Source organism: Fodinibius sp. GM108 (genome assembly GCF_058386985.1).
This window is the reverse complement of sequence record NZ_JBYEIR010000001.1, coordinates 1-115,343: the sequence shown is the minus strand read 5'-3', so window position 1 is coordinate 115,343 and position 115,343 is coordinate 1. Positions and strand designations below refer to the sequence as shown.

112 protein-coding genes (1 of these 112 running past the window's edge) are annotated in these 115,343 nt (G+C 43.7%); 57 read left to right on the top strand and 55 right to left on the bottom strand.

The features are described from left to right. Nucleotides 1-530: the 3' portion of an amidohydrolase family protein gene (locus tag ACT3ID_RS00560; RefSeq protein WP_491540029.1), read on the top strand. Its footprint begins 463 nt before the window's first position; 530 of the gene's 993 nt are visible here — the last part of the coding sequence; its start codon lies beyond the left edge, outside the window; its stop codon occupies nucleotides 528-530. Nucleotides 531-550: 20 nt separating this feature from the next. After that, nucleotides 551-2,344, top strand: coding sequence for a sodium:solute symporter family protein (locus tag ACT3ID_RS00555; protein WP_491540028.1), 1,794 nt, complete (start codon nucleotides 551-553; stop codon nucleotides 2,342-2,344). A gap of 6 nt (nucleotides 2,345-2,350) precedes the next feature. Here ACT3ID_RS00555 and agaR read toward each other — a convergent pair whose 3' ends face one another. The 8 genes from agaR to ACT3ID_RS00515 form a co-directional block, all read right to left on the bottom strand. After that, entirely contained in the window at nucleotides 2,351-3,115 is a 765-nt protein-coding gene (agaR, locus tag ACT3ID_RS00550) for a transcriptional repressor AgaR (protein WP_491540027.1), read from the bottom strand. A gap of 259 nt (nucleotides 3,116-3,374) precedes the next feature. Beyond that, complete coding sequence (locus tag ACT3ID_RS00545) at nucleotides 3,375-4,121, bottom strand: LytR/AlgR family response regulator transcription factor (protein WP_491540026.1); 747 nt, start codon at nucleotides 4,119-4,121, stop codon at nucleotides 3,375-3,377. Further along, nucleotides 4,118-5,218: a sensor histidine kinase gene (locus tag ACT3ID_RS00540; RefSeq protein ID WP_491540025.1), complete on the bottom strand. Its 1,101-nt coding sequence runs from the start codon at nucleotides 5,216-5,218 to the stop codon at nucleotides 4,118-4,120. The genes ACT3ID_RS00545 and ACT3ID_RS00540 overlap by 4 nt, the downstream gene beginning before the upstream one ends. Nucleotides 5,219-5,224: 6 nt before the next feature. Beyond that, entirely contained in the window at nucleotides 5,225-6,118 is an 894-nt protein-coding gene (locus ACT3ID_RS00535; protein ID WP_491540024.1) for a CPBP family glutamic-type intramembrane protease, read from the bottom strand. Between the two features lie 194 nt (nucleotides 6,119-6,312). Then, nucleotides 6,313-7,080 (bottom strand): tetratricopeptide repeat protein, encoded by a 768-nt coding sequence (locus tag ACT3ID_RS00530; RefSeq protein WP_491540023.1) that lies wholly within the window; start codon nucleotides 7,078-7,080, stop codon nucleotides 6,313-6,315. A 12-nt stretch (nucleotides 7,081-7,092) separates the two neighbouring features. Next, the gene (locus tag ACT3ID_RS00525; RefSeq protein WP_491540022.1) at nucleotides 7,093-9,348 is read right to left on the bottom strand and encodes a TonB-dependent receptor; all 2,256 of its coding nucleotides are present in this window, start codon (nucleotides 9,346-9,348) and stop codon (nucleotides 7,093-7,095) included. A 270-nt stretch (nucleotides 9,349-9,618) separates the two neighbouring features. Then, nucleotides 9,619-10,785 carry an ATP-grasp domain-containing protein gene (locus ACT3ID_RS00520; protein WP_491540021.1) on the bottom strand — a complete coding sequence of 389 codons (1,167 nt, stop codon included), beginning with the start codon at nucleotides 10,783-10,785 and terminating at the stop codon, nucleotides 9,619-9,621. A 46-nt stretch (nucleotides 10,786-10,831) separates the two neighbouring features. After that, complete coding sequence (locus ACT3ID_RS00515) at nucleotides 10,832-12,064, bottom strand: hypothetical protein (protein WP_491540020.1); 1,233 nt, start codon at nucleotides 12,062-12,064, stop codon at nucleotides 10,832-10,834. A 460-nt stretch (nucleotides 12,065-12,524) separates the two neighbouring features. On the opposite strand from ACT3ID_RS00515, the gene ACT3ID_RS00510 reads away from it, so the two are divergent. Both ACT3ID_RS00510 and ACT3ID_RS00505 read left to right on the top strand, forming a co-directional pair. Further along, entirely contained in the window at nucleotides 12,525-13,697 is a 1,173-nt protein-coding gene (locus tag ACT3ID_RS00510) for a zinc-dependent alcohol dehydrogenase (RefSeq protein ID WP_491540019.1), read from the top strand. Nucleotides 13,698-14,430: 733 nt separating this feature from the next. After that, the gene (locus ACT3ID_RS00505) at nucleotides 14,431-15,510 is read left to right on the top strand and encodes a DUF2231 domain-containing protein (protein ID WP_491540018.1); all 1,080 of its coding nucleotides are present in this window, start codon (nucleotides 14,431-14,433) and stop codon (nucleotides 15,508-15,510) included. Between the two features lie 122 nt (nucleotides 15,511-15,632). Here ACT3ID_RS00505 and ACT3ID_RS00500 read toward each other — a convergent pair whose 3' ends face one another. Beyond that, the gene (locus tag ACT3ID_RS00500) at nucleotides 15,633-15,851 is read right to left on the bottom strand and encodes a four-helix bundle copper-binding protein (protein ID WP_491540017.1); all 219 of its coding nucleotides are present in this window, start codon (nucleotides 15,849-15,851) and stop codon (nucleotides 15,633-15,635) included. A gap of 71 nt (nucleotides 15,852-15,922) precedes the next feature. Next, nucleotides 15,923-16,297 carry an SPW repeat domain-containing protein gene (locus ACT3ID_RS00495; protein WP_491540016.1) on the bottom strand — a complete coding sequence of 125 codons (375 nt, stop codon included), beginning with the start codon at nucleotides 16,295-16,297 and terminating at the stop codon, nucleotides 15,923-15,925. A 413-nt stretch (nucleotides 16,298-16,710) separates the two neighbouring features. Here ACT3ID_RS00495 and ACT3ID_RS00490 point away from each other — a divergent pair, with 413 nt between their 5' ends. Continuing rightward, nucleotides 16,711-17,202 (top strand): YciE/YciF ferroxidase family protein, encoded by a 492-nt coding sequence (locus ACT3ID_RS00490; protein WP_491540015.1) that lies wholly within the window; start codon nucleotides 16,711-16,713, stop codon nucleotides 17,200-17,202. Nucleotides 17,203-17,217: 15 nt separating this feature from the next. Here the strand turns inward: ACT3ID_RS00490 and ACT3ID_RS00485 are convergent, their stop codons facing one another. From ACT3ID_RS00485 to ACT3ID_RS00420, 14 genes are all read right to left on the bottom strand, one after another. Further along, entirely contained in the window at nucleotides 17,218-18,240 is a 1,023-nt protein-coding gene (locus ACT3ID_RS00485) for a phosphotransferase (RefSeq protein ID WP_491540014.1), read from the bottom strand. A 734-nt stretch (nucleotides 18,241-18,974) separates the two neighbouring features. Continuing rightward, on the bottom strand, nucleotides 18,975-19,814 hold the full coding sequence (locus tag ACT3ID_RS00480) for a sulfotransferase domain-containing protein (RefSeq protein WP_491540013.1): 840 nt from the start codon (nucleotides 19,812-19,814) through the stop codon (nucleotides 18,975-18,977). A gap of 147 nt (nucleotides 19,815-19,961) precedes the next feature. Further along, nucleotides 19,962-20,765 (bottom strand): TIGR04290 family methyltransferase, encoded by an 804-nt coding sequence (locus ACT3ID_RS00475; protein ID WP_491540012.1) that lies wholly within the window; start codon nucleotides 20,763-20,765, stop codon nucleotides 19,962-19,964. Between the two features lie 134 nt (nucleotides 20,766-20,899). Next, nucleotides 20,900-21,982 carry a CgeB family protein gene (locus tag ACT3ID_RS00470; protein ID WP_491540011.1) on the bottom strand — a complete coding sequence of 361 codons (1,083 nt, stop codon included), beginning with the start codon at nucleotides 21,980-21,982 and terminating at the stop codon, nucleotides 20,900-20,902. Continuing rightward, nucleotides 21,979-23,085, bottom strand: a complete 1,107-nt coding sequence (locus ACT3ID_RS00465) for a CgeB family protein (RefSeq protein WP_491540010.1) — start codon at nucleotides 23,083-23,085, stop codon at nucleotides 21,979-21,981. Before ACT3ID_RS00465 ends, ACT3ID_RS00470 begins: the two co-directional genes overlap by 4 nt. Nucleotides 23,086-23,090: 5 nt before the next feature. Beyond that, on the bottom strand, nucleotides 23,091-24,212 hold the full coding sequence (locus ACT3ID_RS00460) for a CgeB family protein (RefSeq protein WP_491540009.1): 1,122 nt from the start codon (nucleotides 24,210-24,212) through the stop codon (nucleotides 23,091-23,093). A gap of 16 nt (nucleotides 24,213-24,228) precedes the next feature. Beyond that, complete coding sequence (locus tag ACT3ID_RS00455) at nucleotides 24,229-25,356, bottom strand: glycosyltransferase family 4 protein (protein ID WP_491540008.1); 1,128 nt, start codon at nucleotides 25,354-25,356, stop codon at nucleotides 24,229-24,231. After that, nucleotides 25,353-26,351, bottom strand: a complete 999-nt coding sequence (locus ACT3ID_RS00450) for a Gfo/Idh/MocA family protein (RefSeq protein ID WP_491540007.1) — start codon at nucleotides 26,349-26,351, stop codon at nucleotides 25,353-25,355. Before ACT3ID_RS00450 ends, ACT3ID_RS00455 begins: the two co-directional genes overlap by 4 nt. Before the next feature lie 11 nt (nucleotides 26,352-26,362). Next, complete coding sequence (locus tag ACT3ID_RS00445) at nucleotides 26,363-27,382, bottom strand: MDR/zinc-dependent alcohol dehydrogenase-like family protein (RefSeq protein ID WP_491540006.1); 1,020 nt, start codon at nucleotides 27,380-27,382, stop codon at nucleotides 26,363-26,365. A gap of 10 nt (nucleotides 27,383-27,392) precedes the next feature. Beyond that, on the bottom strand, nucleotides 27,393-29,399 hold the full coding sequence (locus ACT3ID_RS00440; RefSeq protein WP_491540005.1) for a GDP-mannose 4,6-dehydratase: 2,007 nt from the start codon (nucleotides 29,397-29,399) through the stop codon (nucleotides 27,393-27,395). A 66-nt stretch (nucleotides 29,400-29,465) separates the two neighbouring features. Next, complete coding sequence (locus ACT3ID_RS00435) at nucleotides 29,466-30,584, bottom strand: NAD-dependent epimerase/dehydratase family protein (protein WP_491540004.1); 1,119 nt, start codon at nucleotides 30,582-30,584, stop codon at nucleotides 29,466-29,468. 30 nt (nucleotides 30,585-30,614) lie between these two features. Further along, nucleotides 30,615-31,382 carry an SDR family oxidoreductase gene (locus tag ACT3ID_RS00430; RefSeq protein ID WP_491540003.1) on the bottom strand — a complete coding sequence of 256 codons (768 nt, stop codon included), beginning with the start codon at nucleotides 31,380-31,382 and terminating at the stop codon, nucleotides 30,615-30,617. Nucleotides 31,383-31,714: 332 nt separating this feature from the next. Beyond that, the gene (locus ACT3ID_RS00425) at nucleotides 31,715-31,990 is read right to left on the bottom strand and encodes a hypothetical protein (RefSeq protein ID WP_491540002.1); all 276 of its coding nucleotides are present in this window, start codon (nucleotides 31,988-31,990) and stop codon (nucleotides 31,715-31,717) included. A gap of 95 nt (nucleotides 31,991-32,085) precedes the next feature. After that, on the bottom strand, nucleotides 32,086-32,748 hold the full coding sequence (locus ACT3ID_RS00420) for an energy transducer TonB (RefSeq protein ID WP_491540001.1): 663 nt from the start codon (nucleotides 32,746-32,748) through the stop codon (nucleotides 32,086-32,088). A 302-nt stretch (nucleotides 32,749-33,050) separates the two neighbouring features. Between ACT3ID_RS00420 and ACT3ID_RS00415 the strand changes: the two genes are divergently transcribed. The 14 genes from ACT3ID_RS00415 to ACT3ID_RS00350 all read left to right on the top strand — a co-directional run bounded on the left by ACT3ID_RS00415 (nucleotide 33,051) and on the right by ACT3ID_RS00350 (nucleotide 49,962). Further along, on the top strand, nucleotides 33,051-33,503 hold the full coding sequence (locus ACT3ID_RS00415) for an RrF2 family transcriptional regulator (protein ID WP_491540000.1): 453 nt from the start codon (nucleotides 33,051-33,053) through the stop codon (nucleotides 33,501-33,503). Between the two features lie 308 nt (nucleotides 33,504-33,811). Next, nucleotides 33,812-34,279, top strand: coding sequence for a c-type cytochrome (locus ACT3ID_RS00410; protein ID WP_491539999.1), 468 nt, complete (start codon nucleotides 33,812-33,814; stop codon nucleotides 34,277-34,279). Between the two features lie 43 nt (nucleotides 34,280-34,322). Then, nucleotides 34,323-36,299: a Sec-dependent nitrous-oxide reductase gene (gene nosZ, locus ACT3ID_RS00405; RefSeq protein ID WP_491539998.1), complete on the top strand. Its 1,977-nt coding sequence runs from the start codon at nucleotides 34,323-34,325 to the stop codon at nucleotides 36,297-36,299. 84 nt (nucleotides 36,300-36,383) lie between these two features. Further along, a complete protein-coding gene (locus ACT3ID_RS00400) occupies nucleotides 36,384-36,953 on the top strand; it encodes a hypothetical protein (RefSeq protein WP_491539997.1) in 570 nt (189 codons plus the stop codon). Nucleotides 36,954-37,019: 66 nt separating this feature from the next. After that, the gene (locus ACT3ID_RS00395; RefSeq protein ID WP_491539996.1) at nucleotides 37,020-37,469 is read left to right on the top strand and encodes a nitrous oxide reductase accessory protein NosL; all 450 of its coding nucleotides are present in this window, start codon (nucleotides 37,020-37,022) and stop codon (nucleotides 37,467-37,469) included. Nucleotides 37,470-37,491: 22 nt separating this feature from the next. Next, nucleotides 37,492-38,739, top strand: coding sequence for a nitrous oxide reductase family maturation protein NosD (nosD, locus tag ACT3ID_RS00390; RefSeq protein ID WP_491539995.1), 1,248 nt, complete (start codon nucleotides 37,492-37,494; stop codon nucleotides 38,737-38,739). Then, on the top strand, nucleotides 38,736-39,446 hold the full coding sequence (locus ACT3ID_RS00385) for an ABC transporter ATP-binding protein (protein WP_491539994.1): 711 nt from the start codon (nucleotides 38,736-38,738) through the stop codon (nucleotides 39,444-39,446). Before nosD ends, ACT3ID_RS00385 begins: the two co-directional genes overlap by 4 nt. After that, entirely contained in the window at nucleotides 39,443-40,234 is a 792-nt protein-coding gene (locus tag ACT3ID_RS00380) for an ABC transporter permease subunit (RefSeq protein WP_491539993.1), read from the top strand. Before ACT3ID_RS00385 ends, ACT3ID_RS00380 begins: the two co-directional genes overlap by 4 nt. 113 nt (nucleotides 40,235-40,347) lie before the next feature. Further along, nucleotides 40,348-41,724: an oxygen-independent coproporphyrinogen III oxidase gene (gene hemN, locus ACT3ID_RS00375; RefSeq protein WP_491539992.1), complete on the top strand. Its 1,377-nt coding sequence runs from the start codon at nucleotides 40,348-40,350 to the stop codon at nucleotides 41,722-41,724. Nucleotides 41,725-41,735: 11 nt separating this feature from the next. Further along, on the top strand, nucleotides 41,736-44,405 hold the full coding sequence (gene ppdK / locus ACT3ID_RS00370) for a pyruvate, phosphate dikinase (protein WP_491539991.1): 2,670 nt from the start codon (nucleotides 41,736-41,738) through the stop codon (nucleotides 44,403-44,405). 1 nt (nucleotide 44,406) lies between these two features. After that, nucleotides 44,407-45,453 (top strand): COX15/CtaA family protein, encoded by a 1,047-nt coding sequence (locus ACT3ID_RS00365; RefSeq protein ID WP_491539990.1) that lies wholly within the window; start codon nucleotides 44,407-44,409, stop codon nucleotides 45,451-45,453. A 294-nt stretch (nucleotides 45,454-45,747) separates the two neighbouring features. Further along, on the top strand, nucleotides 45,748-46,470 hold the full coding sequence (gene ric / locus ACT3ID_RS00360; protein ID WP_491539989.1) for an iron-sulfur cluster repair di-iron protein: 723 nt from the start codon (nucleotides 45,748-45,750) through the stop codon (nucleotides 46,468-46,470). 91 nt (nucleotides 46,471-46,561) lie between these two features. Beyond that, the gene (locus ACT3ID_RS00355) at nucleotides 46,562-48,379 is read left to right on the top strand and encodes a hypothetical protein (protein WP_491539988.1); all 1,818 of its coding nucleotides are present in this window, start codon (nucleotides 46,562-46,564) and stop codon (nucleotides 48,377-48,379) included. A 197-nt stretch (nucleotides 48,380-48,576) separates the two neighbouring features. After that, nucleotides 48,577-49,962 carry a tyrosine phenol-lyase gene (locus tag ACT3ID_RS00350; protein WP_491539987.1) on the top strand — a complete coding sequence of 462 codons (1,386 nt, stop codon included), beginning with the start codon at nucleotides 48,577-48,579 and terminating at the stop codon, nucleotides 49,960-49,962. A 19-nt stretch (nucleotides 49,963-49,981) separates the two neighbouring features. Here ACT3ID_RS00350 and ACT3ID_RS00345 read toward each other — a convergent pair whose 3' ends face one another. The 7 genes from ACT3ID_RS00345 to ACT3ID_RS00315 are packed head-to-tail and all read right to left on the bottom strand — an operon-like array spanning nucleotide 49,982 to nucleotide 58,210. Next, nucleotides 49,982-50,293, bottom strand: coding sequence for a hypothetical protein (locus tag ACT3ID_RS00345; RefSeq protein WP_491539986.1), 312 nt, complete (start codon nucleotides 50,291-50,293; stop codon nucleotides 49,982-49,984). Nucleotides 50,294-50,326: 33 nt separating this feature from the next. After that, entirely contained in the window at nucleotides 50,327-53,557 is a 3,231-nt protein-coding gene (locus tag ACT3ID_RS00340) for an efflux RND transporter permease subunit (protein WP_491539985.1), read from the bottom strand. A gap of 30 nt (nucleotides 53,558-53,587) precedes the next feature. Then, nucleotides 53,588-54,682 (bottom strand): efflux RND transporter periplasmic adaptor subunit, encoded by a 1,095-nt coding sequence (locus ACT3ID_RS00335; protein WP_491539984.1) that lies wholly within the window; start codon nucleotides 54,680-54,682, stop codon nucleotides 53,588-53,590. Between the two features lie 43 nt (nucleotides 54,683-54,725). Beyond that, complete coding sequence (locus ACT3ID_RS00330; protein ID WP_491539983.1) at nucleotides 54,726-56,087, bottom strand: TolC family protein; 1,362 nt, start codon at nucleotides 56,085-56,087, stop codon at nucleotides 54,726-54,728. A gap of 57 nt (nucleotides 56,088-56,144) precedes the next feature. Next, a complete protein-coding gene (locus ACT3ID_RS00325) occupies nucleotides 56,145-56,342 on the bottom strand; it encodes a YgaP family membrane protein (RefSeq protein ID WP_491539982.1) in 198 nt (65 codons plus the stop codon). A gap of 17 nt (nucleotides 56,343-56,359) precedes the next feature. After that, on the bottom strand, nucleotides 56,360-57,514 hold the full coding sequence (locus tag ACT3ID_RS00320) for an NAD(P)/FAD-dependent oxidoreductase (RefSeq protein WP_491539981.1): 1,155 nt from the start codon (nucleotides 57,512-57,514) through the stop codon (nucleotides 56,360-56,362). 21 nt (nucleotides 57,515-57,535) lie between these two features. Further along, a complete protein-coding gene (locus tag ACT3ID_RS00315; RefSeq protein WP_491539980.1) occupies nucleotides 57,536-58,210 on the bottom strand; it encodes a metalloregulator ArsR/SmtB family transcription factor in 675 nt (224 codons plus the stop codon). A gap of 146 nt (nucleotides 58,211-58,356) precedes the next feature. Between ACT3ID_RS00315 and ACT3ID_RS00310 the strand changes: the two genes are divergently transcribed. The 9 genes from ACT3ID_RS00310 (at nucleotide 58,357) to ACT3ID_RS00270 (ending at nucleotide 66,957) form a co-directional block, all read left to right on the top strand. Further along, nucleotides 58,357-58,980 carry a Crp/Fnr family transcriptional regulator gene (locus ACT3ID_RS00310; protein ID WP_491539979.1) on the top strand — a complete coding sequence of 208 codons (624 nt, stop codon included), beginning with the start codon at nucleotides 58,357-58,359 and terminating at the stop codon, nucleotides 58,978-58,980. Nucleotides 58,981-59,042: 62 nt separating this feature from the next. After that, nucleotides 59,043-59,306: a hypothetical protein gene (locus tag ACT3ID_RS00305; RefSeq protein ID WP_491539978.1), complete on the top strand. Its 264-nt coding sequence runs from the start codon at nucleotides 59,043-59,045 to the stop codon at nucleotides 59,304-59,306. A gap of 2 nt (nucleotides 59,307-59,308) precedes the next feature. Then, nucleotides 59,309-59,632 (top strand): thioredoxin, encoded by a 324-nt coding sequence (trxA, locus tag ACT3ID_RS00300; RefSeq protein ID WP_491539977.1) that lies wholly within the window; start codon nucleotides 59,309-59,311, stop codon nucleotides 59,630-59,632. Further along, nucleotides 59,589-60,065, top strand: a complete 477-nt coding sequence (locus ACT3ID_RS00295; protein WP_491540560.1) for an OsmC family protein — start codon at nucleotides 59,589-59,591, stop codon at nucleotides 60,063-60,065. Before trxA (ACT3ID_RS00300) ends, ACT3ID_RS00295 begins: the two co-directional genes overlap by 44 nt. A 66-nt stretch (nucleotides 60,066-60,131) precedes the next feature. Continuing rightward, complete coding sequence (locus tag ACT3ID_RS00290) at nucleotides 60,132-60,518, top strand: DUF302 domain-containing protein (protein ID WP_491539976.1); 387 nt, start codon at nucleotides 60,132-60,134, stop codon at nucleotides 60,516-60,518. A 201-nt stretch (nucleotides 60,519-60,719) separates the two neighbouring features. Further along, entirely contained in the window at nucleotides 60,720-62,045 is a 1,326-nt protein-coding gene (locus ACT3ID_RS00285) for a TolC family protein (protein WP_491539975.1), read from the top strand. Further along, the gene (locus tag ACT3ID_RS00280) at nucleotides 62,042-63,169 is read left to right on the top strand and encodes an efflux RND transporter periplasmic adaptor subunit (protein WP_491539974.1); all 1,128 of its coding nucleotides are present in this window, start codon (nucleotides 62,042-62,044) and stop codon (nucleotides 63,167-63,169) included. Before ACT3ID_RS00285 ends, ACT3ID_RS00280 begins: the two co-directional genes overlap by 4 nt. Nucleotides 63,170-63,194: 25 nt before the next feature. Then, entirely contained in the window at nucleotides 63,195-66,290 is a 3,096-nt protein-coding gene (locus ACT3ID_RS00275) for an efflux RND transporter permease subunit (protein ID WP_491539973.1), read from the top strand. A gap of 130 nt (nucleotides 66,291-66,420) precedes the next feature. Continuing rightward, nucleotides 66,421-66,957: a hypothetical protein gene (locus tag ACT3ID_RS00270; protein WP_491539972.1), complete on the top strand. Its 537-nt coding sequence runs from the start codon at nucleotides 66,421-66,423 to the stop codon at nucleotides 66,955-66,957. 6 nt (nucleotides 66,958-66,963) lie between these two features. Here the strand turns inward: ACT3ID_RS00270 and ACT3ID_RS00265 are convergent, their stop codons facing one another. After that, nucleotides 66,964-67,530, bottom strand: coding sequence for a TetR/AcrR family transcriptional regulator (locus tag ACT3ID_RS00265; RefSeq protein ID WP_491539971.1), 567 nt, complete (start codon nucleotides 67,528-67,530; stop codon nucleotides 66,964-66,966). Nucleotides 67,531-68,212: 682 nt separating this feature from the next. Here ACT3ID_RS00265 and ACT3ID_RS00260 point away from each other — a divergent pair. Next, on the top strand, nucleotides 68,213-70,498 hold the full coding sequence (locus tag ACT3ID_RS00260; RefSeq protein WP_491539970.1) for a TonB-dependent receptor: 2,286 nt from the start codon (nucleotides 68,213-68,215) through the stop codon (nucleotides 70,496-70,498). Between the two features lie 245 nt (nucleotides 70,499-70,743). Continuing rightward, nucleotides 70,744-71,124: a hypothetical protein gene (locus ACT3ID_RS00255; RefSeq protein WP_491539969.1), complete on the top strand. Its 381-nt coding sequence runs from the start codon at nucleotides 70,744-70,746 to the stop codon at nucleotides 71,122-71,124. 42 nt (nucleotides 71,125-71,166) lie between these two features. Here the strand turns inward: ACT3ID_RS00255 and ACT3ID_RS00250 are convergent, their stop codons facing one another. Next, complete coding sequence (locus tag ACT3ID_RS00250; RefSeq protein ID WP_491539968.1) at nucleotides 71,167-72,561, bottom strand: tryptophanase; 1,395 nt, start codon at nucleotides 72,559-72,561, stop codon at nucleotides 71,167-71,169. Between the two features lie 128 nt (nucleotides 72,562-72,689). Between ACT3ID_RS00250 and ACT3ID_RS00245 the strand changes: the two genes are divergently transcribed. From ACT3ID_RS00245 to ACT3ID_RS00215, 7 genes are all read left to right on the top strand, one after another. After that, a complete protein-coding gene (locus ACT3ID_RS00245) occupies nucleotides 72,690-74,687 on the top strand; it encodes a cytochrome b/b6 domain-containing protein (RefSeq protein ID WP_491539967.1) in 1,998 nt (665 codons plus the stop codon). Between the two features lie 2 nt (nucleotides 74,688-74,689). After that, nucleotides 74,690-76,480: a CRTAC1 family protein gene (locus ACT3ID_RS00240; RefSeq protein ID WP_491539966.1), complete on the top strand. Its 1,791-nt coding sequence runs from the start codon at nucleotides 74,690-74,692 to the stop codon at nucleotides 76,478-76,480. A 23-nt stretch (nucleotides 76,481-76,503) separates the two neighbouring features. Next, nucleotides 76,504-77,358 (top strand): tetratricopeptide repeat protein, encoded by an 855-nt coding sequence (locus ACT3ID_RS00235; protein ID WP_491539965.1) that lies wholly within the window; start codon nucleotides 76,504-76,506, stop codon nucleotides 77,356-77,358. Nucleotides 77,359-77,842: 484 nt separating this feature from the next. Continuing rightward, the gene (locus ACT3ID_RS00230) at nucleotides 77,843-78,823 is read left to right on the top strand and encodes a hypothetical protein (RefSeq protein WP_491539964.1); all 981 of its coding nucleotides are present in this window, start codon (nucleotides 77,843-77,845) and stop codon (nucleotides 78,821-78,823) included. A 119-nt stretch (nucleotides 78,824-78,942) separates the two neighbouring features. Then, complete coding sequence (locus tag ACT3ID_RS00225) at nucleotides 78,943-79,434, top strand: group III truncated hemoglobin (protein WP_491539963.1); 492 nt, start codon at nucleotides 78,943-78,945, stop codon at nucleotides 79,432-79,434. 2 nt (nucleotides 79,435-79,436) lie between these two features. Next, nucleotides 79,437-79,625: an acetyltransferase gene (locus ACT3ID_RS00220; RefSeq protein WP_491539962.1), complete on the top strand. Its 189-nt coding sequence runs from the start codon at nucleotides 79,437-79,439 to the stop codon at nucleotides 79,623-79,625. A 4-nt stretch (nucleotides 79,626-79,629) separates the two neighbouring features. After that, entirely contained in the window at nucleotides 79,630-80,076 is a 447-nt protein-coding gene (locus ACT3ID_RS00215) for a hypothetical protein (RefSeq protein ID WP_491539961.1), read from the top strand. Nucleotides 80,077-80,084: 8 nt separating this feature from the next. Here the strand turns inward: ACT3ID_RS00215 and ACT3ID_RS00210 are convergent, their stop codons facing one another. Continuing rightward, nucleotides 80,085-81,362 (bottom strand): acetyl-CoA hydrolase/transferase family protein, encoded by a 1,278-nt coding sequence (locus ACT3ID_RS00210; protein ID WP_491539960.1) that lies wholly within the window; start codon nucleotides 81,360-81,362, stop codon nucleotides 80,085-80,087. A 198-nt stretch (nucleotides 81,363-81,560) separates the two neighbouring features. On the opposite strand from ACT3ID_RS00210, the gene ACT3ID_RS00205 reads away from it, so the two are divergent. The 3 genes from ACT3ID_RS00205 (at nucleotide 81,561) to ACT3ID_RS00195 (ending at nucleotide 84,197) form a co-directional block, all read left to right on the top strand. Beyond that, the gene (locus tag ACT3ID_RS00205; RefSeq protein WP_491539959.1) at nucleotides 81,561-82,640 is read left to right on the top strand and encodes a 3-oxoacyl-ACP synthase III family protein; all 1,080 of its coding nucleotides are present in this window, start codon (nucleotides 81,561-81,563) and stop codon (nucleotides 82,638-82,640) included. 172 nt (nucleotides 82,641-82,812) lie between these two features. Continuing rightward, entirely contained in the window at nucleotides 82,813-83,553 is a 741-nt protein-coding gene (locus ACT3ID_RS00200; RefSeq protein ID WP_491539958.1) for a hypothetical protein, read from the top strand. Between the two features lie 8 nt (nucleotides 83,554-83,561). Continuing rightward, on the top strand, nucleotides 83,562-84,197 hold the full coding sequence (locus ACT3ID_RS00195; RefSeq protein ID WP_491539957.1) for a helix-turn-helix transcriptional regulator: 636 nt from the start codon (nucleotides 83,562-83,564) through the stop codon (nucleotides 84,195-84,197). Nucleotides 84,198-84,231: 34 nt separating this feature from the next. Here the strand turns inward: ACT3ID_RS00195 and ACT3ID_RS00190 are convergent, their stop codons facing one another. Beyond that, nucleotides 84,232-84,618, bottom strand: coding sequence for a DUF302 domain-containing protein (locus tag ACT3ID_RS00190; RefSeq protein WP_491539956.1), 387 nt, complete (start codon nucleotides 84,616-84,618; stop codon nucleotides 84,232-84,234). Nucleotides 84,619-85,000: 382 nt separating this feature from the next. On the opposite strand from ACT3ID_RS00190, the gene ACT3ID_RS00185 reads away from it, so the two are divergent. The 7 genes from ACT3ID_RS00185 to ACT3ID_RS00155 all read left to right on the top strand — a co-directional run bounded on the left by ACT3ID_RS00185 (nucleotide 85,001) and on the right by ACT3ID_RS00155 (nucleotide 90,051). After that, the gene (locus tag ACT3ID_RS00185) at nucleotides 85,001-86,134 is read left to right on the top strand and encodes a multicopper oxidase domain-containing protein (RefSeq protein WP_491539955.1); all 1,134 of its coding nucleotides are present in this window, start codon (nucleotides 85,001-85,003) and stop codon (nucleotides 86,132-86,134) included. 41 nt (nucleotides 86,135-86,175) lie between these two features. Then, nucleotides 86,176-86,991: a formylglycine-generating enzyme family protein gene (locus ACT3ID_RS00180; RefSeq protein WP_491539954.1), complete on the top strand. Its 816-nt coding sequence runs from the start codon at nucleotides 86,176-86,178 to the stop codon at nucleotides 86,989-86,991. Continuing rightward, on the top strand, nucleotides 86,988-87,596 hold the full coding sequence (locus ACT3ID_RS00175; RefSeq protein WP_491539953.1) for an SCO family protein: 609 nt from the start codon (nucleotides 86,988-86,990) through the stop codon (nucleotides 87,594-87,596). The genes ACT3ID_RS00180 and ACT3ID_RS00175 overlap by 4 nt, the downstream gene beginning before the upstream one ends. Beyond that, nucleotides 87,596-88,078, top strand: coding sequence for a plastocyanin/azurin family copper-binding protein (locus tag ACT3ID_RS00170; protein ID WP_491539952.1), 483 nt, complete (start codon nucleotides 87,596-87,598; stop codon nucleotides 88,076-88,078). The genes ACT3ID_RS00175 and ACT3ID_RS00170 overlap by 1 nt, the downstream gene beginning before the upstream one ends. A 22-nt stretch (nucleotides 88,079-88,100) precedes the next feature. Continuing rightward, on the top strand, nucleotides 88,101-88,577 hold the full coding sequence (locus tag ACT3ID_RS00165; RefSeq protein WP_491539951.1) for a plastocyanin/azurin family copper-binding protein: 477 nt from the start codon (nucleotides 88,101-88,103) through the stop codon (nucleotides 88,575-88,577). Between the two features lie 202 nt (nucleotides 88,578-88,779). Then, complete coding sequence (locus tag ACT3ID_RS00160; protein WP_491539950.1) at nucleotides 88,780-89,208, top strand: hypothetical protein; 429 nt, start codon at nucleotides 88,780-88,782, stop codon at nucleotides 89,206-89,208. Between the two features lie 54 nt (nucleotides 89,209-89,262). Beyond that, on the top strand, nucleotides 89,263-90,051 hold the full coding sequence (locus ACT3ID_RS00155; RefSeq protein WP_491539949.1) for an undecaprenyl-diphosphate phosphatase: 789 nt from the start codon (nucleotides 89,263-89,265) through the stop codon (nucleotides 90,049-90,051). A 190-nt stretch (nucleotides 90,052-90,241) separates the two neighbouring features. Here the strand turns inward: ACT3ID_RS00155 and ACT3ID_RS00150 are convergent, their stop codons facing one another. Continuing rightward, complete coding sequence (locus ACT3ID_RS00150) at nucleotides 90,242-90,691, bottom strand: OsmC family protein (protein ID WP_491539948.1); 450 nt, start codon at nucleotides 90,689-90,691, stop codon at nucleotides 90,242-90,244. Beyond that, complete coding sequence (trxA, locus tag ACT3ID_RS00145) at nucleotides 90,688-91,020, bottom strand: thioredoxin (RefSeq protein WP_491540559.1); 333 nt, start codon at nucleotides 91,018-91,020, stop codon at nucleotides 90,688-90,690. Before trxA (ACT3ID_RS00145) ends, ACT3ID_RS00150 begins: the two co-directional genes overlap by 4 nt. Before the next feature lie 696 nt (nucleotides 91,021-91,716). Here trxA (ACT3ID_RS00145) and ACT3ID_RS00140 point away from each other — a divergent pair. Beyond that, nucleotides 91,717-92,331, top strand: coding sequence for a flavin reductase (locus tag ACT3ID_RS00140; protein WP_491539947.1), 615 nt, complete (start codon nucleotides 91,717-91,719; stop codon nucleotides 92,329-92,331). 142 nt (nucleotides 92,332-92,473) lie between these two features. On the opposite strand, the gene ACT3ID_RS00135 is transcribed toward ACT3ID_RS00140, so the two are convergent. After that, entirely contained in the window at nucleotides 92,474-93,373 is a 900-nt protein-coding gene (locus ACT3ID_RS00135; protein ID WP_491539946.1) for a YihY/virulence factor BrkB family protein, read from the bottom strand. Between the two features lie 197 nt (nucleotides 93,374-93,570). Here ACT3ID_RS00135 and ACT3ID_RS00130 point away from each other — a divergent pair, with 197 nt between their 5' ends. Beyond that, complete coding sequence (locus ACT3ID_RS00130; protein WP_491539945.1) at nucleotides 93,571-94,350, top strand: hypothetical protein; 780 nt, start codon at nucleotides 93,571-93,573, stop codon at nucleotides 94,348-94,350. 19 nt (nucleotides 94,351-94,369) lie between these two features. Here ACT3ID_RS00130 and ACT3ID_RS00125 read toward each other — a convergent pair whose 3' ends face one another. The 6 genes from ACT3ID_RS00125 to ACT3ID_RS00100 form a co-directional block, all read right to left on the bottom strand. After that, complete coding sequence (locus ACT3ID_RS00125; RefSeq protein ID WP_491539944.1) at nucleotides 94,370-95,065, bottom strand: COG3650 family protein; 696 nt, start codon at nucleotides 95,063-95,065, stop codon at nucleotides 94,370-94,372. An 88-nt stretch (nucleotides 95,066-95,153) separates the two neighbouring features. Beyond that, nucleotides 95,154-95,567, bottom strand: coding sequence for a DoxX family protein (locus ACT3ID_RS00120; RefSeq protein ID WP_491539943.1), 414 nt, complete (start codon nucleotides 95,565-95,567; stop codon nucleotides 95,154-95,156). A gap of 292 nt (nucleotides 95,568-95,859) precedes the next feature. After that, entirely contained in the window at nucleotides 95,860-96,033 is a 174-nt protein-coding gene (locus tag ACT3ID_RS00115) for a TraR/DksA family transcriptional regulator (protein WP_491540558.1), read from the bottom strand. Beyond that, entirely contained in the window at nucleotides 95,966-96,175 is a 210-nt protein-coding gene (locus ACT3ID_RS00110) for a hypothetical protein (protein ID WP_491540569.1), read from the bottom strand. The genes ACT3ID_RS00115 and ACT3ID_RS00110 overlap by 68 nt, the downstream gene beginning before the upstream one ends. Nucleotides 96,176-96,191: 16 nt before the next feature. After that, nucleotides 96,192-97,415 carry an MFS transporter gene (locus ACT3ID_RS00105; RefSeq protein WP_491539942.1) on the bottom strand — a complete coding sequence of 408 codons (1,224 nt, stop codon included), beginning with the start codon at nucleotides 97,413-97,415 and terminating at the stop codon, nucleotides 96,192-96,194. A gap of 257 nt (nucleotides 97,416-97,672) precedes the next feature. Continuing rightward, nucleotides 97,673-98,071, bottom strand: a complete 399-nt coding sequence (locus ACT3ID_RS00100) for a hypothetical protein (RefSeq protein WP_491539941.1) — start codon at nucleotides 98,069-98,071, stop codon at nucleotides 97,673-97,675. 186 nt (nucleotides 98,072-98,257) lie between these two features. Between ACT3ID_RS00100 and ACT3ID_RS00095 the strand changes: the two genes are divergently transcribed. The 6 genes from ACT3ID_RS00095 to ACT3ID_RS00070 all read left to right on the top strand — a co-directional run bounded on the left by ACT3ID_RS00095 (nucleotide 98,258) and on the right by ACT3ID_RS00070 (nucleotide 104,159). Beyond that, nucleotides 98,258-99,046 carry a hypothetical protein gene (locus ACT3ID_RS00095; protein WP_491539940.1) on the top strand — a complete coding sequence of 263 codons (789 nt, stop codon included), beginning with the start codon at nucleotides 98,258-98,260 and terminating at the stop codon, nucleotides 99,044-99,046. Nucleotides 99,047-99,051: 5 nt separating this feature from the next. Then, a complete protein-coding gene (locus ACT3ID_RS00090) occupies nucleotides 99,052-99,540 on the top strand; it encodes a gluconokinase (protein WP_491539939.1) in 489 nt (162 codons plus the stop codon). A 75-nt stretch (nucleotides 99,541-99,615) separates the two neighbouring features. Next, a complete protein-coding gene (gnd, locus tag ACT3ID_RS00085) occupies nucleotides 99,616-101,049 on the top strand; it encodes a decarboxylating NADP(+)-dependent phosphogluconate dehydrogenase (protein ID WP_491539938.1) in 1,434 nt (477 codons plus the stop codon). 34 nt (nucleotides 101,050-101,083) lie between these two features. Beyond that, complete coding sequence (locus tag ACT3ID_RS00080) at nucleotides 101,084-102,439, top strand: GntP family permease (RefSeq protein ID WP_491539937.1); 1,356 nt, start codon at nucleotides 101,084-101,086, stop codon at nucleotides 102,437-102,439. 68 nt (nucleotides 102,440-102,507) lie between these two features. Beyond that, a complete protein-coding gene (locus tag ACT3ID_RS00075) occupies nucleotides 102,508-103,695 on the top strand; it encodes a DUF3095 domain-containing protein (protein ID WP_491539936.1) in 1,188 nt (395 codons plus the stop codon). Beyond that, complete coding sequence (locus ACT3ID_RS00070) at nucleotides 103,692-104,159, top strand: HPP family protein (RefSeq protein WP_491539935.1); 468 nt, start codon at nucleotides 103,692-103,694, stop codon at nucleotides 104,157-104,159. Before ACT3ID_RS00075 ends, ACT3ID_RS00070 begins: the two co-directional genes overlap by 4 nt. A gap of 50 nt (nucleotides 104,160-104,209) precedes the next feature. Here ACT3ID_RS00070 and ACT3ID_RS00065 read toward each other — a convergent pair whose 3' ends face one another. The 5 genes from ACT3ID_RS00065 to ACT3ID_RS00045 form a co-directional block, all read right to left on the bottom strand. Next, a complete protein-coding gene (locus tag ACT3ID_RS00065; protein ID WP_491539934.1) occupies nucleotides 104,210-104,806 on the bottom strand; it encodes a choice-of-anchor V domain-containing protein in 597 nt (198 codons plus the stop codon). A 189-nt stretch (nucleotides 104,807-104,995) separates the two neighbouring features. Beyond that, a complete protein-coding gene (locus ACT3ID_RS00060) occupies nucleotides 104,996-105,427 on the bottom strand; it encodes an SAM-dependent methyltransferase (RefSeq protein ID WP_491539933.1) in 432 nt (143 codons plus the stop codon). A gap of 448 nt (nucleotides 105,428-105,875) precedes the next feature. Then, entirely contained in the window at nucleotides 105,876-106,961 is a 1,086-nt protein-coding gene (locus ACT3ID_RS00055; protein ID WP_491539932.1) for a calcium/sodium antiporter, read from the bottom strand. 192 nt (nucleotides 106,962-107,153) lie between these two features. Continuing rightward, a complete protein-coding gene (locus tag ACT3ID_RS00050; RefSeq protein ID WP_491539931.1) occupies nucleotides 107,154-108,263 on the bottom strand; it encodes an alpha/beta fold hydrolase in 1,110 nt (369 codons plus the stop codon). 49 nt (nucleotides 108,264-108,312) lie between these two features. After that, nucleotides 108,313-109,539: an alpha/beta hydrolase family protein gene (locus ACT3ID_RS00045; RefSeq protein WP_491539930.1), complete on the bottom strand. Its 1,227-nt coding sequence runs from the start codon at nucleotides 109,537-109,539 to the stop codon at nucleotides 108,313-108,315. A gap of 320 nt (nucleotides 109,540-109,859) precedes the next feature. On the opposite strand from ACT3ID_RS00045, the gene ACT3ID_RS00040 reads away from it, so the two are divergent. Both ACT3ID_RS00040 and ACT3ID_RS00035 read left to right on the top strand, forming a co-directional pair. Then, nucleotides 109,860-110,255: an IS110 family transposase gene (locus ACT3ID_RS00040; protein WP_491539929.1), complete on the top strand. Its 396-nt coding sequence runs from the start codon at nucleotides 109,860-109,862 to the stop codon at nucleotides 110,253-110,255. A 225-nt stretch (nucleotides 110,256-110,480) separates the two neighbouring features. Then, complete coding sequence (locus ACT3ID_RS00035) at nucleotides 110,481-110,927, top strand: transposase (protein ID WP_491539928.1); 447 nt, start codon at nucleotides 110,481-110,483, stop codon at nucleotides 110,925-110,927. A 404-nt stretch (nucleotides 110,928-111,331) separates the two neighbouring features. Here the strand turns inward: ACT3ID_RS00035 and ACT3ID_RS00030 are convergent, their stop codons facing one another. The 6 genes from ACT3ID_RS00030 to ACT3ID_RS00005 form a co-directional block, all read right to left on the bottom strand. After that, the gene (locus tag ACT3ID_RS00030; protein ID WP_491539927.1) at nucleotides 111,332-111,673 is read right to left on the bottom strand and encodes a hypothetical protein; all 342 of its coding nucleotides are present in this window, start codon (nucleotides 111,671-111,673) and stop codon (nucleotides 111,332-111,334) included. Nucleotides 111,674-111,712: 39 nt separating this feature from the next. Then, on the bottom strand, nucleotides 111,713-112,105 hold the full coding sequence (locus ACT3ID_RS00025; protein WP_491539926.1) for an ankyrin repeat domain-containing protein: 393 nt from the start codon (nucleotides 112,103-112,105) through the stop codon (nucleotides 111,713-111,715). A gap of 20 nt (nucleotides 112,106-112,125) precedes the next feature. Next, nucleotides 112,126-112,386 carry a hypothetical protein gene (locus ACT3ID_RS00020; RefSeq protein WP_491539925.1) on the bottom strand — a complete coding sequence of 87 codons (261 nt, stop codon included), beginning with the start codon at nucleotides 112,384-112,386 and terminating at the stop codon, nucleotides 112,126-112,128. A 150-nt stretch (nucleotides 112,387-112,536) separates the two neighbouring features. Next, nucleotides 112,537-113,505, bottom strand: coding sequence for a hypothetical protein (locus ACT3ID_RS00015; RefSeq protein ID WP_491539924.1), 969 nt, complete (start codon nucleotides 113,503-113,505; stop codon nucleotides 112,537-112,539). A gap of 151 nt (nucleotides 113,506-113,656) precedes the next feature. After that, complete coding sequence (locus ACT3ID_RS00010) at nucleotides 113,657-114,451, bottom strand: hypothetical protein (protein ID WP_491539923.1); 795 nt, start codon at nucleotides 114,449-114,451, stop codon at nucleotides 113,657-113,659. Nucleotides 114,452-114,600: 149 nt separating this feature from the next. Continuing rightward, nucleotides 114,601-115,098 carry a DUF4188 domain-containing protein gene (locus ACT3ID_RS00005; RefSeq protein WP_491539922.1) on the bottom strand — a complete coding sequence of 166 codons (498 nt, stop codon included), beginning with the start codon at nucleotides 115,096-115,098 and terminating at the stop codon, nucleotides 114,601-114,603. Nucleotides 115,099-115,343 lie beyond the last annotated feature (245 nt).

Here is a 115,343-nt window from a genome sequence, read left to right as displayed (position 1 = left end):
AAATGACGGTCAAAAGTGATCGGGATTACTTTTCCGAACATCCTGAATATCACATGTACAAACAAGAAGAATACCCCAAATATTGGGAGCATATCGAAGCCCGGGATGCCATTCTCGACCGGTATCCAAAGTTGCGTTTTATTGGATTACACCTTGCCAGTCTTGAATGGAGTTTAGATGAAATTGCCACACGATTAGAACGCTACCCGAATTTAGCCGTTGATCTGGCCGAACGTATTAACCATCTATACTATCATGCAGCGCAAGACCGCGAAAAAGTCATCGACTTTTTCAATGCCTACCAGGATCGCATCATTTACGGCACCGATATAATTAATGCTCCCGACCAATCCCCAGAAACAATAAACGAAGAGCTCAACCGCCGCTGGACGGAACACTGGCAATTTCTGGCTACGGATAACTTCATAGATACAAATCAAATCATGGAAAAATTCAGAGGCCTGAATTTATCCGAAGCTGTGCTGGAGAAAGTTTATCGAGAGAATGCTAAGAACTGGTATGAAATCTAATCCTCCGATTATCCCTTTGCATGTTACTTTCTACTGTTGACTGGCTGATCATAGCAGCTTATTTGGTGTTTTCACTTGTTATAGGCGTATGGGTAGCCAAACAAGCCGGAAAAAATTCGACAGAATTTTTTGCAGCCGGTAAAAATATGCCTTGGTGGTTGCTGGGTATATCAATGGTGGCAACCACTTTTTCGACCGACACTCCAAACCTGGTAGCTGATATTGTACGAACCCAGGGTGTAGCCGGTAATTGGGCATGGTGGGCCTTTCTTTTGACAGGCATGCTTACGGTGTTTGTCTACGCGCAATTGTGGAAGCGGTCCGGAGTACTTACGGATGTCGAATTTTACGAACTCCGGTATAGCGGAAAATCTGCTGCTTTTCTTCGAGGATTCCGAGCAATTTATCTGGGATTTATTTTCAACATTATTGTAATGGCAACGGTGTCTTTGGCGGCAATCAAATTGGGTACCGTTTTAATGGGATTAACGCCCTTACAGACTATTCTGATAGCCGGTACAGTAACGGTGATTTATAGCTCACTTGGCGGATTAAAAGGGATTCTTATCACTGATTTCTTCCAATTTTTCTTGTCGCTTCTGGGTGGAATTGCCGCAGCTTATTATGCCCTTCAGCACCCCGATGTTGGAGGACTTCAAGGATTGATAGAACATTCAGAAGTCGCTTCCAAGCTAAATATTTTTCCAAATTTCAATAACACATCAGAAATGATAGGACTCCTTATTGTGCCGCTGGCAGTGCAATGGTGGAGTGTATATTATCCCGGTTCGGAACCCGGCGGAGGAGGATATATAGCCCAACGAATGTTTGCAGCTAAAAATGAAAATCATTCTGTAGGCGCTGTATTCTTTTTCAATGCAGCTCATTTTGCAGTTCGTCCCTGGCCCTGGATTATCGTAGGACTCGCTTCACTAATTGTATTTCCTGACATTGCATCCATGAAAGAAGCTTTTCCCGCAGGGGCTGACGTGGCTGCCCATGATATGGGGTACCCGGCTATGCTGACATTTCTGCCCACAGGACTAATTGGTCTGGTACTTGCTTCATTAATAGCCGCTTACATGTCAACAATTTCCACCCATTTAAACTGGGGATCATCGTATTTAATCAATGATTTTTATAAACGGTTTTGGCGTCCGGATGCATCAGAAAAAGAATTGGTTTTAGCGGGGCGTATTTCAACGGTATTGCTGATGATTTTTTCCGGCGCTTTGGCACTGGTGATGAGATCTGCTCTCGATAATTTTCAAATTTTGCTCCAAATCGGGGCAGGGACCGGGCTCATTTTTATCCTGCGCTGGTTTTGGTGGCGCATAAATGCTGCCAGCGAAATTGCGGCAATGATTATCTCTTTTTTAGTAGCCATCTATTTTCAGTTTTTCCATCACCTTACGCCTCTCCCTGATTTTACCAGCTGGCAAGAACTCATTACCGGAGTAGTGATCACCACAGCCGGGTGGTATATCACTATGAAACTTACAAGGCCGACCAGCATGGATAAAATGGTTAGTTTTATAAAACTGGTAAGACCCGGAGGACCCGGTTGGAAAAAAATCAGAAAAAAAGCTGTAGAAAAAGGATATGATTTAGATAAAGAAACAGATGGATGGGTTGTTCCCCAAGGGATCCTATGCATGGTACTTGGGACGATAGCAGTATATGGTGCATTGCTATCTACGGGATATTGGATTTACAGCAATGTTATGCCTGCCAGTATATTAACACTGGTCACCGTACTTGCCAGTTATTTCCTGTACTTCGCATGGCAAAAATTACTTAGCATGCGCTCCTGATGTTCCTTACACCTTGATCACCGAAATGTCTCTCTTCTTAAATCGCTCTTCATAATCAGAAGAAATTTCTGTATCAGTAATAATGGTATCGATCGGTGTTAAATCACAGATAAAAGAAAAGCTGTGCCGCCCAAATTTAGACGAGTCAGTAACGGCAATCACTCTGTTGGATCGCTCAACCATAAGTCGATTAAGCTGTGCTTCCATCGGATTCGAGGTAGTAAGTCCATGATCAAAATCCATCCCGTCCACTCCCAGAAAAAGAGTATCAAAAAAGTAGTTTTTCATCGTCCGCTCCGCTTCGGGACCTACCAGAGAGTATGATTTATCCCTTAGTACCCCTCCTGTGAGCATAACCTGTAATCCCGATACTCCGGCCAGCTCCAATCCAATGTTAATAGCATTTGTCATGACGGTTAAATTCGTCTTGTTCTTCAACCGCAATGCAATCTCTCGTGTTGTAGAGCCGGAATCCAGAATTATTGACTCCCCGTCATTAATGAGACTAACTGCATGCTCCCCAATTCGCTTCTTTTCCTCTACATGAATTTTCTTCTTCTCTTCAATTGAAGGATCGTTATATACGTTATTCCTAAGTAATGCCCCTCCATAAGTTCTGTCTATTAATCCCTTTTCTTCAAAAAAATCGAGATCATTTCGAATTGTTACAGTTGATACATCAAACTCCTCACTTAATTCATCTACCCTAACAGAACCCTCATTTTGGATCTTTTGAATTATTTTATCTCTTCTGTCAACTGTTGATTTCATATTCTTTCTATTCAGTTATTTCTCCTTAGCAGTAAAGATAAAATAAATTTCATTTCCTTTGGAACTGCAAGAAAAATTAACAATCCAGTAAATAGCTACAGATGAGGCTTCAATTTTTGGAGTATGGATCTATCTACTTACCAGAAGGTTTTGCAAAATCTTGTGTCATCCTGTCTGCTGGATCAGGTCTGCTGCAAAGCTACCGAGATCAAATATATCAAAAGTTATCGCCACCGCTTTCTTCATTATACTAATTTGCCTAAAGAATATTTTCCGAAATATTATCCGCATAAGTACGGCTGACTTTGAGCTCGGTGTCATCTGTCAACGTTGCCATAAAACCCCCGTATCCATCGGGTTTCAGATCCTTCAGAGATGAAATAGCAATAGCATGCGAACGGTGCACGCGTATAAAATTATCCGGATTCAGCCGCTCCATCAGTTTTCCGATTCCGACACCGCACAAAATCTTTTTATCTGCATAGTGGATCCGCGAATAGTCCCCCTCAGCTTCGATCCATAGAATATCTTCTACGGCGACGGGGATGATCCGACCACGACTTCGAACAAATAGCTGCTTTGGATACTCCTCATCTCTCTTAACCTGTTGCAACAGCGCACGAATTCGCTCTTGCTGGTTCACGTCACCAGCGATTTCTCTTACACGCTCCAGAGCTTCCATGAACCGTTCCCTGGTATAAGGCTTGAGCAGATAATCAACCGCATTGATATCAAATGCACGAATAGCGTACTTGTCATAAGCCGTGGAAAAAATGATATGGGGCAACTCATCAAGCTGATCAATCAACTCAAAGCCCGACATTTGCGGCATCTGGATATCCAGAAATACCAAATCGACCTGGTTTTTCTTCAGGTATTCCAACGCTTTTTGTGGATTTCCGAATGACCCTGCTATTTCTACCCAATCGACTGCTTCAAGATATTCCGACACCACCTGGCGTGCCGGGGGTTCGTCATCTACAATAATCGCCCGAAATTGCTTCATTGGCTATCACCTCCCAGAGGAATGCGAAACCATACTTTGGTGCCATGCGGATCTATCGATTCAAACTGCAATTTCGAATCCTCGCCATATCTCTTTACAAGGTGCTCATCAGTATTACGAATACCAATACCATTCGAAGATTTGGCCTCTTCAGGATCAGCCAAACCACGTCCGGTATCTGTAACCACAACCTTCATGTAATCACTGTTATGGGTAAGGCATATTTTTATTGTGCCTCCTTTATCAGTGGGAGCAATGCCATGCTTAACCGCATTTTCGACAATTGGCTGAACGATCATCGGAGGAATCTCTACATTCCGCAACTCCTCATCCATATCAATTTTGTATTGCAGCCGATCACCAAAGCGGTGTTTTTCAAGATCCAGATACCGCTTTACTAACTCTATCTCTTCGGATAGGGCCACCCATTCTTTTTCAAAACTACCAATAGAATAACGCAGCATATCCGAGAGACCGGCAATCATTTTGCGCGTTTGATCAACATCTTTCGAAACCATGGCATTAATACTATTAAGCGTATTAAACAGGAAATGAGGATTCAATTGCGCTTTTAAATTGGCAATCTGCTGCCGGTTCGAAAGCTCACGAAGCTCTGCGGCCTGTTGCTCTCGTGCTTTGAGTTTTTGAAGGGAAACAATTACATGGACGATTGAGAATACAATTACATATTCAAAAAAAGAAGAAAGTATAATCCAAAGACGATCTTCTATAAAACCACCGCCCTTTAAAAATTCGAGTCCAAAAAACAGATCAAACAAAAAGAGATATCCATAGTACCAGATCACCGAATAGACAACCGCCACCAAAAGATGAAGACCTAACTTTATCCAGCCGTTTATATCATGTAATTCCCGGACCACCAAATACCAGCTGCCAAAAAGCAGAATCAGCTTGATAAAAGTACTCAGGGTGGTTCCCAGTAAAGCTGCCAGGAAAGGTATATTTTCTGCATTTGAAAGCAGGGCGGTATAAGACAATGTATAAAGAAGGGCTATAAGCAGCGACAGTGCCATGCCCCACCAAGTTACTTGTGGCTTTTCCAATTCAAGATCTGAAGTGTTCAATTTATTTCTCATAATACATCAACTAGAAAATACTACCGGCAGTATCATCGTAATGCCATGCACAAGGGCGGGAGCCAGAAACGAGCCTCCTTGTTCACGAATCACGCCAAACGCCAATCCTGCAATAAAGGTCCAGAATCCCCACGACCATTCCATTGGGTTTTCACCCGGACTAATGACATGGATAAGTCCGAACAGTGCCGACGTGATTATTAGTCCCCATCCGAATCGGAAATTCAATAATTCCAATCGTTTTTCAAAAGCCATGTTTAACCGAGGCTGCATATATCCGCGGAAGAAAAACTCTTCCATAAAACCAACAAACACAAGGGCAATAATAATATTAGAGACTAAAGAATTCAGCGGATATAAAAGGGCAACAGACAACAATCCGCAGATAAAAATCCAGCCGGCAATACGTGCATCACTACCTGAAAATCCACGTTCTTTAATTGTGGATTTATCTTTAAACAGCCAAAGTAAACCTGCAATTGCCACCAAATAGAAGGCAGCAATAATGACAGCTCCTCCCCAATCCGTAAATCCGAGATCGAACATTTCGGCAATTGGGAAAGCAAAGGTGGCGGGGAACATCACTGCCAATGCTTTTATACCCAACCATAACGACTTTTTGATTGTTGAGCTTTTAAAAATAATAGAACTGGCCGGCCCCGCTTTTCCATGCACATAAGCTAACAATACCGTTGGGAGCGCCATGTAAATCATAGCACTTAGTATTGCTCTGCTCATAAATTCTCGCTGCCACTCTTTGAATCCGGGTATCAGCTCATTAATCCACATAAGCCCAATGATACTGGCGTATGCCAATACAACTTCACTTATGGCAAGCAACTTATTTTGATACTTGGTGCTAATTTCTTTCGATTTGGTGGAGGGGTGAATATTATCCATAACGCGCTTACCGTTTTTGATTAAATAATGATCGCTTAACCTGAAATACTCTTTATTTTTGTACCTGGTATTTCGAGCGGAATCCACCGGCTGGCGGAGGAAGTCGAGAAATCTCCTTTCTCGGATAGAGGATTTCTCCGCTCAGAGCCCCGAAAGCTTTCGGGGCCGCTTTCCAGTCGAAATGACAATATTTTTTAATCTGATTTTTCCGCTAGTTCAGGTAAAAGAAGATTCTTTACCCAGGGATAGCCGGGTTTGACTTCCAACGCCTGCTGATAAGCCGCTTTGGCTTGCTCATACTCTCCAGCCTCATTATAGGCTTGTCCCAGCCAGGCATACACTTCGGCATCACCCCAGCGCGGAGCGTAGGTATTGGGCGGCTGCCAGCTTTCAAACAACTCTATTGAACGCTCAAAACCTTTGATCGCCCCTTCGACACTTCCACCGAACATGGAGGGTTTAAAAAGTGTACCAATTGCATCAAGCAATACCACACGGGGATTATCGGGGGCCAGTTCTTTGGCTTTACTCATTGCATTGTCGGATTTGGGACCGTATTTCATCCCCGAAAAGATGCCGGTGGCTTTCATTCCGTAACAACTTCCCAGCATTGCATGGGCTTCGGCAAAATCAGGATCCAGCTCTACCGCTTTTTCAAACATTGTCACAGCTTCATCCTGATATTTCTCCTGTTGATCTTCGCCGATATTCGGAAATGAACTCTGCAATCGATAGTTGGTATATCCGCGGTAGTAGTACGCATATTTTTGTACCTGGAGATTTTCATTTTCGGCCAGTAAATCTAATTGTGCATTTAGTTCAATAAGTTTTTCAGGCTCGAGCGAATCTACCGCTGTCTCAATCGTCTGACGAATATCAACAAATTGGTCGGCTTGCGCCAACATCGAATATGGAATGAGCAACAGACATAAGCATTGGATAAAACGTGTTAGATACTTCATAGATTTATCAATTTAGAGTTCAACATTAACTGTAGCACCGGCATATACAAACCGGCTGTAATTGCTGTATATAGGTGTACGCTCGGAATAATCATTGTTGTAGGTATAATCCATTACATTATCGCGGTCAAACAAATTGGACACAGATGCATAAAAAATGACGGACCAATTTTCGGCAGGAACCCAATAATAGCTGAGATTTAAATCCACACGCTGAAAATTCGGAAGACGTTGGGAATGCACCTTCCCTTCGATAGGAATAAAGTACTTCTCTGATGTAGGTTCAGCACCGATAATAGGGGTAAACGGACGTCCGGTGGAATAGCGATATGTTATACCGCCGGAAAGCATGCCTACTATTGTCGCCTTGGCCACTACATTTAAATTGTGGGTAATATCAAAAGCCGAAGGAGCATAGTTATGATTTATACCGTCAGCTGTTTGGCGTGGCTGCAAGCGTTTGGATCGCAAAAAGCTGTATGAAATCCATCCATTAAAGGGCGTGCGCAGATAGTCGGAATATTTGAAAAAGAGATCCGTCCCGTATGCTTCTCCATAACCGGCGTTACTGAAATTCTGCTGCTCATCCTCAATGATCAGATCGTCATATGATTTATAATATCCTTCAGTGCGTATGTGAAAAAGGTTTTTCTTGAATTCGTAAGCTGCGATATAGTGCCATGACTGTTGTGCTTTTAAATCTCCATTACCGGTTGCCGAATTATATTGAAATGGGTCTGCATATTGATGATAGCGCCCGGTTGCCAATCGGATACTGCTGTGTCCAGTCGGCTGATATTGCAGTGAAATTCTGGGATCGACCGTCCAGTCACTGGATCTATTTTCGTAATCGGAACGCACACCCAGTCTAAGCTGTAACCGGGATAATAACTGATATTCGGTTTCAATGTACCCTCCCAATCTTTGTGTGGATTTCTCTTCGTTGATAAACCGGAAATCGGCGGATGGATCAAGGAGATCCTGATCACCGGGTACCTGGCCAGAAAAATGATCGCCTACATGCACCCACTCCACCCCTCCATACCACGTAACGTTTTCCCATCCGGTAAACTCGATATCGGTACGCCATTTATAAGTACGGTCTTCTTCGTTCAGATCAAGTCCGCCTAATTGTTTGTTATTTTTGTAGCGATTCATGGAAAAGCTTGTCTTGAGAAACCAATCACTCCACAACTGCTTCCACTGCAAATTATGAAGGCGATTTTGTTCGTCACCGCGGTAGGTTCCTTCAAAAGAAGGCTGGGGCACACGAACTCCCAACCGGCTGGTATTCATGTAGTTAAATAATTTAATAGTTGTCCCTTTATATGGCTTGGCAATCATACTTAGATTCCCATCTCCACCCATCGGAGCCTGCTGAAACTCATCCGCCAAACCATTGACATCAAACATAAAGCGGGTTAAGCTGCGATTCCCTGAAAAACGAACGCCCAGCTTATCCGACAAAAGTGGTACCGCACCACCCGCTGACAATGCCGCCATACCAATATTCGCATCGAGTTGTGTGCCATCCGGCATACCTTTCGATTCCATTGCCAACACTGCTGACATCGCATTGCCGTATTTTGCACAAAATCCACCCGTAGAAAAACTGGTGCCCGAAACCAGGAAAGGTGGAATTGTACCGAATGCACCTCCCGTGGGGCTTTCATATTTATAGGGATGCACAACTGATGCCTGATCGAGGATGAAGGATACCTCACTTACATCACCTCCTCTGACAAAAAGGCCCGATCCTTCATCAACATTTGAAACCCCGGGAAATGTCTGAAGAGAACGAAAAATATCTGCCGCTGCACCGGGTGTCGTCACCACTTCCGTAGGCGATAGTGTGACGCCCTTAGTATCTCCCGTCGTAAATGCACCGGCAGTAACGGTAGCTTCATCAAGTGATGTACTTTGCCGTTTTAACTGAAAATTGAGCTTCACCACTTCTCCGGCAGATAATGTTACCTCTTCTTCAACAGGAGCATATCCAACCATCGAAACGATGATTGTTATCACCTCCGAAGCCGAAACTTCGAATCGAAACTGACCATTGTCGTCGGTTGCATCTCCAATGGTTGTCCCTTTAACCATCATATGAGCCAAGTAAAGCGGCTCACCTTCTTCGTCCAACACTTGACCCTCAACAATTGCCTTTGTGTCGCTGCCTTGCCCTTGTACTGGACAGACAATCGCTGTGAGGCACAGGCAAAAAATCAAGCAGGAAACTGCTCCTTTGCTAAATAGGTGAACACACTTCATCAGACACTGCTTTTGCTTCGAACTTTAATGCTACTCCGAAGGTAACATGCAGCGTCTTACTTCAACCACTTTTATCGACAAGCCGCAGAATTAATCGATAACTCGCAGTGGGAGTAGTCAATCCCAACTGTTAAAACAAAGGGTGGAAACATCAGGATTAGCTACTTAGTAATCTTTTAGGATTGAAATTACAAAGCCGGATAAATAAAAAATTCAGTAATATCTGTCATGCTTCATTACCAAAATTACCATACAACTCCAGCTTTCTATCTAGGAGGATAAGCTACCTATAGATTTCTTGGATCCTGCTTGTTCCAGATCATTATTCGTATCCTCTTCGCTGGATGATTGATAAATTTGATATCCACACTTTTCCATTAGTGAATTTATTGATCTTACGACAGCCCCATTATCATAGTACCATTCATGGTAATCGGCTCTGTCTAAATCGTATTTATCAATTTTAACATGATTACCAGGTTTTTCACACATGAATTCGAGCACCCACCGGTCATTAATAAGATCGGTACTTAACCTATTGATCTCTTTGCCCATCAAATGATTTGTTGTTGTTGTAAGCAGGTCAACACCGGTAGCATATTTTATTAATCTCCAAAGATGGCAGCCATCAAGTCGGGGAGCGGTCTCAATAAGTTTCGGTTTATTTCCTTCCAGTTTGATTTGTGAATACAGAGGACCATTTTCAATCCCGATCTCCTCAACTACATCCGTAATTAACTGGAAAATACGGCTTTCGCTTTCCGGATTAGTAAATTGAGAAGGAACCCGGTGTTTATGAATGATTCCTGTTGGGTATTGAGGCCAAACGATACGATCACTAATCATATTGAAACGAATCTCCCCGTCTAGCAGATATGTATTAACTGAAACTTCGGGTCCTTCTATATATCGCTCGGCTATAACCTTACCTTCTCTTGAAAACTTTACAGAGGAACAAAATTTTTGCTCTAACTCCTCCTTATTCCGAACCAGAAAAACTCCACGCTGGCCCTGATTATCAATGGGTTTAATAATACAGGGGAAGTAAAAGTCATCTATATCTGCAGGAGCAGATAACACCTTGTATTCTATGTTACCTTCGATACGTTTAAGTTTCTTTCGTAACAGACTTTTCTTATGGCAGCTCTTTGCCACATCGGCACTTATAAAAGTGGGAAGTCCCATTTTCTGACTTACCCAAGCCGATGTAATCATCCCCAAGTCGGAACCTATAGAATAAACCAGAGAAATATCATGTTTTCGTGCATAGTCTAAAACAGCCCTCTTATTCTTAATATCTATAACTGCAAAATGGTCGGTGTATTTTTTTCCCTTTCCCTCTGCCTTATAACTTAACCCATGTACGGTATGGTTTTGTGCTAAAAGCTTCAGCATATCAACTTGTACCCCACCAGTACCTAAAATCAATACATTCATATGTTAATCTCTCTCTTTTTTATACTTATTAGACAATTATTATTACTTATTGAACAGTTATTTTTTGTCTCATTCTGTTAAACAGATAGCTTATTCCTTCACTTGAAATTCTTTCTCTTAATCTAACAGCTCGCTCATAGTAAGGGAACAACTTATACAGGCCGGTAATAGCATAAAATCGGGATGACAGCGGAAGCGAAAAATTTTGCTGCTCAGCAAATGAAATTATTTCATTTGTAAGCGGCTTGTTCTCCTTAAGTATAGTAGCAATAAATCTATTACGATGAGACCTATATAACTCAAGATCAAACATCCGATCATATCTATCCAGTTGACCTGCAATTTCAAGTCTTAACAATGTTCTCATACACTTCCAGCAAGTAGAGCAGTTTATCGCATCAACTTTCTCTGCTTCTTTGGCTTTAACACATATATCCAGCAGGTCCCAGGAATCTTCGATTTCTGCAACTTTCAATGTTTTTTCGACGCGGGTATATTCACTACCCGACGATATCACATCCAATGACTTTGTTGAAAACAACGGCAACAAAAAAGGCTCGCACTGTGGCAATTCTCCTTCCGTAGTTCCAGTAGCACTAAAATCATATGTAGAGGCATAATAATATCGACCAATTCCTTTTTTCAGCAGGTGAGCAACAGAAACATTTCTTGGGGTATGCGTATCTACAAATTTGTATTCCAAATCAACATAAAAACTATCCAGGTTTGAATTGACAGCCAGTATGGGTAGTCCGATTCTCTCTGCCAAGGATTTAACCCGGGAAAAACGTTTATTGAATAAAGATTCTCCTCCCGCTCCATGAGAGCCTACATTATTGAAAAGCAAATGAGTTAGTTGAAAACCATCGGGTAGATCATCAGAATAATAGTGATCAGCCAGTACACAAAAAGAATCTATACCACCGGAAAATCCGGTTGCCACCCCCTGTGATTGCTCATTGGTATTCGATAGTTTCCGGGGATTTATCTGAATCTTGTGCAGTCCCGGAAAAACGGATTGTATTACAACCTGGATACGCCTTTTCAAATGATAATAAAGCTCCTCTGAAACGGCCGCTTCAATCTCAATATCCTCACCATGGGCCATTGCGGGAAAGAGCAGAGCCACAAGAGCAACGTCAGCCGAATCCGAAACCATTTCTCCATATTTTTTATCAACACTGTACCATAAATTCCTTTCTCCTGATGATCTTGTCACATTTACTTGATAAAGAACCTTTTCTCTCCTTTGAGCAATGGATGGCTTGCCTATTTTCATATATTACTTTCGGCCTCTCTCTTATTAATAAATTCAACTTCTTAAAAGATAAACTGGCTGTGCTATTGGGTCTTCTGCATGTAATTTAAATTCAAAAATTGAGCCAAGTTACCGACCTGCTATCAAAATATCATAACGAACTTTTACCCCTAATTCGGACTTCCGAATTGGGTTAGGCATTGGGCAAATAGGTACATAATCTAGTACGGGGTGAGTAAAAATTACTCTTTTTTTAAGTGTGATTATTAAGTTTCCCAACCTTTTCCAACAACGAACAAGTGACTAGCACCGTCAGTTAGGAGATCTTCTAATTAGCTAACTGACACCTTCATTTTTGTGGATAATAACTACACATAATCCATTCAAAAAACCTTCATCAATCTCTCCCATATCGAAACAATATAGTATCCCCTAAGGTTACAAATAAAAACTAAACCAAGAGTTAAAGAGAGGGAATATTATGAAAGCTTTATGCTGGTTCGGACAAGATGATCTTCGAGTCGAAGAGGTACCCGACCCCAAAATTTTTAATCCGCGCGATGCCATCGTCAAAGTAACTTCAACGGCTATATGCGGATCCGATCTGCACCTGTTCAATGGATTAATGCCCACCATGGAAGAAGGTGACATACTCGGACACGAATTTATGGGTGAAGTAATGGAAGTGGGCGACGGCGTAGACAACCTGGAGGTGGGAGATCGGGTCGTTGTGCCGTTCACGATCTCGTGCGGAAGCTGCTTCTTCTGTGAGAAAGGACTTTATTCGCTTTGCGACAACTCAAATCCCAACGCTGATAAAGCACGCACGGCAATGGGACATTCACCGGCCGGACTATTCGGTTACTCCCATATGATGGGTGGATACTCTGGTGGACAGGCCGAATTCGTGCGTGTACCCTTTGCTGATGTGGGACCCATCAAAGTTCCCGATCATGTAACCGATGAGCAGGTTCTTTTCCTGTCGGATATTTTCCCCACTGGCTATATGGCCGCAGAACAGGCCGAAATTGAGGATGGTGATACGGTAGCTGTCTGGGGATGCGGGCCTGTAGGTCAATTTGCCATTAAAAGCGCATGGATGTTTGGTGCCGAACGGGTAATTGCCATCGATCGAATTCCGGAACGCTTGAAAATGGCGGAAGAAAAAGGAAATGCTGAAACGATCAATTTTATGGAAAAGGATGTTTATGAAAAATTAATAGAAATGACCAACGGGCGCGGTCCTGATCGTTGTATCGATGCCGTTGGTACCGAGGCACACCACCGTGGAAGTTTCGACGCGCTCATGGATCGGGCCAAGCAAGCTCTCTATCTCGGCACTGACCGTCCGCATGTGCTTCGGGAGGCGATCATGTGCTGCCGAAAAGGAGGCACAATTTCGGTACCTGGTGTGTATCTCGGATTCCTTGATAAGATCCCATTTGGTGCCTTCATGAATAAGAGCCTGTCCATGAATACCGGACAAACCCATGTGCACCGCTATCTGGAACCACTGCTTAAAAAAATTGTAGAGGAAGAGATCGATCCCTCGTTTGTCATATCACACACTATGAGTCTCGAAGAAGCACCGGAGGCATATGAGATGTTTCGTGATAAAGAAGACAACTGCACCAAGGTAGTATTAAAACCTTGACTGTCTTTCAGGTATCCATTCCCAGCCGATGGCTGGACTTGCCATCTGCTGGGTAAAAGCAGCAGTAGATTCTTCAGTTCTGGATTTCATATCCTGTAGATGAATCATCAGGCTAAGAAGAAAAACCGAAAGCTCACTTGAAGTGAGCTTCCCAAAAAAATATTCTTAGCCCACGGATTCATCCGTGGGTAATAATTCAATAACTATTTCTTCTTTATCCCGATCTTGAAATGCTATACCAAAGGCAGATAAATCCATCGTTATGAGGAGGCTCTACCTCCGAACATCAGCGGAGTCTGATAGCCGCTTTCGCGTATCACTAGCCAAAGCAACAATTTGTGAGCTAATTTGCGAATCCTTTGCCATGACAGATCTCTCCGCTCCCTTCGGTCGGTCGAGATGACGTCGAGGTTTTTTACCTCATGCCAAAGGCTTTGTACTCAGCCGATAGCTGGACTTCCATCTGCTGGGTAAAAAAGCAGCAGTAGATTCTTCAGCTCTGAATTTCATATCCTGAAGATGAATCATCAGGCTAAGAAGAAAAACCGAAAGCTCACTTGAAGTGAACTTCCCAAAAAAAATATTCTTAGCCCACGGATTCATCCGTGGGTAATAACCCGTAATTTGCCCTGAATTTGCTGCTTAAAACTCTTTCAGAAGCAGCAGTGCAATTACTTTGTTCATCAGAAATGTTTAGCTTATACCGCTTATTATGAACAATTAAAGAATAATTATGGAGTTAATACCCGAATGGGCACCGAATTTCCACCCGATGGTGGTGCATTTCCCTCTCGCTCTCTTATCAATCGCCTTACTATTTGACCTGGTGACATTCTTTCTGCCGGAAAGAGCAAAAAGATGGGGGCGTTCCACCACGCTTTCGCTTTACGTAGTGGGAACTTTATCTGCCATTGGTGTGTATTTTACCGGGCAGGCTGCGGCCGACAGCGTGTTCATGCCTGCCGAGGCTCAGTCGGTGCTCAACTCTCATGCGGATTGGGCTCTGCTGACCGTCTGGTTCTATTGTATTTATACCATCTTAAGATTATTGGCGGCATGGTTATTAAGTGGCACCCATCGCACCAAAGTGCATGTTGTATTTTTTATTCTCTCGATGGTGGGCGTGTTTATGCTGTATGAGACTGGCGGTTATGGCGCCCAAATGGTCTTTCAGCACGGAGTAGGAGTCCAGGCTTTGGAGGAGGCAGAAGAAGAGCAGATAGCTTCGGATACCGAAGAAGAATTGGCAACTGCTTTTAACCTACAGCAAAATGGCGATTGGACTTGGAATATTGACGAGGGTGCCCTGCAGACATTACAGGAAAATTTTCGATTTTTGGAGGGAGATATTAACGGTATAGAATCTGTAGCAGCAGAAAATGGATCTTTCATCCTTCAGTTTTCATCAAAAGATCTCAATCAATTTATAGTTAGCGAAGAGACATACCAGAACGTGCAGGTTGACTATTATCTTGATCTGTCAGAGTTCGAAGGCACGCTTACGCTGGTTAACCATCTGCAGGACACCAATAACTACGATTACGTTTCCATTACCAGCACCGGAACTGTAGAGCAGGGACGTGTTTCAGATGGTGAAATTGAGGTATTTGAGACGGGCAGTACCAATGTGTCCGATCCTATTTTCGTTCGCACGGTGGCTAATGGTACGCACTTCCGTGGATATGTTGACAAGGAGATGATTGTCCACGGACACGGGGATGCTCCGGAGGTCGGCTCCGTAGGCTTAAAACTGGATGGCAGCGGTACCTTGCTGCTGGAGAGAATAGAATTGACTCAGCTGGATGGAGAATAGTACATCAATTCTATATGGTTGCTATCATAGCTTTTACGAGTTAACAGCTACTTTAAATAGGGTTTTAATGAGCTCACTATTACCAATCTGTGACAAATCATTAACAGCTAACTTTGTCAGCCTTAATAATTTCTGCAGGCTTCTGCGCAATCACGACAAGCTTCAGCACATTCTTTGCAATGATTGTGATCGTGATTTTCACATTCTTCTGCACAGGCGTCACAAATATCTGCACACAGATCAACAGCGGATGGTGCATAACTTGAATCTCTGGCTATATATGTGATTGCCAGCCCGCAAATGTCGGCACAGTCTCTGTCCAGGCGAATGCAATCTTCCAATTTGGAGGGGATTTATGGAGTTAATAAAACATCCTTCCCGAGTCATTGGCCAAATAAGGGAATATTTTTTGCTAAACTGCAGATTCTCTGCTGTAGGATACTCCGGGAACAGTATTTGTCATCAAAGCAGCTCCAATTTCCAGTAGACCTACAATCAAGTGAGGATAAACCACCACATCAGCGAAACCGAACAGCCATGGAGATACAGCCAGGAAGAAACCGGCGATACCATCCAGCCATAAATGAGTGGACATAGATATGGTTGGCACCATTCCCATCTCATACCTTGTAATTATACTATACAAGATAACTCCAACTCCTAATATAATCGGGATCCACATTGCGGCTCCACCATTAGCAAAATTAAAAACCCATGGTGAAATAATTAGTAATATACCTATAACGTAGTCTAAAATTCCGTGCGTTCTCGTTGATATAAATCTCATAGCTATTTTATTCTTTAAACTCTCTCGCTTTTTAGAATTATATACGTACCTATACTAAAAGTTCCCAATATCGGCAATAAACAGGTACTAAAATGCACTGGGCAAAACCAACCACGCCCGAGAAGTAAGTATTGAACGCAGAGCAGAGAAGTGTCGATTTCGAAGTATTATATTTTTTCAACATTCAATTTCGATATTCTGCAACATACTACCTGCTAATCTTGCTACTATTCTAAGTAAGAGCGTTTACCCTGCAATGAGTCTCTTCTCACAATTATTACAGATATTAAATACCACAAAAACGTACAACAGAATTTCCTCAAGCTTATCATACATAATTCTATTTACTCGCTCATCTGCGTTACTGATATTGATTTGCGAACAAAACTATAAGCAAAATTAATAGACTAGAGATGGCTAATTTCAGAGACTTGGACGACCTGTTTGAGCACCAGATTAATCATCTTTATGATGCTGAAACACAACTCATAAATGCACTACCCGACCTGGAAGGATTCGCTTCTGACCGGGAGCTCATGAGTGTTTTTTCAGAGCATTTAAAAGAAACCGAAAATCAAAAACAGCGCCTCGAAGAAATTGCTGACTCGCTTGATATTGAACTAAACGCCGAAAGATCCGAAGCAATCTACGGTCTCATGGATGAAATCAGAACACTTTTCAGCGACTACGCCGATGCCGATGTCAACGACGCTGGCCTAATTACCTATGCTCAGCGTATCGAACATTACGAAATTGCAGCATACGGAACACTCGTGGATTTTGCGAAAACACTGGATCACGGAGAGATTTCCAACACGTTCCGGAATTCACGCGATGAGGAAAAACAAGCCGATAAAAGGTTGAATGAAATCGCTGGCAAAATTAATAATCAGGCCAGAGGATAGACACAAAGTCTTAAATCATGAAATTTTCACCGATTTATTCAGTAGTTGCTTAGCCTCTTTTCCGATATTCCGGGCATGCTCATGTTTCTCATTCATGGCAGAATAGAGTCCCAGATCAAGAAGATGATAAACTCTGAACAGGCGGAGTAACTCTTCATCGGGCTTTTTCCCATATCCTTTTACCATTAACCGGCCAAAACTATCCAGGCAATTACCTTTTAAATTGCCCCCCGCAAAGAGCGGGTGATGCAGGGTAATAGCCCTGGCAAGATCGAGCTCCCAGCGGCCGCCGGCGGCTTCTTCCAAATCCAACAGACCCATACAGTTCACACGCTCACCGTTATAGGCACAAAGCACATTCCCGATATGAAAATCATTGTGAACTAACGTGGCCTCTTGCTTCTTCTCCTGCACACTTGCTGCCAAATCCATCAGCTCATAAACCACCGGCAAAATATCAGGCCATTTTGCACCCATCGTCGGCTCGAGTCGCTCACATAAATCGCTGAACACATAATCCGCGGCAGAACTGTACGATTCTTCGCTGTTCAGGGCCCCATAACCAGATACATTGATGCTGTGCATCTTTTTGAGTAGTCCTCCGAGACCAACCGCAACATTCTTTTTCTGGGATCGGGAAAGCTCGGGCCACAAATCCTTGAGAGTGGGAGCAGACAGATACCAATAGGCCAATGTTGGCATCTCAGTTATTTCGTTCGGAATAGCTATGTGTTGAGGTGCTAATATATCAGTATGCTTCCGTAACAACTTTGAAGCCCACCGTGCACTGCGGAAACGCGGAGCCGCCCAGTCGTACTGTGACTGTTTCACAATCATGCTGCGGCCGCTGTCAAACTCAATACGCACGAGCTTATTGCTGTAACCCGAAAGTGTACTGACATTGGTTAAATCCGCATTAGCCTTTGATTTCAAAAATTGAAGAACCTCCCGAGAAAGATGATCATGGAAATGATTTATACTTTCTGGTGAACTTTGATCTGTATATGCCGATGCTGCAGAGTTGCTATTCTCAGCCATGAGTGTATTTTGTATTTAAAATCGAATTATTCCCAGACGCCTTCTCGGCCGCAATCCCACGAACTTCTAGGACCTCTAAGTGATTATAAAGATTGGACTTATCTGGTCGAAATATATAAAAAATATTAGCGTAGAAAAGTTTCGATCTGGAAATCCTTTATTCTAATAATAGCACGCGGATGACACAGCTTGTGTTGTTGACCGCTGGTAATTTTACTATCGAAAACACAGATAAATACTATGATTGGCATCTCGACTTCGGGAGAGATCTTTATTTTTGAATACAGACAAAATTTTTATGTCGGCCTCTAAAGATAGACGATTCCTGAATTCGAATGGTGAAAAAACGAAGTACAAAGACTTAACTACATTAAAACTTCGCGGGGCTGGCGCTCACGCTTTTCGAGAGTAAAAGCCAAATTCCTATAATTCTCCCCTTCACAAAGGGGAGATGTTAAGAGGGGTTTCAGATGTTTAAATCCCTGAATTCGGCAATGTAAAAGTCCCCTCCTGGGAGGGGTGCTCTCGACAGCTGTCGGGAGCGGGTGGGTTCGGAACAGGCTATTCAGATTTGGATAAGCAGCGGAATTATTCTATACCACTCATCCGCACTACTGTAGACTCACAATTCTGAAGCCGCAAAGTTAAACCAGCGAAGTTGGCAACCAAAGTCTATCCGGGGTTCCGCACACATTCGTTTTACTAAGGTACACTCCACAACTTTATACCAGACTCTACAAAACCTTCTGCTGAAGCGACGGTAATTTCTTCTCGGTTTCTTTTAAAGGATACCCGATCCGCTTCAACAAATCTTCCGTCACCGAGGTCATTTGTGTAATTATCTCCTGGGGCATATTGTCAAACCACTTATAATGACGAGCTTTTCTCACGTGCTGCGGACTTTCCTCGCGCAGCTGCTCAGAACTTACATTATAAGCAATCTGCTTGCGCTGATCTTCAGAAAAAGAAAGACCGAGATAATCCAGGAGAACAGCAAGCTCTTCATCAAAACACTGCTGCAATCGCTCATAAAACAGGATCAGAATATCATGGCGCGACGCTTGCCGCAGGTATTCCTCAACATGACCTTTCCAATTACGCGCAATCGTTTCGGCTTCTGCCTCAAGGTACTGCGAGGGCGATTCGTGCCAGGTGGGATAGTGCTTTTGCATATAAGACGTGAATGCAAAATCAGCTTTGGACAGAGCTACATCACGAGGATCACGTATAATGTACACAATGTTGTCGAGCATCGGGAAAACCTGCTCGCTGGTAGCACAGTAGTTGGAATGCGACCAGAGATGGGTATTACTGTTGATATATCCTTCCAGATCCTCAATCCGCTTTCGAAAAATTGAGCTTATCCGGAAAAAACACCCCTTGTATAGAATATCGATCATATTGATATCCACCTGCTCGGGATAACTCAGCTCCCATTCTTTTGCTATTGGATAAATCGGATGCTGCTGTATAAAATTCTTCTGCTTGATTCCCGCTATATCCAGCGACTCCTGGATGATTTTATACAGCCAATAGTTACCGCTTTTAGGATATCCTATTTGCAGAATTTTCATAACTGAACGTCTTTATCGCAGTAAATGCAAATTCAATAACCAGAAATTTTGTAAAACCGAAGGTGTCATCCTGTCCCGAAAACTTTCGGGACAGCATGACATAGATAGTTTTGCAATCCCCCTGACAAAAATAAATGACCGGATAATTCACTGAATCTTCTTTTGATAACTATCCTGCCAGTCTCGACCGATGGCAGAGAGATACTCTGATTCATTCCAGGTACTGCTTACTCCGGGATTGTCGTGGTCTGGTTTACAAAGAAAAATCTCCCTCTCCGGTCGGTCGGTAATTTGAAATCCGCATGATCGCAACATCCCTTCGATACAACTGCGGTTGGCGATCCACCAGTTGGTGGGATCTCGGTTAAACTGCTTTTCTATAAATGCCATTTTAGGCCAGTCAGGATCAACCATCTGTTTGCGTTCATCCATCGTATAATCGTCGCTCGGCTCAAAATCCTCTCCATCGGGCATCGTCAGCGTCTGAAAGACCAGCATCTCCCGCGTTTTTCTACTGATGATATCCAATGCCAGCAGCGGGTAGCGCAGGTGATAAAAAACACCCATAAACCAAATGATATCATATCGCTCATCTTCACGAGCCAAATCATATACCTGCTGCTGTTTCAGGTTGATTTGGTCTTCGAGTCCAAACCGGCTGAATACCCAGTCAGCCTGATTTAGGTAATTGGTGTCAAAATCGATAGCGGTAACCTCTGCACCGCGGCGGGCCAGTTCCAGCGAATAAAATCCGGCGTTACATCCGACATCAAGCGCCGTCTTTCCGGAAAGATCCTCAGGAATATATTCCTTTATCTTTTCCCATTTAAAGGCTGGGAAATCCCCCAAAAAATGATCGGGCGCGGTTTGATGGCCCCCGGGCAGATGAATATTGTGAAACCACGGCCCCAGTTCTTCTATCTTTTTCTTTGTGTCGGAGTTATCAGTCATGAGATTAACTATTGGTGCGATGTAAAATCCACTGGAATGTTCCTTGTTGTCAAGGGATATTTTTACATTTAACCCATCCCTGTCCCCTTTCCGAAAGCTTTCGGGACAGCGTGACACATTAGTCGTGTTTCTTCTTATACATTCATCTTTTCAAACTCATGCACATATTCGATCAGCTGCTGCGCCCGGGCACGTGACGTGTGATTATCCAGCACTTTCTGTCGGGCGCGCCGGCTCACCAAGGCTTTCTCTTCTTCCGAAAAGTTGAGATATCGCTGGACATCATGTGTGGAATCAGCAATCAGTATCTCTTTGCCGGGCACAAAAAACTGTTTCAGTCCCTTCCAGTAATCCGAAATAATAGGCGTACCACAAGCCGCCGCTTCAAACAATCGTACGCTCGGACTATACCCCGCATCGACCATAGCGGCACGCGTAACATTCAGCGTAAAATCCTGTTGATTATAAAACGCCCGGTGATTTTTCGGTGGCAGGTGTTCAATTCGCTCCACATTCGGAGGCCAGTTTATATCAGAGGGATACTGCGGCCCTGCTACCACAAATGAATCTTTTGGCTGATGTTCAGCAGTATTCAGCAACAGGGAGTCCAGCATCGGCTGACGATCGGCGCTGTATGTCCCCAGATAACCCAACTGCCACTTGGCCAGCTCTTCCTGGGGATAATACAGATCCGTATCGACCGAGCAGTAGAGAGGCCGGGCTCGCTGCGCACCATATTTCTCTTCCAGTCGATCCAGTACACTGCCTCCGCTAAACGAAAGGTACAGATCGTATTGCGGAATCAGATCCGGTGTAATGTATTCATAATCATGCTTCTCTAGCTTGGAGATCGTTACCGGCGTATCGATATCATAAAAAGCTGTGATGCCAGCAGCCTGATTTAGCGCCCAATGGCCAATCTCCACTCCCTCTTTGAGATACGATCCCACAATCATCAAATCTGCCCGGCGCACCGGACCTACAAAATGACGTTTCAGTGTCTCCAAATCCCTATAAAAACATAGTTCGCAGTAGGGTGAGGAGTCCAAATCGCGGTTTGAGGAGTACCATTCTACATCCCGCTCCAGAAATGTCACCTTGTGTCCTTCTTCGCAAAGCCCTTTGACGAGACTGCGGTAGGTAGTCGCGTGACCATTGCCCCATGAAGAGCTCAGCGACAGTCCTGCTATGACAATGTTTAGTGAATCTGCGTTCATACTGTTGCTGATTTTTGAGTTGGAAATGATTCTTCAAATGCCCGAACCGCTTTTTGTGCTCTATGCTTGTAAGTATGCTCGGAACAAACCCTTCGCAGCGCAGCCTGACCTATTGCCTGCGCTTTTTCGGATGTTAACTGCTTAACAAGCCCAGCAACATCCCGACCATTTTTTGCCACCAGCACTTCTTCTCCCGGCTCAAGAAACAGTTCAAGTCCCTCCCAATCGTCCGTAATCAGACAGGCGCCCGCACCGGCTGCTTCAAAAACGCGCGTTGCCGGAGAAAAGCCGTTCTCGGCCATACTTTGTCGATTGATGTTAAGCACAGCGGTGGGGGATACATTAAAAGCATTATGATCTTTGGTGTATACATGCCCCACATGCTCTATATTTTCCGGCATCTCTTTGGTATCCCAGCCGCTGCCGCCGATAATGAATTTTTTATCAGGCAAAGTTTCAGCTACCGAAAAGAAAAACTCATCCATCCGCTCTTCGCGATCGGGAAGTCGATTGCCCAAAAATGCCAGATCACATTGATATTTCTCCTGACTATCAGTGGGATAATGCGTATCGGTATCCAGCGCATTGTAAACTGGGATACATTTTCGTGCTCCCAAAGATTCATAAGCCTCAACCACCGGCGGACCTCCGCCGTATGTAAGCACCATATCATACTCAGGAATTAGTTTTCGCAGTGAGTTATCCGGATCTCCTTTCATGCTGGCCAGCGTTGCCGGGGCATCGACATCCCAAAAGATAACCTGCTGGCCGGGCTGTCGGTTATTCAGCACCTCCTTTTCCAGGAATTCATCAAAAACACCCACGCCGCTGGCTTTCACTACAATATCATAGTCACGGCTCTGCACCAGCGCCCGCTTTACATCTTCTTTGTTAGGCTGATAGACCGTAACTCCGGCCCAGCGCGGATCGGGCAGGTCGCGATGCTCCTGCCGTTCAAAAGCATCCGGCTCAAAAAACATCGTATAATGGCCCAGTTCGTGTAGTGCTTTAATAATCCCGCGATAGTAGGTTGCTGCCCCGTTCCAGTAGGCCGAGACCAGGCTGGAACCGAAAAAGGCGATCTTGTATTGTTCTGTTTGCATAATAATCAGCTCACTTTAGAATGAATATTTCCCTCGTTTATGTCATTTGATATGATGCTGTGAATTTCCAGCAACTGATCTACCCGGTGAGCACATGTATGGTTATTGTGGATCGTTTCCAGCCCACTCTGGATCATAGAAGATGTCTCTTCCGGATTTTGTAAAACTTTTCGCAGTGCCTGTGTCATCTGCTTTCCGTCCTGTACCATCATAAAGTCATTTTTCTTGAAAAGATTTTCGCTGTCTTGCCACGGTGCGGAAACGAGCGGTATGCCACATGCCAAGGCCTCGAAAGGACGAATGGTGGGGATGCCCGGCAGCGATTGTGCATACGCTCTGCGTGGCACATGCACTGTGCATTTATACCTGGAATAGACTTCCGGAACTTTTCCCGAAGGAAGATAACCACCATAATCAATACCAGCTTTGTACAGCAGATCCAGTGCTTCGTCGGGATAGCGAACACCATACATTTTGGCTTTCAGCCCGAGCTTTTTCACAGGCTTAATTAAGAATTCTATCAGCTCTTCTGTACGCTCATCGTCGCCCCAATTGCCGATCCATACCAGGTCTCCCTCTTTTTCTTCCACATCATTTTTGGGATGAAAAACATTGGTATCGGCGGCCTCATGCCAGGTCCAGGCACATTTTGCCCACTTATTTTTTACGTAGAGATCTCTAATCACCCTGCCGAAAGCAAGTACGCCGTCATAAGCTTCCAAGTTATACTTTGCGATTTCGTGGGGTGCTGTCACCGACCGGTGATGCGTATCATGAAACAGCAGTGTGTATTGGTGCTTTCTTTTAAGTTCACCTATCCGTTTTACCAGCTCCGGATCATTCCACTCATGAACAACCACCAAGTCGGCATCTTCCAGCACATCATCAAAATTGGTCGATTCGCTGTAAAAATTGGTATGCAATTGCGGATATATCTCCTTAAAATCTCTTACCCCCTCCATTCCTCGTTCCTTAATCCAGTTCCTGTAACTCCAGCCATCCCGGGGCTCATATACCCGCACGTCGTGACCGCGCTTCAGCAGCTCCGATGCTATACCGCGCAAAAAGTGAGCATTGCCATGATTCCAGTCAGATACAAGGGAATGATAAAACAGAAATATCTTCATCTTTCAGTGTTATTTTTTAAAACTTTCTGGTAATATTTAATTTTCTCTTACTAATCTGATTTTGCTCTTCCGCAAGAAGTTTGCGATACGTTTCTATGTATCTTGCGGCAAACCGGTCGGGGGAATAGTAACGAGCCCGCTGCCTTGCCTGACCACCCAGCTTTTTCCGCTTCTCATCGTTGTTGATTAGATATTGAATTTTCGCTTTCAGCTCGTCGGCATCATCGGGATCCACATACAAGGCATCTTTTCCCCAGATCTCTCTCAGCGTGGGGATATCACCCAATACCAATGCACAGCCCGACAGCGCCGCCTCCAGAACCGAAAGTCCAAAAGGCTCATATCGTGCCGGCAATACATAAATGCCTGCCCCGGCCAACCATTGCTTTACCTCATCTGTGGGGAGTTGGCCCAGTATTGTCAGATTTTCTGATTCCGGTAGTTTTTCCCGGGATTCTCCTGCCACAAAAACCGGCCACTCCAGCCGATCAGCACTCTCTGTCAATTGGTAAATATTTTTTGCCTCATCCCACAGTCGTCCCATGCTGAAAATGAATGGCTTTTTATCACCGGGCGTATAATCCTCAGCACTTCTTGCATTGTGAATAAAGTTGAAGTTGGAAAATGGCCCGTAGTAATTGTCCAGCTGATTCAACATGTGATAACTGACCCCTACAACATAGTCCGCATGTTGTAGTCCCTGCATTACGCGCCGGGTATACGTGTCCCATTCGTCAGGTGCCGGCTCTCCCTTAACCGCCTGCCACCAAGATAAAACACAGGAATGACCAACCATCAGTACGGGTGCATTCCAGGATAAATGGCCGTGGGCGTAGTTGTTCAGGTGAATCAAGTCGGGCTGAATCTTTCGCTCAAGCTCAAGTAGCCATTGCCCCGCCTGATCCACCTCATCCCACGGCTCATCCATCCATTCCAGTTTATAATCGCTCTCGTGAATAGTCAGGGCCGATATTTTTTTGGATTCTCTCCATTGGCTGTCAGATAATTTCCGTCCCATTGTAGCCAGATGTATCTCAATTTCGTACTCCTGTAGCGCTTTACTTAGCTCCAGCGCATACTGCCACACGCCACCCATAGTATCGGCGGTCATCAGCACGGTATTTGGCAGTGATCTTAACCTCATGACAAACAGTTTTGATATAAAAGATCCAGTGCATGGGCTACTTCAATATATTGTTCCGCTGCGGAATCAAATTTATTGCTCTCTGCAAGTTTACTGCTCCACTCCACGGCCGCTCTGCCACCCCATTCGTCCGGCGGGCCTGCAAGCCTTTCTACGGAACTACCTACCAACTTCTCAGCCGTAAAGTCATAGAATGAGCCATCCACGTTGCGGAAAACCGCACCCCCTTTCTCTCCAAAAAAAGCAGCCTCAATAACAGCGTCTCTTCCTACGGGTAAATTCCACGAACAGGATAGCTGCACGGAAATATTCTTTCCGACAGAGAATTGAGTAGTTACATAATCCTCGACCTGTTCATCCCGATTGCTTAACAGGTTACCTTTCTGATACATCTGTCCCTCAGGGTGGTGGATCTCGTCTTCGCCCAAGACCCAAAAAAGCAGATCAACCAGATGAATGCCTAAGTCCATCAGGCATCCACCGCCCGCCAGAGACGGATCATAGTACCAGTCCTTATCCGGCCCATACGCATTATGAAAAGTCAGGCGGACAGCATGAATATTTCCCAGCTCTCCTGAGTGTACCACCTCTTTCACTTCTTGAGCCGCTTGGATATGGCGATAGCAAAAATCGACTCCCAGCAGCAGGTTTTGTTCACGTGCGGTATTCACCACACGTTCTGTTTCCTCTCTATTTCTGCCGAGCGGCTTCTGGCAAAATACAGCCTTTCCTTTTTTCAGCGCCTCCAATGCCTGATCTGCATGCAAAGCACTGGGTGTAGCTATAACAATTCCATCGATATCTCTATCCAACATAGCCTCTAAAGAAGAAATATGCTGGACGTCATCAATTTCTTTTCTCACCTCTTGCACGGCTTCATCGTCGGGATCAACTGCTGCCTTTATCTCTGCTATCTGCTGCTCGTTGATCGCCATCAGCCGGTTTTTACCAATCCAGCCTACACCGGCAAATCCAAGTTTTGGTTTTGTTGCCATCAAAGAGTTCTTCATCTGTCGAATCTTATAAGAGCTTTTGTGAAACCTTCCGGTTTTTGCTGCTGCATCTTAAACGCCTGCTGTATGCGGTCCGGAGGAAAAGTATGTGTGACCAGGGAAAAGGGATCCAAAATTCCTCTGCTGATATATTTAATTGCTTCACGCATCCCTTTGATATATTCATCAGAATTACGTTCGTGTGCATTGATCACATCCATACCACGCCAGTTCCACATCTGCATATCAACCGTTCGTTCGCCATCCTGATGGTACCCGGCAATAACGAGGCGGCCCCGAATCCCGGTCAGCTTTGCGGCTAGTGTCAGCGCCTCTTGCTTCCCGGCCGTCTCTATGACGCAATCGCACAGATCTCCTCCAGTAACTTCTTCGACCACATCAGCTATTTCATCATCTTTCTTATCTCTGATATTCCACACATAATCGGCACCAAAACGTTCAGCATTTCTCAGGGATGAATTCCGTCGTGACAATGCTATAACAGTAGCGCCGGCATGTTTGGCCAACTGCACCAGCATCGATCCCAGCCAGCCGATCCCGACAATTGCCACCGTCATATTCTGTTTGATCTCACTTCGCCGAAAGATATTCATGGCACATCCCAATGGTTCACCCGGAAAAGGCTGACTACTTAGACTGTCGGGTAACTCTACCACCTCCGTTTCTTTTGCGACATCATATTCGGCGTAAGCATTGTAGCAGAGGCCCGTCACCCGATATCCCCGGTGAATGGTCTTTACGTTTTCACCCACGGCATCCACCACGCCCCATCCTTCATGACCCGGGCTACCTGGTTCCACAGGATATGAAAACCACTCTCTGCCTTCCCAAACCGGTAAATCCGAGCAACATAATCCACAACCTTCCAGCCGGATTCGCACCTCATCAGGCCCTGGATCGGGCACCTGTTTTTGCTGTATCTCTACCTGCTGCGGTGCTGTTATTACAGCAGCTTGCATTACTTTTTTCTGCGTATCTGGCTTTCGTGGTATTGTTTTTGGATCCGGAGACATAACAAATAGATTAAGCAGTTATAGTTTTATCGGGAATCTCGACAGCATCTGTTTGCAACAGCCATTCGTATAGTTCACTTACGCCTTCTGTGATATTGTGACGAGGCTTCCACCCGGTCATCGAACTAAACTTCTCGGTATCGGAGACGTAGTATTTCTGATCACCAGGGCGCCAGTCATCATAGTAAAGTGTAATTTTATCGCCGGTGAGTTCTTCTATAACATTGATAAACTCTCTCAGGCTGATACTGTTTTCATATCCGCCTCCGATATTAAAGACTTCACCGGCAAGCTGATCAATCTGATCGTAGGTTAGTTCAAAGGCATTTACCAGATCCTGGATGTAGAGAATATCCCGCACCTGTTTTCCGTCGCCGAAAATTGTTATGGGATTGTCTTTCAGCGCCTGAATGAGAAAGTGAGCCACCCACCCCTGATCTTCGGTACCAAACTGGTGCGGACCGTAAATGCAGCTCATCCGAAACACAACTGTTTTCAGTCCATACGTGCGGGCATAATCTCTGATATACGAATCAGCCGATCCTTTTGAACATCCATACGGGCTTTTGAAATCCAGCTGTTGATTTTCGTCAACCTTTTCGGGCTTCATCATATATCGCTTATCACCCAGTACTAAATTTTTCTCTGACAAATCCCCATACACTTTGTTGGTAGAAGTAAAAACCACAGGAGGCTGGTGGTCTGTTTGGCGAACGGCCTCTAACACATTCATAGAGCCCACCAAATTGGTTTGAAAATCATGAAAGGGATGCTCAAAACCAGTTGTAACGGCTACCTGGGCGGCCAAGTGAAAAATGAATTCAGCCTCTTCCACAGCTTCGCGCACCTTGTATTTATTCTGCACGTCTGCAACCCTGATATTCAAATTATGTTTATGACGACGTCTCAACCAGTTGAGATTAGTCTCCACACCAGGACGCTCCAGACTGTCCAAAATAGTTACAGCTTTCCCCTCACTTAATAGCTGGTGCGCCAGATTCGTGCCGATAAAACCTGCTCCACCGGTAATCAATATACTTTTTTCACCTTCGGGAACTGTGTTGTGTGAATCTATAATCCATGGGAAGCGATCCAGGTTACTGATACCGTAGTCTTTCAATAAGCGATAGAGCAGTTTGGGACGTCCGGCCGTATCTACCATACCAAAATGATACTCACGGTCATCAATATGGAAGCCATCTATAGTCTCTTTTTGCGGGCTCAAATCATTCAGGCAATACCAGTAGACGCGCTCGGCGGGAGCATCCAACACATTTACAAATTCCTGGACCTGCTGTTTTTCATCCTGCTGCCAGGTAGAGTATCCCGCCTCGGTAATCCATATTTCCTGATTCGCATCGTAATGATCGATCACCTCCTGGATTTGCCCGACCGCTATATCCCAACCGTCCCAGTCGGTATCAAACGTACCGGGAAAACCGTGAATGCCCACCGCATCCACCTGGTCCATTAAACCAATATCATACATATGTCGCAGCCAACCCGGATCAATTGGGCTCATACCGCCCAGTAATACTTTTTTCTCATACTCCTTTACAACTTCTGCAGCTCCGCCGACAAATTCGTTGAAAATGCTCCAGTCAGAATCCAGCCGAAAATCATATTCGCTGGTGTTATTGGGTTCGTTCCAAAGTTCCACCCAGTCAAAATACTGTCCATATTTTTGCAGTATTGTATTTGTAAAATCCGCAAAATATTCCGGATAGCGCGGAGGGGCCGAGGTCTTGGGTTCAATCCCAATAGAAGGAGGGGTGTAGAGCAAGCAGGGTAGAATATTAACATGCTCGGAAAGCTTCGGGATCAACCAATCCAGCCATTCGACACCTTCGGGTGTATGATAATCGGCCCATGATACACCCGTCCGTAACTCATCAATTCCAATTTCATGGATCTGCTGAATCGCTTTCTCCACATTTTCTTTGTCGCCCAGGTGAAACCACTCCAGTGCCCCTAAAACTGGTTTATCCTCGGCTCTGCGTTTTGGTATTGTCTCCATCTCTCTTAATCCTCTTATTTGGATTGATAGTGCTCTTTTATTTGAAACAAACTCTTGAAGCGCTGTCTAAACAGTCAGTCCTTTTTCTGCCAATTCTTCTTCTGCCTTATCTACATAATCATTTGCGGACTGTCCGGCCAGCCATTCAACAAGCTCTTCAATTCCTTCTTGCAGTGATATTTCAGGTGAATAACCTAACACGGATTGCGCTTTCGTGATATCGGCATAACAGTGGCGAATATCTCCGGCACGATATTTACCGGTCACTTCGGGTGTTAAATGGGATTTTCCCATCGACTGACCTACTTTTTCGGCTATTTCTCGAATAGTGTATGCTTCACCACTACCTATATTGAATACGTTGTCGGCCGCTTCAGGCGTCTCCAAAACGAATCGGCAGGCACGTGCTATATCTTTAACATGCACGAAATCACGCTGCTGAAAACCATCCTCAAAGATCAGCGGTGGTTTATCATTCAAGTAACGCGAGCTGAAAATTGCCAATACTCCTGTATAGGGATTTGATAACGCCTGCCGCGGGCCGTAAACATTAAAAAATCGAAGTGCCGTCACCGGAATATCATAGGAGCGACCGATAATCATACCAAGCCGTTCCTGGTCGTATTTTGAAAGAGCGTAAACCGAAGCCAGAGAAGGTGTTTTGGTTTCGGGAGTGGGTATGGGGCGCAAGGTACGACCGTTTCCATCAAATGGTTCCCAGTTGCCCTCAGCAAGCTGTTTTTTGCTTCGCTCTACATGATGATAAAGCACCGAATCGGAATCTTTATATAAACCTTCGCCGTAAATACTCATGCTCGAAGCTACCACCAGGCGATCCACCGGCCGATCAATAAGTGCTTCTAACAACACCGAAATGCCTATGTCATTCACATCCATATAATCGCTGATTTGATACATGCTTTGCCCCACGCCCACACGTGCAGCAAAGTGATAGACGGCATCCACTCCCTCCAGCGCTTTGTTAATCATCTCTTTGTCACGTACATCACCGCGAATAAATTCTGCCTGATTATTCAAATAATCCGGTTTCTCCGAACCGGATCCATGAACCTGTTCTACCAGACTGTCTAAAATTCGTACTTCATACCCGTGGCGGAGCAGTTCATCAGTCAGATGTGAACCGATAAAACCAGCTCCACCCGTAATCAGAATTTTATCTGCCATCTTGTTTTGCTTTTGGTTACAGATGATTTATTACATCGGCTGCGCCGATGGACGCATCACAATATCATTGAGTGCAATATCATGCGGCTGTGAAACAGCATAAAAAACGGCATCTGCTATTTGCTCGGGCTTCACAGCGCCCCATCCAATCTCTTCGGGAGTCTGTGTGCCGCTAATCATATTGCTGAAAAAATTTGTATCAACCACTCCCGCATGAATCACAGTTACCCGGACATCCGGCTGTACTTCGAGCCGAAGCGTTTCAGCTAACTGATCGAGGGCGGCTTTGGTAGCAGAGTAAATGCCTCCATAGGGATAGGGATTTTTCACCGAAACCGAGGATATGAATACCACATCACCGGTCTGATTTTTGACCATATTTGGTACAAATGCCCGGATCAATCGAAATGCGCTAAAAACATTGAGCTTAAAAACATGCTCCCACGTATCAGGATCACCCTCGGTAAGCTTTTCATGGACACCCTGACCGGCGTTACAGATCAATATATCGGGATTGCCCATATCATTCCTGACCTGATCGACAAACTGATCAATCTGTGATGGCTGTGTTAGATCTGCCGAAAATGACAATCCCGGCATGGATTCCGAATTATTGATGTCAGCGGTAGCAGTTTCAAAACCGGCGTCAGAAAATCTCTCTGTTATACTTTTTCCGATGCCTGAACCGCCTCCCGTAATGACCGCTTTTCGTAAAGGTTTTTTCGTTTTGTCCTCTCTCGAACCCGCTATTTCGGCAGTCTCTTGGTCAGTTAAATCTGTAAAATCAGAAGCTTTCATTTTTTAATTTTCAGTTATTTTTAGCTGAAGCAATAATATATCAGCTGATCAGCAGCATCTTCCTAAAAATGACATCTATTTTACTGTCTGGCATTTTATTATGCGAATGTAATAAGACTAGTTAATTTAGTCTCTTTAGTAGCCAAAAAGGTCAGAGGGGAATTGATTTATTCGTGGGATAGAAAGTGACAGCCGTCTGCTACCAACTACTCTATATATACGGATCGTTGTTATAGATAGCCGAATGCTGACAACTGGCAAAATACAATAACTAACCGCTATCTCTTTTCTTTTAGCTACTCAGTTTTAAGTTGATTTGGGAGCTTATCGCTTCAACTGTCTCGATTTACCAGCTTGTTAAAGTTGCTGCTTTCTCCATCTTTCGTTTCTTCCTGATAGATCAGCGCCAGATTGTTTTCCTCAAAAATTTCGAACCATTCATCCCAGTCTATTTCCTCCAGGTTCTCTTCTGCATAACCGGGGAAATCCAGCCTCAGCATTTCAGTCTTTTCTTTATCTCGGGATATGACAGCAGGTTTTCCATCTCTTGCTTCGGCCCACTTACGAATGGTTTCATGATCTGTTGTACGTTGGGTCTCTTGACTCATAAGCAACCTCCTCTTAGTTTTTTATTTCTTTTCTCGAAGTGTTTCAACTCCCTCCGGCTGCATGATGTTCCGAGCCACGAGTAGTATTTTATAAATTACCTAAGCATAAAAACAAAGGGTAAACTATAGCGAACTCGTACCGGTTCACCCCGCTGTCTGCCGGGTTCAAATTTTGCCATTTTTGTCACACGCACGGCCTCTTCGTCGGCTCCGCCACCTATTCCTCTAATTACTTCAGGATTTTCAACTTCACCTTTTTCATTTACTATAAATTGTACAACTACCCGCCCCTCTATACCTGCTTGTCGAGCTTTTTGGGGATATCTTATTTTACTCTGAAGATCAGCCAGACTACCCTTTAATTGGGGCATCTGCTCAACAGCAATAAAGAACTCTTCCTCTTCTTCATCCTCATTTTTTGGGTCATCAGGGGGGTCAGGTACATCCAGCGGTTGATCCAGACTTAATTCAGCATCCAAATTAATTATTTGCTCCTCAACGATTTCGCTGTTGGGAACCTCAATAGGTACTTGCGGTCGGGGCGGTGGTGGAGGCTTATCCAGCTGTTCGGTTTGCACAACCTCTTCCATTTTCACAATCTCCTGCTCCTTATCTAATACTAGCTCTGATTTTTTAGCCACAAAATCTACTTTTGTAGCCACAATAAAAATCATTAGCACTACGACAATTCCGACTTCCAGTAAAAGTGTATAATAGTTTCTTAGATCATATTTCGGCTTTTTAATATCAGAGCGCATGGCGACCTCCGGGTTAATTAAGAATTTTCCAACCTATCTGACCAAAAGACATTTCATTTATTGCAACAATCGCACCAAAGTAGATATGCCGCTTTCGAGCCTTCTATAGTTAGTTGCCGAATCAACCAATTTGCACTATTGCAATATTTCAAGCACCAAATTTTCTCCATGGTAATTTGATCATTTTGCCAATGACACATGCCACAAACGGGACAGATATTAATACTGATTAAAAGTTGAACGATAGTAATTTTCAGAATATATTTAAGAGTTAAATGTCTTAAATACTTAATTTAATCCAGATGCTATTATCTAAATCATGTGAATACGGATTGCGGGCATCGCTGTTTCTGGTTGCTCATCACAATGGCAAATATATATCGATCCGCGAAATGAGCGATAAACTGGACATCTCCTTTCACTTTCTGACAAAAACATTGCAGCAACTTACCGGTGCTGGATTAATGGAATCACATAAAGGACCTAACGGGGGAGTACGTCTTGTTAAAGATGGAACTGATATAACGCTTTTTGAAATTGTGATCGCTATAGATGGACAAAAAACATTTACAGAATGCGTCTTGGGTTTGCCGGGATGTGGCACTAAGAAACCGTGTCCCCTGCATGACATCTGGGAAGAAACCCGGCAGCATATATTAAAAATGCTTCAAACCACAACGCTAAAGGAATTGGCAGATAAAGGGAAGGCAGGAAATTTGCGAATAACAACAGACGGTGAATTTGTGTGGAACTGATCTTGCAAAATTTCAAAAGCAAATTTCAAAAGTCTTGCAATGCTGCAATAGCTAACACTTACTTTGACGCAAATGTAGGGAGATTCTCTACTAATAAATAATCTCTTCCCTTCACATAAATCCTAATAAACTTAAATATAATAAGCGATGAATAGTGAATATAAGCCATGACAAGGATCAAAAGTTTAACAGCCTTGAAAACGAGAAAAACCAATCATGAAAACAACCCTCTAGTAACATCTTGGCATAACAATTGCACTACTTAAAATATAATTTCATACAAAATACTCTTAAATATAAATTGAACAATGAAATATCTGAAGCTAACAATATGCCTGGCAGTTTTAGCACTAGCACTCATCGTCGGATGTAGTGCAGAAAGCCCGGAAAATAACAATGCATCTAACTCAAAAGATAATGAAAGCGGACTAACAGATTTTGAAATGAAAAACGGTATTGGTCCTGTCACCGAAGAAATCACAATTGAGGAAATCGACCAACAAATGGCTGAAAAAGGTGCCAAGATATTTGAAACCAAATGTTCGGCCTGCCACAAAATGGATGAACGCTATGTAGGACCGCCATTAAGCGGAATTACAAATGCCCGAACACCGGCCTATCTCATGAACATGATTTTAAATCCGGAAGAGATGATAAAAAAACACCCTATTGCAAAATCATTGATGCAAGAATATTTGACGCCCATGCCCAATCAGAATTTGACTCATGAAGAGGCTCGGGCGGTGGTAGAATATTTAGCTTCAAATCCTGAATAAATCACAACTGTTGACTTAAACATTAATATAACGAGGAATAACTATGGAGAAATTAATCAATAAAAACTGGCTGTGGTCGCTTTCGGCGCTGTTAGTCTTTGGGCTTTTGTCCTTCGGATGCTCGCAGAATGGCGAATTTGGATCCAGTTCGGATGCAGCCCAAAAAGTATATGTAGCACCGGGAGAACACGATGAGTTCTACGGATTCTTCTCAGGTGGCTACAATGGTCAGCTCGGAGTGTATGGCCTGCCTTCAGGGCGACATATCTTTACCATTCCGGTTTTTTCACAGGCTCCTGTGAACGGATATGGATACAGCGAAGAAACCAAAAATATGCTGCGGACCACTGATGGGTTTATTCCCTGGGGAGATGCTCACCACCCGGAACTTTCCCAGACCAATGGCGAAACTGACGGACGGTGGATTTTCATCAATGAAAACAATACACCACGCATTGCCCGAATAGGTCTTGATGATTTTAAAACTCAGGAAATCATCGAAATTCCAAATTCGGCCGGTAATCATGCATCATCTTTTGTAACTCCGAATACCGAATACGTATCGGCAGCAACTCGCTTTAGCATTCCTATGGATGAGAACTTGCAAAATAGCGATGTCTCAATCGACTCATATAAAGAAAATTTCGGAGGCTCAATATCCTTCATCAAAGTTTCTGAAGAAGGAAAGATGAACATCGATTTTCAAATTATGATGCCCGGCTATAACTACGATTTGTCACATGCGGGCAAAGGTCCCTCCGATGGCTGGTCTTTCTTCACCAGTTATAACAGCGAAGAAGCACACACGCTATTAGAAATTAACGCTTCTAAAAACGACAAAGACTTTATAGCAGCCATTAACTGGAAAAAAGCGGCTGAATATGCAGCTGCAGGCGAAGGTAAAATGATCCCCGGAGAACACTATCGAAACTACATCGATCACGAAGAAGGCGGAATAGTGAAAAGCGAGGTTATTGAAGAAGTTCGCGTACTTGATCCTCGTGAACTGGAAGGCATTGTGTACTTCCTGCCAACACCAAAATCGCCTCACGGCGTTGACGTTGACCCAACCGGCCAATATATCGCCGCCGGCGGTAAACTTTCTACGGTGATTCCGGTACATTCGTTTGCCAAGATAGAAGAGGCTATCGCAAATGAAGATTTCGAGGATGAAATAAATGGCATACCCGTACTTAATTACGATTCTATTCTGCACGGAGAAGTGAAAGATCCGGGTCTTGGCCCGCTCCACACTGAGTTTGACGGAAAAGGTAATGCCTACACAACTGCTTTCATCTCTTCCGAAATCGTAAAATGGAATGTCGAGACGCTTGAAGTCATCGACCGCATCGATACTTATTATTCACCGGGTCACCTTATGATTCCGGGCGGCGACAGCCAAAAGCCGGATGGTAAATATCTGGTAGCACTTAATAAAATTACTAAAGATCGCTACCTGCCCACCGGACCCGAAATGTTCCACTCGGCACAGCTGATTGATATTTCCGGTGAAAAAATGCAGTTGTTGCTGGACTTCCCCACCGAGGGCGAACCACACTACGCCCAGGCTATAACGGCGGACAAGGTTAAAGAACGGCAAAAGCGATTCTACAACCTCGATGAAAACAAGCATCCCCGGGCAGCAACCAGTGAGCAGCAAACGCGTGTCGAGCGGGATGGTAACAAAGTACATGTTTACATGACAACCATCCGAAGCCACTTTTCACCCGATAATATTGAGGGTATTAAGGTAGGCGACGAGGTGTACTTCCACGTGACAAACCTCGAGCAGGACTGGGATGTGCCTCACGGCTTTGCCATCAAGGGTGCCGAAAATGCTGAACTGCTCATTATGCCGGGTGAAACGTTAACGCTTAAATGGACCCCCAAAAAAGCAGGCGTAGTACCTTTCTACTGCACCGACTTCTGCTCGGCTCTGCACCAGGAGATGTCTGGATATGTACGTGTATCTCCTGAAAATTCGGATACCCCAATTTCTTACGGAACAGGTAATAATTAATAAATGAACCTCAATCCTCGGGGAGGGGAGTGTGACAGCTCCCTTCTTCTTAACTAACTAAAAGAACGTTTTATCTTCTCGATTATGAATACTAAACAAAGGATTGCGATGGCCGTTGCGGCCCTGATTTTACTCCTGATCTATTTTGTACCCATCTGGAGTGTGAGCATGGAAGCCCCACAATACCCTGAAGGAATAGGTATGAATATTACAGTCAATAATATTGAGGGTAAGGAGAAGAATGACCTGCAGAATATTAACGGGTTGAACCACTACATCGGGATGAAAGAAATTAATCCCAATTCTATTCCCGAACTAAAAATCATGCCGTATATATTTGGATTTCTGATCATTTCAGGGCTGGGAATTGCTCTCTGGGGAGATCGCAAATGGATCCTGGTTTGGCTTGGTATTTTTGGGCTGTTTGCCATAGCTGGCTTAGTCGACTTCTACGTCTGGGGATATGATTATGGCCATAATCTTGATCCCAGTGCACCGATCAAAGTCCCAGGTATGACTTATCAGCCCCCGTTAATCGGCAGTAAACAGTTATTGAATATTAATGCGACTTCGCTTCCCCATATCGGATTCTATATATCACTTATTTCTATGGGGATAGCAAGCTGGGTTTGGAAATCCAGTAGTAATAAATAATAAACAGCGTAATTGTCCGCACCGACAATTGGGCTGATTAATTTTAGGAAAGAAAGGATTGAGAAAATGAAGTCTTATAAAAACGTACTATCAGTTTTAGCAGTAGCAGGGCTGATGCTTATAACTGCAGCATGCAGCCAGGAACCGGCTGAAATTCATTATGGAAGTGACGAATGTGTCCACTGCAAAATGATGATTATGGATAATCAATTCGCCGCACAGCTGGTTACCACCACAGGCAAAGCGTATAAATTCGATGCTATTGAATGTTTGGCCGCCTACTATAATGACAATAGTACAGAGCTTAAAAAAGCAGTTTTGTATGTCAGTGATTATGATAGGCCCGGCAGCTGGCTCAATGCCCGCGAAGCACAATTTGTAAAAAGCGAAGTTGTGCAAAGTCCGATGGGCGAATCGCTGCTGGCATTTTCATCCAACCAAGAAGCCAAAAAACACATAGCCGAAAAACCTGGCGAAATCTTGCAGTGGGATGATGTACTGGAACTGAAGAAATAATAACTGAGAAGGTTTGAGGATCATGATATCAAAATTCAAAATAACAGCTCTCTCTTTTTTGCTTGTCTTAATTACGCAAGGGGCTTGGGCACAGCAGGTTACCGTATCTGCCGAGGGTGAGATTACTTCTTTGCAAAAGGGTATTGACAAGGCTGCCGCCTATGATACCCTGCTAATTAATGAGGGTCTTTATACCGAGCACGATATCACCATAGATAAACCACTGACAATTATTGGAGAAGGGAAAGTGGTGATTGATGGAGATCACCAGGGATTTGTTCTTATTATTAACGCAGATGATGTAACGGTTAAAAATATTGAAGTGAAGCATGCCAAGAAAAGTTTTATGGAAGATTATGCCGGTATACTGATCGAAGAAACAGACAACACCGTTATTGAAAACGTAACGCTTACGGATAATTTTTTCGGAATTTATCTTGCTAAGGCTTCAAATACGCTACTAAAGAACAACCATATTACCGCATCAGGCCTGCGCGAAACACAATCGGGAAATGGCATTCATCTCTGGTATAGCAAGGATTCCAAAATACAGGATAATTATGTGAGCGGTCACCGCGACGGGCTCTATTTCGAGTTTGTGGATGGTGCCAACATTTCCGGAAACGTGAGCGAAGAAAATATTCGATACGGCATTCATTTCATGTATTCCGATAACTGCCGTTATGAGCAAAATATCTTTCGAGATAATGGCGGCGGCGTGGCTGTGATGTATACCTCAAATGTGGAAATTATCAATAATCGGTTTGAAGACAACTGGGGATCAAGTGCCTACGGAATGCTACTCAAAGAAATCAACAGAAGCCGTATTGTAGGCAATGAGTTCAATAATAATTCCGTGGGTTTGTATATCGAAGCTACCAGCAGAAACGAGTTTTTAAACAACACATTTCATCAAAATGGATGGGCTGTTAAACTGCAGGCGAACTCGACTGATAATAAATTTACCCACAACAATTTCATTGCTAACTCTTTTGAGGTGTCAACAAACAGTAGAATGAACTACAACAATAACTTTGATAAGAACTACTGGAGTCAATACGAAGGATACGATCTGGACAGAGACGGCGTGGGCGATGTGCCCCATCGTCCGGTGCGGTTGTTTTCGATCTTAGTCGAAAAACAACCTGAATCACTGCTGCTTTTGCGCAGCCTGCTGATCGACATTCTCGATGCCGCCGAAAAATTTATGCCGGCGCTGACGCCCGAAACGCTCATCGATTCAAAACCGCAAATGACCAGAATATCATGATTACAATTAAAGGATTGAGAAAAGATTTTGGTCCCCGCACCGTGCTTGACAACCTGGACCTGGAGATCCCTGCCGGACAAGCGACCGGCATCGTGGGACCAAACGGCTCAGGAAAAACGACTACGATTAAAGCATTGCTGGGACTGGTAAAACCAACTTCCGGCAAAATTTATGTTGATGGCGAATCCGTGGAAGGGCAATCGAATTATCGCCAAAAAATTGGTTATATGCCCCAGACAGCGCGTTATCCCGAAAATATGACGATCGGAGAGCTGTTTTCATTTATCAAAAAAATCCGCGGCAACGATATAAGTCGTGACAAAGAGCTGCTTTCGCATTTTGGATTAGATGATGAGATCAACAAAAAAATGCGAGCTCTTTCGGGTGGTATGCGTCAAAAAGTGGGAGCGATTTTGGCGATGATGTTCGACCCGGAGATTCTGATCTTTGACGAGCCAACTGCCGGACTTGATCCCAGCGCCAGCGTTCGTTTCAAGAAACTTGTTCATCAACAAAAAGACCGTGGTAAAACCATATTGCTCACTACGCATATCATGAGTGAAATTGAAGAGATGACCGACTATATCGTCTTTATTGTCGGAGGCAAAATCAGGTATCACGGTCCTACGCAAGAACTTATTGAAATTCAAAAAGAACAGCGGCTCGAAGGTGCCGTGGCCAAAATGATGGAGGAGGAAACAGTATGAAAGCATTAACGATTTTAAAGTACCAATGGAAAGATCTGATTCGTGGAAAGTGGATTATCGGGTACGGCTTGATCTACCTACTTATTGCCGATGCCATGATTCGATTCGGCAGTGCCGGCCCAAAAGCTATGCTCAGCATCTCAAATATAATGTTGCTGCTTATCCCCCTCGTTGGGATGATTTACGGCGCTCTGTATTTATATCAATCGCGTGAATTTACCGAGCTGCTGCTGGCCCAGCCGATCGATCGTAAAACGCTGTTCTGGGGGTTGTTCGGTGGACTTGCTTTTCCGCTGGCACTGGCCTTTACCGCCGGAGTAGGAATACCTTTTATATATACCGGCATGATTCTTACTGAAAACCTTGGCTCTATTTTACTTCTGGTAACACTCGGGATAGTGCTAACCCTGTTATTTACCGGTCTTGGCTTCTGGTTTGCCCTCAAATTTTTTGAAGATAAAATAAAGGGGCTCGGTTTTGCCTTGGTAAGCTGGCTCTTTCTGGCCGTGATCTACGACGGCCTGGTACTGCTTGCTGTTTTTGCTTTTGGGAATTACCCCATTGAAAAACCGATGCTGACGATGGCGCTGATCAATCCTATTGATCTGGCACGCATTACCGTACTGCTGGAATTTGATATCTCTGCGTTGATGGGATATACCGGTGCGGTGTTTAACCGCTTTTTTGGAACTGTCATGGGTATTTCGGTAGCTGCAAGCTGCCTGCTGCTCTGGCTGGGGATCCCGCTCTGGCGAAGCAGTAGACAATTTGAAAAGAAAGATTTTTAAAGATGAATAGAACACGGATAACATGGGTTAAGCTGATGGCCACAGATAATAATTATCACCTGCGATCATCTGTAGCATCTGCAAAATCCGCATTCTATTAAGAAGCTAAAGTTATGGAAAGCGTCAGTCTCGATCTTATTAAAAAATATAACGTGCAGGGGCCGCGGTATACCTCGTATCCCACTGCCGTTCAGTTTCAGAAAATCACGGAGAGGAAAGGGGATGCATTATTGAAGTATCTGATGGAAAGAAACAGTGAGGCTCGTCCCATCTCACTTTATTTCCACATCCCCTTTTGCTTTTCACTCTGCTGGTACTGCGGGTGCACAAAAGTGATCACCAAAGATCAGGATCGCGGCGATGCTTACCTGGATTACCTCGAAAAAGAGATGGATCAGATTGCCGATATGCTGCACCCCGAATCAACAGTAGTGCAGATTCATTTTGGCGGTGGTACACCTACTTTCCTGAAAGCAAAACAGTTAGAGCGACTGGGATCTGCCATCCACAACCGGTTTAACGTAACCGATGAAACAGAGTTCGGAGTTGAAATCGACCCGCGTCGCTGCACGAAAAAGCATATCCAAACGCTGGCCGATATCGGATGCAACCGCGCCTCGCTGGGCGTGCAGGATACTAACAAAGAGGTCCAGGAAGCAGTTCATCGCATTCAGCCCTTTGAATTAACTAAGAATGTTACTGAATGGCTCCGTGAAGTAGGTATTGATTCCATCAACTTTGATCTCATTTACGGGCTTCCGCTGCAAAACCTGCAAACTTTTCGGCGGACAATGGATGACATACTATCACTGCAGCCCGACCGGCTGGCCGTTTACAGCTACGCACATATCCCCAGCATCATGCCAGCACAAAAATTGCTCAACGAAGAGGATATGCCTTCCACCGATGAAAAATTGGCCATGCTGCAGCAGTCGATTGAATATCTGACTGCAAACAGGTATCGCTTTATCGGGATGGATCACTTTTCAAGGGAAGATGAAGAGCTTACGAAAGCGATGGAAAACGGAACATTACAGCGAAATTTCCAGGGATACAGCACTCATTCCGGTGCCGACCTGTATGCTTTCGGCATGTCCGGCATCTCAAATGTCGGAAAATATTATTGGCAGAATACCAAAGAACTGAATGAATACTATTCTTGGTTAGATAAAGGTAGACTACCGGTGGCCAAAACATTGCAACTTTGCAAGGATGATAAGATAAGAAAAGATGTAATTATGCAAATAATGTGCAAAATGGGCCTTTCGTTCTCTGAAATGGAGGAAAAATGGGGCATAGTCTTTGAGGATTACTTTAGTGAGAGTCTGGATCGGTTATCTGGACTTGTTACCGATAACCTGGTAGAGATAGCCCACAATGAAATCAATATTACTGAACAAGGCCGCCTTTTCTTGCGAAACATTGCAATGTGCTTTGACCGGTATCTCCATGAATCAAAAGTTGACCGTTCGTTTTCAAAAACTGTGTAAAGGAGGTTGTTATGAGTGAAAAAAAGTATATCTACACGTTCGGCGATGGTACAGCAGAAGGTGATAAATCAATGAAAAACCTGCTGGGCGGCAAAGGAGCCAACCTGGCAGAGATGAGTTCAATCGGACTTCCAATTCCTCCCGGCTTTACCCTTTCGGCGGAAGTATGCGAGTATTATAATAAACACGATCAGGAATGGCCTGAGGGACTGGAAGAACAACTGCAGGAAAGTATTGGATACCTGGAAGAATTGATGGACCTGGAATTTGGCGATTCTAGTGATCCGCTCTTGGTGTCGGTTCGTTCGGGAGCCGCAATCTCCATGCCTGGCATGATGGATACGGTGCTGGACCTTGGGCTCAATGATCTATCTGTTAAAGGATTAGCCGAAAAAACGAACAATGAGCGTTTCGCCTACGACTGCTACCGCCGCTTTATCGACATGTTTGGCAATGTGGTTATGGGTATCGACCGGGAAAGCTTTGAAAACGCTCTTCAACAGGAAAAAGATGACCAGGGAGTAGTACTTGATACCGAGCTCGGTATTGATCACCTGAAAGATCTTGTAGAACAATATAAAGATGTCTATCGCGAAAATACGGGAATGAGGTTTCCTCAGGATCCAAATGAGCAGCTTCATTTGGCGATAAACGCGGTATTCGGCTCCTGGAATACACCAAGGGCCAAAACCTATCGAAAAATCAACAGAATTACGGGACTGTTGGGTACGGCGGTCAACGTGCAGGCGATGGTGTATGGCAATATGGGTGATGACTGTGCCACGGGTGTCTGTTTTACCCGTAATCCCGCTGATGGCAGTAAAAAATTATACGGGGAATTTTTGATCAACGCTCAGGGCGAAGATGTAGTAGCCGGCATTCGTACACCACGTAATATCGATGAACTCAAGGAGGATATGCCCGATAGCTATGATGAGCTTCAGGAAGTTACACAGAAGCTGGAGCGGCATTACCAGGATATGCAGGATATCGAATTTACCATTCAGCAGGGCAAGCTGTATATACTGCAGACCCGCGACGGCAAACGAACAGGTGCGGCAGCAGTGAATATTGCCGTTGATATGGTTGACGAAGGGTTGATAGACAAAGAGGGAGCTGTACTTAATCTGGTGGAACCCCGACATCTCGATCAACTACTGCATCCACAGCTCAAGCAGGAAGCAATCAAAGATGATGATATCATTGGCGATGGGCTTCCCGCTTCACCGGGGGCAGCCGTAGGAAAAGTGGTTTTTAATTCTGACGAAGCCGAGAGAAAACACAAAGAAGGTGAACCTGTTATCCTGGTTCGGATAGAAACAAGTCCCGAAGACGTCGGGGGCATGTCCGCAGCCGAAGGCATTCTCACTTCGCGCGGGGGAATGACAAGTCATGCCGCTGTAGTAGCACGAGGTTGGGGCAAACCTTGTGTGGCCGGTTGCGATAACATCAATATTAACTATGAATCTCAATCTTTTACAAAGGGTAATTTAACGATCAAAGCCGGTGACTGGATCTCTATAGACGGGACCAAGGGTATTGTCATAAAAGGAAAGAAACCAGTTGAGGACCCATCTTTTGGAGAAAATTATCACACATTCATGAGCTGGGTTGACGAGTTGCGCGATATGAAAGTACGGACCAATGCCGACACACCTGACGATGCCGGCAAGGCATTGGAATTTGGTGCACAGGGAATAGGACTTGCCCGCACTGAGCATATGTTTTTCGGAGATCAGCGTATTAAAGCAATGCGGCAAATGATCCTCTCCGAAAGTGAAGCAGAACGCCGCAAAGCGCTGGAAAAATTGCTTCCCTACCAAAAACAGGATTTCATAGAAATATTTAAAGTTATGGAAGGAAGACCGGTGACCGTTCGTCTGCTGGATCCTCCACTGCATGAGTTTCTACCGGAAGAAGATGAAGAAATTAAAGCCTTAGCCGAAGATTTTGGTATATCCGATAGAGAGCTAAAGCGAAAAATTCGCTTGTTAACGGAATTCAATCCAATGCTTGGGCACCGGGGTTGTCGTCTGGGCATCACTTATCCCGAAATTACAGAGATGCAGTCCCGCGCTATTCTGGAAGCTGCTGTTCATCTCAAGAAAGAGGGGAAAGAAGTGCTTCCCGAAATAATGATTCCACTGGTAGGCACATCAGAGGAATTTATCCATCAGCATGAGGTGGTAGACCGAACGGCAGCCAGAGTATTCGAGGAGCAGGACGAATCGGTGGAATATAAAGTAGGTACGATGATCGAAATTCCGCGCGCGGCTATCGTTGCGGATAAAATTGCTGAGGAGGCCGAGTTTTTCTCCTTCGGAACCAACGATCTTACGCAGATGACCTACGGATACAGCCGCGATGATGCCGGCAAGTTTCTCGAAACTTATCTGAATGAGGGAATCCTGAAAGATGATCCCTTCCAGATTCTGGATGAAGAAGGTGTCGGAGCGTTAGTAAAACTGGCGACTGAAAAAGGTCGATCCACAAATAAAGATCTTAAAATCGGGATCTGCGGTGAGCACGGTGGTGATCCCACCAGCGTTCGTTTTTGCTACAACCTGGGGCTCAACTATGTTTCCTGCTCTCCCTATCGGGTACCCGTGGCACGCTTGGCAGCTGCCCAGGCAAGGCTTGGCTCATCTGAAACAAAAGAAGCTGAATTGATTGCAAAATAAAATGAGCCAGTCTCTCGGAGAACAAGCCCGAAAATATATCCGGCGATGGTTCTGGACCGGGGCCGGGTTAATTATTTTGATGGTGATGGTTGGCGGGATTACACGACTAACCGGATCCGGGCTATCCATGACCGACTGGAATTTGATCATGGGCGCTATTCCCCCGCTTAGTGAGTCGGCGTGGCAAGAGGCGTTTAATCAGTACAAGCAATTCCCCGAATACCAGCAACTGAACACCGGCATGTCGCTAGGAGCTTTCAAAGCAATCTTCTTCTGGGAATATCTGCACCGTCTGCTGGGTAGAGTTACCGGCTTGGTATTCATCATTCCTTTTTTGTGGTTTTTGATTCGCGGTTACTTCACAACAAAACTGCTTAAGCGAGCCACCATCCTTTTTGGATTGGGAGCGGCCCAGGGGGCTATGGGCTGGATCATGGTGAAAAGCGGACTGGTGGATGTGCCTTACGTCAGTCATTACCGCCTGGCCCTTCATCTGTTACTGGCCGTCATCCTGCTTTCGTTCTGTGTTTGGTATGCCCTCGATCTCTACAAAAGCAAATCAAACCACCCGGTTCCGTCCAAAACCACATTATCGCAATGGTCGCTGGCCATTGCTGTCGTATTCTTTCTTCAACTAATCTGGGGTGCTTTTACCGCGGGTCTCGATGCAGGCTTCATCTACAACACCTTTCCGCTGATGAATAACAGCTGGCTCCCACAGAATGCCTGGACCATGCAGCCGGCGCTGATAAATCTGATAGAAAATCCTGGTACAGTGCAGTGGGTACATCGAATTTTGGGTACCCTTCTGGCTATACTGGTCATTGTTTTATGGATGAAAACCCGCAAAACCGGCGCCGATAAAACAATTATGAGACGGGCTTATATCTTGCTGATCCTGATAGCTTTTCAATATGTTCTGGGGATTTTAACTCTGCTATTTCACGTACCGGTTAGTTTAGGTGTAGCTCATCAAACCGGAGCCGTTTTCTTCTGGATCGGCTGGATATTTTACCATCACCGAATAGAGCAAATAGAATCTGCGTAAATTAGCGGAATTGCGGGCATAAAACCAACCAATTAACTTCCCGCAGATCTCGCAGAACGCGCAGATTGTTTTTATTGATCCGAATGGTAATAGCCTTTCTGAAAATTGCAGCAGTATAAAATTATCCTTCTTTTGTATCAGATAAGAAATAGAGCAAAAGATCTGCGTAATTAGCGGAATCTGCGGGCGTAAAACACATTGAAAAAATATTAGCAACTGCAAAAAAATACTCCTATTTTAAGACAAAATACTCTTAAATAAGAAATACTCGTTTAAACTTAATACACAAAGGTTATGGAAACTTTAGAAGAACGAACGGTTGGACAATTGGTAGCCGAAGATTATCGCACGGCACAAGTATTTCGCAATTATGGACTAGATTTCTGCTGCGGTGGAAACAAAACCATCGAAGAAGCTTGTGAAAAAAAAGGTGTGGATCCACAGTTGGTACGTCAGGCACTGCAAGATATTGACAAAAGTAACACAGCAGAAAACCAGAACTACAATGAGTGGTCGTTGGATTTTCTTGTGGACTATATCGTAAACAACCATCACAAATTCACTCGTAATAAGCTGCCGGAAATTGGAGTTTATGCCAAAAAAGTGGCTAAAGTCCACGGCGACAGACGCGAAGAGCTGAAAGAGATCTATTATCAGTTCACAATGCTTCACAGCGAAATATTCAATCATCTCGATAAGGAAGAAGAAATTTTGTTCCCTTACATAAAGGAACTAGTTGAAGCCCAAGCACAAGGAACTAAACCCAAAAATCCTGAATTCGGTATGGCAGCTAATCCTATCGCAATGATGGAGGACGAGCATGATGAGGCAGGTACAAAAATGAAGAGTATCCGTGAACTCAGCAATGACTTTACTCCGCCGGAAGATGCCTGCACGACGTACCGGGTGCTGTTCAAAAACCTGGAAGCTTTTGAAAAAGACCTGCACAAGCATATTCACCTGGAAAATAACATCCTGTTTCCAAAAGCACTTGAACTCGAAAAGCAACTGAATTAGAAATAGACTCAGTAGAATACGCTATACACACTACTTATACATATTGCGTATTTACTGAAGCATGAACTATTCTTTAAACACTACACTCATTATGTCATCCCACTCTCCCCACAAATTTTCCATCCCCGTCATGGGAACCGGTCACTCCATCGATTCGCCCATCCGTGTCGGTCCCTATGGTATTGACTCTGTCATTTCCATTGTTGATGACCTGCTTGTGGAGCGAATCCGCAAACATTATTGCAGGAAGTACAATTTTGAATACAACAACATTGCCCGTAACGCCAAGGACGGGCGGGCCCGGCGAATTACGGCATATCTGGATACCGTGCAGGAGATTGTAGAGAAGAAATTCACAGCCTTAAAAAATCAGCCGTTCTTCGAAAAGAACGACAAAGCCAAGTATTTTGAAATGCTCCCAGACGGAAGCTCACTCAAGGAGAAGTACAACCAGCTAATGAGCACCGATAAGGGCAGCCTGCGTGATCGGCTGTCGTACGAACTTGCGCGATTGATGAAACCGGGCTCCATTGACGTTAATATCATGGCCAAGGTGGATAAGCTGAACTATACGGGTGACGGCGTTCCTATGAGCCAAGAGTTCAGCGATGCCAGTGCAGCCCTTCGCGGATATGCCAAAAGCAAGCTTTCGTCCAGCCTTATTTTATCGGCGGGATTTAATCCGCGGCTCTACAATTACATGACGGAGTTCAAGGATTTTTACCGCGATGCCAAAGGAGAAATCAAAAAGAAGATCATCCTCAAAGTAAGCGATTTTCGATCGGCACTTATCCAGGGTAAGTATCTGGCAAAGAAAGGATTGGAAGTTTTTGAATACCGAATCGAGTCGGGACTCAATTGTGGCGGTCATGCTTTTCCGTCCGATGGACACCTGATGCCGAGTCTGCTTCGCGAATTCCGGGAAAAGCGGGATCAACTCACCAAAGCCGTTCAGCCGCTGATTGAGAAATACTACGATAAGAATGCTGACGGATTTTCCGATAAATGGGAGATTACCGAACCACGTCTAACGGTACAAGGTGGTATCGGCGTAAGCGGAGAAGCCGAGCGCCTGCTCAATGATTTCGAGATGGATTCCACCGGCTGGGGCAGTCCCTTTTTACTGGTCCCAGAAGCAACAACAGTTGACAAACCCACACGTCAGCTTTTGGAAAATGCCGGAGAAAAAGAGCTGTATCTTAGTAGTGTATCCCCGTTGGGAGTTCCTTTCAACAACGTGCGGGATACCGGCTCCGAAAAATATCACGAGGAGCGAATAGAAAAAGGCAAGCCCGGCTCACCGTGTCCCAAAGGATTTTTAAAATCCAACACTGAGTTTACTGAGCAGCCTATTTGCACAGCTTCCACACAGTATCAGCTGCTGAAGCTTGATCAGATTACAGAAAGTGAAATGAATCCCGAAGAAAAAGAGCAGAAACGCAAAGAGGTTCTTAACAAAGCCTGTCTGTGTGATCACTTAGGTAATGGTGCGCTTATTGATCTGGGAATTCTGGCCGAGCATCGCGCCCCGCAGGCAATCTGCCCGGGTCCGAATATTGCCTATTATGACGGTGAATATACGCTTTGGGAGATGGTGGATCACATATACGGTCGGATTGAATCGATTGCTTCAGAAGAGCGTCCCCATATGTTTGCCAAAGAGATTACGCTGTATGTGGATTACGTTGAAGAACTGGCTGAACAAGAGGAAGGAAAATCAGGTCTCAAAAAGCTGCAGAAAATTCAAAAGAATCTTGAGAAGGGGATGGAATACTGTTTAGAAATAGCAAAATCTGATCCTTATCAGGATGAAAATCTGCCATCAATTTCGTTTACTGTAGAACAACAAAGAGAGCGTTTGCAGACGATACTGGATCGTTTTAAAGAACGCATTTCTGTTGAAGCGTAAACCAAAGTTAATTAGGACTTTTGCAAAACCGAAGTGTCACCCTGAATTCAGTTCAGGCTCTGTTGCAAAAAATTCGTTAATAGCTTTTAAAGAACAATTGCTTACAGATGCTGAAGAGATCCTGAATTAAGTTCAGGACAGGCTTCAGCATGAAATAAGTAGTTTTGGAAAATCACCAAAAGAAAAAAGGGTTATTTATGGCAGAGAATAATAAAAGATCATGGGCTGAACCATATAAAATAAAGATGGTAGAGCCCGTAAAAATGACTACACGTGAAGAGCGCGAAAAAGCGATTAAAGAAGCCGGATATAATACTTTTCTATTGCGATCACGCGATGTCTATATCGATCTGCTGACCGACAGCGGGACATCAGCAATGAGTGATCGCCAGTGGGCGGGTATGATGATGGGTGATGAGGCCTACGCCGGCAGCGATAACTTTTACCATTTGGAAGAAGCGGTTCAAAAGTATTACGGATACGATCATGTAGTGCCTACGCATCAGGGACGCGGGGCCGAGCATATGATTTCGCAGCTGATGATTAATGAGGGCAATTTTGTGCCGGGCAACATGTATTTCACGACTACCAAGCTACACCAGGAACTGGCCGGCGGCACTTTCGTGGATGTGATCATTGACGAGGCACACGACCCGGAAAATGAGCATCCGTTTAAAGCCAATGTGGATCTCAACAAGTTGGAGGATTTAATCAAAGAAAAAGGCGCTGATAAAATTCCCTATGTCTCTATTGCCACTTCTGTGAATATGGCCGGCGGGCAACCGATCTCGCTGGCAAATCTTAAAAAGGTTCGGGAGCTGACCAATGAATATGGTATTCCCATCATCCACGATATGACACGGGTGGCAGAGAACGCCTATTTTATCAAGCAGCGCGAGGAGGATTACGAGGATACCCCGATCAAGGAGATCGTCCAAGAAATTTGCTCGCTCACCGACGGAGCAACGATGAGTGCCAAAAAAGATGCACTGGTGAATATCGGCGGATTTTTAGCGCTCAACAATGAGGAGCTTTTCCGCAAGGCCCAGAATATGGTGGTCGTTTATGAAGGACTGCATACTTACGGAGGCATGGCCGGACGTGATATGGAGGCGCTGTCGATCGGTATTACCGAATCTGTGGATGAAGATCATATCCGCGCCCGCGTTGGACAAGTGCAGTATCTGGGTGAGAAACTGATCGATATGGGGGTGCCGGTGGTACGTCCGATTGGCAGTCACGGAGTTTTTTTGAACGCCAAGAAGATTCTTCCGCATTTGAGTCAGGATGAGCTGCCCGCCCAGACGCTGGCTGCCGAATTGTACCTCGATGCCGGTATCCGAAGCATGGAGCGCGGCGTGGTTTCTGCCGGACGAGATCCCGAGACGGGCGATCACAATTATCCCGAACTGGAGCTGGTACGGCTCACTATTCCACGCCGCGTTTATACGCAGGCTCATATGGATGTCGTCGCTGAATCCGTAGAGGCTGTATACCACCAACGGGAGGATATCACGGGACTCGCGTTTGATTACGAGCCCGAATACCTGCGATTCTTCCAATCGCGATTTAAGAAGCTGTAGGCCATACTGCTATTGCTAATTATGCCGACTCTTCGACATTAAGTGAATATGCGTGAATTGGATTTTGCTTGCCGGCATCCGATTCCTGGTTATAAACTCTGATTTCATGAAGCACTCGCTTTACGCATTCTCCATCCTGTATGGCAAAAAATAGTGTAGAATAAACTCCGTGATCTCCACCGGCAAACCAGTTGGCAATATCCGGCTGATGATTCTCTGTTCTAAATCCGTGGATATTTGTTTCGCTGTAAATCGGCACGTTCTGCCGCGATAATATTTTGCGGACATCATCGGTGAATTCCTCGATACTGAGAATGATTAATAGTTTCATATTTCTGTGATTTAGATTTTTCAGGTAGTTGATTTATGCTTCTGAAAGTTTGTTCGTTCCGATTTCCTTTATCTTATTTTCCACCATAAAGTAGATCAGCGGTATCATGACCAGGGTTAGTGCTGTGGAAGCCACCGCACCGCCCATCAGCGATATAGCCAGCCCCTGGAATATCGGATCAAACAGGATAACCACCGCGCCGATTACAACCGTACCGGCCGTCAATAGAATGGGCATGCTTCGCACCGCCCCGGCTTCGATAACAGCCTGTTTAAGGGATTCCCCGTCATCAAGACGTATGTTGATAAAGTCGATTAGTAAGACCGAGTTACGGACCATGATGCCGGCCAGTGCAATCATTCCGATCATTGATGTAGCCGTAAAGAAAGCGCCTAGTATCCAGTGACCCACGATAATGCCGATCAATGAAAGCGGGATGGCAATCATCATTATAATGGGCACTTTGAAATCCTGGAACCAGCCGATAATCAGCATGTAGATGATTACCAGAACCACGGCAAAGGCAATACCAAGATCACGAAAAACCTCGTAGGTGATCTGCCATTCACCATCCCATTTCAAGGTATAATCATTGGTCATGAATGGCTGACCGGCAAAGATCTGGGCCAGGTTATAGCCTTCGGGCATATCGATGGCATCTACCTCATCACCGGTATCCAGCAGGGCATAAACGGGACTTTCAATCTCACCGGCCACCTCGGCCAGCACATATGTTACTCTGCGCTGATTCTTACGGTGGATGCTTGATTCCAGCGTCTCTTCTGAAACCGTAACCAGATCGGACACAGGAATCATCGCACCGGATGCCGACTTCATATATAGCTGCTTGAGCTTGTCAATATCAGAGCGAGCAGCCTTCGGCAGTTTCACCGTAATAGGCACATCGTTCAATTCTTTATCACTGTAAATTCGCGACACATCTTTTCCATGCAGTGCCATTGTTACGGTCTGCACTACCTGTTCTGATGAAACGCCGGACATCATTGCTTTTTCGGTATTGACATCGAGCTGATATTTGGTCTGTGGAGCTTCTTTCATCCAGTCCACATCGACGATACCTTCTGTTTGCTCAAAAATGTTTTTTACTTCCTGTCCTACACGCTCACGCTCATCAGTATCTGGTCCATACACTTCGGCCACAATCGTAGATTGCATCGGCGGTCCGGGCGGTACCTCAACTACTTTTATGTTGGCATCATATTTTTCGCCCACTTTTTGCACGATAGGACGCAATCGTTTGGCAATAGCGTGACTTTGATCACTTCGTTCGCCTTTATCGATCAGATTTAGCTGGATATCAGCTACATTCGGTCCCTGGCGCAGATCGTAATGACGGACAAGACCGTTGAAATTAATCGGTGCATTATTCCCGGCATAAATCTGGTAGTCTTTTATCTCCGGTACATCCTTTAGACTTAACCCCACTTCGCGGGCTACCGCATTGGTACGTTCCAAAGTAGCACCTTCCGGCATATCGATAATCAGCTGCACTTCATTTTTGTTATCAAACGGGAGCATCTTTACTTCTACCAGCCGGAATGCAAATAGCAGTGTAGATGCCAGCAGAAGGACTGTTACTCCCCCGATAAATATCCAGCGTTTGAATACGCTATCCAGCAGCGGATTCATCGTACGCTCATACCATTTGTAGATGAACGTCTCTTTAAGGTCATACTTTTTCTCTTCTCCGTTTTCGTCCTTCTCTGCACCGTGGGGCAGTAAAATATAAGCCAGCCACGGAGTAATGATCAGTGCTACAATCAGAGAAAAAATCATAGCCAGGGAAGCGCCAATTGGCATAGGACTCATATATGGGCCCATTAATCCCGATACAAACGCCATCGGCAGCACCGCCGAAATTACGGTGAATGTTGCCAGGATGGTCGGGTTCCCTACCTCGCTGATGGAGGCAATAGCCGCCTGCTTGAGCGGTAGTTTCTTCATCTTGAAGTGCCTGTGCATATTCTCGGCAATAATAATCGAATCGTCCACCACAATACCCGTCACGAAGACCAGGGCAAACAGTGTAATACGATTCAACGTGTAGCCGAACATGTAATACAAAAAGAGTGTGAGTGCAAAAGTCACAGGCACGGAGAGAAATACAACCAGTCCACCTCTCCACCCCAGTGTCAGTGCCACCACAAAAGTTACAGCCAAAATAGCCACCAGTAAGTGCTCCAGGAGCGAGAATACCTTGGCGGATGCCGTTTCACCATAGTTCCGTGTAGTCGTTACATTTACATCAGCAGGAATCAGAGTACCCTGGAGCCGATCAACCTTCTTCTCAATTTGTTCAGCAATATTCATCGCATCAGCACCGGAGCGCTTAGCCACGGATATAGTTACCGCCGGGTACGATTCCCCTGCATTTAAACCGGGTTCCTTTGCTTTTTTATTGCCAATTCCATAGGAAACATACTCGGAGGGCTCCTCTGGTCCGTCATGAATCTCGGCAATACTCTTCAGGTAAATCGGATCGCCGTTTTGAACATCGACGACAACATTACGCACCTCCTCTGCGGATTTAAAGAAGTCGCCGGTATCCACCAGGTACTCGGTGTCGTTTTTGCTGAAGGATCCCGATGAAAGCTCTTGGTTGGCCCCCTGTATTTGTCCGACCACCTGCATCGGATCGATTCCGTACGAGGCCATCTTGTTCTTGTCGAGGGCTATCGAAACTTGTCGGGTTCTTCCCCCATGGATATCAGTCTGTGCCACATCCTCAATTTGTTTTATATCAAGAGCCATCTCGTCGGCTACGCGCCGCAGTTCGAAGTCGCTGTACTCATCGCTCCAGAGCGTCAACGTCATAATTGGAACATCATCGATAGAGCGCGTCTTCACCATTGGCTGTGTCGCTCCATCGGGGAATCGATCCATATTTTTCAAGATCTCGTTATAGAGCCGAACTAAACTGCGCTCTACATCTTCGCCCACATAAAATCGAGCTGATACCATAGCCTGATCGGGCATGGAGGTAGAGTATACATACTCCACACCTTCAATATTCGAAAGTACTTTCTCCAGCGGGATGGCAATCCGCTTCTCAACCTCTTCGGGCGTTGCTCCAGGATAACCAACAAAAATATCGGCCATTGGCACATCTATCTGGGGCTCCTCCTCACGAGGGGTTAAATAGGTCCCGTAAAATCCCAGCGCAAGGAATACAATCATCAACAAGGGCGTAAGCTTTGAATCGATGAAACCCTGCGCTACTTTTCCTGCAATTCCAGTCTTCATAATATTCTCTAAGTCTCTAAATATTTACTATTACTGTGTGCTAACTTTCTGACCTTCCCGCAGCCGCTGATCAACTGATGCTACAAATCTTTCGCCAGCAGCTAATCCGGATAACACTTCAACCTGATCACCGTCAGAATCACCCAGACGGACCCATCGAAGTACCACTTCAGAATTATCATTGAGTGTGTACAAACCGGTTAGCTGTCCGCGTTCTACAATAGCAGATTGGGGCACTACGATGGCGCGATCTTTATCAGTCCGAAGTCCAACTTCTGCAAACATTCCCGACTTTACTCCAGAATGCTCCGCCAGTTCGGGCAGCATTATTTCAACTGAAAATTGTCGGCTTCTGGGTTTACCGGACTGATTAATATTAGCCACCACTCCTTTACCGTTGTTATAACCAGCTGCTTTAATATTCACTGAAACTGTATCATTAAGAGTAAAAAGCGAGATTTCACTTTCCGGAACCGAGATTTTGATCTTCTTCATATCTTCCTGTTCAAAAACGATAATAGGTTGTCCCGGAGAGGCGATGTCACCTTCAGAAGCCATTTTGGAAACCACATAGCCATCAAAAGGAGCCGTCAGCAAAGTGTAATCGAGCATATCTTCGATTTCCTGCAATTTGCTCTCCAGGGTTCGGACTTTAGCTTTCGCCATTTCGTACTCGGTTGAAATATCATCAAGCTCTTTCTTGGTTGCACTTTCCTGCTCATACAGATTCTTCATGCGGTTGTAATTGGTCTCTACATTTTGCAGAGCCGCTTTGGCCTCAACCAGACTTGATTCTATCTGACTTTTCTGTGCCTGTAGATTATCATCTTTAATGCGGACCAGCACGTCTCCCTTCTCAACGAAATCACCTTCTTCAACATCAAGCTGGATAATCCGGCCCATCACTTTTGTACTCATATTTACCGTACGATCACTCGTTACTGAGCCCGAAAAGCGATGGGTTACGGTCCCCTGCACGAGATCTGCAGTTTGTGTTACTACAGAGATCGGTTGGGTTTGCTTTGGCTCTGTTTCTTCAGTAGAACTGCATGCTGTTCCTATGAGCGTAAGCACTACAAAAGCAGATAATAGGCTGCCTGAAATTTTCATCATCTTCTTTTTCATTGGTCTTTTTGTTTATGTTACAATCGGTTCTTAATAAATCGGATTAGTAAGGCATTTCCTGCTCCAGCAACAACTCCAAAGTTGCCAGGCTCAGGTTGTATTGATAAAGCGCATTCAGGCGCTGAAATCTGGCTTGCTGCAACTTAGTCTCGGCCTGCAGCAGGTCCGTGGTTTTTTCCATTCCCTGATCATACCTGTTATTGCGAATGCGATAATCCTCTGCGGCCTGTTCTACCGAGGATTCAGCAAATCGAAGCTGTGTTTGCGCCTGTTCCAATGACCGTTGAGCCTGTTGAATATCCAGCTTGTTTTTAAAACGCTTGCTCTCGTATGCCAGCTTTGCCTTTTTCAGTTCTGCTTTCGACTCCATCACTTTGCCGACATTGCTGAAACCACTGAACAGATTCCATTTCAGCGTAGCACCAATCATATAGCTATTGCCCTGCGTGCCAAATGGGACCTCATCGTTTAATTCATAGCTACCGAAAAGATTAATATTCGGCACAAAATTGAATTTAGATGCTCTCAGCATCTGTTTTGCTGCAGAAACACGGTGTTCCATTGCACGGACTTCCGCATTTGAAGGATTATCGACGTCAATCACCTCATCACTCATTCCCGGACGCAACTGCAGATTGTCGGTAGCTACAATAGTGACCTCCTCATCTATATTCAGCATGTATCGCAGGTTCTCCTGAACGGTCTGCAGCTGATCTTCCACTTTCGATTGTTGACTCTCAAGCTCCAGGACGCGAACATTGGCCGCCAGATAATCAGCTTTGTTTATCATATCCTGCTCATAAAAATTCTTCGCCTGTCGCTCATTTTCTAAAGCTGTTTCAAGTGAACTGTTGATAACCTCAAGCTGATATTTCATCAACAGGAACTGATAGTAAGTATCCTTTACCTGGTATCGGGTGTATTCTTCCGACCCTTTCAGTTTCTCTTTGGTTGCTTCCAACTGCTTCTTGACTGCGCTTCGCTCGAAAAGAGCATTCGAATTAAATATCGGCTGGCGAACCTCAAACTTGGTAGTAAAGTTGTCGTAGGCGTCAGGATTGTTTAATCGTGAAGGATTAAAGTCGGCTTGTGTAACCGCTTCTTGTTTCAGCTTAAATCCGAAGACATTCAGCGGATCATTCGTAGAAACACCGGTTTCTTCTATGGATAACTGCGGTAAAAGTGCAGCGTTTGTCTGCCGGTACTGGGCTCGGATTTTCTCTACGTCATATTCAGCCAGACCGATGCTGAAATTTTGTTCCAGGGCACGTTCGACGGCTTCCTGTAACGAAAGAGAAAGTTGTGTCTCTTTCGACGGAATATCCTGTGCCATAGAGTAAAATGGCAGCAATAAAATCAGCAGAAGAAGATATACTTCTGGTACATATGAATGTTTGGAATTCATTTTTGGAATTACTTTTTAGCTTTTTGGATTTTATATTCGTGCTGGGAGGATGAGAATCTACTCTTTAAATCCCAGGTTATACTTCTTGATTATTTCTTCCGCAAAACACCATTTAGTGAAAGCAGATTGCATCATATTAAGGCCGACAAACAGTGTTAGCAGCAGCCAATAAGGGGATATGAAATATGCCAGGGCCAGACTGCCGGTAACCATTGAGCCGGCAAAAAGCCGCATTGTTCGTTTGACAGGATTCATTGATAATTACTTTTGAGTTAAAAGTTTTTCAGGAACCACGATGTTTCTTTAATCACTTTTTCCCAGTGCCTGATCATACTCGAAGTTTTGATGTTCAAATCTTTTGAAGTAAAACTGCCATCCACTTTGCTGGCCTTATCTCCTTGATCCAGTATATAGGAACCTTCTGCTTCGAATGTTTTATCAGGATTCTTACCGCGTAGTATTCGGGCAATGTTATGGGCAACGGTGTCTGCCTGGTATTGTGCAAATACGCCGGCCATAGGCAGGGTTTTTCCCTCACCAATCGGAAGTGAGATGATATCACCAATAGCGAACACATTATCATACCCAGTTTGCAAGGTTTGCGTATTTACCTCAATCCATCCCGACTCCCCGGTCAGTCCTGCCTCTTCTATTATATCCGGACACAAATGCTTGGGAGTGAAGGCTAACAGGTCAGATTTTGCCTCAGCGGTGCCTTTATCAGTAGTTGAAAAAGTGAGAGTATCGGAATCAGCAGAAGTCAGTTTATGCTTCGGTCTGTAATTAATGCCTTTCTCTTTCATCAATCGGCGCACTTTGTCAGAAATTTCTTTACTGGCAAAATCCATCGGTCTGTCTTCCGGGGTGTAAAGGGTAATTCCGGTTTTATGACGAATTTCTTTCTCACGAATAAAATCATCGATAAGCAAGGCAGCTTCATACGGAGCTACCGGTGATTTATGTGGTAGTGAAGAGACGACAACAGTGATTTCTCCACCCTCAAACTCTTTTAAATCTTCATAAAAAGAAGAGGCTCCGCTTACGGTATAAAAATTGTGTCCATATCGGTCGAGATTATGAATGTCAGTAAAGTCAGTGCCGAGAGAGATCACCATGTAATCTCCCTCATATTCTGTGTTATTGGAGATAACTGTTCTTTTGTCCGGATCGATGGATTCTATCTCTCCGTAGATAACTTCTATACCACCGAGTTCGACGTTGGACAGATCACCTTGAATCTGCTTTTCTTCTCTTTTGCCGACCATCATCCATGTAAGTGATGGGGCAAACAGACTTTTTTCCTCTTTTTCAAAAAGCAGTATCCTAGCCAGGTCAATACCATCTTCATTACCGATTTCCCGGCTTAGTTCTCTGGCCACACTGATTCCGCCTATTCCTCCACCTAATACTAATATTGTCGGTTTCATCGCTCTATAGTTTGGTTTTCGTTAATTCGTTGTATCGGAATTTTTCACAGGCTTTTCACTGGCTACCCAATCGGCATATCCGTTTTCGAGTCTGGCAGCTTTAAATCCTTTCTTTTGCAGATACTTGACTGCTTCATCAGCCATCAGGCATAACGGCCCTCTGCAGTATGCTACAATTTCTCTGTCATCCGGCAGATCTTTGATACGCTCGCTCAATTCCTGCTGCGGACATGAAACGGCATCTTCGATATGTCCCTCCTCATACTCTTCTTCAGGTCGCACATCAATAACATATATTTCCTGCCGGTTCATCTTTTCTATGAGCTCATCACTACTGATGGTTTTTAAACTGTTGCGGCGATTTCTATAATCGTTCAGCAGCTTACTTATTTCCTCGTTTTGTGCAAATCCAAGCTTTCGCAAAGCACACCAGGTATCAAATACATGTTGTCCGGCCAGTTCATAATACATGTATTTTCCCTCCCGCTGTGTGGTAACGAGCCCCGATTTTTTCAATACCTGCAGATGTTGGGATGCATTAGCCACAGGCAGATTTATCTGTTCTGCAATATACGCTACCGGAAATGATCCCTGGGCCAGCAAATCCAGGATCTCAAGTCTGTGTGCATTGCTCAGTGCCTTGGTAACCTGCGACAGCTCTTGGTATAAGGACGTTTTGAATTCTCGCGTATTCATAAAGTGTCTGGACTAATTGTTTCATTCAATGTTTTTATTGAATGGTATTATACAGCTATTTTTATATACATTCAACAATTTTATTGAATGTTGTTTAAATGTGATATATTTATAGTGATAATCTTAAAAAAGCCGGTAGTAATACGATGAAATTTCCCAATAGTCTTGCTGATCTTTCGCCACCGATAGAGGATAAGAGTAAGCTGAAAGAGTTAGGCATCACCAAAAATTTTAAAACTGGTGAGACGATCTTGTCAGAAGACACAACGGTACGATCAATACCTGTTATTACAAAAGGAAGTGTAAAAGTCTTGCAGACTGATGATGAGCTAAAAGAGATGGTATTGTACTACCTGCGTCCAGGTGAAACCTGTGTAATGTCGGTATTGGCAGGATTATATCAGGATACCAGTAAAGTTAAAGCCGTAGCCGAAGAAGAGTGTGAAGTATTGTTTATACCGGTAAATGCTTTTAATGAGCTCATCAGAAAAAATCCGGAGTGGCTGAACTATATTTTCCAGATTTATCATAAACGTTTTGAAGAGTTACTTGATGTAGTGGATGCTGTAACATTCAAAAATATGGATGAACGACTGCTTCAATTTTTGCAAAAAAGGTCCGAACTATCTGGTAGCAAGACCATATCTATCACTCACGAACAGCTTGCCCAGGAGCTGGGAACGGCCCGGGAGGTTATATCCCGCCTGTTAAAGAAGATGGAAAAGAAAGGACTTGTAGAGCTTGGCAGAAATAAAATTACCCTTGTGTGACATTTGTCACTGACACTGGTTAACAACTGATGTATCATCAGAAAAATCAAAAAAGAATAGTGATGAATACGATTACGGAAAATACGTTATTTGAAAACTGGCATTTAATGCGGTGGATCGCATTGGTAGCAGGATTGTTTTTCATTGTGCAAGCTATGCGATTTGCTGATTGGATATCAGGATCTTTGGGTGCCTTTTTTCTCTTTCAGGCATATACCAACAGCGGCTGTATTGTCGGAGCTTGTGGAACTACTCCGGACAGGAAAAACGATAAATCACAATCTGATGTAAAAGAGATAGAATTTACTGAAATAAAAGAATCATGACGATGAATACTGCGAAAAAACAGATGACATTTTCTGAAATCATAAACAGTGACACTCCGGTGCTGGTGGATTTTTATGCCGATTGGTGTGGCCCCTGCAAGATGATGGCACCCATCCTCAAAAACCTGAAGAAAGAGATGGGCGACAAACTCAACATCATTAAAATAGATACCGAAAAGAATACCAATGCTGCTATTAACTACCAGGTGCGAGGAGTGCCGACGCTGATCCTATTCCACCAAGGGCAAATACTCTGGCGTCAATCAGGGGTAGTGCAGCTACATCAGCTCAAACAAATCATCAATCAAAAATTGCAGAATTTATGAAAACCAGGAATATTGTTATGACGTAAATCTAAGCTGGAAAGAGGGACGGAGAGGTAATCTCTCATCGCCCGATATATCGGAAGAAATAAAAATTGCCACACCTCCGGAATTCGATGGCGGTGTTGAAGGTCTCTGGTCACCTGAACATCTGTTTGTTGCATCTGTCAGCAGCTGTTTGATGACTACCTTCACAGCCATCGCCGAATACTCCAAATTATCCTACGAATCACTTAAGGTTAAAGCCACCGGAAAAATGGCTAAAAATGATAATGGCAAGTTTGTCATGAGTGAAATAACATTGAACCCGGAACTCCTGATTACAGACGATAAATTTGTAGATAAAGCAGAACGTGTTTTGAACAAAGCTGAATCAAACTGTCTTATTTTACGATCAATTAAATCGGAAATCACTTTTGAGCCCACTGTCTTGTAGGAGTGCTCAATTAGTATATTTTCTGCTAAACTATTACTGAAACTCTAAATATATAGTTACCATATTATGTCTTATCACTTTAGTAAAACATTAGATCTGTCTTTCGACGAAGCAATTGAAAAAGTCACTGCGGCTCTTAAAGAAGAAGGATTTGGGATTCTTACAGAAATTGATATCAAAGCTACCCTCAAGAAAAAGTTGAATGAGGATTTCAGAAACTACCGAATATTGGGTGCCTGCAATCCGCCGCTGGCTCACAAGGCCCTGCAGGCTGAAGAGCATATCGGACTGATGCTGCCGTGCAACGTAATTGTACAAGAGCATGAAAATGGTGAGGTGGAGGTCTCTGCCGTTGATCCTGTTGCTTCGATGCAGGCCATTGAAAATGATGATCTGGGCAGTATCGCCGAAAATGTACAGAGACTATTAAAGAAAGTTATCAACTCGCTGTGATGTGAAAAGAAAGCACTTTATTAGGAATAATAGTGTAATTCCGCTTCTGTGACAGGAGGAGCAGAAGTAGTTCAAAGGGATAGGCCGGATAAAGAAACCCTTTGGGTTTTTAATAGTCCATTCAGTGTCTGACTATATCTATATTGACTAACAGAAAATATAAAACTATATTGTGAGTGAACGTTCACTTATAATAAGCAAATGAAATTAATTAAAATAAGTCTGATCTGCAGTTTAATGGTTAGCGGTTTAGCACTGACAACGCTGGCTCAGAAAAGCTCCACCTCGTTGTCTGAGGCTATAGATCTATCTTTGGAACATGCTACTAGTTCACGCATTGCCGAAGCTGAAAAAGAAGCTGCCGAGGCCGGAAGTGGAATTTTGTCGTCGGACTACATCCCGAAAATAAACAGCAGCTTGTCATACACCCGGTCGCAATACCCGCAAATTATAACGCCCATTCGTCAGGAAGGTGCTTTCCCTCCTCTTGATGACCAGATATATGAGGCCAATATACAGGCCGACTGGCAGGTCTTTGATTTTGGTGAGAGTCGGGCAATACGCCAAAAAGCAAAAGCACTGGCTGATGCGGCCAATATTAAATATGAATTGGCCAGGATGGAAACCATTGAATCGACCGCATCGGCATTTATTCAACTCCAGCAGCTCAGAGAACTTAAGCAGGTACAGGAAGAACGTATTGCAACATTGAAGGAAAATAAGGAGCAGTTGCAATCGCTGTATCGTGAAGGACGTGTAGCCAAAGTTGATCTGCTTAAGATAGATGATGCCATTGTCGAAGCTGAAACTGCCGTAATTGAAACACACAACACCATCGACCATGTATTGCAACAACTGTCGGATGACTTGGGCAGAGAGCAGAAATTAGCCCTGGATGATATCACGCCCCTGGGATTTAAAAATGACTACCTGTTCAATCCTGATCATGCAGCTGTAGAAGAAGCACCAACTGTAAAAGCAGCCCTGGGGCAAAAGCAAGCTTCAGACTTTGAAGCCAAAGCATCATACCGTGCTTTTTTACCGCAATTCAATCTTTTTGCAGCGGAGCAGTTCCGGACGGGTAGCGGCTTTGAAATTGATGATCAATGGATGGTGGGGATACGAGTAAACGCTCCTCTTTTTGCCGGGAAAAAAGTGATTAATAGCCAAGTCAAAAAGAAAGAGGCCAAATCGCAGCAAATTAAGCTCGAGCAGACACGTCAACAATACCGGCAACAGCTGAACAGGTTGACAAATGCCCAGTTTGAAACGCAGAAAAGAATTGAATCAACAGAAACGCGGGAGACTTATCTGGAAGAGACCTATCGCGTTGAAAACTCCTCGTATCGTGAAGGCAGATCCACATTAACCGACTTGCTAACGACAGAATCTAAACTAAACAGCGTACGTGCAGAGCTGATTGCTATGCGCGCGCAACTCAGAATGCTCAATCTCAATATTGCAGTAATAACCGGACAACTAAATAAAGAAATGGCAATAAAACTGGCTGAAGGTGAATCGCTATGAATTTGAATAAAAAAGATATTATAACCGTCTTTATGGTGGCGCTGTTGGGAACGGTAGCTGTTTTGTGGCTTACCGACGACAGTAATTCTGCAGCATTGCAAGAAATGGATTCTACAGAACAGAACAAGTCTGTTGCTGTCGAAGTCACCCGTCCATCTGTGCAAACTATTAATGAAAATATACCCTATCTGGGGACAGTGGCGGGAACAAAAGATGGCAACCTCTCTTTTCGAACGGGCGGTACGCTTGATGCAATACTTGTTGAGGAAAGTGAACAAGTGCAAAAGGGGCAGTTGCTGGCAACGGTGTCGGTGCCTGAGCTGGACGCTCAGCACAGACGAGCAAAAAGTGAGCTCAAAAAAGCCCGGTCTTCAAAAACTTTTTGGGAACGGGAAGTTTCAACTGACAGTACGCTCTATAAAGAGGGGGCTATCTCACAAACAGCTTATAATAAGACGGCTTTTAACTATGAACAGGCGTTAAGTAGCTATCATGCAGCAAAAGCAGCACTGGAAGAGGTGCAAGAACGTCAGAAGCTGACGCAACTACGAGCTCCCTCAGAGGGAGTGATCGGGTCGATCAATCTTCGCGAAGGTAATAATATCGGCCCCAACCAACCGGTATTCTTTTTCCGACAAGGTGAGCCGACGATTTATGCGGATGTCCTAGAGCAGGATACCCAAAAAGGTATCCAGGTGGGGACACGGGTAACGGCGAAAGTAAACAACGGCAAAAAAATAACCGGAAGGGTGGAACGTATTGATTCGCAAACCAAGCCGCCCTTCAGAAGTGTTCGGGTTTTTGCGTCCTTTCCCGATAGTACAATCAATGGAAGATCTTCCGGGGCTAGCGTCTCCCTAACGTTTGAGATCAACAAACAGGAAAATGCCCTATTGGTACCGGTATCCTCTGTGGATTTAAGAGATGAATCCCCACGCCTTTTTAAAGTCAACGGCCAGCAGCAAGTAGAAGCCATACCGGTAGAGCTTGGCATACAGCGCGGTGAATATCGACAGGTAAAAGGTGCCCTTTCTTCAAGGGACAAAGTCATAAGCTCCGGTGTGAATAATCTGGAGCCCGGAGACCGAGTGGAAATTGTCCGTGAAATAACGGCGAATGATTAGATTAATACTTAAAAGTTTATAACCTATGAACTGGGCAGGATTTTCAATAAAGAACAGGTACACCATTTACGCGCTGGCCCTTGCTATTTTGGTATTTGGGGCACAATCGTATTTAACGCTTCCCATATCACTATTCCCGGAAACATCGCCTCCCGTAGTTACAATAATTACTCAGTATCCGGGAGCTACGGCGCTGGATGTATCCGAAAAAGTATCCGAGGATCTGGAGGAGGAAGTTGCTGCACTCGACGGTATAGCCAAGGTTACTTCCAGCTCACAAGACGGACTATCGGTGGTAACGGCCGAATTTCAATATGATGTGAGTGTGGATTTGGCTGCCGTTGATGTACAAAATGCGGTCAGCCGTATTCGGGGTAGTCTTCCCGAGTCGATTAGTGAGCCGCGAATCCTGAAAATAAGTTCAAGCGACAAATCGGTTATTACAATTGGTGTAAGTGCGCACGACGGTGACCTCCGAAAAGTACGACAATTAGCCGATGATGAGATAGCTCCGATCTTGCAACGCTTAAGAGGTGTCGCCTCTGTTGATATCTTCGGAGGATATCGCCGTCAGATCAATATTTCGATCGACCGCGATCGCATGGAAGCGGCAAATATGACGCTAAGTGCTATAAGTCAGGCTATACAGACAGCAAATATTTCGAGGCCATTGGGAAGTATTGATAACAGTCGTCGCGAAGTATTACTGCGTTTTGACGAATCCCTGGCTACAGCCGAGGAGATCAAAAGCATACCCGTAAAAAATGAGAACAACCAGCGCCTCCTTATCGGCGATATCGCCGAGGTGGAAGATGGTGTGGCGGATCCGCAAAGTGCATTTATGGCCAACGGCACCGAGGTAGTAGCCGTGCAGGTACTGCAGCAGGATGATGCAAATACCGTAGAAGTGGTAGATCGGGTTACCGCCGAACTCCCGGAGCTTCGGAAACAGTATCCTGATTTGAAATTTGAAGTAGCTACCGAAGAAGGATCCTTTACCGAGCAGGTAACCGGCAATATGGCCACTTCGATCGCGCTTGCATTGTTTTTGGCCTCCCTCATCATATTCGGATTCCTGGAGAGTTTTCGGCGCGCTTTTATCGTAAGTATTGCGATGCCCATGAGTTTCCTGTTGACATTTGCGCTCATGAAACTCAACGGCATGGAACTTGATCTGGTGACCCTGTCGGCTATTATCCTGGCGGTTGGTATGGTCGTGGACGGCGCCGTTGTTGTGATAGAAAATATTAGTCGTCATTACGACGAAGAGAATCTTTCCGCCAAACAGGCTGCTATTGAAGGTACGGGAGAAGTATTCTTTGCGGTGCTGGTGGGTGTGGCGACGACTGTTATTGTGTTGATTCCATTTCAGTTTCTAACGGGATTTGTAGGCAAGGTTTTCGGCCCGTTATCTCTCACCATGATCTTTGCCTTTGGTGCTTCCATACTGATGGCCGTAACGCTGATCCCGTTGCTTTTCTTTCTGTTGGAGCGAAATAATTCGAGAATCGATTCATGGATCAAAAAGTATATTGCTCCCTTTAATCGCGGGATGGATAAGCTTCGCGATGGATATATGGTTTTGCTGGATTGGTCGCTCAAGCACCGGGCCATCCTGCTAACCGGTACACTAATAATGTTTATCGGAAGTATGGCCCTGCTGGGCATGCGTGGGATGGAAGTATTGCCTAAGCTGGATTCCGGCTCATTTTTTATCTCGATGGAAGCCGAAGCTGGAAGTTCTTTTGAGCAAACAAAATCGATCGTCAGCGATATCGAGGAACTGCTGAATGAGGATCAGGATGTAATTAACTATACTTCGCAAATCGGTTTTGAACCCGATGCCAAATTTTTCGGCGATGCCGGTGCCATGGGTGTCCAGCAGGCATTCATTACCGTTGACCTGGTCTCCCGTAAAGAACGGGATCGCTCGATCTGGGAAATCGAAGATCAGCTGCGAGATAAAATTGATCGCATCCCCGGTATTCGTACGGCTGTGCTGAAGGAGATGGGTGGTACAGCTAAAAGCACAACCTCGGCACCGGTTGATGTGCGTATATCAGGACCTGATTTGAATCAGCTCAATAAACTGGCCAAAGAAGTGGCAGACCGGGTCCGCAATGTCGAAGGAGCTGTTAATGTCTATCGTCAGTGGACGCTCGAACGTCCTGAAGTACAATTTACGGTCGATAGGCTGAATACCGCATTCTATGATCTCACCCCCGGTTATATTGCACAGGAGACCTTCGCCGCCGTGGATGGTTTGCCGGTTACCCGTCTGGATGCCCCGGACGGTACCGATCCCGATATTGTGGTGCGTTATGACTCCACTTACAGGCAGGTTTTGGATGATGTGTTACAAACCAAGCTGAAGCCTGGTTTGGCTTTGTCATCTGTGGCACAAACAGACGTGCAGCTTGCACCGAATCTGATTACTCGGGAAAACCTCATCCGTACTGCCGATGTTCTAGGCTTTACCTACGATCGGGCTTTCAGTCATGTCATTGCTGATATTGAAACATCCATCGAGGAAATAAATGTACCAGAGGGATATGAACTGCAGGTAACCGGAGAGAACTCCGATCTCCAGGAATCGCGTTCCCAAATGTTGTCGGCACTGCTGGCCGCTTTGGTTGCCGTTTATCTGCTGATGGTAGCCCAGTTTCGTTCCTTTATACATCCGTTTACCGTTATGCTTGCCGTACCACTCGTTGCTGTAGGAGCGGCTATAGCTTTGATTATCACCGGCAAGGTGATCTCCATGTCTGTCCTAATCGGTTTTATTTTACTGATAGGCATTGCTGTTAACAATTCGGTCATCCTCATTGATTTCATTATACATCAGATGGAAGGAGAGAGCCGGGAAGAAATCGTAAAAAAATCGGTTTCGGTTCGTTTTCGTCCCATTATGATGACCACCTTTTCGACCGTGATCGGTATGCTGCCCCTGGCCCTCGAGCTGGCATTGGGAGCCGAGAGGTTTTCTCCCATGGCTATCGTCATTATCGGCGGACTGACGGCCTCAAGTATCCTAACAATGGTAGTGGTGCCCGTTTTCTATACGGTTATTGATGATTTTACCAAAAAATTACGCAGTCTTAAATTTTCCATGATTTTTTAAAACGTCCCATACCTAATCCCATCTCCATAGCATAGATCCAAATGCCTCCGGTTGATAGCCGGGGGCATTTCTTAACTTCTATTGCAACGAAAACAGAATTTAGTGAAATAAACATTTAAAACATGTCATCATGATTCCCTATAGTAAATATGCGATTGTATTTATACCACTATTATTACTGAATTTGCCTTCCTCTGCCCAGGAATCGAATTCACCTTCCGATATAAAAAGAGTTCCTGATATCACTTTTCAAACTGTAGAGGGCAAAAATCTAAAACTGACTAACTTGAACTACCATGCATATATCCTCTTTCTTATGCCCAAACCTGATTCAAAGTCTGAAGGTAAAGAGATGATGGAGAACATACGGTCCTGGATACAGAAAATTAGTCATGAATCTGGCGATACCTTTTCTTTGCTGATAGTAGAACCCTTTAAGGCATCATTTCCTTTTTATGGAATCCAAAAGAGTAAATTAAGAAAGGAATCGTTTCCTGTTGTAATTGATAAAAGTGGAGAAATTTTAGGCCGATTCCATTATTCAGAAGATAATCCCATTATTTTGATAGCAGATAAAAATCTGAATATTGCAGACTGGTCTATCGCCTACCCGGGTTCTCTGAAGATAGATGAGAAAATATCGCTGGTAAAAGAATTGAGACAATAGTAATTGTTATGCCTTCAGCATGCGCAAAGCGGCTTTGACTGTTTCGTCAATTACTTGTTCAGGCTTTAGTGAAGTAATATTGCGCTGGATGAAAATAATGCTGCGCTGAACCATTCCTACAATCCAGGCAACTGCGATAGTAGGCTCTGCAAATTGAAAATTGCTTTGCTCTCTGCCAGTTTTTAAGGTCTCAACAAACACATCTTTTGGCAGTGGTTTGGCCAGCATCTCTTGGGTAATGATTTCATCGCGGTGATTCGCAATCATTATGTAAGAGAATTCAAGTCTGTGATCGATCGCAAAATCAAAAATAGTGCGAATTAATGTCTCGAGCTGCTGTTCAGGTCCGGACTCTTCCCGGACTGCCTTTTTTAACTTCTTACGGAATTGCGTAGCACAATTAAGAAAGATCGTACGTGCAAGATCATTTTTATTTTTGAAATGCCTGTAAATGTTACCTTCTGCGGTATCTGCTCCTTCGGCAATGGAACGTATGGATGTAGCATCAATACCATCTGCTACAAATAGTTTCAGGGCAGTTTCCAGGATCGCTTCTTTTTTTGTTTTTGCCACTGGTTGAAAGGTTTGCTGGTTGTGAGTGTACACTCACAATATACAAAAAATTCCAAAGCCTGAATTATAAAAAGGGAAAATACTCCATCGATACCGTTGTAGCTTTGCCTTAGATCCGATAAATCGTTATATTTAAGACAATTAACTCTTAATAATTGTAGTGCTGAAACAGTTCAAGTACATACAATCTCTTGTCTTAGTATTATTCCTTACAGCATGGGGGTTGCAGCGTCTTTCTCCGGCTGTGATGCAACAGCTCTCGCATCACAATGATGTTGTGATGTGCGATATTTCCGGTGATTGTGACGGAAATACCTGCTCTATGGAGACTACAAATCAATGTAGCTGTAATCATACCTCATCCGACGACGATAACCAACTAACATTATGCGGTTGCGATCATCATGGAAACGAACCAGTTGGAACAGCATCACCATTTCAAATTAAAGCACCGCTGCTCTCAGATTTTGACAACACCTTTTTTTCCCGGAAAGATATTTCACCTCTAATAAAGCAAAGCCGCTATTTTATATTTACGGATGATATTTTTCATCCGCCCCGTCTTAACGCATGATCTCCTGATTATCAGCATTATCAATCCCTTCCGCACTCCATGCTATTGCTATAGCTGTAGTTGTACCAAATATAGATAGGATGCGGACAAATTAAACCATACAAGATCATGCGTTTACAAAAATTTTTTCCACTGACAATAGTATTATCACTATCAATACTGTTTGCCCTCCCAAATTCAGTTTGGGCACAACACACGTACAAAGGCAAAGTTTTAAATCAATCTAACAAGAAACCGCTGGCCGGTGCTCATGTATATTGGTCAGAAGGTGACTTTACAACTCTCACAGATAAAAACGGTCAATTTAGTTTGACATCTGATGTCGATCAGCTGACCCTCCGTATTACTTTTGTGGGATTTAACAGCAAAACTGTAGAGCTCACAGCTGATGATTTATCCGAAAATCCGGCTGTTATATTACTGCGAAAATCCACGGAGGTTATGAGTCCGGTTACGGTACTTGCTCGAAAAGTATCTTCACAACCCGACCAGTTTATGGATGCAGTTTCCACCGTCAACCTCTCTCATGATGCGGGTCAATTTCTCAAGGATTCTCCCAATGTATCGGGTATTCGAAAAGGGGGTGGCTTCGGTGTTGATCCCGTTTTGCGTGGTTTCCAAAAGAACCAGTTGATAGTTGAAATGGACGGTGTGCTGCAATCGCAGGGTGCCTGCCCCAACCGCATGGATCCGCCGACCTCACATATTCAGATGGAACATATCGAGGAAGTCGAAATTCTGAAAGGTCCTTATGCTTTAAAGCATGGCCCATCATTTGGCGGCATTATTAACTTTAAATCACAGCAGCCAGATTATTACAGTAGTTCTGCACTTACCAGCTATTTTACAGTAGGATATGAAAGCAATATTGATCGCCAGCGCTACGCAGGCGGGATTAAAAAAGATGGCGGAAACTGGACCACCAATATTTACGGTGCTTTTGCATCCACAGAGAACTACGAAGATGGCTCTGGCAATAATATTAACGCCGGCATGTCGAATGCGGAATATACTGTTGAGACATCTGTGCAACTAAATGATGCCAATTCCCTGAAAGCCAAACTAAGTCAGAATTTTGCACGGGATGTGGATTATCCGGCACTGATGATGGACATGCGTGAAGATGATATCACCAACGCTACCCTTACATACACCAATAGCGATTTGGGCAGTGGACGTTTTGAAAGTTCTGCTTTTGGTTCTTATGTGAAACACGTAATGGACAACCTGGATCGGGAGATGGCCGAGATGACTGAGGCTGTCACCGATCTGTCCACCGAAACCTACGGCTATGATCTGGCATACCTGCTTCCGAGCGCATCAGGAAACTGGACTTTAGGAACCGATGCTACCTTGCGATCCATGGAGGGATTTCGCACCCGCGATTTCAAAATGGGTCCTATGGCCGGGCAAACGGTTACCGATAATGTCTGGCAAGGCGGCATACGTAACCGGTTTGGAGGTGTGATAGAATATCAACCGAATATAAGTGAATGGGATGTAGTCGTTTCGTCTCGATTCGATTACTATTACTCCAACGCCAGTGATCCCGATGATTATTTTGCACAAAGTCTTGGTAGCCTTGATCAGGAGCATCTGGGTTGGAGTGCCAGTGCCGGCGTTACCAAAAATTTGAATTCCAACTGGTCGACCGGTTTTTGGGTGGGGCGTTCGAAGCGCTACCCCGGTATGGATGAGCTCTTTGTTAATTATTTGGCAATCGGGATGGATCCCTATGAATATGTAGGCAATCCACAGTTGAATTCCGAAACCAACCACCAAGTGGATGTTATGCTCAATTATAAAACTGGAATAATCAGTATGGAGACATCACTGTTTTACAGCTATTTGACCGATTATATCAGCGCAGACGTTCGTCCCGATTTTGATCCCAAACAGATGGGAGCACCCGGCGTTAAGCAGTTTATTAATGTGGATGAAGCTGCCCTGTACGGTTTTGAGTGGACGCTTCAGAATAACGGACGCAGTAAGCTGGGTTATAACGTTTCCACTGCTTACACGATCGGACGCAATTTAACGGCGGATGAAGATCTGCCCCAGATTCCTGCCTATGAAGCAAATATTAAACTGGATTATCGCTTTCTTGATGACAAGCTGATTCCTCAACTACATCTGCGCGGGGTCGCCGAGCAGGATAGAGTGGCTGAGTCGTTTGACGAGCAGCCGACGGAGGGATACCTGCTTACAAACTTCAAGCTAAGTTCTCAACTGGGCCGTGGCATTCAGCTTTCAGCGGGCGTTAACAACCTGTTCGACGTTACCTACCATGAGCATTTAAACAGAAGCCTGCAAGGATCTACCCTGCCACTCAATGATCCAGGCCGAAGCTTCTTTGTCGAGCTAAAATGGAATGGCATACTGTCATCACTTTAGTCTCATAGCTCTTAATATTAAGGGAGATACTATTTGTATCATAAAAACAATCTGCGCGTTCTGCGAGATCTGCGGGAAATTAATTGATGGGTTTTATGCCCGCAGATTCCGCTAATTACGCAGATCTTTTTGCTCTACTGCTTATCTATTACCAAAGAATGATAATTTTTAAACGCTGCAATTTTCATAAAAGCTATTACTAAGAAGTATCTCCCTATTTAATTCCCAATGAGAGCTTATTTAATATGAATAAAAAAACATCAGTTCTAATACAGAAAGGTATTGCTGTAATTGGTATCGCCTTTGGCTTGCTCACTATATTTATTGGCGGACAGACGCTGTTGGGATATTCCGATCCTGGATATGTTGTATTCATGCCACTGCTTATCTTCAACACCGTAATGGGATTTATCTATACCGCGTCGGGATTTATGATATGGCGGGATCTCAACTCGGGAGTTACAGCAGCAAAAATGGTATTTCTGATTAATCTGGCTGCGTTAGCCATTATTCTTGTTGCTTACCTTTCCGGAGGAAATGTGGCCACCGAAAGTTTAAAGGCGATGTGGTTTAGAACGGCGATTTGGCTTCTGTTTTGGGGTATTTTATTATGGATTCGTGAATAAGGTTATTATTCAACTGGCAAATCTAAATGGATTTATCTGTAGTTATTCCGAAATCGGTTTAAGCCTTGCCGAAAAATGTCGCAGTACATCAGGTGCGTCAATAATTTTATAGCCGCCCAATTTCTTTCGTTGTTCATACGCCGAAATAATTACCTCCGCCAGGTAATCCACATGGCTTTGGGTGTAGACCCTACGCGGAAAAGCCAGGCGAACCAGCTCCATGGCCGCCGATTTTTCTGATCCGTCGGGCTGTTTGCCAAACATCACGGTGCCGATCTCTACTCCACGAATGCCTCCTAACAGGTACAGAGCATTATTAAACGACCAAGCCGGGTACTCGGTAGGCGGAATATGCGGAAGCATTTCTTTGGCGTCCAAGTACACCGCATGTCCGCCGGTGGGTTGCACAATGGGGATGCCGGCTTCTGTCAATTTATCCCCCAGGTAAGCAATAGACCGGATACGATACCGAAGATACGCGGGATCCAAAGCCTCATATAAACCGCGGGCAACCGCCTCCATGTCATAACCGGCCATACCTCCGTAGGTTGGGAATCCTTCGGTCAGTATTTCCAAGTTGCGGCAATCCGAGGCCAGCTCATCGCTGTTTAATGCCAGAAACCCACCGATGTTGGACATGCCATCTTTTTTCGCACTCATGGTACAGCCATCAGCATAACTGAACATCTCCCGGGCAATATCGATCGGCTTTTTATTGGCGTACCCTTCTTCCCGGGTTTTGATAAACCAGGCATTTTCGGCAAAGCGACAGGCATCGATAAAGAATGGAATCTCATGCTTTTGAGCGATCTCTGCAACGCCTTTGATGTTAGCCATACTTACCGGCTGTCCGCCGCCCGAATTGTTGGTGACTGTAATCATAATTACGGGTATCCGATCAGCTCCTACTTCATCAATCGTTTTCTGCAACTTTGCCAGATCCATATTTCCCTTAAAGGGATGCCTGCTTTGGGGCCGACGCCCCTCGTCGATCACCAAGTCACGGGCTTCTGCTCCGGCATGTTCCACATGAGCCCGGGTGGTGTCGAAATGAGTATTGCTGGGTATAACATCTCCTTCTTCCGCAATCGTCGTAAAGAAAATATTCTCCGCCGCACGCCCCTGGTGGGTAGGAATCAAATGCTTAAAATTGGTGATATCCTGCACGGCCGATTCAAGTTTGTAATAGGAAGAAGATCCGGCATATGATTCGTCACTTTCGATCATCCCGGACCACTGTTTTGACGACATGGCACCTGTACCGCTGTCGGTGAGTAGATCAATGAGAACATCTTCTGCCTTGAGCAAAAATGGGTTATAGCCAGCTTCCTGCAGGAGCTTTTCACGTTCCTCCATGGAAGTAAATTTGATCGGTTCCACTGAACGAATGCGAAAAGGCTCAATTATAGTATCAGATTTAAATTTGTCCAGATTCATACACTTTACTCTTTCTTATTGGAGATAATGACGGAACCTGTGAAGTATAAGATTTATTTGATTTTATAACGTGAAAGAAATATATAATATAAAATAGTATTTTGTCTTTTATAACGATCAAACCGACAATGGCAGAAAATAACAACAGATGGACTTGTCCGCTCCTGTATATGGTATCAGGATTTTTGCTATTTGAAATCCTTACAGGGCTGTCTGTTTACCTGTTGCCTTTCAGTGTGTCGAACCAAATCATTGTGCTTCTTCATACGATTGTAGGATTACTGTTTCTTTTTCCATATCTGTGGTATCAGTATAAGCACTGGCTTGAATACAAGGAGCGTCCTGTCAATGAGCTCGTAATTTTGGGATATACAGCCATGGCTGCTACCACTCTGGCCCTGGTATCAGGCTTAATTTTGACCTATGAGGCTGTTTTCAGCTCAAGTATTACGGATTTCTGGGAAAAAATTCATCTGACAACCACATTTATACTTATAGCTGCTGCCATCCCTCATGTGGGGCTGATTATATATCGGGATTCAAAAGTCCAAACGAAAAGCGAAACCATCCTTAAAAGGAAGGAAAGCCAAAAGAGGTTTAGCTTCAACAGTATATATTTGGTATTCATCCAATTTGCTTTGGTTGGACTTTTTATGTTTGCTTACTCATCATCTTATCCTGAGAGCAAAGCCTTACCAGAAGATTACTCCTACCACGAAGGAGCTGAAAGTCCCTTTGCACCAAGTTTGGCACGAACGGAAAGCGGTGAACTGATTGATGCCGAATTGTTGGGAAGATCTGAATCATGCGGTACCTCCGGCTGTCATTCTGAAATAAAAGAAGAATGGGAAGCCAGCGCGCATCGCTATGCAGCCAAAGATCCTTTTTTCAGAAAAATTCAGGAAAATATGGGCAAACAAAAGGGAGCTATAGCCAGCCGATACTGCGCCGGCTGTCATGATCCGATCGGACTATTCTCGGGCTCTGCTAATTTGCATTCTGATAAACTGACTAACGAAATTGGACTTGATGAGGGAATTTCATGCATCTCCTGTCACTCTGTGACAGAGGCTGATGTACAGGGAAATGCTGATTATGCCATTACATCACCCGATCGTTACATCTTTGAGTTGAAAGATGGCAAAATGGCAAAATTGATAAGTGATTTTCTGATCCGGGCCTATCCGAAAAATCATGTTGATAGTTACAGCCGAACTTTTTACAAAACTTCGGAATACTGTGGATCCTGCCATAAGCAATACATCGATGAAGATATTAATAACGTAGGGTGGGTTCAGCTACAGAATCAATACGATCAGTGGCGGAAAAGTCACTGGAATGATGAGGATAATGCATTTAATACACTGGAATGCCGAGACTGCCATATGCCACTAGTAGATTCTGAAGATCCGGCCAGCGGTGATGCGCTGGACAGAAACAGATCGGCTGAAGACGGCAAGCACCGCAGCCATCGATTTTTGGGCGGAAATCAATATGTGCCAAAGTTATTGGATTTGCCGAATGCGGATGAGCATGTGGAGATGATCGAGCAATGGCTGCGCGGGGATTATGAGATTCCGGAAATAGAGGACCAATGGGTTAAGGGAGAGACTGTCCCTATCTCGATTATAAGTCCCGACAGCATTCAGATGGGTAAAGAACTGTCTATGGATGTTATCATCACCAATAAAAAAGCCGGACATGAATTTCCGACGGGTCCGCTGGACATGATGCAATCCTGGATAGAGATAACAGCTGAAGATCAGGATGGAAATCTGCTCTTCTCATCAGGGACCCTGGATGAAGAATACTTTATTGAGCCGGGCAGCTTTATGTTTAAAGCCGAACCCGTTGATCAATATGGGAATTTGATAGACCGCCACAATCTATGGGAGCTTGTCGGAGTACGATTCAGCCGTGCTCTTTATCCCGGGAAAACAGATTATGCCCGCTATGCTGTTGATATTTCGGAAGCAAATGTTACCGATGTATATATAACAGCAAAGCTGCAGTACCGAAAGTTTAATCAATTTTTGATGAATGAAGTATTTACTGAAATAGCTGATGACACGGCGCCCATAACCACGATTTCAAGTGACACCCATCACGTTAAAGTATTTCAATAATAATGGTGTTTTCTCATCTAAGTCGTCGTAAGAAAAGAATAGTCAGTACTGTTTTATCAATAACAGTTGTTGCGACTCTTTCAATATTCTTCATCTGGCAGCAACAGGATTCTACTATGTATATTCCCGGTAACGAGGTTGAGGGCAAAACCTCCCGTTTAGACAGAGCGACTCCGGATGAAGCTCCTGAAATCCGTTTTGAAAAGGTAAACTCCCAAACAGGAATTGAATTTAAACATTTTTATAAAGAGCGTGGATCCCGCATAACAGAAGATATGGGATCGGGATCAGCATGGATCGATTACAATAATGACGGGTATGAAGATCTTTTTGTAGTTAATGTTGCAGGTCCGATAAATATCACAGACAAAGAATTTGATGAATCACCGGCTACACCTGCGCTGTATAAAAATAACGGCAATGGCACTTTTACTGATGTAACGAAACAGTCGGGTTTGAAAAAGCCAATGTTCGGTATGGGAACTGCCTGGGCCGACTATAATAATGACGGACATATAGACTGTCTTATTACAGCGTACGGACCAAACAGACTCTTTAAAAATAACGGCGATGGAACATTTACCGAAGTAACGAAAGAAGCGGGACTGGCAGCAGAAGAGTCGTTTTGGTCGGGAGCCTCTTGGGGCGATTATAACGGAGATGGGTTTGTAGATCTTTATATCGGCGGATATATAAAATACTTCGAGATTCCTGACGACGAGAAAATTCATGATCTGCAGGAACCTCCTTCTATTAATCCATTGGTTTTTGACCCTGCGCAAAACCTGCTCTACAAAAATAATGGAGACGGAACCTTTACGGAAGTTGCTGAAGAGGCCGGAGTGGCTAATCAGAAGGGGAAAACCCTTGAGGTGGCATGGGTTGATTTAACCAATAATAATTTGCCGGATCTTTATGTAGCCAACGATGTAACTGATAACATGCTGTATCAAAATATGGGAGATGGTACCTTTATTAATATTAGTTACCAGGCGAAAGTAGCCGATTACAGAGGATCTATGGGGATGGCAATCGGTGACTGGAATGGCGATCAGGATCTGGATCTTTTTGTCACTCATTGGATAGCCGAGGAAAATGCTTTTTATGATAACCTGACCAGCAGCCGGGGAGCACTTGAATTCAGGGATGACGCCGATCAGTACGGAATGGGACAAACTTCAAATGATTTTGTCGGCTGGGCAACATCTTTTGTGGATTTTGACAACGACGGCAGAGAAGATCTTTTCGTCGTTAACGGGCATACAATGCAAAAAACAGACGATCCCAAAGAGTTAATACCGATGAAGGATCGCATTTACTGGAACCGTAATAATGAAGAGGGATTTTATGATATTTCTGAATCCGCTGGCAGCTATTTCGGAGAAAAATGGGTTGGACGCGGGGGTGCCTATGGTGATTACAATAATGACGGCCGACAAGATCTTTTTATTGTAAATCATGATGCACCGGCCGTACTACTTGAGAATCAAACAAAATCTGAAAATAGATGGCTGCAAATAAAGCTGGAAGGAACTGAAAGTAACAGATCTGCTATCGGGGCAAAAATGCGTCTTGTTGTAGAAGGTGAAGTGCAAATTAGACACGTTGGCATGCAGCCTTCCTATCTTTCGCAAAATTCATTAGTGCAGCAATTTGGCTTGGGGAAAGTCGAAAAAGCCGATACCCTGTTCATCCGGTGGCCCAGCGGACAGGAACAAACGTTTACTAATATTGATGCTAACCAGCGGCTTTATATCCGAGAAGGAAATACAGAACTGCAAAAAGTGAACTAATTGTTTCAATATCTGATCAAAGCATGATTACCAAGTCACATATCATATCATTTCTGTTGCTGGTGATCCTTTATATCGGTGTAGGTTTTTGGAAGTATACTACATCCAAAAATGCAACAGATCATCAAAATAACAGAAATCTAACCATTGAAGAACAAGCTACTAAAGAGTTTTGGGAGCAATATCAGCAAGCTACTGCCGACCGCACTGCAGGCAATTATGAAAAGGCTATTGAGCACTACAATCAGGCGTTACAAAGGAATCCCGAACATAAGGATGCTCTGTACTATTTGGGAAGTATGCATCTTTTCCAGCGTGAGTTTAGACAGGCCGAGAAATATTGGTTACAATTAGAAAAAATTCAGAAGAATACCCCCCGCACCCAACTTCAGCTAGGATCACTGTACTCTTGCATGGATGAAGAAAATCCCCTGCTTGACCTGGAAGCTGCAAAAGAAAAATTTAACTATGCCAAGAATTTAAATCGCGAAGAGACAGGGGCTCCTCTGCAGTTATCAAAAATTTCCATCATCAATGATGATCTGGGAAAGGCCGCGAAACTTTTAGATGGTGTCCTGTCATCAGACAGCAAAAATTACCAGGCTTTGTTTTTGCGTGGCTATATTTATTGGAAAGAAGGGAATCGGGGGCAAGGAAAAGACCAACTGCTGGATTCCTGGCGAATTTTCCAGAGCCTGGGTCACACCGATGTACAGGGTGAAGGAGCTACCAAAAAAGGTGCAAAGGCTATGCTATCCGATGATCTGTTTTGTGATCCTTTCAGAAAGCAAATTGAGAATTTGCTGGTACAGAGTCTCAACGAAGTTGATTTTAGAGTTTTTGATGAACGATTATCAGACCTTAAAACAAATCTTTAAGAAAGCTTAGCAAAACCCAGTGTCACCTGTCCGCCGGCTGGCCTGTGGAACCCGTTGGTATGTTTCACAGTGCTGGCGGATCAGGGTCTGTAGCAAAAGTATGGCTTAAAAGCTCCTAAGAAACAATTGCTTATTGATGCTGAAAGAGATCCTGAATCAAGTTCAGGACTAAAGGTTCAGCATGAAATCGGTGGTTTTTTCAAAGCTCTCTTTAGGTAAAAACGGTTTCGATCTGCTATCATCTTATTGTCTAAATAAAATATCCTCCCATTCTGCAGTCTGTTTCCCAATTAAAAAGGTGAATATCTTTTGAAAATAATGATATTAGTCATAATTTAAGACAAATATGTCTTTAATTATGAGATGCCGCAGTCTATTTTTAAACTTCGGGGAATTGCTGTAGCATCTTCAACTACAATCAGATAAAGTTGTTTACGAATCAGTGATTCATTCCGGAAAAACCTCCATAAACAATAATCATTTCTTGTGGCAGGCATCACTGGCATGTTTTGTATTAGCAGCTTTAACAGGTTTTTTATACCGCCTTGGGATGCTTGGATGGATGCCGGGAAATCTATCCCTGGATAATGTTCGACATGCACACTCACACCTGATGTTTTTCGGATGGGCTGTACCCCTGCCGTTTTATATTATCATGCAAAAAATTATGAGCTCCGGAAAAGAGCTTGAAAGCGGGTATCGCTGGATGAAAAGCGGTATTATTGCCACACTATTCTTTGGATTATTGGCTTATCCTTTCTTTTTGGTATTTGGATATCGGCCTGTCGCTATAGGCTCGGCTTCACTCCCGCTGTCAGTTATATTTTCAGGACTGGTGATGATCAGCTGGTATGGATTTATCATCGGATACCGGAAAAACCGAACTGTGCTTAACAGCGAAAAAAGTCTGCCGTGGTTCGACGGAGCCCTTATTCTGCTGGTGGTCTGCTCGCTGGGTGCCTGGGGCGTGGCCGTTATTCAGGAAATAGCTCCCGACTCCCATCTCATGATGAAAAGTATGACTCACTTTTTCCTGGCGGCTTTTACCGAGGGATGGGTTGTGTTGGCCATCGCTGCTACTTTAGTTTCTGAGATAGATCTCAATAATCAGAATTGGCTGGTTTCCCCGCAACTTGCTTTGGGAGCGATTGCATTTGGCGCACCCCTGACATTTCCGTACGGGATTTCAGAATCCCTGCTCACACCACTGCTTTTAGGTACGGCCAGGTTTGGCGGTGGACTGGCGGCCATCGGATTACTTTTTGTGATATGGGCAGTCATCAAATCCGGTAAATGGAAACACCCGGTATGGATCTGGCCTGTGACCTTGCTGGCTTTGAAAGGAGTAATGCAGCTGTCAGCTTCAGTAATCCCAAGCTCGTTCTGGCTGTCCGATCCGGGACTGCGCGTGCTCTACCTACATATTTTGCTCCTTGGCGGATTGACGTTGCTGGCAATTGGCTAGCTGCAAGTACGGGCAGGAGTTTCAAGAGCATACTTCCACGGTATTGGCGTTACCATTTTAATCACGCTGGTTACACTGCTGATGCCAACAGGTTTTTGGCCGCAGGCTTTTTCCGGGTCGTGGATTTTTTACGGATTGGCGATTGGTGCTTTATTGACCATAATTACAATAGGTATTCACTGGATAAAGATGAATCAATCACTCCAAAAGGAACTATAAATAAAATGCAGGATATCCAAACGGAAGAAGATATAAAAACACTCGTTCATGCTTTTTATGCAAAAGTGGAAAAGGATGAGCGGCTGGGATATATCTTTAGCGATGTTGCGCAAGTGGATTGGGATGAGCATTTACCAAAGATGGTGGATTTCTGGTCAAAAATGCTTTTCCGGACCGAGCGATATAACGGACGTCCATTTCGCCAGCATTTGCCGCTGCCGATTAAACAGGATGATTTCGGGCGGTGGGTAGGGCTGTTTAACGAAACCATTGATAAGCATTTTGAAGGTAATCGTGCTGAATATGCTAAAGAGATGGCACTAAATATTGCCAATTCATTCAGCTCGCGGATGGCAATAAACGGAAAGTTTGATAATCAGGAAGAGGAATAGTTATGACCGACAAGAACACAAAACCAGAAGAAAAACAGCTGGCAGAATCCGTAAGACAGGCATGTATCGAAGCCGCCCGAGAAGGATTTCAGGATGCTTCAATGAGCGGACTCTGTACCGAAGGTGCTATAGAGGCGGCGATTAGTGCCATTGAAAAGCTGGACATAGAAGAAATAATTCAAAAGGACTAAATTTATGAAACGATTTTTAGGAATAGGGTTAATATTATCAATTTTCTCATTGGCTATAGTGGGTTGGGCATCGTATCAACAAGAAGAACCCCATCAACCAGAAACCCTGCCGCTAGTTCCGATGATGCAGCAGCTGCTGACCGACATCCAGCAGGTAGATCGCGGTATCTACACCGAAAACTTTGATATGATTGAAGAAGGTGCCGGGCGAATCTCCGATCATCCCGTTATGACCCCCGAAGACAAGAAGCTGGTAAAACAGACATTGGGCGAACAGATGCCACAGTTTGTCGAATTTGACAGGATTGTCCACCACCATGCCGATTCGATGCGAATGGCAGCCATAGAGGAAAATATGGAAAAGGTATTAGAACATTATCGAATCACCCAACAGGGGTGTGTAGACTGCCACACTGCTTTTCGGTCTGATATTGCTGAAGCAAGAAAATAACGCTCTGCTTATAAAAACCGCTCTTTAGCAGCTTTTCTTAAATCCTCGCGGTGATCGGGATGGGCAATATTAATAAGTGCCCGACTTCGCTCCCGAAGATTTTTGCCATACAGGTTGGCTACACCATACTCAGTCACTACATAGTGCACGTGAGCACGAGTGGTTACTACATCAGCACCCAGCTTAAGATGTGGAACAATCTTGCTCTCTCCCTTCCGGGTTGTTGACGGCAGCGCAATAATAGGTTTGCCACCTTTGCTGAGTGAAGCTCCTCGTATAAAATCCATCTGTCCGCCCACTCCGGAATATTGATAGGTACCGATTGTATCGGCGCAAACCTGTCCTGTTAAATCAACCTCAATGGCACTATTGATGGCCGTCACTTTGGGATTCTCCCGGATAACCGCCGTATCATTTACATAGGCAACATCCAGCATTGCAATCATCGGATTATCATCAACAAAGTCATACAATTCGCGGCTTCCCATCACAAAACTGGCTACTATTTTCTCCGGATGCTTGGCTTTTTTCTTGTTGTTGACGACCCCCTTTTCCACCAGATCGATTACACCGTCTGAAAACATTTCGGTGTGGATTCCTAAATCTTTGTGATTACCAAGCGCATCTAACACGGCATTGGGAATAGCCCCGATCCCCATCTGGAGTGTGGCCCCGTTCTCAACAAGTTGTGCACAATTGTTGCCGATCTTCTTTTCCACTTCCGTAGGTTCCGGAATGATAAGCTCGTGCAGCGGTTCATCGGTTCTGACAAGTGCGTTAAAACGGCTGGCATGAAAAATGCCGTCGCCGTGGGTTCGGGGCATTTGGGGGTTCACTAACGCGATCGCTCTTTTTGCTTCCTGAAGGGCGGCGCGAGTAGCATCCACCGAAACACCCAGCGAGCAGTACCCGTGCTTGTCGGGCGGCGATACCTGCACCAATGCCATATCAATGGGAAGAATATTCTGGCGAAAAAGTCCTGGTACCTCGCTTAGGAAAATGGGCAAATAATCGGCACTTCCTTCATTAACTGCCTTGCGCACATTGGCTCCGACAAACAGTGCATTCGTGTGAAAGGTATCGCTGTATTCCGGTTTGGCATACGGAGCATCTCCCTCGGTATGTAGATGAACAACTTTGACATCTTCGAGCTCATGTGACCGTTCAGTCATTGCATTAATCAACGGCTGTGGGGCTGCTGCCACGCTATGGATAAAAACGCGGTCTCCTGAATTTATGAGCTTTACGGCTTCTTCGGCGCTCGTGTATTTAGACTTATAAGACATTTCCTCTGTTATATAAAAATATCTGCTGATAAATAATTATTAAATTTATCTTAGTTCTTGCAAATTCTTCTGCACTACTTATTCAAATTGCAGTTATCTTTGCAGTTGAATAAAATAATAAACACCATACCCATAGCATAAATTAAAAGTACATAGAGACGATCTCTTTCAATGGACTAAATATCTTTAGGATCTGATATGAAAAATTCTCACCGCTCTATAATAACCGGCACAGGCTCATACATCCCAACCCAGAAAGTCCCAAATTCGGATTTCCTGGATCGCACTTTTCTGGATGCAAACGGTGATCCCTTTGACAAAACAAATGAAGAAATTATTCAGAAATTTGAGGAGATTACTGGTATTAAAGAGCGTCGTTATGCTACTGACGATATGCTTGCTTCTGATATGGGCGCCGAAGCCAGTAAAGAAGCGCTTGAATCGGCCGGGATCGAAGCCGATGATCTGGATTATATCATAGTGGCACATAATTTCGGTGACATACGTCCCGATAACTATCGGGTGGATATGGTGCCCAGTCTTGCTTCCCGGGTCAAGAATAAACTAAATATCTCAAATCCCGGCTGCATTGCCTATGATCTTCCGTTTGGATGCCCGGGCTGGCTGCAGGGAATCATTCAATGCAGCTATTTTCTGCGTAGCGGGGATGCATCGGCCTGTCTTATTGTGGGGACCGAAACACTTTCCAGAATCAGTGATCCCCACGACCGCGACAGTATGATTTATGCAGATGGAGCCGGAGCTACGGTAATGGAATCAAGAAATGTTATGGAATCCGTTGGCGTACTTAGCCATTCTGCCCGCACTGACGCCGAAGAGCAGGCTTTCTATTTGCGAATGGCGCCTTCTTTTAACTCCGAATGCGACGATACGCTCTACCTGAAAATGGACGGACGAAAGCTTTATCAATACGCGCTGACGAACGTGCCGGGAGTGGTAAAGGCCAGCCTGGACAAGGCTCACCTCAGTTTTGATGATGTTCACAAAGTGCTGATTCATCAGGCTAATGCCAAAATGGATAGTGCTATTTTACAACGGCTGGGTAAATTGTATGACAAGGACGACGTTTCAGAGGATTTGATGCCGATGACAATCTCCAGGCTGGGTAACACCTCTGTCGCTACTGTCCCTACACTTCTTGATCTGATTTTGCGGGATGAAATGGACGGACATAATATCTCATCGGGCGACAATATCGTTCTGGCTTCTGTAGGAGCTGGAATGAATATCAATTCGGTAGTATATAAAATGCCCTGATAACAGACGGATCTGCATTAAGGATTGAGACATTTCTGTATAGTCCGCCACGGTCAAGACGGTAAACTCACAGAATATAAAAACGGTTAAAACCTTTTTTATTGATTTAAAGCTGTTCTACAGTTACCTTCTTAAATAGAGATTACTCCTAAATGATCTAAACTGCCATACTATGAATGAGGATCTTTCACTCAAACATATAACCCCTGAAGCTACCCTTTCTCAGATCACAGCAGTAGATAAAGATGCTGCAGAAATGCTGGCTTCAATCGGATTGGATATTACACAGCATAAACATGATACACTCCGATCAGTTTGTCAGCAACAACAGTGGAGCGAAACTGAAGTTCTGCAGTGGATAAAAAAACACCGCACTAATGTTCTAAACAGGCACGATGAATCTAATATCGAACGCAATCTGACGCAGTGGTGCAACTATATTGAAGAAGAACACCATGCATCCAATAAGAACCTGCTTTCAGAAGTAACTGAAGACTTTATACGCGTGCAGAAAATTCACGGTATTCAATACGAATGGTTAAAGGATATGAGCTGGGAATTTATTCAGTTTGAAGAAAAACTGCGCATGCACTACTGGTTCAAGGAACAAACGTTTTATCCGCTCGTAACTCGATTGCACAATCGCAAAAGTACTAAAATATTACATGGAACAGTTCATAAAATTGAAAGAGCCCTGGAAATCATTGAGACAGATCAAAACCAACTGGAGCAGACTATGGATTTCATCAGAGAAAAGAAAAGCGGTTTGGCAAAGCTGACCAGCAAATATACTATCCTGCGCATATTAAGTCAGAATATAAAAACCCTGTTTGAGAGTTTGCACCATCAATTCTGGTTAGAAAAAGAGTATTTTCTGCCCAAGTTGCGTTCACAACTAAAGCAAATAAACTAACATCAGTAATGTTTACCGGCTCAAAAAAAGAACTCCTGGATCTCATCAAACGAAATGGCACTATTTCGATCGATAAGGCAGTTGAACTAACCGGACTTGCCAAAACAACCTTGCGTGAGCACCTGATCCAGCTTGAAAGAGACGGGTATATCGATCGTGATTACCTTCGATCAGGTCCCGGGCGTCCCAGTCTGCGATATACAATGACACAAAAAGGACAAAGTCTATACCCGTCCTCGGAATCGGCGCTGATAAGAGAGCTCCTTAACTATTTAAAATCGCAAGGGGCTGAGGAAACAATACGAGATTTTTTTGATGATTTCTGGGAAAAACGGCTGCAAGAAGCCAGGCGACGCATGGATCGAGCCCCAATAGATGATTTGGAACAACGAGTTGAAAAGCTGCTGGACATGCTTGAGGAAGAAGGATTCATGCCGGAATTTGAGCTGGACGAAGAAAACGAATCTCTGACGATTAAAGAGTGCAATTGTCCTTTTAGCGAGGTAGTTAAAGAAACTCGTCTGCCCTGCAAGCTGGAAGCCGAGTTTTATAAACAACTGTTTAATGAAGAAGCCGAACGCCGTACCTATATAGCCGAAGGTGATCACTCATGTACATACGATATTCCGGTTACGGAAAATTAACAGAGAATCATTTAAAGGTATTAAAAGGGCATTTCTAAACTTCGTCGATCACTTTTTTTAATAAATATCGCACATCACCGGCCACTCCCTCCAGCTCCTTATTCTCAATAGCCTGCATAGAAGCAACAGGATCAACAGCCGATATCTCCACTTCGCCGTTCTCATGCTCCTGGACAACTACATTGCAGGGCAACATTAAGCCAATATGTTCTTCGGCTGAAAGCGCCTCATACGCAAGCTGAGGATGACAAGCGCCCAAAATCTGATATCTTCTGAAATCCACATCCAGCTTTTCTTTGAGTGTACTTTTGATATCTATCTCGGTAAGCACACCAAAATCTTGCTCTTTAAGTTCTGTGATAACTTTATCAATCGCCTCCTCAAAGGAGAAATCCACCTTCTTGCTAAAATGATAGTTCATAGCTCTTGATTTTTTTAATTGTATATTTTCTCGTTTTCATTTTTGCTTCACTTTTTGCTGAAAGCAGCGTTCACTAGTTAAACTCTACTGCTGTGCTGTAAGTTCATAGAAGCACGAACTCTCCCATAACCTCTGTACTCATAGCGATTCTTCACAACCCGTGCACAATTGCAAGTTTGCAAATATAGCCATTTGCGCTAATGCAATTGTGCAAAATCAGGTCGGGGCAGAAAATAAAATACTGGTTTTAAGCACTCCTAATAGGCTTTTCAAATAAAATTTTAGATAAAAGAAACCTTGGTACGGAGATTGCATGTGTATAGGTGTAAACAATAAAAGATAAAATTGTCTTAAATATTAATAACAATAAAACCCGACTACCATGGAACGCCTAACACTAACTCTTTCTCTTATTATTGGTCTTTTGTTGACGGGGCTTTTAAACCTCTCAAATGCCCAGACAGCTGAATTCGAACTTGATGGTATGGCGTTTGGTATGCCTGAAGCTGAAGTCTTCACTGAAGATTACGATGGGCCGCCGGTAGTAGGCGAATACCTGACGATGTTACCGAACGTCAAACCTCTTGATTATGAAGGAAACAAACATCATGATGTGCGAATCGATATTATTGCCCAGGAAATTGAAGTAGCTGATGGAGTTAAATATCGCGCCTGGACATTTGGCGGTACGGTTCCCGGTCCGGTACTTCATGTGAAAGAGGGCGACCGTATCACCTTCACCATGAAAAATCGTTCTGATGAAGAGGTTACAATCACCAATCCAACAAAAGAAGGATCCCCCTTTATGCAGCAAGTGGCTGAAAACAATTTTATGAAGGCTGAACCGGCAAGTATGCCTATGCCACACTCTATGGACTTCCACGCGGGCACTGTAGCCAAGGATGACAAGTGGAGAACTATTTCTCCCGGTGAAACCATCAGATTCGACTGGGTTGCCAACTATCCTGGATCCTACATCTACCACTGTGGTACACCAAGTGTATTGATGCACACGGCTATGGGACAGCATGGTATGGTGGTGGTATCTCCGAAAGATGGATATGGCACTGATTATGAAGTTGACAAGGAATTCGCGGTTGTACAATCTGAGTACTATTTAACGAAAGGTGCCAATGGCTTGTACGAGTATGACTATGAAGCGGCACAAAATGTTAATCCTTCGCACGTAGTATTTAACGGACACCAAACAATCCTGCACGATCAGCCGCTGGAAGCCAGTGCCGGAGACCGTGTACGACTGCATTTTTCAAATAACGGACCGAGCGGGACATCAAGCTTTCACATAATCGGGGCGATTTTCGACCGAGTGTGGTTAGAAGGACATCCCTTTAACGAGATGCGCGGCATGCAAACGGTGCTGTTGGGCGCATCCAGTTCGGCCACTATTGACTTCATCGTACCTGAAGAAGGAAAATACATCCTGATCGACCACGAATTTGCAGATGCAGAAAAAGGTGCTACCGGTACTCTGAAAGCAGGGCCACGAGATAAGTAACTCAGCAAATAACCAAACATAAAATTTTGAATATATAGACGATGAAAACCCTGACGAACATAGCACCTGCTAAAATCACGCTGACCATACTGGCGGCAGTGATGGCATTGCTCCTGACCGAGGAGGTCGGTGCACAATCGGAGCAGGTGCTGGTTCCGTCGGGATCTTTTCACTCAGTTATGCCTGAAGTGAAAGGAAAACCAATAAAAGTAGATTCTTTTTACCTGGATGCCACAGCAGTAACCAATGAACAATTTGCAGAATTTTTGAAGGAAAACGAAGAATGGCAACGAGATAAAACACCTGCTGTTTTTGCTAATAATGGATACTTGAAAAACTGGAATCAACACACTCCCGACTATGAGGTAGTCAAAAGAGAAAGTCCTGTCACCCGCGTTTCATGGTTCGCCGCAAATGATTATTGCCAGTGGGCTGGCGGACGTTTACCCACGCTCAACGAATGGGAGTATTCTGCTCAACTGATGGATTTTAGTTCACCTTCTGAAGCAAAGAAATTTGCTAACCGTTTAGTTAACTGGTATTCAAGTGTAAATTCTAAATATATAGCGACTGTAGGATCTACTGGAATAGAAACGAAATATGGTGTTAAAGATCAATTTGGGCTGATTATGGAATGGGTAGAAGATTACAAGCCCGTATCAGCCGATGATTTTTCTCTTGACTGCGGGACTGTTGGTCGCATGCAACAGTTGGGGAATGCCTATAGCTATGCTGCCTCTATCCGCTATATCACGCGGATGAGTCACAGCCCGCAAAGTGCTACAGCTACGATGGGATTCCGCTGTGCCTATGATGTTGAAGCGGATGCTAATAAAAATGAAGAAGAAACACGATGAAAACTCTTACTACCATTTTATTTGTAGCAATATTCACTACTTCGCTGAGTGCTCAACACCAGCATAATACCGTTGATGAAATTAGTGCAGAAGAAGTAAAAACCGAGCACTCGCTGTATCACCTGGATGCCGAGTGGACTAATCACCGCGGCAACACGATCACACTCAAAAACTTTGAAGGTGAACCTGTAATAATCGTGATGTTCTACGGCAACTGCTCGGAAGTTTGTCCCATTTTGATTCAAGATGCGTGGCGACTGTACAGTGCTTTGGATAAGTCGCAGCGCGAGGCGGTGAATGTGCTGGCAGTATCATTTGATACCGATAATGATACACCTGAAGTACTAAAAGAATATGCCGAACAGGAGCAGCTGAACATCTCCGGATGGCACTTTATGACTTCTGATGATGTCAGTGTTCGTAGTCTTGCGATGATGCTGGGCTTTCAGTACTCACAAAAAAGCGACGGGCATTTTGCTCATTCAAATTTGATTACCGTGCTGGACAAGAATGGAAAAATAGCCAAGCGGGTAGAAGGGTTAAATCAGCCGATAGACGAAGCCGCTGCCAAGATAAGAACTATTATAAATAACGAAAATCTGTAATGAAGCTTTTAGCAATCATATTATTCACTGCCAGTTTCTGGAGCGGCAATTTTACCACCAAAACTTACAGTCTTGACACAGATACTGTTACGGTGGAGATCAAAGGCACGAACACCGATGCCCGATTCGAGCCGTCACTGGTAAAAATAGAGCCGGGTGATGTGCTTCGATTTGTGGTAACGGAGGGATTACATACCGTGACCGCTTATCATCCCCATAACCGGCGGCCACTTCGGATACCCGATGCAGCAGAGCCATTCGATTCGGGACTGCTGAAAGCCGGAGATACATGGACACTCCGGATAACAGAAACCGGCGTCTATGACTATTTCTGCCTGCCCCACGAGCGACTGGGTCATGCAGGACGCATAATTTCGGGATCCGTAGATAGAATCCCCAATTATCCCAGTAGTCGTATTCCCGATGCTGTACGCAAAAAATTTAACGAAATAAACAGAAACACCTACACATATAACCAATAAATAACAAACCCGAGGATTAGTTATGAAATCACTAACAAAAATTACAGTTATGGTTGCGCTTCTTTTTACCGGCATTTTTACAACTGCCATGGTAGAAAATGACGAAGCCAGAACGATAGAAATTATCGGAACCGACAATATGAAGTTTGATGTAACTTCCATTGAAGCGGCTCCCGGTGAAAAAATCACTATCAAATTCACAACCAAAAGTAGCCTGCCCAAACAGGCAATGGCACACAATGTGGTAATATTGGATAAAGATGTGGATGTCGCCAAGTTTGCCAATGAATCAGCACGTGCCCGTGACAACGATTATATCGCTCCGGGATATGAAGATGATATCATCGCTGCGACCGATCTGGCCGGTGGCGGCGAGACAGTCGAAGTTACCTTTACTGTTCCCGATGAACTCGGAGATTACGAGTTCATCTGCTCTTTCCCCGGTCACTTTTCTGCGGGAATGAAAGGAATACTCACTGTAACCAATAAGGCTACTTAATATTCAGCTTATATAAGTTAACCGGGGGGACAGGTAACTTACCTGTCTCTCCGTTTTTTAATTTCCACTCTTTTGTTGATGCTAATTTTCCTTTTCAGATTACTATCTCCATTCCTGAAAAATAAAAGGCATTAGGAATTTCTGTTTCATCAGCAGTTTCTTATTATTGAGCACGTAATAATTATCAACTAAATTCCATCCCATGTACACCGGATTTCAACACCTGCACTCGTGGTTTGCCTACCTTGTGCTGGCTATTCTGGCCGTCGTTTTTGTCTACGTACTCGTCAATTATTTCCAAAATAAACCCTTTACTGAAACAGTGCGTAAAAGTGCACTGGCCGGTTTAGTCGTAGCACATATCCAGCTTCTCGTTGGACTTGTACTTTATTTCATTTCACCAATGGGTATTGCCAACTTCTCCGGTGAAGCCATGGGCGACTCGATGGCACGTTTGCTCATGTTGGAACACCCGCTGACGATGATTATCGGCATTGTACTGATTACTGTAGGTTATTCTAAAGCTAAAAACGGTACTGAAGATGCCGACCGCTATAAAAAAATTCTGATCTACTACGGACTCGGACTTATCCTGATACTTGTTCGGATACCATGGTCAGTGTGGCCATAAACTCCGGCTCTAATAATCCAATTTTTACCCTCCAAATTCTCTCTGGATTTCTGCATGAGCATTCTTGAAGTAATAATTCTAAGCATCATTGAAGGGCTTACCGAATTTCTGCCAATCTCTTCGACCGGACATATGATTCTGGCCTCTCATTTCATGGGGATGGAAAATACCGAATTTCTCAAAACCTTTGAGATTTCGATACAACTTTCGGCAGTACTGGCTATTGTGGTGATGTACCGCGATAAATTATTTGCGGGTTTACAACTGTATTTCAAACTCTTTTGGGCTTTTATCCCCGTAGCGGTTGTTGGTCTTCTTTTTTATGATGAGATAAAAGCAGTTTTATTCAATACAGTTGTGGTGAGCGTGATGCTTATTCTGGGAGGTATCGTCCTTATTTTGCTGGACAAATGGACGCGTCAGCGCGAATCGCAGTACGAGAATATCGAGGATATTTCCACAAAAAGTGCACTCATGATTGGCATAGCCCAATGTTTTGCGCTTATTCCCGGCACCTCGCGGGCTGCTGCCACCATTATCGGCGGGGCAGCGATCGGCTATAATGAACGACAAGCAACCGAGTTTTCCTTTCTGCTGGCCATTCCCACAATGGCGGCGGCTACAGGCTACGATTTGTTTAAAACAGCTTCCTCCATTTCACTAGAGCAGATGGCGCTGCTGGGGATGGGAAGCATCTTTTCATTTGTTTTTGCCTGGCTCGCGGTAAAAGTATTCTTGAAAATTGTTGATCATTACGGATTCCGTCACTTCGGATATTACCGCATTGCTCTGGCCGGAATTTTTCTAGTACTCGCATTCGGATTTAATATCACTCTCTATTAACCGAGCTATTTGTTCTCCTGTTCCACTGTTGGTTTTTCTCACCGCAGAGTTACGCAGACAACTTCACAGGGAGGGGGTTATAACTTTGTGCAGCTACTAGATCTAACTTCCCATTGATGATTGATTCCAGATGGTGATCCTGTACTATGCCTTACTGCTGCCGGAGAATGCTTGTTTTAATTTTTAGGATTCAATTCATAGCACCAATAACCACGTTAGGCTCGAAAATAATTTCCGTTTTAATAGAACGGGTAATTAAACATGCCTCTTCAGCCTTATTCATAATTCTTATAGCTTTGTCTTTAAACTTCTCGTCAACAATCACTAGCTCGGGTTTAAGAACTATCTCTGATACCACAAATTTGCCATTCTCTTTACCCAGCTTGCCAACAGTCATAACTTTCAAGTCCTCAAAATCCAGTTTTGAATATTCTGCAATCGCCACAAAGGTTGTCATAAAACAGCTGCTGACTGAGGAAATAAACAGGTGTTCAGGAGACCAGACGCCTTCTATACCACCTTTAAACGGCGGCGGTGTGGCCACATCAAATTGTTCATCCAGCTCGGGAGAGCTAAGCGTGCCAATGCGACCATTTTTCCATGATAAATTTATCGTATATTCGTGATTTTCTGCATTCATGCCTGACCCAATTTTTGGTTTATGATTGATTCCAGCTGGTGGGCCTGAACTACACCCGACTGCTGCCAGAGAATATTACCATTTTTAAATAAAATGAGTGTTGGAACGCCTCGTACGTTGTATTTGATAGTAGCGTCGGCATTTTTCTCTGCATCTACTTTTATGATATTAATCCGGTCTCCCATCTTTCTCTTCAAGTCTTTCAGGATGGGATTCATCATCTTACAGGGGCCGCACCAGTCGGCATAAAAATCAACCAGCACTGGTGTTTCACTGTTGATTATTTGTAAGAATTTGGTTTTTGATTTTGTTTTAGCCATATCAAAGATGCTTTTTTTTACTTGTCTATTTTTCTATAACTGTAACGTTTTTAGTTTACAAAGATTGAGTATGTACTTGTGAAAACTGGCGACCACAACCAAATTTAATAAATTAAGAGCTTAATATCTTATTTATATATAAAAGTTAAGTACTTTTTATTAATTAGCTCATTTAATCTTCTCCCTAGTCTTGGTACAGAAGTGGGTCAACCAGAATCGCATCAAACTCTACCATCTCTAGTTCTGAATCTCTTGCTCCGGAACGGCTATGATGAAGCTTTGCTTCCAAAAAATTAATTCCCATGCTGGAGCTTGGGAATGAGGAGTAAGGTTGGTCTTGACAGGTGTATATAAAGAGATAATCACCACCTCTTGTGTCATTTCGGACGGGAGTGAGAAATCTTTGTTTACCTTTCCATAAAACAAAGATCTCTCCGCCGGCTAAAGCCGGCATCGAGATGACAAATAAGTTTTTAGTTGGGAGGTAGCTCTGCTCCCGACCTTGGTAGTATTGGAAGTTAGAAATTTTTTGCCCAGAGATTCATCCGGAGATAAAAACTCCTCCAGCTATTTGGTATCACAATGATTCAGTTTTAAAAATTTAATAACATCGGAATTAGTAATCATTTCTCTATGTTATCTGAAATAATAACATCCCAAAAAGTAGCAGAGAGAAAGCACTATCAATCCTAAAAACAATAGACTATGGCTGATCAAAAAGAGGCAACGATGGTCAATGTCACTGGCGATCCGGAGATGTGGAAACGATGCTTTACGGTTTATTCTCTAATCATCATAGGGAGTAAAGAGAAAGATAGGAGTTATAATCTGGCACCCAGACATATGAGTATGCCGCTGGGATCCGGTCCATATTTTGGATTTATGGCCATGCCACGTGAAATCACGTATCAAAATATTAAGCGCGAAGGTGAGTTTACTGTCAGTTATCCCCGACCCGATCAGCTTGTGTTATCCAGCCTGGCAGCATCACGCAGCGAAGATAATGACAGCAAGCCTGTTATTGAACAAATCCCTACAATGGAAGCACAAGTTGTAGAGGGAAAGTTTTTGGAGGATTCTTATTTTCAGATGGAATGCAATCTCTCTCGTATGATTGGCAAATTCGGTGAATGGGAGATCATCGTGGGAAAAGTTATTGCCGCCTATATTCATGAAGAGTTTTTGCGAGGCAAAGAAGACGAAGTCAACGACGGAAGAAAAATCCGAAAACATCCGCTGCTAGCCTATTTGCATCCTGAGCGATTTGGCGTGGTCGAAGAAAGCAATGCCTTCCCGCTTCCCAAGGATTTTAAACGATAGCATGTGCACATGCCTTTCCCAATGAGGGATGTCAACTCCTCATTGAAAGGTCAAGCTATCTCATCTCGCATCGCGAACAACCTTTCCAAAGTTGCAAGGAGATAAATAAGAACTAGCTCCTAATACCTTTGGAAAGATTATACTACTCCTGAATTTCTTTGATCTCATATCGTACCGAAAATTGCGTAGGCTTCATATGATAATCTTCTATTTGGATATATGTTTTTAGCATGCAGAATCCATAATAGAAGATGAATGAAGAATAGAAAATAAAAAGCAGTACCAATACCATTGATGCCGAGGCACCGTAGATATTATTCAGATTTCCCAGTGCAAGCACCTTGCCCAAAATATACTGACCGATAAAAAACAGGAGAGTTGTAATTAATGCTCCGAACCATACAGGGCGCCAGGGCAATTCAACATCAGGCAGATATTTATAAATAATTGCCAGCCAAACCGTAAAGATAATTATGGACAGAGCCAGATTCATGATTCTTAATATAGCTGCGTCCACACCCGGTACTATAGTAATTTGATCCCCGACAAAGCTGAAGATTATATCAGCCAAAAAAGTAGCAGCAGTCAAGAGACCGCCAACAAGTATAATAATTAATGACAGTACGCGCTGCTTCAGATTAACAATAAAGCTTATATTCGGCTTTAGCTTTACCTGCATAATTTGATTAAACGAAATGCGAATTACATGAAATAAAGTTGTTGCGACAAAAATTAAAAATACGAATATAGCTACTGTAAGCAGCGGCCCTTGCTGCATACTTTGAATATTCTCAAGGATACTTGCAAGGTAATTAGCAGGCTCTTTGCCAAATATCTTTTGCAGCATGTTGAATACTTCCTCTTTCATAACCGCTTCGCTAAAGACTGTCCCGAGAAGATCCAGTGGAAGAATAATAATCGGAATCAACGAAAACATTGCAAAAAAGGCTGTTGAAGAGCTTAGCTTCAATGGATCATAATTTGTCAGCTCATTGTAACTCTCTCTCAATAGTCGTAATAACCACGTCAACTTCTCTCTCATCTGCCAATCTTTTTGGTCGTATTTTATATACTTTTTGGTCGTATTTTATATACAAGGAATCCTATATCCTATACTTCCCATAATAAGAGTTGTTTCTTTATGATCTCATTGCAACTAATTCCTCCTAAGATGCATCTTTATGTAAAATTATGTTACTTTAATACTATAACCAATTCGAAAAAACGGGGGGTGTGGATATGGAAAAACTAACTTATACGTTTCTACTTTGTGTTATTATCTGTACTGCATCGTTTGGACAAAGCCAAGATACTTACAAAAAAATTGATTACATCAAAGTTGAGGCTGAACACCTGGATCAGTTTTTAGACCGAGTTGAAAGTGATCTTAAATCTGACTACAGTGATTTGGTTGAGGCTGGGGATATACAAAGCTGGCATTTGTATAAAGTGCAATATCCCGGGGGCAAAAAAAGCAATTATGATTTTATCAGCATTGCTACCGCCGAATCGATGAGCTCATTTGAAGATCAATTCGCAGAAGTTTCCAATCTTGCTTTTATCCCATCAAACTCGAGCGATGACTTTCATAACATCAGCTCACTGATAAAGTCAGAAATATGGAAAGTGGAAAACGACACACTATTAGAAGATAATGGGAACACAAAACCATATATGACGATGGATTATATGGATGTTACCCCCGGCAAAGAGATGGATTACCTGATGCTAGAAGATGAGATTGCCAAACCCATTCACATAGAAAGGATAGAACAGCAGAAGATGGCCGGATGGGAGGTTTATTCGCTCATTTTACCATCGGGCACAAAATATGGGTACAACTATGCCACAGGAAATTACTTTGATAACCTGGAGCATACCGAATTTGGCTTTACCAATGAAGTCATTCGTCAGGCAATGGGCCCAAACAGTAATATTCCGGAGCTGTTCAACACGATCTATGCCACTCGTGACCTGGTAAAAGTTGAGCTGTGGCAACTGGTAACATATACAAACTAAAAACAGCGGAAAAGTCTATTTACTCTAAATTTCTGCCGCATCCGTTGTAAGTTTTTTCATCTACCGTAACAGAAACGGTGTATGGATGTTCCGAGCCGTTCATACTATCGGTACATGGCTCTTCTATAATTTCCACTGCCAGCTCGTGATCTTCTGTTTTGGCTCGGTAAAAGGTATGTTGCTGTTCTCTTTGGGGATCCACTGCCGATACCGTCACCGTATCTTCTCCATAGTTCCCGACGTATTTGATCTGTTCCCCTTCTGTAATTTCAAGGTGCCAACCTGGTTCTTGCCCCACTGCCCGAAAATCTACCCCGCGGATACGGGCCGACTGCCATGATTTTTCCCGGGGAACAGTTATACAAGTCATAAGCCCTCCGTGCGGATACTGCAAAAGGGCCTCATCCCCTTTACTCCAGTAGATATATCTCGATCCCTGAAATTTTGCTCCTGATCCTGATGACACCGGATCTACTTTAAGTGTGGTATCGGGCAGAAATAGCCATGTACTGTCATTGGTTACATGAGCTGTAAATTGCAGCGTATCGGCACATTCATACACAAATACCTCAGATGTGTTAACGGATGAGAAATCGGGAATTTCTACTTCTTGATGTGCACGCTGCGCTTCTTCGGAGTTCTCTTGCTCCGGGGAACACCCACATATAATAGAAAGAAAAAGTAATCCAATAATCAGCTGTTTTTGATACAGCATAAGAAAACAAGATTAAACATACGTTATGGATATAAAAAGGGGAACTTCAGCAAAAGTTCCCCTTTTAAAATAGTACGTTACAAGTCGATTAGCTATCATCTACAGAAAACTTACCCGGACCTAACAAGAAGATCACAATAAAGGAGACCAAGTATAGAAGTGGAAGCTCCATATCACCAAACCAATCGCCCCCCGGTAAATGAACAAGGAAAACAGCTACGGACATATTTATTATCAGAAATAAAGAAGCCAAACGAGTCCAAAAACCAGCTATAATCAAGAGAGAGCAGATTCCTTCGGCAAAAGCGGCCAGGATTAATGAAGCTGTCGGTCCAATGCCTATGGGATCAAGAAATCCGAAATCGCCGCCGAAAACACTCATCAACTTCCCCCATCCATGACCGTACAGCATAAAAAAGGCAACAAGGATTCTAAATATAGCCGCCGAAGTTTTTGCATCAACAAATTCACTTAATGTAGAAGAATTTAATCGTTGTAACATATATACCCCGTTATTGATTTAAGGATTAGATACTAGTAAAAGGCTTCAAGAGGAATAAATCCAGTGGGCTTGCATCTTTTTACGGTAGCTGGCGGTTCAATACGATCCGGGATTTTATCAGAAAGTGAACTCTAGCAAACCAACCCGCTGAGCGGGTTATTATGTAGTACCGCAACAGAGCTACGGTACAAGATGAATACTGATATGTTTATATCATCGCTTGTAAGCACGTAATAATAAAGATTTTCATTCCAGAATTATACCACCGAACTAACCACAAATAAAGGCTCTACTATTTTCGGGCACATTTGACACAACGTGCCGTCCAGGGCATAAACTTGAGCCTGCCCATAGGAATATCGTCTCCACATTTAATACAAGTGCCGTACTTGCCTTCTTCAAGCTTGGCCTGGGCTAGCTCGTTCAAGTTTTTGCAACCGGCTTTTTTGCTCCCGCAATGCAGCATCATTAATCGTTTTATTGTTGATAGCATCCATCCGCGAAAGTCTTCCGTAGGCATTTTCGGGCTCAACGGGCTTTGTTAATTCTTTGAGATGAACTATCTCCTGCTGTGTCTCCTCTATCTTATCGGATATGATCTGCTCCATCTCTTTCAATTCTTACTCAGTCATAATTAGTCTCTGGTTTCTTCAAAGTAAATGCCACAAAAGCCATCACTGTAGCTATAATCACAGTAACAATAGCAATGAAAATAATCGCTTCCATCGAAATATTCTGATCAATTGCCCATCCCATTAAAAATGGACTCAATGCCGTACTTAATACCATCAGCGAAGAAAACAGCGAACGAACTGTGCCGATGACCTCCCGGCCGTAAAGCTCTGCCCACAAAGCCGATTTGACATTACTGCCCATACCCATTGTTACACCAATAAGGATCATATATGTAAAGGCCGCCCAGTTCCCGGGATGATAATATGCAAAAACTAATCCCGCTCCAAAAGGAAGCAGGTAAAACGGGAATAGCTTCCGTGCACTTAAATAATCAATTACTGGTCCGATGGAAAGCGAGCTTATAATGCGGCTGCCGGCAAATCCTACAAAAGCAGAAGCAATCAGTGTTGCCGACCACGTAAGTTGTTCCGCAATAGAAACCTGATATAAAAATAGAGCGGTCGCCCAAAATGCGGGAAGCAACACAGCCGGTATCAGTAGCCAAAAACGGAGATCGCTCAATAACATGTGATATACAGGCCAGCTGCTCCCCTGTTGATCATCTTTTGAGTCTTTATCCCTGGCCAACTCATACTCCCGCTTATTTAATACCAACCGGACCAGAGGAACAAAGAAAAGAGCAATAATAAGCACGATCAATCCCCACGTAGTGCGCCAGCTAAACATTCCCAACAGTCCGGCAATGGCAAGGGGCAAAACACCTTCTCCGATTGGATATCCCAGGCTCGAGATGCTTAATGCCTTGCCACGTTCATGTGTAAAGTAGCGTGCCATGGCTGTTTGGGCGGTATGACTGCTGAGCCCCTGTCCCGACAACCGGAGCAACACAATGCCGATAAACAGCAGTGAAACATGCCACGATATGGCCACCGTTGTACAGGCTACCAACATACCGGCTGTTACTAAAAGGCTGTATTGTCGGAGTGGCAGGTGATCGATCCACTGGCCCAGGTACGGCAAAACACCTGCACTTACCAATGTAGCAATGGAATACATGCTGCCAAAACTAGTATTGGTAAGCGAAAAATCTTCAAGAAAATATGGGACAAAAAGAGAGATTAAGAACGTCTGCCCAAAGCTGGACATAAAGGTAAAGGATAATCCAAAAGAAAGGATGCGCTTCTCTCTCAGGGCAAAGTCAAGATAGTTCAACAGAAAAGGAAATAATTGTTGATATTCAAATTAGCTCTGGAAAATACGACGATTCCCTGCAAACCTAAACCACCATTCAATATGAAGTGACTTTAAACCGATGCACTTATTCAAATCGCAAAGTTTCGCAGGGGTAATCGCAGAAATACGAGATACACCATCCTCTGGTGACCCTTGATTGCTCTTTGGTTGAAGACTTTACCCCGTAGCTGCGCAGTTCGCTGAAAACGTAGTTATCTGATTATGACTATTGACTTCTATCCACAGCTTTTTCCACCGGAAAAGAGTAGGTAGCCAAAACTAATGGCAAACACCACATTGATAAATGCGAACGATAAAAATATTCCTGTATAAGACGTGCTCACCACCTCTTTTAGAAAGATAATAGCTCCCATCATAAAATGAATAAAATTGCCAACAGCTACCGGGCGACTGTAAATAGCTCCGATAATGTTACCCCTGGCCATCCAGTTGAGAAAAGCAAAGCCTAAATAAAGACTACCTAGAACTTTCACCAGAACTACCGAAATTCCCTCGGCAGGGGTTTCAAACAGCGCCAAAATCTCCTGAGGAAAAAAGGAGATTCCCAGTCCTGATAAACCCAGAAATAACGCACTTCCAACCATGAGTAGCTTTGTTTTCTGTTTATCTATCATGACTTTCAATTTCTTTTTGAAAACGATTCGACTGATTACAGAGATTCAGAATATTTGGTATAGCTCGGGAATACCCTACGGACTGCAACCATTTTGTGTTTCATAAGAGTTGCACAAGTTTGGCTTTGTGTTATAAATTAATAATCGCAATTATTAGGTGCCTTAAATCATAACCCGCATTGTTTTATGTACGATAATATAGAACCGGACAAATGTAATCCGCCGGGCACGCATTGCGAACCTATTGTTCATCCTGCCGGAAGTGATCGAACGATTGATAAAGCAATCATCATGGAACATCGGTTTGCATTTGTTTTTTGGATGAAATGGTATCAAAAGATGCAAGAGGAAACATTACTGCAACAATCCGCTCCCACGTTAGTCACGATTGATTGGCACCGTGACCTTGCACCTCCCAGTGATAACTTAAAAGAAGAGCTGGGCGATCTTGATCAATCGAACCTTTCGGACGTCTCCAATTTTGTGTGGGCTCGATTCGATCAAACCAACGACGGACACATCCTATGCGCTGCTTGGCTAAATCTGATTGGAGATATCATTCTTCTCAAAAATACCGGCCGTCAGCAACAAGATTCTTTTAAGGATAAGGATGGAAAAACACACACTATTTTCGAATTTCGGGAGTATGAGCAATTCGAAGATTTAATCGTGCAGCGGGATGATCAAAACATCTTCTTTGATATCGATCTTGACTATTTTATCCATGGTAAGGGCAATCGCTATTATTCTGATGATTTCAGGCGCTATTCAGATGAAGAGATCAAGCAGATCATCAATCGCGAAAATCCTGCTTTTCAGCACATTTTGTCGAAAACAGATGGAATAACGATCGCCCAGGAGCCGGGATATTGCGGTGGCATTCGTAACTCCTGTCACATTATGGAGGTTATTCACTCCCAGTTTTTTGACGAACGAAACAACTGGAACCACCTGAATCAAAAGACTAATTCATAACAGCAATGGTCTATATTTTAATGGGAGTTTCTGGGGCTGGAAAAACGCTGATTGGCCAAAAACTGTCGGCAAAGTTAGGTATTCCTTTTTTCGATGGGGATGACTTTCATCCGCCTGAAAATGTAGCTAAAATGAAGTCCGGCAAACCGTTACAAGACGAGGATCGCAGGCCCTGGCTGAATACCCTCGCTAAAAAAATTGAGGGATGGAATCAGCAGGGAGATGCCATATTGGCCTGTTCTGCATTAAAGAAGAGCTATCGGGAGCTGCTTAAAAGTCATTGTTCAGAGGATTCCGTTGTATTTATTTATCTAAAAGGTTCGGCTCCGCTTATTGCTAAACGTATGGAGAATCGCTCTGATCACTTTATGCCTGAAGAACTACTTGAATCACAGTTAGAAACCCTGGAAGAACCTGATCACTGCATTACGGTCTCTATTGATCAATCCCCGGAAGAAATCATAGATTACATCACCAACCAAATAGACGATTAATATAGATTCACCGCTTTATTCCACTTATTGAAGCATTACTGCACAAAACTAATCAATTAGTTAACAAATCATTTAATGGGAAAATCAGATATCGGGATATACGGGCTGGGAGTGATGGGACGTAATCTGGCTCTAAATATAAATGACCGCAAATTTCAATCCTCTGTTTTTAACCCTGCACTGAGGGGAGAAGAAAATATAGTACGCAATTTTCTTTCCGGAATAGCTGAAGGCACGGATATCCAAGGGTATGAGGATTTAGATGCTTTTGTCCAATCGCTGAAAAAACCCAGGAAAATTCTTCTCATGGTAAAGGCCGGAGATCCGGTAGATGCCGTTATCGATCAGCTGCTGCCCTTACTGGACGCCAGGGATATACTCATCGATGGAGGTAACTCACACTATACCGATACCAACCGCCGGCTACAAATGCTCAATAAAAAAAATATACAGTATATTGGGATGGGAGTATCGGGAGGTGAAAAAGGGGCACGAAATGGACCTTCCCTGATGCCGGGCGGCAATGAGCAAGCATGGGATGAGTTAAAACCGATATTGCAATCTATTGCTGCCACTACTTCTGATGGCACCGTTTGTTGCAACTGGATGGGATCCGAAGGCGCGGGCCATTTTGTTAAAATGGTGCACAACGGGATTGAATATGCTATTATGCAGCTGATATCGGAGTGTTATCACCTGATGAAGAGTCCTTTAAACTTGTCCAACTCTCAAATCAGGGGGATCTTTAATAGCTGGAATACCGGTCTGCTAAAAAGCTACCTTCTGGGAATTACCACCGATATTTTAGTCACCAAAGATGACAATCGACAAGCTATTCTAGACTCCATCCTCGACACAGCCGGACAAAAGGGGACGGGACGATGGACAGCTATTACGGCCCTTGAACTTGGTATCCCCGCGCCGCTAATCAGCGAAGCTGTTTTTGCCCGTTCACTCTCCAGTTTTCAAGATTTACGCGAACTGGCATCGCAAAATTTTGATATCGATACTTCCGTTGACGCGCCGGATAAAATTACGGAACACCTCCGCCAGGCACTGCTGGGAGGCACACTTGTTGCTTTTGCAGAGGGCTTTTGGCTCCTCAAGGCTGCTAACAGTGAGTTTGGCTGGGATATTAACTTTGCTGATGTTGCTAATGTCTGGCGTGAGGGTTGTATTATTCGCTCGGCTCTTCTTGAGCCTATTGTCGATACCTATCAAGAATATCCTGATCTCTCTCATTTGCTATTGGCTCCTGCGGCTAAAAAGACTCTGCACCAAGTTCATGAGGGCTGGCGCTCTGCTACCAAGTTTGGTGTGGATTTCGGAATCCCGCTTCCCGGCATGTCGTCAGCATTATCTCATTTTGATGCCCTTCGAACAGAAAGGCTACCGGCTAATCTGATTCAGGCGCAACGCGATTACTTCGGGGCTCATAAGTACGAGCGAGTTGACCGGCCGCGGGGCGAATATTTCCACACCAATTGGAAAAAAAGAAAAGACACCTAGCATTGCTTCTCTTTTAATTTAACACCTGTAATATATGGAAGATCTCCACCTTCTTATCGCCACGCTTGCCGGTATTGTTCTACTCCTTTTTATGGTCATACGGATGAAAGTGCATGCGTTCATCGCTTTGCTCATAGCCAGCATGTTTGTGGGAATAAGCGCCGGAATGCCCGTAATGAATATCATTGACAGTATTCAAGAAGGGATGGGCAGCACACTCGGCTTTGTAGCAACAGTGGTGGGGCTGGGCGCTATCTTCGGACAGATCCTGGAACATTCAGGCGGAGCCGAAGCTTTAGCCAGAAGCCTGCTCGAAAAGTTTGGCACAGAGAATTCATCCTGGGCGCTCATGATTACCGGTTTTGTTGTAGCTATACCTGTATTTTTTGATGTGGGATTTATCATTTTGGTGCCCCTGGTTTATACCCTGGCCCAGCGAACCGGCAAATCTCTGCTATACTATGGCATTCCACTGTTAACTGGCTTAGCCGTAACTCACAGCTTTATTCCCCCTACACCCGGACCCATTGCCGTTGCCGACATTCTAGGAGCTGATCTCGGATGGGTAATTTTATTTGGCTTTATTATTGGAGTACCGGCAGCCGTCATTGCGGGACCAATTTTTGGCTCTTATATCGCTGATAAAATTCATGTTACCGTTCCCGATTACATTGAATGGGATGAAGAAACAGAAGTTACCGATCCACCTCCTATCTGGCTCATTACCGGTATTATCGCTGTCCCTTTATTTCTTATTCTCGGCAATACATTGACAGATGCATTGGTTCAGCAAGAAGTTGTTTCAGAAGGATGGATCACAAATTTAATTACCTTCCTCGGCCATCCATTTGTTGCATTAACTATTGCGACAGTCATGGCTCTATACTGGCTGGGATCGCGCCGGGGAACAACGCAGGAACAGTTATCGGAGCTAAGTATGAAAGCCATGCAGCCGGCTGGTATAATTATCCTGATTACAGGAGCTGGCGGCGTTTTTAAACAAATACTGATCGACAGCGGCGTGGGATCACTGCTGGCCGAGACGATGTCTGATCTGGGATTGCCGGTTATTATTCTTGCTTACGCCATTGCTGTGGTTGTCCGCGTTACCCAGGGCTCAGCAACAGTATCGATGATTACCGCTGCAGGAATTGTAGCACCGGTTATTGAAGAGTTTTCTATTTCAGAACCACAGGTTGCCTTGATTGTACTTACTATTGCCTCGGGAGCAACGATTCTTTCTCATGTCAATGACAGCGGTTTTTGGCTGGTTAACAGGTATTTGGGACTGACTGAAAAAGAAACACTAAAATCCTGGACAGTGATGGAAACCATCATCTCAGTGGTCGGTTTTCTCGGAGCTGCAGGCCTGAGCCTAATAATTAGTTAAACCTGATATTTCCAGACATCTTCTTTTTCGTATGTTTACCATAGCATCATAACATTTGTCTATAGATAATGACTTATTCTAAACGTGCCAATTTTTATGAAAATCTCCCTGTAATTGAGGATTTTTTTGACGCCTCAAACAAAGGAAACTATACGCCCTTGCCAAAAGATTGGTACGTTGCTGTTACCGATATCGTAAACTCAACCAAGGCCATCAATAATAATCGCTATAAAGAAGTCAATATACTTGGAGCTTCTCCCATCGTGGGGATTTTGAATGTGGCCAATCGAGATAAGATACCCTACACCTTTGGTGGAGACGGGGCAACATTCTGTCTGCCACCCGATCTTCTCGAATCAGCCCGACGCGTTCTTGGTGCAAGCAAGAAAATTGGACAAGTGGAATATGACCTGAATTTGCGCACCGCCATCATACCTCTCTCGTACATCCGAAAACACGGCTACGATATCCAGGTTGCTCGATATCGTGCATCAGATTTTTATATACAGGCCATATTCGCAGGCGGCGGCATTAACTATGCTGAAGATATTTTGAAAAATAATGATGTTAATGAATTTGAAATTCCACTTCTCTCGGATACTGAATCGGTGAATTTCAACGGACTGGAATGTCGATGGCAGGAAGTAAAACAACCACAGAAAGAAGTTATAACAATGATGATCCAGGCTCATCCAAAACTGGATTATCCCGAAAAAATCTATGAACAAGTTCTCAAAAAAATGCGCTCCACCTTTGGTTTTGATGATAAAACAAATCCAATTAATGTCTCTAATTTATCGATGAATCTTTCTTTTAAAGAGTTAATGGGTGAAGCCAAGCTTCGAACACACGGACAGAGTTGGCTAAAACGAATCGGCTATATCCTCAAAGTACAGCTGCAAACTATTGTTGGTAAAGTTTTGATGGGCTTAAATTACGAGTCTTCTGCTACCAACTGGGAGCTCTATAAATCTGATCTGGCAATGAATTCTGACCATCGCAAATTTGATGACCTACTGCGAGTAGTCATCAGTGGCAGCAAATCCCAACGGAATGAGTTTGTTGATTTTTTGGAGGAACTATTCCAGCAACGCAAACTAGCTTACGGGGTACACCTCGCTAATGCAGCCATGATCACGTGCATGGTATTTCAATATCATCGCGACCATGTACACTTTGTGGATGGTAACGGCGGGGGTTACGTTGCAGCCTCGAAAGAGTTAAAAAAACGTATGAAAAAGCTACAAGAAGAGTGAGCAAAAAAGTAATAATTGCACTGCGATCGGGATTATTTCTTGCAGTACCAGCCTTTATTGCCTGGATTACTGGAGAGCCGATGGTTTTTCCCAGTCTGGGGCCCACGGCCTATGTACTGGCATTTCGCCCGCAGACCAAATATGAGGCCAAAACTATCATCGGCGGACATCTTTGTGGAACAGTGGCAGGAATGCTGAGCTACCACCTGATCGTTAACCCGCAAAATCTAAATATGATAACAGAACCACTTTCTCAATCGTCATTCGTATTGGTGTTGGGTGCAGTATTTGCTCTCTTTCTCACGGTTCTGTTAATGCTGATATTCGAAGCCAGTCATCCGCCGGCTTGTGCCACCACGCTCATCATCTCTCTCGGTATTCTATCAACCTGGCAAGAAGCCGGCATCATAATGATTGCTGTTATCATTATGTATCTAAGTTACCGGCTGTACCTAAAAATATAACCTTACCAGAGTTCGGAATTCTGGTAAAGTTAAATGAGAGTAACCAAGCTCTAAAAATTCACTTGCAGCTCTTCGGCATAAATAAAATCTCCGAATTCCGACTGATCGCCGTTTGCTGCATTGGCTGCAACATTAAAAATGATAGTCCCTTCTATTGATTTCGGCGCCTCCCAGTTAACAGTCCAGTTGTTGGTATTTTCTTGGGATGACCTTGTGCCCTCACTGGCATGCTGCACGTATTGCAGCGAATCGGGGACGGTGTTACTAAACATGATGCGATCACTCCCTTCAATATCAAAACGGCCCGCCTGGCTGCCATCTTTGTAACGGGCCGACAGCTGAAATCCAGCGGCTCCAAGCTCTTCACGCTCTACTGCTATTTTAATTTCAACTGCTTCTCTCGCAGATATTTTTTCAGGAATACCGGAGATGGTGAGTGCTCCGCCATCGGGATTCAGATCATAATCGAAGTGACAGCTGCGACAGGTCTCCTCTCCGAATCCGCCCGTAAAAGTACCGGTTAAATGCTCGGGATAGGATATCTCATCAGCAGTTCTTTCTGGTTCCGGTTCAGCTTTTCCGTTAAAAGCGGATATTGTAAAAGCCAGCAGCAATGTAAGAAGTGGCAGTGCAATAAATCGTAACATGCAGTACTGTTTATATAAAAGACTCGATTGATAAATTTAATTTTAAAAATATATCATTCAAATGTCAGAACAGCAGATCTTCTATCGAACCAATTTTAATTGATAAAGGAGTAGGTAAAATAAAAGACGAAATTCCTTTTGATACTCAAACAATCGGCAAGTCTGGTTTATGCCACACTGCTGTCGATGTTATGAATCAAGAGAAATTTCTCTGAGCGGATCTCCACCATCAATAAAAAGTTGACCACCTTTGATAAGAGCTTTACGAATACGTTCAATAGCCAAACGTCCGGCTTCAGGGTAACGACCATCGAGTGCCCCAACCCGAACAGCAAATGCAATATCAAATGGTTCCTCATTTTTTTCCAGCTCAAAATCTTCAATTGCAACTTGGCGAAATCCTAAACAGCCTGTTGCCAGCTCAGTTTCTGATCCAGCTTTAGCCTGAGCAATTGCTTTAGCTGAACGGTCAATCCCGAGTATATAACCACTCCCGATTTTCTTGGAAACTTCACGTGCGGCTGCTCCGGGCCCACAGCCTATTTCAAGTACGCGAAGTCCTGGCTTCAAAGGAAGAGCCTCAACAATTAATTTAAGTCTGGGAGATAACTTATTCGGCATTTTTGAATCTTTTTAAGTGATATAACGACAGTGGGAATAACCGGCATTCGGTCTTGTGAATTTAATTATAGTTTTACTATTTGGCACCAAAAAAAAAACGGATAGGGAAGGCAAGATCGGGGTCCGACGATTCATCACGGTTCGATTCTGTTACTTTGTTCGGAATCCCATTAGTGTTTTTCTGTATTGTAACCTTCATGTGGAGAGCCAGATCATGAAATCCGTTCATACTAATATCTGCACTAAGTCTCGGTGTTAACTGATGTTGTGCTTCGATAATTGCGCTGGCTCACCAATAGCCCATATTCATCGAACCAGTAGCATTTAATCCAGCAGACAATAATTTTGTGAAAAGTTGATGAAGTAATGTTACTAGGACGAAAATTAGAAGGCTTATTTTTTTCATGATGAAGTATTTGATTAAGCTGGTAGCCGCTAAAGCGCCTTGTCAGGAAGCTTTCTTCCTTTTACTCTTAAACTCTTGAAATACTATAACAATGATGGTAACCGCAGTTATGGGGATAACAAAGTACAGCATTACAGTATTGAAAATTGGCAAGAGGTCATGTTGTGTAGCATTAAATATCAGGTATAAGGTGTATGCTATGTAATAACCCAGGAATAAAAAACCCTCCCATCTGCTGATGGCTCCACTTGTAAAGAATATAGGAAGACAGGCAATGGCCACTGCAACCATAAGTGGAATATCAAATCCCATAATTGGTTCCGATACTGAAATACCTGAAGGAGCCAAAAGACTTGATATGCCAAGAACACCCAGTATGTTAAAAATATTACTGCCCACTACATTTCCTACAGCTATGTCTCTTTCTCCCCGAATAGCAGCAATAACTGATGTTACAACTTCAGGCATTGAAGTACCTGCTGCCACGATGGTCAGTCCAATGATCAATTCACTGACACCAAGATAACCGGCAAAACTAACGGCACCGTTTACAAACCACCTCGATCCCAACACCAACAGAGCTAATCCTATAACTATAAGAAATATATCCAATATATAATTTACTGATTCTTCGGAATGCTGGACCGTCTGTAATTTTTGGTTCGGCTCTTTTTTACTAAAATATGCTCTACGACTTATAACCACTAAAACAAGAACATAGAGTATTAAACCAACAACGAGTAAGAACCCGTCAAATCGGGTAATGAGTCGATCAATTCCGAAAAGCAAAACTGCCACAGAAACGGCGATCATAAGGGGAACATCAAAACGAATGATCTGTTGAGAAACAGTAAGGGGAACTATTATAGCTGACAAACCTAAAATAAAGAGAATATTGAAAATATTACTCCCAATAACATTTCCCAGTGCAATATCAGCCTGTCCGGACACAGCTCCCCCGATACTGACAGCCAGTTCCGGTGCACTCGTGCCAAATGCAACTACTGTTAAACCAATAATAAGAGGAGAAATGCCCAGGCCGGATGCAATCCTCGATGCACCGCGCACCAACATTTCTGCCCCGATAATGAGAGAGATTAAACCAGCAACAAACAGTAGAATCGTCATTTAAATTTTGGAATTGATTACGAATGCCATATAAAAACATTGCACATAAGAGGTGCACGAAAAATTTCTGAATTGATAAATAATGAACGAAAAGTTAAAAAGCCAGAAGTCGTCGCTTGCCCTCCATATCCAGAAACCTTTCGGGAGCAAGAGGGAGTTACGTCCCGTTAATGCGCTGGTTATAGTGCCAGTTTATTGAGAAATTTGTTTCAAAGCTTTTTCTACGAAGTCGGCAAACTTTCCAGGCTTATCGATCCAAGAATTGTGACCTGCCTTTTTCAGTTTTAAAAGATTCATGTGGGGAATATCAGCTACAACGTCAGGCCAAGTCGAAAGTCCAAAATCAACCAAATCATGATCCCCGATGATTACATACATAGGTACTGAACGAGATTTCAAGGTATCCAGGAAATTGCTCATTAATCCATCCGTCGTATTTTTGTTAATGAGTGTGGCAATATCTGAATTATAAAACGCTTGCCCTCCTAATAGTTGCTCCCATCGGTCAATATGATAGATATTACCCGATGCATAGCCAATTCGCCATTTAGCTGTTTGTTCTTTTGCACTGAGATTTTGTTTATCCAACAATCCCTCTTCTTTTAACTCCTTCTTTTCATTCGCTTTTGCAAATTCTACAAATTGTTTATCTGCTGATTTCTTTTTTTCTCTGCTTACTCCAGTCGGAAGGACTGGACTTAGCAGTGCTAAGCCTTTGACATGGTCAGGATGTTCTTTAAGGTACGCATAGGCTAAAAATGAACCCATGGAATGAGACAAAAGTGTTACTTTGGAGATGTTTAATTCCTGGCGTAATTGTTCCAAGTCACTTACAAATTGTTGGAGAGAAATTGTACTGTCGGGGGCGGGAGATCGAAGGGAACCTCGCTGATCATAAAAAGTAAAGTAAAATTGATCAAATAAAGGTTCTAAGGCGGGAACTAAGTAGCTATATTCAGCACCCCATCCACCATGAATAATAATTACTGAATTACCTTGGCCACCTTCCGCTACAAAAAGACGCGTGTCATCTTCTGTCCACAAATACCATTGGTCTAAATTGGGATTTAGATTTTGTGAGTAAACAAGAGAAGGACCTAATAGAAAAAGAATTACATAAATAAATTTCTTCATAATATGCATTTCTCTTTTAATGAACTTTTCCGGCAGTATAACGACATTGCGCATACGGGGAACGAAAAATGTTGAATCAGCAACTAACGAAAGAAGAGACTTAAAACCAAGAGCGGCAAGGGCCTGCTCACCGAAGCTTTGGTTTTGAAGCGTAGGAGAGAGAGGCACGTCCGAGCTGAAGCGCTGGTCATGCCGCTTTTCTCATTTATGAATTTGGCTATTTTACATTTTTTATCCAGGAAGTAACAAATTGGAGATATTCTTTCCGAATCCAGCCCGTTTTAGGATCGTCCATAGCATGTCCAGAGTTTTCATAAACTTGGATGGTTATATTTTTGCCTTCAGGTGTTTCTTGTATTTCTCTTAAGCTTTGTAAGCTTGCCTCTACAGGAGCATTGGTATCCTTACCTCCATAAATTATTAAAGAAGGAATATCTATTTTTTTTAAAAAGGGTGCAGGACTATAATCCCCATTCTTTTCCCACCAAACAGGACGCCTTGCCTTAGCTCTTTTGGAATAAGCCGCAGTAACTAGTGGGGCGATAAATTGTGGCACTCCACTTGCCCGAGCATCATTATATATTTCAAATTTTAGCTGCTCGTTATAGGGAACCACACTACCCACAACGTTTATTGCAAAATCAGTGTCCCTATATTTTTCAGCGGCAAGCGGTGCAATAGCTCCACCTTGACTAAATCCGATAAAACCTAAGTTAAGCGAATCTGTTATATTTAAATCTTGCATTTTATTTGCTCCAGCTATAGCATCCTCAGCGAAGTCCTCCATCCTGGCGGTATGCCAATCCCCTCCTGAAGCGCCGCTTCCTCTTTTATCAGGAAGTAAAATCATAACTCCTTTCTTTGCAAAATAATCAACTTGATATAGGTACCAGAAATTATCTCGGCTGCTGGTTCCCGAACCGTGAATGACAACGGCACCAGATTTAATGTCTTGAGAATTTGGTATTAGAACTGTCCCTTTTAAGATTGTATTGCCATTAGCGTAGGTCAGTTCCTTTTGATGGTAATAAGGCTGGTTCATGCGTTTAGCGGTATGTTTTACACCTGAACTGTCGGTCCAGTTAAATTTGTCAACAATTCCTGCTGAATCTTGAAAGGTGACCGCTACAGTATCTCCATCTCTGAACCAATTGAATTTATTATCAGTTTCCGGCAGTAAGTTATTATTGGCAAAATCTTCAAAGTTAATCGTTAATAAGCCGCCCCGAGGTCGCCAAGTAACTAACCATTCAGATCCATTCTCAAATCGATACCAACCCACCTTTTTATCCAGTTCGTATTGAGATTGGTCTGGAATTGTATAGTCTTCTGGTTGATACTTGTTCGGTGGAACAAATGCGATATAAGCAAGAAAACCAACAAATAAAAATATTGCAGAGGCGATGATTGTTAACAAATAAGAACCAACTTTTTTCCAAGACATAACAGCAAATAAAGATTAGTAGGAATTGCTATCAGAGCATTTTGATGATTTAGTACGGACAGTAGGGAAAATAGTTTACAGCAGATTAGAGCAAAGCGGTATAACGACATTGCGCTTAACCGGCGCACGGATTGTTGTTGAATTAGCAGCTAACGAAAGAAGATTTTTAAAACCAAGAGCGGCAAGGGCCTGCTCACCGAAGCTTTGGTTTTGAAGCGTAGGAGAGCGAGGTGCGTCCGCTTAATGCGCGGGATCTTTCCAAAAAGGAGGTCCTCACTTAGATTAGCGATAATCAACCATAACTAACTAAGGAGGACCTCATGACCTATGTAGGAATAGATCTTCACGCTAATAATATGGTAAATGTAGCGATTAACGGCAACGGTAAGGTAGTAAAGGAGGCGAAGCTGCCCACTTCCAGCCGATCATTACAGGATTTTTTCGGTGACTTAGAAACACCCGCCCAAGCAGTTGTCGAATGCACCAGCAGCTGGTACTGGCTGTCGGACTGGTGCCGGGCCAACGGCGTCGAGCTGACGCTGGCCCACTCGAAGATGGTCAAGGCCATCAGCTACGCGAAGGTAAAGACAGACAAGGTAGATGCGAAGACCTTGGCCCAGCTGCTGCGGACCGATCTTATTCCGGAGGCCTATCAAATACGACACGACCGCCGAGAACTACGGGAACTGACCCGCGTCCGACAGCTGTCGGGATGATCCAGTGGCGGGGCCGGCTACAGTCCACGCTGTGGAATCAGGCTATTAAGTACAACGTGCAGATCAGCGGAATTCAGTGGCGAAAGTTGGAAAAGCTTGGGCAGTGGCTACACCCACAGTTGCCACCGGCAGCGAATCTGCAGACCCAGTTGCTGTTAGAACAAATTAGTCAGGTGCAAACCCATATTCACCGGTTGGAAGAAGAAATTGAAAAGCAAATACCCTTTGAAGTTGCTGCCGAACGGCTTATGGCCGTGCCCGGGCTGGGGAAAGGTAGGCGCCTGGACGATTCTGGCAGAGATTGGCGATATTCGCCGATTTCCCAGTGCCAAGCAGTTTGTCAGTTACTGTAGGCTGGTACCGGGGGCCAAGGATAGCGGGGGTTCCCATCGCCATAAATCAGGCAGCAAAGATGGGAATAAGTACTTGCGAGCTGCATTCGGGCAGGCAGCTGTTTCCGCCTACACACACTATAAGGTGGTCAAGAAATTCTACCGAAAAATTAAACGTCGAAGCGGTCGGCCCGTAGCACGAGCCGTGGTCGCCAAAGATCTGGCCAAGGGAGTTTGGCATATGCTGACCAAGAACCAAGAATATAAAGGATTTAAGGGGCAGCCGGTAAGGGCTGCTTCCCAAACCTGCTGGCCACAACCGATAAGCCCGTTTGCCTAACCGGGACACCAAAGGTAAGCCCGCGCGCGGGATTGGGACATCGGTTGGCGGGCCCTGTGGAATGCCACTGTGTGGCCACCCGATGGATCGGGTGATTCCACAAGGGCTGGCCGGTTATAGATCTGGGATAGTGGTTCACTTTGAGCTACAGCTTCTGCCCATTGGCGGAAGATAAGCTCCGACAGCTGTCGGAGGTTTGGATGCCGGCAGGTTCACCGACGCTAAAGCTTTGGTGAACAGGTAATCCGAGCTTGATCACCGACACCGGTTGCCAGCGATAGGTTTGAATAGGATTTATAAATTGAAGTGAAAAGAAGACTGGGTGAGGACTGTCTGCTTGACATTTTCCTTTTTAAAGGGGTTAGGTGGCTTCTATGAAGTTTACTTTAAGTGAAATATCAGGATCATTCTATATTTTCACTGTAATATTTTAGATAGCTCTCGACATCAGACAATTCAATGGTATTCCCATTTCCATCTTTAAATTTTATTATGGTATCCTTTCCACTTTCTTGGTAAGTGTCTACACGATTACCTTTAAAATATGGTATACTAATATAGCTACCTGCACCATTTTTTACTTCGCAAACTATGGCAGAAATAGGTCCATTAGGTTCCGTTGAGTTGCTATTCCAGTTTTTACAGGTTGTCCAATATGGTATTTTAATTTCAGTTTGACGCAAGGTACATAGACCATCGTCAAAATGTTTGCAATTTGCGCAATGATGACTTCCTCCGTTAGGCATAAATTGGCCTGTTGACTTTAATGAGTAGGATTAGGTTACTTATTGCTTTCGCAAAAAAGAAATAACTTGTTCATTGTTTGATAATTCAGCAGCTTCAAGTGCTGTAGTACCGCGATCATTTTCTATGCTTGGGTCTGCATTATTTTTAAGGAGCAATTTTACAATTTTTAAATGACCACCTAATGCAGCCATATGTAAAGGGGTGTTCCCGAGTTTCCCTTGGTTATTTGGGTCAAACCCACTTTCTAAGATATTTTCAACGGCTTCAGTATTGCCTTCTTTTGAAGCCATAAGTAGCGAATTAGCTATACTTTTTATGCGTTCTTTTTTATTAACAAACTTTTCAACTTCTCGAAGCATTTCTTTCTTTTCTTCTCTAGAAGCATTCTTAAATTTATTCCAAAATTTTTCAAGTCTTTCTTGATCACTCATTACAGGATAAGTTTATGAATTTATTCAGAAGTAGGTGTTGCAACAAAAACCCAATACATCACACCTTGGATTAAAAACCCAAGAACCATAAATAAAAGTATTTGAATACCTTCACTAATTGTCGAAGTGGTAAAAACCGCATTAAGAATCCAATAAGAGATAAAAAATGGTGAAAAGATGACAAAAATAGCTATACCAAATGTTATCACTTTGCCTAAAAGCCCCAGTTTTTCTAAATGGGCATCAATTTTTTTTGAAAATTTGAATGATTCTAAGTCCATATTTTCAGATTGTATTGAGCCACCTAACGACATTGCGCATAAGCTGCACGCGAATGAATGTTGATTTGTTAAATAACGTACGAAAAGTTAAAAAGCCAGAAAGTGGCAAGGCTTGGCGAGGCGTGTCCGCTTAAGGCGCGGGTTAGAGTGCTAGAATTGCTCTTCATGTTGTTCATAATTTTGATGGACATATTTATAAAAAGGCAATACAAAGTTTTTGTCATTTCGAATTTCAACTACTGGGAAACCTGCTTTCGAAACTTCATCATAGCTCTCAAGATGGAGTCCACAGTAGTCACATTTATATTCATGAGCATAAAACCACATGTTCCTTTCAATGTCAGGTTGATCTGGAAAATCTTTCTCGTCCATTTCTGTACGACCAAATAAAGAGGCTGGGTTGCTACAGATCCTGCAATCTATTACATACCTTTCTAATGTTGGCCTTGGTTCTTCAATGTCAGATTTATCTATAGAACGTGAGGCTTGTTTAGCTTTTTCTACCTTTTCTTTTACAACTTTGATTACCTTATGCTCATAGTTTTCAATTATTTTATCTTTTTTCTTGTCCCAAAAACCTACTAAAGCAAAAAACTCAATTGGGTCATGCAATTTTTTGAATACCATGGTAGAGGCAAAGGCCATCCTTTCTAATTCATACTTTTGAAATGAGGGAAGAATAGAGTGAACGCTGGGATTTCGAACATTTTTGATTGATCTAAGATATGGGTTAAGCTCATCTTTCAAGTTAGGTTTTAAGTAAAAAAACAAACTTATTGCTTTATTAATATCTATGCTTTTTAATTGTGAAAAAGACCTTAGATCAGCTAGGTGTGATTGTAGTATTTTATCATCATCAAAACTATCTGGATTTTTTAAATATAATTCTAATTTCAAAGGAAGATTTTGATAAAGAAAAGGAAAAGCATTTTTTGCTATATAAGCTTTTAAAATAAGCTCAACTGAAATTGCAAAATTACCTACTGCTGCTTGAAACAAATTGCTAGGATATTTTTCCATATTGAAATATCCTTTTTGACCATTATAGAAATAGTTAATGGCAGAACTAGCGAATTTATTTGATATTTCTTTTTTAATTGAAGCTAAATTTTGGGGCATAAACCTGAATTAATTTGCTAGCACTCTAACGGCCCTGCGCATAAGGTGCACACGCATTACTGTTGAATAGCAACTAACGAAAGATGAGTTTTAAAACCAAGGGTGGCAAAGAATTGGCGAGGTGTGTCCCCTTAATGCGCGTGTTAGGTTGCTAATTATACTCACCGTACTTTTGTGGTAATTCAATATTTTCAACTGACTGTAAATCAATGTTACTTGATAAAAACCAATCCAAAGGTGTGTTAGCTTCACCATGAACCCAAAGAAATAATTCAACACCAAAAGCGGATGGTGTAAATACAAAACTCGTGCTATCTAATTCAGTATTTTCAGGTTCGGGATAATAATCCAACAAGTTTTCTGGTGTTCCAAATGCAAAACTTTCTATTAATGTCTCTCTATTTAGACCGAAAGCAGAATGTTGGAGTACAGTATTAAATTGTTGGTCTGCAGATATTCTAAGAGAATTTTCCAAAGAAAAAAGATCAATATACATTCTTAGTTTACGTCTATGTTTGCTGGAGGCAATATTTAGACGCTTATTACGAAACTGTTTTTTTAGTAAGCTATATAGAATAAAATGAAGATGTAATTGGTAACTGCTTAACTTTGTAATTAATGAAATGAATGAAGTGCCACGATCATCATTTTTGTATTTAGATCTGGAAGCAGCCAATACACCGCCAAAATATTGAGCTGATAATTCATCTTCTACAAAGGAACCTTCTTCTAATACTCCCTTAAGAACCCTAGGTGGAACTTGGCCTTCTTCTTCAATTCTTTCTCCAAGCTGCTCGCGAGCAATTCTAAAGATTCTTTTTGTATTGCTTACTCTCTTCTCGGTGAATTCTTTTAGTCCCTCTCCAATATATTCAGCTGTAGGTCCTAAAATTTTTTCAATTAATTTAGCTGATCCCAAAACTGCTAATCCTGTACCAAGTTCCATGAATTTGAATGATTTTATTTATTAGCAACCTAACGACATTGCGCATAACCGGCACACGGATTAATATTGAATTGGCAACTAACGAAAGATGAACTTTAGAACCAAGAGCGGCAAAGAATTGGCGAGGTGTGTCCGCGTTAATGCGCGGGTTAGCCTGCATCTTCTTCTTTTGTTTCAGCTCCTAATCGCCCTTTCGCTGTTTCTCTACGCCCTTTTGCGGGTACTACCCCCATTGCCCTACCAAGGCCATGCAAAGGCATATTCCGGTAAACGGTTTCAAACTGATCTTTTTGGACCAAGTACGTTTCATGCCAGATCCCGACCGAGCCATCATCTGCAACTTTTTTGTTAAAATCAGCCCATGCCGGTAAGTGTTCAGCGTTTTTATTATGGGCATAATCCCGTAGTTTTTCGAAAGATTCCCAGTACTGAATGACTTCAAAATTACGACCGGCCCATCGATTGCGGAAGCATAGTAATCCCGAGCTGTTATCTTCGGAAAGTTCTTTCAACATTCTCGGCATGGCCATAAAAACGGGTATCCATTTATGAAGTTTCCAAAAGGCATTGATCCGCATGCCAATGAGAAAGACCACAAAACCGTCTGAAACCTCAGCAGTTAATCGTTCTTTTCTTATCTGCTGCATAACTCTACAGTTTTACTGAACTTTTTACCAATATTTAAAAAATAACTCAGTAATTCAGAATGCGTTTAACATGCAGGCTAACGATATTGCGCATAAGGTGCGCACGAATAAATATTGAGTTGATAAATAATGAACGATATGCTAAAAAGCCAGAGGTCGGCAGGAGAGGGCGAGGTGCGTCCCTTAATGCGCGGGATCTTTCCAAAAAGGAGGTCCTCACTTAGATTAGAGATCTTCAACCATCA

What these genes read in the sequence shown, in the direction of transcription:
- ACT3ID_RS00555 (WP_491540028.1), top strand. Translation starts at nt 551, where the DNA reads ATGTTACTTTCTACTGTTGACTGGCTGATCATAGCAGCTTATTTGGTG.
- agaR (WP_491540027.1), bottom strand. Translation starts at nt 3,115, where the DNA reads ATGAAATCAACAGTTGACAGAAGAGATAAAATAATTCAAAAGATCCAA.
- ACT3ID_RS00545 (WP_491540026.1), bottom strand. Translation starts at nt 4,121, where the DNA reads ATGAAGCAATTTCGGGCGATTATTGTAGATGACGAACCCCCGGCACGC.
- ACT3ID_RS00540 (WP_491540025.1), bottom strand. Translation starts at nt 5,218, where the DNA reads ATGAGAAATAAATTGAACACTTCAGATCTTGAATTGGAAAAGCCACAA.
- ACT3ID_RS00535 (WP_491540024.1), bottom strand. Translation starts at nt 6,118, where the DNA reads ATGGATAATATTCACCCCTCCACCAAATCGAAAGAAATTAGCACCAAG.
- ACT3ID_RS00530 (WP_491540023.1), bottom strand. Translation starts at nt 7,080, where the DNA reads ATGAAGTATCTAACACGTTTTATCCAATGCTTATGTCTGTTGCTCATT.
- ACT3ID_RS00525 (WP_491540022.1), bottom strand. Translation starts at nt 9,348, where the DNA reads ATGAAGTGTGTTCACCTATTTAGCAAAGGAGCAGTTTCCTGCTTGATT.
- ACT3ID_RS00520 (WP_491540021.1), bottom strand. Translation starts at nt 10,785, where the DNA reads ATGAATGTATTGATTTTAGGTACTGGTGGGGTACAAGTTGATATGCTG.
- ACT3ID_RS00515 (WP_491540020.1), bottom strand. Translation starts at nt 12,064, where the DNA reads ATGAAAATAGGCAAGCCATCCATTGCTCAAAGGAGAGAAAAGGTTCTT.
- ACT3ID_RS00510 (WP_491540019.1), top strand. Translation starts at nt 12,525, where the DNA reads ATGAAAGCTTTATGCTGGTTCGGACAAGATGATCTTCGAGTCGAAGAG.
- ACT3ID_RS00505 (WP_491540018.1), top strand. Translation starts at nt 14,431, where the DNA reads ATGGAGTTAATACCCGAATGGGCACCGAATTTCCACCCGATGGTGGTG.
- ACT3ID_RS00495 (WP_491540016.1), bottom strand. Translation starts at nt 16,297, where the DNA reads ATGAGATTTATATCAACGAGAACGCACGGAATTTTAGACTACGTTATA.
- ACT3ID_RS00490 (WP_491540015.1), top strand. Translation starts at nt 16,711, where the DNA reads ATGGCTAATTTCAGAGACTTGGACGACCTGTTTGAGCACCAGATTAAT.
- ACT3ID_RS00485 (WP_491540014.1), bottom strand. Translation starts at nt 18,240, where the DNA reads ATGGCTGAGAATAGCAACTCTGCAGCATCGGCATATACAGATCAAAGT.
- ACT3ID_RS00480 (WP_491540013.1), bottom strand. Translation starts at nt 19,814, where the DNA reads ATGAAAATTCTGCAAATAGGATATCCTAAAAGCGGTAACTATTGGCTG.
- ACT3ID_RS00475 (WP_491540012.1), bottom strand. Translation starts at nt 20,765, where the DNA reads ATGACTGATAACTCCGACACAAAGAAAAAGATAGAAGAACTGGGGCCG.
- ACT3ID_RS00470 (WP_491540011.1), bottom strand. Translation starts at nt 21,982, where the DNA reads ATGAACGCAGATTCACTAAACATTGTCATAGCAGGACTGTCGCTGAGC.
- ACT3ID_RS00465 (WP_491540010.1), bottom strand. Translation starts at nt 23,085, where the DNA reads ATGCAAACAGAACAATACAAGATCGCCTTTTTCGGTTCCAGCCTGGTC.
- ACT3ID_RS00460 (WP_491540009.1), bottom strand. Translation starts at nt 24,212, where the DNA reads ATGAAGATATTTCTGTTTTATCATTCCCTTGTATCTGACTGGAATCAT.
- ACT3ID_RS00455 (WP_491540008.1), bottom strand. Translation starts at nt 25,356, where the DNA reads ATGAGGTTAAGATCACTGCCAAATACCGTGCTGATGACCGCCGATACT.
- ACT3ID_RS00450 (WP_491540007.1), bottom strand. Translation starts at nt 26,351, where the DNA reads ATGGCAACAAAACCAAAACTTGGATTTGCCGGTGTAGGCTGGATTGGT.
- ACT3ID_RS00445 (WP_491540006.1), bottom strand. Translation starts at nt 27,382, where the DNA reads ATGTCTCCGGATCCAAAAACAATACCACGAAAGCCAGATACGCAGAAA.
- ACT3ID_RS00440 (WP_491540005.1), bottom strand. Translation starts at nt 29,399, where the DNA reads ATGGAGACAATACCAAAACGCAGAGCCGAGGATAAACCAGTTTTAGGG.
- ACT3ID_RS00435 (WP_491540004.1), bottom strand. Translation starts at nt 30,584, where the DNA reads ATGGCAGATAAAATTCTGATTACGGGTGGAGCTGGTTTTATCGGTTCA.
- ACT3ID_RS00430 (WP_491540003.1), bottom strand. Translation starts at nt 31,382, where the DNA reads ATGAAAGCTTCTGATTTTACAGATTTAACTGACCAAGAGACTGCCGAA.
- ACT3ID_RS00425 (WP_491540002.1), bottom strand. Translation starts at nt 31,990, where the DNA reads ATGAGTCAAGAGACCCAACGTACAACAGATCATGAAACCATTCGTAAG.
- ACT3ID_RS00420 (WP_491540001.1), bottom strand. Translation starts at nt 32,748, where the DNA reads ATGCGCTCTGATATTAAAAAGCCGAAATATGATCTAAGAAACTATTAT.
- ACT3ID_RS00415 (WP_491540000.1), top strand. Translation starts at nt 33,051, where the DNA reads ATGCTATTATCTAAATCATGTGAATACGGATTGCGGGCATCGCTGTTT.
- ACT3ID_RS00410 (WP_491539999.1), top strand. Translation starts at nt 33,812, where the DNA reads ATGAAATATCTGAAGCTAACAATATGCCTGGCAGTTTTAGCACTAGCA.
- nosZ (WP_491539998.1), top strand. Translation starts at nt 34,323, where the DNA reads ATGGAGAAATTAATCAATAAAAACTGGCTGTGGTCGCTTTCGGCGCTG.
- ACT3ID_RS00400 (WP_491539997.1), top strand. Translation starts at nt 36,384, where the DNA reads ATGAATACTAAACAAAGGATTGCGATGGCCGTTGCGGCCCTGATTTTA.
- ACT3ID_RS00395 (WP_491539996.1), top strand. Translation starts at nt 37,020, where the DNA reads ATGAAGTCTTATAAAAACGTACTATCAGTTTTAGCAGTAGCAGGGCTG.
- nosD (WP_491539995.1), top strand. Translation starts at nt 37,492, where the DNA reads ATGATATCAAAATTCAAAATAACAGCTCTCTCTTTTTTGCTTGTCTTA.
- ACT3ID_RS00385 (WP_491539994.1), top strand. Translation starts at nt 38,736, where the DNA reads ATGATTACAATTAAAGGATTGAGAAAAGATTTTGGTCCCCGCACCGTG.
- ACT3ID_RS00380 (WP_491539993.1), top strand. Translation starts at nt 39,443, where the DNA reads ATGAAAGCATTAACGATTTTAAAGTACCAATGGAAAGATCTGATTCGT.
- hemN (WP_491539992.1), top strand. Translation starts at nt 40,348, where the DNA reads ATGGAAAGCGTCAGTCTCGATCTTATTAAAAAATATAACGTGCAGGGG.
- ppdK (WP_491539991.1), top strand. Translation starts at nt 41,736, where the DNA reads ATGAGTGAAAAAAAGTATATCTACACGTTCGGCGATGGTACAGCAGAA.
- ACT3ID_RS00365 (WP_491539990.1), top strand. Translation starts at nt 44,407, where the DNA reads ATGAGCCAGTCTCTCGGAGAACAAGCCCGAAAATATATCCGGCGATGG.
- ric (WP_491539989.1), top strand. Translation starts at nt 45,748, where the DNA reads ATGGAAACTTTAGAAGAACGAACGGTTGGACAATTGGTAGCCGAAGAT.
- ACT3ID_RS00355 (WP_491539988.1), top strand. Translation starts at nt 46,562, where the DNA reads ATGTCATCCCACTCTCCCCACAAATTTTCCATCCCCGTCATGGGAACC.
- ACT3ID_RS00350 (WP_491539987.1), top strand. Translation starts at nt 48,577, where the DNA reads ATGGCAGAGAATAATAAAAGATCATGGGCTGAACCATATAAAATAAAG.
- ACT3ID_RS00345 (WP_491539986.1), bottom strand. Translation starts at nt 50,293, where the DNA reads ATGAAACTATTAATCATTCTCAGTATCGAGGAATTCACCGATGATGTC.
- ACT3ID_RS00340 (WP_491539985.1), bottom strand. Translation starts at nt 53,557, where the DNA reads ATGAAGACTGGAATTGCAGGAAAAGTAGCGCAGGGTTTCATCGATTCA.
- ACT3ID_RS00335 (WP_491539984.1), bottom strand. Translation starts at nt 54,682, where the DNA reads ATGAAAAAGAAGATGATGAAAATTTCAGGCAGCCTATTATCTGCTTTT.
- ACT3ID_RS00330 (WP_491539983.1), bottom strand. Translation starts at nt 56,087, where the DNA reads ATGAATTCCAAACATTCATATGTACCAGAAGTATATCTTCTTCTGCTG.
- ACT3ID_RS00325 (WP_491539982.1), bottom strand. Translation starts at nt 56,342, where the DNA reads ATGAATCCTGTCAAACGAACAATGCGGCTTTTTGCCGGCTCAATGGTT.
- ACT3ID_RS00320 (WP_491539981.1), bottom strand. Translation starts at nt 57,514, where the DNA reads ATGAAACCGACAATATTAGTATTAGGTGGAGGAATAGGCGGAATCAGT.
- ACT3ID_RS00315 (WP_491539980.1), bottom strand. Translation starts at nt 58,210, where the DNA reads ATGAATACGCGAGAATTCAAAACGTCCTTATACCAAGAGCTGTCGCAG.
- ACT3ID_RS00310 (WP_491539979.1), top strand. Translation starts at nt 58,357, where the DNA reads ATGAAATTTCCCAATAGTCTTGCTGATCTTTCGCCACCGATAGAGGAT.
- ACT3ID_RS00305 (WP_491539978.1), top strand. Translation starts at nt 59,043, where the DNA reads ATGAATACGATTACGGAAAATACGTTATTTGAAAACTGGCATTTAATG.
- trxA (WP_491539977.1), top strand. Translation starts at nt 59,309, where the DNA reads ATGAATACTGCGAAAAAACAGATGACATTTTCTGAAATCATAAACAGT.
- ACT3ID_RS00290 (WP_491539976.1), top strand. Translation starts at nt 60,132, where the DNA reads ATGTCTTATCACTTTAGTAAAACATTAGATCTGTCTTTCGACGAAGCA.
- ACT3ID_RS00285 (WP_491539975.1), top strand. Translation starts at nt 60,720, where the DNA reads ATGAAATTAATTAAAATAAGTCTGATCTGCAGTTTAATGGTTAGCGGT.
- ACT3ID_RS00280 (WP_491539974.1), top strand. Translation starts at nt 62,042, where the DNA reads ATGAATTTGAATAAAAAAGATATTATAACCGTCTTTATGGTGGCGCTG.
- ACT3ID_RS00275 (WP_491539973.1), top strand. Translation starts at nt 63,195, where the DNA reads ATGAACTGGGCAGGATTTTCAATAAAGAACAGGTACACCATTTACGCG.
- ACT3ID_RS00270 (WP_491539972.1), top strand. Translation starts at nt 66,421, where the DNA reads ATGATTCCCTATAGTAAATATGCGATTGTATTTATACCACTATTATTA.
- ACT3ID_RS00260 (WP_491539970.1), top strand. Translation starts at nt 68,213, where the DNA reads ATGCGTTTACAAAAATTTTTTCCACTGACAATAGTATTATCACTATCA.
- ACT3ID_RS00255 (WP_491539969.1), top strand. Translation starts at nt 70,744, where the DNA reads ATGAATAAAAAAACATCAGTTCTAATACAGAAAGGTATTGCTGTAATT.
- ACT3ID_RS00250 (WP_491539968.1), bottom strand. Translation starts at nt 72,561, where the DNA reads ATGAATCTGGACAAATTTAAATCTGATACTATAATTGAGCCTTTTCGC.
- ACT3ID_RS00245 (WP_491539967.1), top strand. Translation starts at nt 72,690, where the DNA reads ATGGCAGAAAATAACAACAGATGGACTTGTCCGCTCCTGTATATGGTA.
- ACT3ID_RS00240 (WP_491539966.1), top strand. Translation starts at nt 74,690, where the DNA reads ATGGTGTTTTCTCATCTAAGTCGTCGTAAGAAAAGAATAGTCAGTACT.
- ACT3ID_RS00235 (WP_491539965.1), top strand. Translation starts at nt 76,504, where the DNA reads ATGATTACCAAGTCACATATCATATCATTTCTGTTGCTGGTGATCCTT.
- ACT3ID_RS00220 (WP_491539962.1), top strand. Translation starts at nt 79,437, where the DNA reads ATGACCGACAAGAACACAAAACCAGAAGAAAAACAGCTGGCAGAATCC.
- ACT3ID_RS00215 (WP_491539961.1), top strand. Translation starts at nt 79,630, where the DNA reads ATGAAACGATTTTTAGGAATAGGGTTAATATTATCAATTTTCTCATTG.
- ACT3ID_RS00210 (WP_491539960.1), bottom strand. Translation starts at nt 81,362, where the DNA reads ATGTCTTATAAGTCTAAATACACGAGCGCCGAAGAAGCCGTAAAGCTC.
- ACT3ID_RS00205 (WP_491539959.1), top strand. Translation starts at nt 81,561, where the DNA reads ATGAAAAATTCTCACCGCTCTATAATAACCGGCACAGGCTCATACATC.
- ACT3ID_RS00200 (WP_491539958.1), top strand. Translation starts at nt 82,813, where the DNA reads ATGAATGAGGATCTTTCACTCAAACATATAACCCCTGAAGCTACCCTT.
- ACT3ID_RS00195 (WP_491539957.1), top strand. Translation starts at nt 83,562, where the DNA reads ATGTTTACCGGCTCAAAAAAAGAACTCCTGGATCTCATCAAACGAAAT.
- ACT3ID_RS00190 (WP_491539956.1), bottom strand. Translation starts at nt 84,618, where the DNA reads ATGAACTATCATTTTAGCAAGAAGGTGGATTTCTCCTTTGAGGAGGCG.
- ACT3ID_RS00185 (WP_491539955.1), top strand. Translation starts at nt 85,001, where the DNA reads ATGGAACGCCTAACACTAACTCTTTCTCTTATTATTGGTCTTTTGTTG.
- ACT3ID_RS00180 (WP_491539954.1), top strand. Translation starts at nt 86,176, where the DNA reads ATGAAAACCCTGACGAACATAGCACCTGCTAAAATCACGCTGACCATA.
- ACT3ID_RS00175 (WP_491539953.1), top strand. Translation starts at nt 86,988, where the DNA reads ATGAAAACTCTTACTACCATTTTATTTGTAGCAATATTCACTACTTCG.
- ACT3ID_RS00170 (WP_491539952.1), top strand. Translation starts at nt 87,596, where the DNA reads ATGAAGCTTTTAGCAATCATATTATTCACTGCCAGTTTCTGGAGCGGC.
- ACT3ID_RS00165 (WP_491539951.1), top strand. Translation starts at nt 88,101, where the DNA reads ATGAAATCACTAACAAAAATTACAGTTATGGTTGCGCTTCTTTTTACC.
- ACT3ID_RS00160 (WP_491539950.1), top strand. Translation starts at nt 88,780, where the DNA reads ATGTACACCGGATTTCAACACCTGCACTCGTGGTTTGCCTACCTTGTG.
- ACT3ID_RS00155 (WP_491539949.1), top strand. Translation starts at nt 89,263, where the DNA reads ATGAGCATTCTTGAAGTAATAATTCTAAGCATCATTGAAGGGCTTACC.
- ACT3ID_RS00150 (WP_491539948.1), bottom strand. Translation starts at nt 90,691, where the DNA reads ATGAATGCAGAAAATCACGAATATACGATAAATTTATCATGGAAAAAT.
- ACT3ID_RS00140 (WP_491539947.1), top strand. Translation starts at nt 91,717, where the DNA reads ATGGCTGATCAAAAAGAGGCAACGATGGTCAATGTCACTGGCGATCCG.
- ACT3ID_RS00135 (WP_491539946.1), bottom strand. Translation starts at nt 93,373, where the DNA reads ATGAGAGAGAAGTTGACGTGGTTATTACGACTATTGAGAGAGAGTTAC.
- ACT3ID_RS00130 (WP_491539945.1), top strand. Translation starts at nt 93,571, where the DNA reads ATGGAAAAACTAACTTATACGTTTCTACTTTGTGTTATTATCTGTACT.
- ACT3ID_RS00125 (WP_491539944.1), bottom strand. Translation starts at nt 95,065, where the DNA reads ATGCTGTATCAAAAACAGCTGATTATTGGATTACTTTTTCTTTCTATT.
- ACT3ID_RS00120 (WP_491539943.1), bottom strand. Translation starts at nt 95,567, where the DNA reads ATGTTACAACGATTAAATTCTTCTACATTAAGTGAATTTGTTGATGCA.
- ACT3ID_RS00115 (WP_491540558.1), bottom strand. Translation starts at nt 96,033, where the DNA reads ATGCTGCATTGCGGGAGCAAAAAAGCCGGTTGCAAAAACTTGAACGAG.
- ACT3ID_RS00110 (WP_491540569.1), bottom strand. Translation starts at nt 96,175, where the DNA reads ATGGAGCAGATCATATCCGATAAGATAGAGGAGACACAGCAGGAGATA.
- ACT3ID_RS00100 (WP_491539941.1), bottom strand. Translation starts at nt 98,071, where the DNA reads ATGATAGATAAACAGAAAACAAAGCTACTCATGGTTGGAAGTGCGTTA.
- ACT3ID_RS00095 (WP_491539940.1), top strand. Translation starts at nt 98,258, where the DNA reads ATGTACGATAATATAGAACCGGACAAATGTAATCCGCCGGGCACGCAT.
- ACT3ID_RS00090 (WP_491539939.1), top strand. Translation starts at nt 99,052, where the DNA reads ATGGTCTATATTTTAATGGGAGTTTCTGGGGCTGGAAAAACGCTGATT.
- gnd (WP_491539938.1), top strand. Translation starts at nt 99,616, where the DNA reads ATGGGAAAATCAGATATCGGGATATACGGGCTGGGAGTGATGGGACGT.
- ACT3ID_RS00080 (WP_491539937.1), top strand. Translation starts at nt 101,084, where the DNA reads ATGGAAGATCTCCACCTTCTTATCGCCACGCTTGCCGGTATTGTTCTA.
- ACT3ID_RS00075 (WP_491539936.1), top strand. Translation starts at nt 102,508, where the DNA reads ATGACTTATTCTAAACGTGCCAATTTTTATGAAAATCTCCCTGTAATT.
- ACT3ID_RS00065 (WP_491539934.1), bottom strand. Translation starts at nt 104,806, where the DNA reads ATGTTACGATTTATTGCACTGCCACTTCTTACATTGCTGCTGGCTTTT.
- ACT3ID_RS00060 (WP_491539933.1), bottom strand. Translation starts at nt 105,427, where the DNA reads ATGCCGAATAAGTTATCTCCCAGACTTAAATTAATTGTTGAGGCTCTT.
- ACT3ID_RS00055 (WP_491539932.1), bottom strand. Translation starts at nt 106,961, where the DNA reads ATGACGATTCTACTGTTTGTTGCTGGTTTAATCTCTCTCATTATCGGG.
- ACT3ID_RS00045 (WP_491539930.1), bottom strand. Translation starts at nt 109,539, where the DNA reads ATGTCTTGGAAAAAAGTTGGTTCTTATTTGTTAACAATCATCGCCTCT.
- ACT3ID_RS00040 (WP_491539929.1), top strand. Translation starts at nt 109,860, where the DNA reads ATGACCTATGTAGGAATAGATCTTCACGCTAATAATATGGTAAATGTA.
- ACT3ID_RS00030 (WP_491539927.1), bottom strand. Translation starts at nt 111,673, where the DNA reads ATGCCTAACGGAGGAAGTCATCATTGCGCAAATTGCAAACATTTTGAC.
- ACT3ID_RS00025 (WP_491539926.1), bottom strand. Translation starts at nt 112,105, where the DNA reads ATGAGTGATCAAGAAAGACTTGAAAAATTTTGGAATAAATTTAAGAAT.
- ACT3ID_RS00020 (WP_491539925.1), bottom strand. Translation starts at nt 112,386, where the DNA reads ATGGACTTAGAATCATTCAAATTTTCAAAAAAAATTGATGCCCATTTA.
- ACT3ID_RS00015 (WP_491539924.1), bottom strand. Translation starts at nt 113,505, where the DNA reads ATGCCCCAAAATTTAGCTTCAATTAAAAAAGAAATATCAAATAAATTC.
- ACT3ID_RS00010 (WP_491539923.1), bottom strand. Translation starts at nt 114,451, where the DNA reads ATGGAACTTGGTACAGGATTAGCAGTTTTGGGATCAGCTAAATTAATT.
- ACT3ID_RS00005 (WP_491539922.1), bottom strand. Translation starts at nt 115,098, where the DNA reads ATGCAGCAGATAAGAAAAGAACGATTAACTGCTGAGGTTTCAGACGGT.